This window comes from Acidovorax sp., assembly GCF_046294525.1.
Classification (GTDB): domain Bacteria; phylum Pseudomonadota; class Gammaproteobacteria; order Burkholderiales; family Burkholderiaceae_C; genus Acidovorax.
The window spans coordinates 1-112541 of sequence record NZ_JBKBKQ010000010.1; the positions used below are offsets into that span (position 1 = coordinate 1).

At 66.2% G+C, this 112541-nt stretch carries 99 protein-coding genes and 3 pseudogenes (1 of these 102 running past the window's edge); 40 read left to right on the forward strand and 62 right to left on the reverse strand.

The features are described 5' to 3' along the window. Window positions 1–359 precede the first annotated feature (359 nt). The 6 genes from ACK4HJ_RS11150 to ACK4HJ_RS11175 all read right to left on the reverse strand — a co-directional run bounded on the left by ACK4HJ_RS11150 (window position 360) and on the right by ACK4HJ_RS11175 (window position 6382). The gene (locus tag ACK4HJ_RS11150; RefSeq protein ID WP_409831181.1) at window positions 360–1811 is read right to left on the reverse strand and encodes an aldehyde dehydrogenase; all 1452 of its coding nucleotides are present in this window, start codon (window positions 1809–1811) and stop codon (window positions 360–362) included. 74 nt (window positions 1812–1885) lie between these two features. Then, on the reverse strand, window positions 1886–2596 hold the full coding sequence (locus ACK4HJ_RS11155; protein ID WP_409831183.1) for an ABC transporter ATP-binding protein: 711 nt from the start codon (window positions 2594–2596) through the stop codon (window positions 1886–1888). Continuing rightward, on the reverse strand, window positions 2593–3354 hold the full coding sequence (locus ACK4HJ_RS11160; protein ID WP_409831186.1) for an ABC transporter ATP-binding protein: 762 nt from the start codon (window positions 3352–3354) through the stop codon (window positions 2593–2595). Before ACK4HJ_RS11160 ends, ACK4HJ_RS11155 begins: the two co-directional genes overlap by 4 nt. Then, entirely contained in the window at window positions 3347–4279 is a 933-nt protein-coding gene (locus ACK4HJ_RS11165) for a branched-chain amino acid ABC transporter permease (protein ID WP_409831189.1), read from the reverse strand. The genes ACK4HJ_RS11160 and ACK4HJ_RS11165 overlap by 8 nt, the downstream gene beginning before the upstream one ends. Then, window positions 4276–5154 (reverse strand): branched-chain amino acid ABC transporter permease, encoded by an 879-nt coding sequence (locus ACK4HJ_RS11170; RefSeq protein ID WP_409831192.1) that lies wholly within the window; start codon window positions 5152–5154, stop codon window positions 4276–4278. The genes ACK4HJ_RS11165 and ACK4HJ_RS11170 overlap by 4 nt, the downstream gene beginning before the upstream one ends. A gap of 19 nt (window positions 5155–5173) precedes the next feature. Further along, window positions 5174–6382 carry an amino acid ABC transporter substrate-binding protein gene (locus tag ACK4HJ_RS11175; RefSeq protein WP_409831194.1) on the reverse strand — a complete coding sequence of 403 codons (1209 nt, stop codon included), beginning with the start codon at window positions 6380–6382 and terminating at the stop codon, window positions 5174–5176. Between the two features lie 222 nt (window positions 6383–6604). Between ACK4HJ_RS11175 and ACK4HJ_RS11180 the strand changes: the two genes are divergently transcribed. Further along, window positions 6605–7573 (forward strand): helix-turn-helix domain-containing protein, encoded by a 969-nt coding sequence (locus ACK4HJ_RS11180; protein ID WP_409831197.1) that lies wholly within the window; start codon window positions 6605–6607, stop codon window positions 7571–7573. A gap of 129 nt (window positions 7574–7702) precedes the next feature. Here ACK4HJ_RS11180 and ACK4HJ_RS11185 read toward each other — a convergent pair whose 3' ends face one another. Next, window positions 7703–8089: an Hsp20/alpha crystallin family protein gene (locus ACK4HJ_RS11185; RefSeq protein WP_409831199.1), complete on the reverse strand. Its 387-nt coding sequence runs from the start codon at window positions 8087–8089 to the stop codon at window positions 7703–7705. Window positions 8090–8199: 110 nt separating this feature from the next. On the opposite strand from ACK4HJ_RS11185, the gene ACK4HJ_RS11190 reads away from it, so the two are divergent. Next, entirely contained in the window at window positions 8200–9546 is a 1347-nt protein-coding gene (locus ACK4HJ_RS11190) for a branched-chain amino acid ABC transporter substrate-binding protein (RefSeq protein ID WP_409831520.1), read from the forward strand. A 34-nt stretch (window positions 9547–9580) separates the two neighbouring features. Here ACK4HJ_RS11190 and ACK4HJ_RS11195 read toward each other — a convergent pair whose 3' ends face one another. The 6 genes from ACK4HJ_RS11195 to ACK4HJ_RS11220 all read right to left on the reverse strand — a co-directional run bounded on the left by ACK4HJ_RS11195 (window position 9581) and on the right by ACK4HJ_RS11220 (window position 16756). Next, window positions 9581–10351: an ABC transporter permease gene (locus tag ACK4HJ_RS11195; RefSeq protein ID WP_409831201.1), complete on the reverse strand. Its 771-nt coding sequence runs from the start codon at window positions 10349–10351 to the stop codon at window positions 9581–9583. After that, window positions 10348–11337 (reverse strand): ABC transporter ATP-binding protein, encoded by a 990-nt coding sequence (locus ACK4HJ_RS11200; RefSeq protein WP_409831204.1) that lies wholly within the window; start codon window positions 11335–11337, stop codon window positions 10348–10350. The genes ACK4HJ_RS11195 and ACK4HJ_RS11200 overlap by 4 nt, the downstream gene beginning before the upstream one ends. Window positions 11338–11459: 122 nt before the next feature. Beyond that, window positions 11460–12587 carry a lytic murein transglycosylase B gene (gene mltB / locus ACK4HJ_RS11205; RefSeq protein WP_409831207.1) on the reverse strand — a complete coding sequence of 376 codons (1128 nt, stop codon included), beginning with the start codon at window positions 12585–12587 and terminating at the stop codon, window positions 11460–11462. A 10-nt stretch (window positions 12588–12597) separates the two neighbouring features. Beyond that, a complete protein-coding gene (locus ACK4HJ_RS11210) occupies window positions 12598–14631 on the reverse strand; it encodes a DUF3488 and DUF4129 domain-containing transglutaminase family protein (RefSeq protein ID WP_409831210.1) in 2034 nt (677 codons plus the stop codon). 130 nt (window positions 14632–14761) lie between these two features. Then, complete coding sequence (locus ACK4HJ_RS11215) at window positions 14762–15823, reverse strand: DUF58 domain-containing protein (protein WP_409831213.1); 1062 nt, start codon at window positions 15821–15823, stop codon at window positions 14762–14764. Window positions 15824–15835: 12 nt separating this feature from the next. Then, the gene (locus ACK4HJ_RS11220) at window positions 15836–16756 is read right to left on the reverse strand and encodes an AAA family ATPase (RefSeq protein WP_409831215.1); all 921 of its coding nucleotides are present in this window, start codon (window positions 16754–16756) and stop codon (window positions 15836–15838) included. 103 nt (window positions 16757–16859) lie between these two features. Here ACK4HJ_RS11220 and ACK4HJ_RS11225 point away from each other — a divergent pair, with 103 nt between their 5' ends. From ACK4HJ_RS11225 to ACK4HJ_RS11260, 8 genes are all read left to right on the forward strand, one after another. Further along, a complete protein-coding gene (locus ACK4HJ_RS11225; protein WP_409831217.1) occupies window positions 16860–17765 on the forward strand; it encodes a histone deacetylase family protein in 906 nt (301 codons plus the stop codon). A 164-nt stretch (window positions 17766–17929) separates the two neighbouring features. After that, window positions 17930–18721, forward strand: a complete 792-nt coding sequence (locus ACK4HJ_RS11230) for an enoyl-CoA hydratase (protein WP_409831220.1) — start codon at window positions 17930–17932, stop codon at window positions 18719–18721. A 44-nt stretch (window positions 18722–18765) separates the two neighbouring features. Then, window positions 18766–20082, forward strand: a complete 1317-nt coding sequence (locus tag ACK4HJ_RS11235; protein ID WP_409831523.1) for a mechanosensitive ion channel family protein — start codon at window positions 18766–18768, stop codon at window positions 20080–20082. Window positions 20083–20328: 246 nt separating this feature from the next. Then, on the forward strand, window positions 20329–21078 hold the full coding sequence (locus ACK4HJ_RS11240; RefSeq protein ID WP_409831222.1) for an electron transfer flavoprotein subunit beta/FixA family protein: 750 nt from the start codon (window positions 20329–20331) through the stop codon (window positions 21076–21078). Between the two features lies 1 nt (window position 21079). Continuing rightward, window positions 21080–22012 carry an electron transfer flavoprotein subunit alpha/FixB family protein gene (locus ACK4HJ_RS11245; RefSeq protein WP_409831225.1) on the forward strand — a complete coding sequence of 311 codons (933 nt, stop codon included), beginning with the start codon at window positions 21080–21082 and terminating at the stop codon, window positions 22010–22012. 77 nt (window positions 22013–22089) lie between these two features. Continuing rightward, window positions 22090–23880, forward strand: a complete 1791-nt coding sequence (locus ACK4HJ_RS11250) for an acyl-CoA dehydrogenase (RefSeq protein WP_409831228.1) — start codon at window positions 22090–22092, stop codon at window positions 23878–23880. 132 nt (window positions 23881–24012) lie between these two features. After that, window positions 24013–24966, forward strand: a complete 954-nt coding sequence (locus tag ACK4HJ_RS11255) for an NAD(P)H-dependent flavin oxidoreductase (protein WP_409831231.1) — start codon at window positions 24013–24015, stop codon at window positions 24964–24966. A gap of 307 nt (window positions 24967–25273) precedes the next feature. Beyond that, window positions 25274–26404: an ABC transporter substrate-binding protein gene (locus ACK4HJ_RS11260; RefSeq protein ID WP_409831234.1), complete on the forward strand. Its 1131-nt coding sequence runs from the start codon at window positions 25274–25276 to the stop codon at window positions 26402–26404. Window positions 26405–26453: 49 nt separating this feature from the next. Here ACK4HJ_RS11260 and ACK4HJ_RS11265 read toward each other — a convergent pair whose 3' ends face one another. From ACK4HJ_RS11265 to ACK4HJ_RS11275, 3 genes are read right to left on the reverse strand one after another with little or no spacing between them, the layout of a single operon-like run. Continuing rightward, the gene (locus tag ACK4HJ_RS11265; RefSeq protein ID WP_409831236.1) at window positions 26454–27461 is read right to left on the reverse strand and encodes a cytochrome d ubiquinol oxidase subunit II; all 1008 of its coding nucleotides are present in this window, start codon (window positions 27459–27461) and stop codon (window positions 26454–26456) included. Between the two features lie 23 nt (window positions 27462–27484). Then, window positions 27485–28882, reverse strand: a complete 1398-nt coding sequence (locus ACK4HJ_RS11270; protein WP_409831239.1) for a cytochrome ubiquinol oxidase subunit I — start codon at window positions 28880–28882, stop codon at window positions 27485–27487. Window positions 28883–28886: 4 nt separating this feature from the next. Next, window positions 28887–29468: a GbsR/MarR family transcriptional regulator gene (locus tag ACK4HJ_RS11275; RefSeq protein ID WP_409831241.1), complete on the reverse strand. Its 582-nt coding sequence runs from the start codon at window positions 29466–29468 to the stop codon at window positions 28887–28889. Window positions 29469–29679: 211 nt separating this feature from the next. Here ACK4HJ_RS11275 and ACK4HJ_RS11280 point away from each other — a divergent pair, with 211 nt between their 5' ends. Then, window positions 29680–30849: an acyltransferase family protein gene (locus tag ACK4HJ_RS11280; RefSeq protein ID WP_409831244.1), complete on the forward strand. Its 1170-nt coding sequence runs from the start codon at window positions 29680–29682 to the stop codon at window positions 30847–30849. A 23-nt stretch (window positions 30850–30872) separates the two neighbouring features. On the opposite strand, the gene ACK4HJ_RS11285 is transcribed toward ACK4HJ_RS11280, so the two are convergent. From ACK4HJ_RS11285 to mdlC, 4 genes are all read right to left on the reverse strand, one after another. Beyond that, the gene (locus ACK4HJ_RS11285; protein ID WP_409831245.1) at window positions 30873–31265 is read right to left on the reverse strand and encodes a hypothetical protein; all 393 of its coding nucleotides are present in this window, start codon (window positions 31263–31265) and stop codon (window positions 30873–30875) included. A gap of 71 nt (window positions 31266–31336) precedes the next feature. Then, entirely contained in the window at window positions 31337–31750 is a 414-nt protein-coding gene (gene rnk / locus ACK4HJ_RS11290) for a nucleoside diphosphate kinase regulator (protein ID WP_409831247.1), read from the reverse strand. 77 nt (window positions 31751–31827) lie between these two features. After that, the gene (locus tag ACK4HJ_RS11295; RefSeq protein ID WP_409831250.1) at window positions 31828–32829 is read right to left on the reverse strand and encodes a Bug family tripartite tricarboxylate transporter substrate binding protein; all 1002 of its coding nucleotides are present in this window, start codon (window positions 32827–32829) and stop codon (window positions 31828–31830) included. A 79-nt stretch (window positions 32830–32908) separates the two neighbouring features. After that, entirely contained in the window at window positions 32909–34522 is a 1614-nt protein-coding gene (mdlC, locus tag ACK4HJ_RS11300; protein WP_409831525.1) for a benzoylformate decarboxylase, read from the reverse strand. 58 nt (window positions 34523–34580) lie between these two features. Here mdlC and ACK4HJ_RS11305 point away from each other — a divergent pair. Continuing rightward, a pseudogene (locus ACK4HJ_RS11305) lies at window positions 34581–35485 on the forward strand (LysR family transcriptional regulator). A gap of 97 nt (window positions 35486–35582) precedes the next feature. On the opposite strand, the gene ACK4HJ_RS11310 reads toward ACK4HJ_RS11305, so the two are convergent. Further along, the gene (locus ACK4HJ_RS11310; RefSeq protein WP_409831252.1) at window positions 35583–37595 is read right to left on the reverse strand and encodes a helix-turn-helix domain-containing protein; all 2013 of its coding nucleotides are present in this window, start codon (window positions 37593–37595) and stop codon (window positions 35583–35585) included. 243 nt (window positions 37596–37838) lie between these two features. Between ACK4HJ_RS11310 and ACK4HJ_RS11315 the strand changes: the two genes are divergently transcribed. The 10 genes from ACK4HJ_RS11315 (at window position 37839) to ACK4HJ_RS11360 (ending at window position 48949) form a co-directional block, all read left to right on the forward strand. Beyond that, window positions 37839–38627 carry an SDR family oxidoreductase gene (locus ACK4HJ_RS11315; protein ID WP_409831254.1) on the forward strand — a complete coding sequence of 263 codons (789 nt, stop codon included), beginning with the start codon at window positions 37839–37841 and terminating at the stop codon, window positions 38625–38627. A gap of 55 nt (window positions 38628–38682) precedes the next feature. Next, window positions 38683–39930, forward strand: a complete 1248-nt coding sequence (locus ACK4HJ_RS11320) for a branched-chain amino acid ABC transporter substrate-binding protein (RefSeq protein ID WP_409831257.1) — start codon at window positions 38683–38685, stop codon at window positions 39928–39930. Between the two features lie 131 nt (window positions 39931–40061). Next, entirely contained in the window at window positions 40062–41003 is a 942-nt protein-coding gene (locus ACK4HJ_RS11325) for a branched-chain amino acid ABC transporter permease (protein WP_409831260.1), read from the forward strand. A gap of 9 nt (window positions 41004–41012) precedes the next feature. Beyond that, window positions 41013–42284, forward strand: coding sequence for a branched-chain amino acid ABC transporter permease (locus ACK4HJ_RS11330; RefSeq protein WP_409831262.1), 1272 nt, complete (start codon window positions 41013–41015; stop codon window positions 42282–42284). Between the two features lie 46 nt (window positions 42285–42330). Beyond that, window positions 42331–43086 carry an ABC transporter ATP-binding protein gene (locus ACK4HJ_RS11335; RefSeq protein ID WP_409831265.1) on the forward strand — a complete coding sequence of 252 codons (756 nt, stop codon included), beginning with the start codon at window positions 42331–42333 and terminating at the stop codon, window positions 43084–43086. Then, window positions 43083–43844: an ABC transporter ATP-binding protein gene (locus tag ACK4HJ_RS11340; RefSeq protein WP_409831268.1), complete on the forward strand. Its 762-nt coding sequence runs from the start codon at window positions 43083–43085 to the stop codon at window positions 43842–43844. The genes ACK4HJ_RS11335 and ACK4HJ_RS11340 overlap by 4 nt, the downstream gene beginning before the upstream one ends. A 44-nt stretch (window positions 43845–43888) precedes the next feature. Then, window positions 43889–44830 carry a 3-keto-5-aminohexanoate cleavage protein gene (locus ACK4HJ_RS11345; protein WP_409831271.1) on the forward strand — a complete coding sequence of 314 codons (942 nt, stop codon included), beginning with the start codon at window positions 43889–43891 and terminating at the stop codon, window positions 44828–44830. A gap of 58 nt (window positions 44831–44888) precedes the next feature. Further along, entirely contained in the window at window positions 44889–45800 is a 912-nt protein-coding gene (locus ACK4HJ_RS11350) for an SDR family NAD(P)-dependent oxidoreductase (protein WP_409831274.1), read from the forward strand. A 146-nt stretch (window positions 45801–45946) separates the two neighbouring features. Further along, the gene (locus tag ACK4HJ_RS11355; protein WP_409831277.1) at window positions 45947–47659 is read left to right on the forward strand and encodes a tannase/feruloyl esterase family alpha/beta hydrolase; all 1713 of its coding nucleotides are present in this window, start codon (window positions 45947–45949) and stop codon (window positions 47657–47659) included. 123 nt (window positions 47660–47782) lie between these two features. Beyond that, window positions 47783–48949: a PA0069 family radical SAM protein gene (locus ACK4HJ_RS11360; protein WP_409831280.1), complete on the forward strand. Its 1167-nt coding sequence runs from the start codon at window positions 47783–47785 to the stop codon at window positions 48947–48949. Between the two features lie 152 nt (window positions 48950–49101). On the opposite strand, the gene ACK4HJ_RS11365 is transcribed toward ACK4HJ_RS11360, so the two are convergent. Further along, window positions 49102–50139 (reverse strand): sodium-dependent bicarbonate transport family permease, encoded by a 1038-nt coding sequence (locus ACK4HJ_RS11365; RefSeq protein ID WP_409831283.1) that lies wholly within the window; start codon window positions 50137–50139, stop codon window positions 49102–49104. Window positions 50140–50229: 90 nt separating this feature from the next. Between ACK4HJ_RS11365 and ACK4HJ_RS11370 the strand changes: the two genes are divergently transcribed. Continuing rightward, window positions 50230–51129, forward strand: a complete 900-nt coding sequence (locus tag ACK4HJ_RS11370; RefSeq protein ID WP_409831286.1) for a LysR family transcriptional regulator — start codon at window positions 50230–50232, stop codon at window positions 51127–51129. A 12-nt stretch (window positions 51130–51141) separates the two neighbouring features. On the opposite strand, the gene ACK4HJ_RS11375 is transcribed toward ACK4HJ_RS11370, so the two are convergent. Beyond that, window positions 51142–51465, reverse strand: a complete 324-nt coding sequence (locus ACK4HJ_RS11375; protein WP_409831289.1) for a DUF2269 family protein — start codon at window positions 51463–51465, stop codon at window positions 51142–51144. A gap of 73 nt (window positions 51466–51538) precedes the next feature. Continuing rightward, window positions 51539–51676 (reverse strand): annotated as a pseudogene (locus ACK4HJ_RS11380) (hypothetical protein); the annotation flags it as partial. Between ACK4HJ_RS11380 and ACK4HJ_RS11385 the strand changes: the two are divergent. The 3 genes from ACK4HJ_RS11385 (at window position 51661) to ACK4HJ_RS11395 (ending at window position 53297) form a co-directional block, all read left to right on the forward strand. Further along, window positions 51661–52023 (forward strand): hypothetical protein, encoded by a 363-nt coding sequence (locus ACK4HJ_RS11385; protein WP_409831292.1) that lies wholly within the window; start codon window positions 51661–51663, stop codon window positions 52021–52023. The pseudogene ACK4HJ_RS11380 and the gene ACK4HJ_RS11385 sit on opposite strands and share 16 nt — an antisense overlap. 145 nt (window positions 52024–52168) lie before the next feature. Further along, window positions 52169–52540 (forward strand): KGG domain-containing protein, encoded by a 372-nt coding sequence (locus ACK4HJ_RS11390; protein ID WP_409831295.1) that lies wholly within the window; start codon window positions 52169–52171, stop codon window positions 52538–52540. A 139-nt stretch (window positions 52541–52679) separates the two neighbouring features. Further along, window positions 52680–53297, forward strand: a complete 618-nt coding sequence (locus ACK4HJ_RS11395) for a hypothetical protein (protein ID WP_409831298.1) — start codon at window positions 52680–52682, stop codon at window positions 53295–53297. Between the two features lies 1 nt (window position 53298). Here the strand turns inward: ACK4HJ_RS11395 and glgA are convergent, their stop codons facing one another. The 8 genes and pseudogenes from glgA to ACK4HJ_RS11435 form a co-directional block, all read right to left on the reverse strand. After that, entirely contained in the window at window positions 53299–54738 is a 1440-nt protein-coding gene (gene glgA, locus ACK4HJ_RS11400) for a glycogen synthase GlgA (RefSeq protein ID WP_409831301.1), read from the reverse strand. After that, on the reverse strand, window positions 54735–59735 hold the full coding sequence (gene treY / locus ACK4HJ_RS11405) for a malto-oligosyltrehalose synthase (protein WP_409831304.1): 5001 nt from the start codon (window positions 59733–59735) through the stop codon (window positions 54735–54737). The genes glgA and treY overlap by 4 nt, the downstream gene beginning before the upstream one ends. Further along, window positions 59732–61543, reverse strand: a complete 1812-nt coding sequence (treZ, locus tag ACK4HJ_RS11410) for a malto-oligosyltrehalose trehalohydrolase (protein ID WP_409831307.1) — start codon at window positions 61541–61543, stop codon at window positions 59732–59734. The genes treY and treZ overlap by 4 nt, the downstream gene beginning before the upstream one ends. Then, window positions 61540–63768, reverse strand: coding sequence for a glycogen debranching protein GlgX (glgX, locus tag ACK4HJ_RS11415; protein ID WP_409831310.1), 2229 nt, complete (start codon window positions 63766–63768; stop codon window positions 61540–61542). The genes treZ and glgX overlap by 4 nt, the downstream gene beginning before the upstream one ends. Beyond that, window positions 63765–65072, reverse strand: a complete 1308-nt coding sequence (locus ACK4HJ_RS11420; protein ID WP_409831313.1) for a glucose-1-phosphate adenylyltransferase — start codon at window positions 65070–65072, stop codon at window positions 63765–63767. Before ACK4HJ_RS11420 ends, glgX begins: the two co-directional genes overlap by 4 nt. A gap of 18 nt (window positions 65073–65090) precedes the next feature. Continuing rightward, window positions 65091–66977 (reverse strand): 1,4-alpha-glucan branching protein GlgB, encoded by a 1887-nt coding sequence (gene glgB, locus ACK4HJ_RS11425; protein WP_409831315.1) that lies wholly within the window; start codon window positions 66975–66977, stop codon window positions 65091–65093. Window positions 66978–67364: 387 nt separating this feature from the next. Beyond that, window positions 67365–68027 (reverse strand): annotated as a pseudogene (locus ACK4HJ_RS11430) (SDR family oxidoreductase). Then, the gene (locus ACK4HJ_RS11435; protein WP_409831318.1) at window positions 68024–68350 is read right to left on the reverse strand and encodes a nuclear transport factor 2 family protein; all 327 of its coding nucleotides are present in this window, start codon (window positions 68348–68350) and stop codon (window positions 68024–68026) included. The pseudogene ACK4HJ_RS11430 and the gene ACK4HJ_RS11435 overlap by 4 nt, the downstream one beginning before the upstream one ends. A 102-nt stretch (window positions 68351–68452) precedes the next feature. Between ACK4HJ_RS11435 and ACK4HJ_RS11440 the strand changes: the two genes are divergently transcribed. The 3 genes from ACK4HJ_RS11440 to ACK4HJ_RS11450 all read left to right on the forward strand — a co-directional run bounded on the left by ACK4HJ_RS11440 (window position 68453) and on the right by ACK4HJ_RS11450 (window position 71498). Continuing rightward, window positions 68453–69373: a LysR family transcriptional regulator gene (locus tag ACK4HJ_RS11440; protein WP_409831321.1), complete on the forward strand. Its 921-nt coding sequence runs from the start codon at window positions 68453–68455 to the stop codon at window positions 69371–69373. A gap of 418 nt (window positions 69374–69791) precedes the next feature. Then, window positions 69792–70574 carry a helix-turn-helix domain-containing protein gene (locus ACK4HJ_RS11445; RefSeq protein ID WP_409831323.1) on the forward strand — a complete coding sequence of 261 codons (783 nt, stop codon included), beginning with the start codon at window positions 69792–69794 and terminating at the stop codon, window positions 70572–70574. Window positions 70575–70610: 36 nt separating this feature from the next. Next, on the forward strand, window positions 70611–71498 hold the full coding sequence (locus tag ACK4HJ_RS11450; protein ID WP_409831528.1) for an SDR family oxidoreductase: 888 nt from the start codon (window positions 70611–70613) through the stop codon (window positions 71496–71498). A 328-nt stretch (window positions 71499–71826) separates the two neighbouring features. Here ACK4HJ_RS11450 and ACK4HJ_RS11455 read toward each other — a convergent pair whose 3' ends face one another. Then, complete coding sequence (locus ACK4HJ_RS11455) at window positions 71827–72114, reverse strand: GNAT family N-acetyltransferase (protein WP_409831326.1); 288 nt, start codon at window positions 72112–72114, stop codon at window positions 71827–71829. A 117-nt stretch (window positions 72115–72231) separates the two neighbouring features. After that, on the reverse strand, window positions 72232–73101 hold the full coding sequence (locus ACK4HJ_RS11460; RefSeq protein WP_409831328.1) for a LysR family transcriptional regulator: 870 nt from the start codon (window positions 73099–73101) through the stop codon (window positions 72232–72234). A 183-nt stretch (window positions 73102–73284) separates the two neighbouring features. Between ACK4HJ_RS11460 and ACK4HJ_RS11465 the strand changes: the two genes are divergently transcribed. Then, window positions 73285–74274 carry an NAD(P)H-quinone oxidoreductase gene (locus ACK4HJ_RS11465; RefSeq protein WP_409831530.1) on the forward strand — a complete coding sequence of 330 codons (990 nt, stop codon included), beginning with the start codon at window positions 73285–73287 and terminating at the stop codon, window positions 74272–74274. Window positions 74275–74334: 60 nt separating this feature from the next. Here the strand turns inward: ACK4HJ_RS11465 and ACK4HJ_RS11470 are convergent, their stop codons facing one another. The 11 genes from ACK4HJ_RS11470 to ACK4HJ_RS11520 form a co-directional block, all read right to left on the reverse strand. Then, the gene (locus tag ACK4HJ_RS11470; protein ID WP_409831331.1) at window positions 74335–76083 is read right to left on the reverse strand and encodes a phosphoethanolamine transferase; all 1749 of its coding nucleotides are present in this window, start codon (window positions 76081–76083) and stop codon (window positions 74335–74337) included. A 35-nt stretch (window positions 76084–76118) separates the two neighbouring features. Further along, complete coding sequence (gene fghA, locus ACK4HJ_RS11475) at window positions 76119–77015, reverse strand: S-formylglutathione hydrolase (protein WP_409831334.1); 897 nt, start codon at window positions 77013–77015, stop codon at window positions 76119–76121. A 129-nt stretch (window positions 77016–77144) separates the two neighbouring features. Further along, on the reverse strand, window positions 77145–78260 hold the full coding sequence (locus tag ACK4HJ_RS11480) for an S-(hydroxymethyl)glutathione dehydrogenase/class III alcohol dehydrogenase (RefSeq protein WP_409831336.1): 1116 nt from the start codon (window positions 78258–78260) through the stop codon (window positions 77145–77147). A 47-nt stretch (window positions 78261–78307) separates the two neighbouring features. Beyond that, on the reverse strand, window positions 78308–78574 hold the full coding sequence (locus ACK4HJ_RS11485) for a metal/formaldehyde-sensitive transcriptional repressor (protein ID WP_063462852.1): 267 nt from the start codon (window positions 78572–78574) through the stop codon (window positions 78308–78310). A gap of 226 nt (window positions 78575–78800) precedes the next feature. Then, on the reverse strand, window positions 78801–80111 hold the full coding sequence (locus tag ACK4HJ_RS11490) for a citrate synthase (protein WP_094287176.1): 1311 nt from the start codon (window positions 80109–80111) through the stop codon (window positions 78801–78803). 78 nt (window positions 80112–80189) lie between these two features. Further along, window positions 80190–80513 carry a succinate dehydrogenase assembly factor 2 gene (locus ACK4HJ_RS11495; RefSeq protein ID WP_409831340.1) on the reverse strand — a complete coding sequence of 108 codons (324 nt, stop codon included), beginning with the start codon at window positions 80511–80513 and terminating at the stop codon, window positions 80190–80192. Between the two features lie 17 nt (window positions 80514–80530). Beyond that, window positions 80531–81235, reverse strand: coding sequence for a succinate dehydrogenase iron-sulfur subunit (locus ACK4HJ_RS11500; protein WP_409831343.1), 705 nt, complete (start codon window positions 81233–81235; stop codon window positions 80531–80533). Between the two features lie 22 nt (window positions 81236–81257). Beyond that, on the reverse strand, window positions 81258–83066 hold the full coding sequence (gene sdhA, locus ACK4HJ_RS11505; RefSeq protein WP_409831345.1) for a succinate dehydrogenase flavoprotein subunit: 1809 nt from the start codon (window positions 83064–83066) through the stop codon (window positions 81258–81260). A gap of 30 nt (window positions 83067–83096) precedes the next feature. Continuing rightward, a complete protein-coding gene (sdhD, locus tag ACK4HJ_RS11510) occupies window positions 83097–83462 on the reverse strand; it encodes a succinate dehydrogenase, hydrophobic membrane anchor protein (RefSeq protein ID WP_409831348.1) in 366 nt (121 codons plus the stop codon). A gap of 90 nt (window positions 83463–83552) precedes the next feature. Then, a complete protein-coding gene (gene sdhC, locus ACK4HJ_RS11515) occupies window positions 83553–83987 on the reverse strand; it encodes a succinate dehydrogenase, cytochrome b556 subunit (RefSeq protein ID WP_409831350.1) in 435 nt (144 codons plus the stop codon). A gap of 133 nt (window positions 83988–84120) precedes the next feature. Beyond that, window positions 84121–84909: a GntR family transcriptional regulator gene (locus ACK4HJ_RS11520; RefSeq protein WP_409831352.1), complete on the reverse strand. Its 789-nt coding sequence runs from the start codon at window positions 84907–84909 to the stop codon at window positions 84121–84123. Between the two features lie 243 nt (window positions 84910–85152). On the opposite strand from ACK4HJ_RS11520, the gene ACK4HJ_RS11525 reads away from it, so the two are divergent. From ACK4HJ_RS11525 to ACK4HJ_RS11550, 6 genes are all read left to right on the forward strand, one after another. Next, window positions 85153–86139 (forward strand): malate dehydrogenase, encoded by a 987-nt coding sequence (locus ACK4HJ_RS11525; protein ID WP_409831354.1) that lies wholly within the window; start codon window positions 85153–85155, stop codon window positions 86137–86139. Between the two features lie 24 nt (window positions 86140–86163). Then, entirely contained in the window at window positions 86164–86952 is a 789-nt protein-coding gene (gene tam / locus ACK4HJ_RS11530) for a trans-aconitate 2-methyltransferase (protein ID WP_409831356.1), read from the forward strand. Then, window positions 86949–87968: an HpcH/HpaI aldolase/citrate lyase family protein gene (locus ACK4HJ_RS11535; RefSeq protein WP_409831359.1), complete on the forward strand. Its 1020-nt coding sequence runs from the start codon at window positions 86949–86951 to the stop codon at window positions 87966–87968. Before tam ends, ACK4HJ_RS11535 begins: the two co-directional genes overlap by 4 nt. 35 nt (window positions 87969–88003) lie before the next feature. Further along, a complete protein-coding gene (locus ACK4HJ_RS11540) occupies window positions 88004–88633 on the forward strand; it encodes a hypothetical protein (RefSeq protein WP_409831362.1) in 630 nt (209 codons plus the stop codon). A gap of 108 nt (window positions 88634–88741) precedes the next feature. Beyond that, complete coding sequence (gene acnB, locus ACK4HJ_RS11545; RefSeq protein WP_409831364.1) at window positions 88742–91327, forward strand: bifunctional aconitate hydratase 2/2-methylisocitrate dehydratase; 2586 nt, start codon at window positions 88742–88744, stop codon at window positions 91325–91327. Between the two features lie 283 nt (window positions 91328–91610). Next, complete coding sequence (locus tag ACK4HJ_RS11550; RefSeq protein WP_409831367.1) at window positions 91611–94205, forward strand: ankyrin repeat domain-containing protein; 2595 nt, start codon at window positions 91611–91613, stop codon at window positions 94203–94205. Window positions 94206–94330: 125 nt separating this feature from the next. Here ACK4HJ_RS11550 and tolA read toward each other — a convergent pair whose 3' ends face one another. The 11 genes from tolA to ACK4HJ_RS11605 all read right to left on the reverse strand — a co-directional run bounded on the left by tolA (window position 94331) and on the right by ACK4HJ_RS11605 (window position 102732). Beyond that, a complete protein-coding gene (tolA, locus tag ACK4HJ_RS11555; RefSeq protein WP_409831369.1) occupies window positions 94331–95299 on the reverse strand; it encodes a cell envelope integrity protein TolA in 969 nt (322 codons plus the stop codon). A 212-nt stretch (window positions 95300–95511) separates the two neighbouring features. Continuing rightward, a complete protein-coding gene (locus ACK4HJ_RS11560) occupies window positions 95512–95940 on the reverse strand; it encodes an ExbD/TolR family protein (RefSeq protein WP_409831372.1) in 429 nt (142 codons plus the stop codon). Window positions 95941–95958: 18 nt separating this feature from the next. Continuing rightward, window positions 95959–96687, reverse strand: coding sequence for a protein TolQ (tolQ, locus tag ACK4HJ_RS11565; protein ID WP_409831375.1), 729 nt, complete (start codon window positions 96685–96687; stop codon window positions 95959–95961). Further along, window positions 96684–97103: a tol-pal system-associated acyl-CoA thioesterase gene (gene ybgC / locus ACK4HJ_RS11570; RefSeq protein ID WP_409831378.1), complete on the reverse strand. Its 420-nt coding sequence runs from the start codon at window positions 97101–97103 to the stop codon at window positions 96684–96686. Before ybgC ends, tolQ begins: the two co-directional genes overlap by 4 nt. 6 nt (window positions 97104–97109) lie before the next feature. Next, entirely contained in the window at window positions 97110–98315 is a 1206-nt protein-coding gene (locus tag ACK4HJ_RS11575; RefSeq protein ID WP_409831381.1) for a pyridoxal phosphate-dependent aminotransferase, read from the reverse strand. Window positions 98316–98405: 90 nt separating this feature from the next. After that, window positions 98406–98945, reverse strand: coding sequence for a transcription antitermination factor NusB (gene nusB / locus ACK4HJ_RS11580; protein WP_409831384.1), 540 nt, complete (start codon window positions 98943–98945; stop codon window positions 98406–98408). Continuing rightward, window positions 98942–99406, reverse strand: a complete 465-nt coding sequence (gene ribH, locus ACK4HJ_RS11585) for a 6,7-dimethyl-8-ribityllumazine synthase (protein WP_409831387.1) — start codon at window positions 99404–99406, stop codon at window positions 98942–98944. Before ribH ends, nusB begins: the two co-directional genes overlap by 4 nt. Window positions 99407–99438: 32 nt before the next feature. After that, window positions 99439–100560, reverse strand: coding sequence for a bifunctional 3,4-dihydroxy-2-butanone-4-phosphate synthase/GTP cyclohydrolase II (gene ribBA, locus ACK4HJ_RS11590; RefSeq protein ID WP_409831390.1), 1122 nt, complete (start codon window positions 100558–100560; stop codon window positions 99439–99441). Window positions 100561–100947: 387 nt separating this feature from the next. Then, entirely contained in the window at window positions 100948–101244 is a 297-nt protein-coding gene (locus ACK4HJ_RS11595; protein WP_409831391.1) for a 2Fe-2S iron-sulfur cluster-binding protein, read from the reverse strand. A 13-nt stretch (window positions 101245–101257) separates the two neighbouring features. Beyond that, on the reverse strand, window positions 101258–101893 hold the full coding sequence (locus tag ACK4HJ_RS11600; RefSeq protein ID WP_409831394.1) for a DUF938 domain-containing protein: 636 nt from the start codon (window positions 101891–101893) through the stop codon (window positions 101258–101260). A gap of 557 nt (window positions 101894–102450) precedes the next feature. Beyond that, window positions 102451–102732 (reverse strand): DUF427 domain-containing protein, encoded by a 282-nt coding sequence (locus ACK4HJ_RS11605; RefSeq protein ID WP_409831396.1) that lies wholly within the window; start codon window positions 102730–102732, stop codon window positions 102451–102453. A 212-nt stretch (window positions 102733–102944) separates the two neighbouring features. Between ACK4HJ_RS11605 and ACK4HJ_RS11610 the strand changes: the two genes are divergently transcribed. Both ACK4HJ_RS11610 and gshA read left to right on the forward strand, forming a co-directional pair. Next, a complete protein-coding gene (locus tag ACK4HJ_RS11610; protein ID WP_409831399.1) occupies window positions 102945–103853 on the forward strand; it encodes an SDR family NAD(P)-dependent oxidoreductase in 909 nt (302 codons plus the stop codon). 71 nt (window positions 103854–103924) lie between these two features. Continuing rightward, window positions 103925–105454, forward strand: coding sequence for a glutamate--cysteine ligase (gshA, locus tag ACK4HJ_RS11615; RefSeq protein ID WP_409831402.1), 1530 nt, complete (start codon window positions 103925–103927; stop codon window positions 105452–105454). Window positions 105455–105748: 294 nt separating this feature from the next. Here the strand turns inward: gshA and ACK4HJ_RS11620 are convergent, their stop codons facing one another. Further along, window positions 105749–105955: an oxidoreductase-like domain-containing protein gene (locus tag ACK4HJ_RS11620; RefSeq protein WP_409831533.1), complete on the reverse strand. Its 207-nt coding sequence runs from the start codon at window positions 105953–105955 to the stop codon at window positions 105749–105751. Window positions 105956–105969: 14 nt separating this feature from the next. Further along, window positions 105970–106218 carry a hypothetical protein gene (locus tag ACK4HJ_RS11625; RefSeq protein ID WP_409831405.1) on the reverse strand — a complete coding sequence of 83 codons (249 nt, stop codon included), beginning with the start codon at window positions 106216–106218 and terminating at the stop codon, window positions 105970–105972. Window positions 106219–106300: 82 nt separating this feature from the next. Here ACK4HJ_RS11625 and ylqF point away from each other — a divergent pair, with 82 nt between their 5' ends. Continuing rightward, window positions 106301–107275: a ribosome biogenesis GTPase YlqF gene (ylqF, locus tag ACK4HJ_RS11630; protein ID WP_409831408.1), complete on the forward strand. Its 975-nt coding sequence runs from the start codon at window positions 106301–106303 to the stop codon at window positions 107273–107275. Between the two features lie 15 nt (window positions 107276–107290). Here ylqF and ACK4HJ_RS11635 read toward each other — a convergent pair whose 3' ends face one another. Both ACK4HJ_RS11635 and ACK4HJ_RS11640 read right to left on the reverse strand, forming a co-directional pair. Then, window positions 107291–107818: a Fur family transcriptional regulator gene (locus ACK4HJ_RS11635; RefSeq protein ID WP_409831410.1), complete on the reverse strand. Its 528-nt coding sequence runs from the start codon at window positions 107816–107818 to the stop codon at window positions 107291–107293. 56 nt (window positions 107819–107874) lie between these two features. Further along, window positions 107875–109152 carry a hypothetical protein gene (locus tag ACK4HJ_RS11640; protein ID WP_409831413.1) on the reverse strand — a complete coding sequence of 426 codons (1278 nt, stop codon included), beginning with the start codon at window positions 109150–109152 and terminating at the stop codon, window positions 107875–107877. A gap of 337 nt (window positions 109153–109489) precedes the next feature. Between ACK4HJ_RS11640 and ACK4HJ_RS11645 the strand changes: the two genes are divergently transcribed. After that, the gene (locus ACK4HJ_RS11645) at window positions 109490–111733 is read left to right on the forward strand and encodes a putative bifunctional diguanylate cyclase/phosphodiesterase (RefSeq protein WP_409831416.1); all 2244 of its coding nucleotides are present in this window, start codon (window positions 109490–109492) and stop codon (window positions 111731–111733) included. A gap of 105 nt (window positions 111734–111838) precedes the next feature. Here ACK4HJ_RS11645 and ACK4HJ_RS11650 read toward each other — a convergent pair whose 3' ends face one another. Further along, window positions 111839–111982, reverse strand: coding sequence for a hypothetical protein (locus tag ACK4HJ_RS11650; protein ID WP_409831419.1), 144 nt, complete (start codon window positions 111980–111982; stop codon window positions 111839–111841). A gap of 421 nt (window positions 111983–112403) precedes the next feature. After that, window positions 112404–112541 carry the final stretch of a RidA family protein gene (locus tag ACK4HJ_RS11655; protein WP_409831421.1) on the reverse strand. 306 nt of this gene lie beyond the right edge of the window, so the window shows 138 of its 444 coding nt (coding positions 307–444); the start codon falls outside the window, past its right edge; its stop codon occupies window positions 112404–112406.

Consider the following 112541-nt stretch of genomic DNA (forward strand, 5'->3'; position numbering starts at 1 on the left):
GTTGCCCGCAGCGAAGCGAAGGGACGCAGCGTGTAGGGTCGCCCTTTCTTTGGTGACTTTCTTTCGGCGAGACGAAAGAAAGTTACTGCGCCGCCGGGCGCACACCCCGGCCTCCGCCCTCCAGCAAGGCACGCAGCCCAAATCAGCGAACGAGCCCAAGCGCCCCGGCTTCGACAGGCTCAGCCCGAACGGTCTTGGGAAATCGCGCCCCGGCTTCGACCAGGCTCAACCCGAACGGTCGGTGTGATCCCAAGGCTTCGACAACCTCAGCCTGACACGCCAGCGATGTCAAAAACTACAAAAACCATAGCTGCTAGCGGTTATCCAGTAAGCGCTAGCGCCTGTTTTAACCAAAATTTTCAGAACGGATAGTGCCGAGGCGTCGTCTGCACCGTCACCCAGCGCAGCTCGGTGAACTCTCGCACCCCCGCCATCCCCCCAAACCGTCCATACCCAGAACTCTTCACGCCGCCAAACGGCATCTGGCCTTCGTCGTGGACGGTGGGGCCATTCACATGGCAAATGCCCGACTCGATGCGCGCCGCCACGTTCCAGGCCTTCGCCACGTCGCGGCTGAACACGGCGGACGAGAGACCGAACTCGTTGTCGTTGGCGCAGGCAATGGCTTCTTCCACGCCGTTCACGCGCACCACGGGCTTGACTGGGCCAAACGACTCTTCGCGGTAGATGTCCATCTCGGCCGTCACATGGTCCAGCACGGTGGCCCGCATCAGCGTGCTGTCGCTCTTGCCGCCGCAGACCAGCTTGGCGCCCTTGGCCAGTGCGTCGTCGATGAGCGCGTTGCAACGCTGTACGGTGCTCATATCCACCACCGAGCCCAGCACCACCGGGCCCTTGCGCGGGTCGCCCAGCGGCAGGGCCTTGGCACGCTCGCTCAGCTTGGCCACAAATTCATCGGCCACGGCGTTGTCCACGATGATGCGTTCGGTGGACATGCAGATCTGGCCCGAATTGGCGAACGCGCCAAACACCGTGCCTGCCACCGCGGCGTCGATGTCGGCGTCATCCAGCACCAGCAGCGGGGCCTTGCCGCCCAGCTCCAGCACCACTGGCTTGAGGTATTTGGCGCAGGTCTGCGCAATGATGCGGCCCACCTTGGTGGAACCGGTGAAGTTGATGCGGCGCACGGCCGGGTGGGCGACGATGGCTTCGACCACGGCTCCGGCATCGGCGGGTGCGTTGGTTACAAAGTTCACCACGCCGGTCGGCAGGCCCGCCTCCTGCATGGCTTCGATGATGAGGCCGTGGGTAGCCGGGCACAGCTCTGACCCCTTGAGGATCACCGTGTTGCCGCAGGCCAGTGGCGTGGCAATGGCGCGCACGCCGAGGATGACGGGGGCGTTCCAGGGCGCAATGCCCAGCACCACGCCCGCGGCTTGGCGCACGCCCATGGCCAGGCTGCCGGGCACGTCGGACGGGATCACCTCGCCCGCGATCTGTGTGGTCAGCGCGGCAGCTTCTTGCAGCAGGCCTGCCGCCAGGTGCACGTTGAAGCCGGCCCACATGCCAGATGCGCCGGTTTCAGCCGCCATGGCCTTGGCAAAGGCTTCTGTCTTGGCTTCCAGGGCGTGCGCGGCCTTAAGCAGCAGGGCGCGGCGGGCATTGGGGCCCATGGCGGACCAAGCCGGGAAAGCCTTGGCGGCGGCATCGGCGGCTGCTTTGGCGTCGGCCACGGTGGCGGCAGGGGCGGTGGTGGCGACGGAGCCGTCCAGCGGATTGCGGCGCTCAAAGGTGCCGCCGCCAGTGGCTTGCACGCGCTCACCGTTGATCAGCATGGAAATAGCGGTCATGTAGGGTCTCCTTGGCTACAACAAACAAAAAAATCAGGGACGAACAAAGAGGGAAAGGAACAAGCAGAGAAAGTTCAGGCAACGCCGAGGTACGCCTGCCGCACCACATCGGACTGCAGCAAGTCGGATGCGTTGCCCGACGCCACGATGCGCCCGCGCTCCAGCACGTAGCCGCGCTGTGCGATCTGCAGCGCCTTGCGCACGTTCTGCTCGACCATGAGCACCGTCACGCCCTGCACGGCGATGCGCTGCACGATGGCCAGCAGCTCATCGACCATACGCGGCGCCAGGCCCAGCGAGGGCTCGTCCAGCATCAGCAGGCGCGGGCCGCTCATCATGGCGCGGGCCACGGCCACCATCTGCTGCTCGCCGCCGCTCATGGTGCCGGCTAGCTGTGTGGCGCGTTCCTTGAGGCGGGGAAAGTCTTCAAACGCCTGATGCAACCGCTCGGCCCGCACCCGTGATGGCACCAGCCAGCCGCCCAGCTCCAGGTTCTCGGTCACCGTCATCTGCGGGAACAGCTGGCGGCCCTCGGCCACCAGGGCCAGGCCGCGCTGCACGCAGGCGGTGGCGTTCATGGCAGGCAGGTCGCTGCCGTCCAGCGCCACGGTGCCCGTGCGCGGCAGCAGCCCGGCCAGGGCCTTGAGCAGCGTGGTCTTGCCTGCACCGTTGGGGCCGACGATGACGGTGATTCCGGGCGCGGCCTGCAGCGACAGGTCTTGCAGCACCTGAAAGCCGTGGTAGCCCGTGGTCAGGTTCTGCACGGTGAGGTGTGCGCCGCTCATGCCGTGGCTCCTTGTTCTGCGTTGTGGGTCATCTCGTCACCCAGATAGGCCTCGATTACCTGCGGGTCGCGCACCACCTCGGCGGGTGTGCCGTCGGCAATCTTGCGGCCCTGGTGCAGCACCAGCACGCGCTCCACGTACTTGAGCAGCGTGGTCACTGCGTGCTCGATCCACACCACCGTCAGCCCCCAGTCGTCGCGCAGGCGGCGGATGCGCTGGGCCATGGCGTCCACCTCGGCCTCGGTCAGTCCGGCGGCCACCTCGTCGAGCAGCAGCAGGCGCGGGCGTGTGCCCAGGGCCATGCCGATCTCCAGCAGGCGCTGCTGCGAAGGCGTCACGTCCGCAGCCGGGCGGTCGGCCAGGTGGGCCAAGCCCAGCATGGCCAGGATCTCGCCCTCGCTGCGCAGGCCCTCGGGCCCCTGGCGGTGGCGGCCTGCGAACTGCATGCCAAAGCGCACGTTGTCGCGCACCGTCATGTCGGGGAACACGCGTGGGGTCTGGAAAGTGCGCGCAATGCCGTGGGCCGCGTAGTGGTGCGGGCCCTTGCCCGTCAGGTCGTCGGCGCCGCTCACCAGCGTGCCCGAGGTGGGCGGTTGCACGCCCGAGATGGCGTTGAAGAACGTGGTCTTGCCCGCGCCATTCGGGCCGATGATGCCGATCAGCTCGCCCACATGCAGCGTAGCGCTCACGCCATCCACGGCAGTCAGGCCGCCAAAGCGCACGGTCACGCTGTCAATGGTCAAAAGTGCGTCAGCCATGGTGCGCCTCCGCAGCAGGCTTGCGCCGTTGCCACAGCGTGGCCAGGCCATTGGGCAAGTACATCACGCACAGAATCAGCAGCAGGCCCAGCACCATCATGTAGCCGTAGGGCAGCTGCAGGCGCAGCGTTTCGGCCAGCAGGCTGAATACGATGGCCGCCAGGATGGGGCCGCCCAGGCTGGTAGCACCGCCAATCAGCGCGATCAGCACGGTCTGGAAGCCGATGAAGGGGCTGAAAACCGCTGCGGGCTCGATGTACGTCCAGCGTACGGCCATGGCTGCACCCACGGCGCCTGCAAACGCGGCGGTGATGCCAAAGCCCGCGATCTTGGCCAGGCGCGTGTCCACGCCCAGCGTCTGGGCGCGCTGCTCGTCGGCGCCGATGCCTGCCAGTGCGAGGCCAAAGCGGCTGCGCTGGATGGCAATGGCGGTTGCAATGGCGCCCGCCGCGATCAGCAGCACCGTGAGGTACACCGTCTCGTTGCTGGGCACCACCGTGAGCACGCGGCCCACGGTGCCGGAGACCTGCTTTTCTACAAAAGTCACCGCGTGGCGGATCAGCTCGGTCATGCCGAAGGTCAGCACAGCAAAGTAGGTGCCGCGCAGGTGCAGCACGGCGGCGCCCATCACCACGGCCACCACGGTGGCGATCAGAGCGCCGGCCAGGATGACCAGGGGCCAGGGCAACACTGCCAGCAGGGTGGCGCTGGTGTAGGCGCCGATACCAAAGAAGGCCGAGGTAGCCAGCGAGAGGTAGCGCGTGGCACCGCAGAACAACGACCAGCTGGTGGCCAGCGCGATGTACATCAGGCAGCTGAGCAGCACCGAGGCCACGAACTCGGACACCAGCCAGGGCAGGGTGCCGACCACGGCCACGCCCACTGCGAGCGCAAGCCAGGGCTTGTTGGAAGGAAGGAGTTTCATTTCTTGCTAAACAAACCGTTGGGGCGCCAGATCAGCACGCCGATGAACACTGCATAGCTCAGCAGCATCTTGAGAGACGGGCTGCTGAAGTGCATGCCCAGCGCCTCGACCACCCCCAGCAGCAGGCCACCGGCCAGACTGCCCGCCAGGCTGCCGAAGCCGCCCAGCGTGATGACGATCAGTGCCGTCACGGTGTAGGGCTCGCCCATCGACGGAGAAATCTCGTACGTCATCGAGAGCAGCGCACCCGCCACGCCCGAGAGGCCCAGGCCAATGCCAAACATCATCGGGTGCAGCCGCCGCGTGTTGATGCCCACCAGCTGCGCGCCCGGGGGCGACTGCATCAGCGCCCGCACGGCCTTGCCCAGCAGCGTGAGCTTGAGCAGTGCGATCAGCGCGGCCGACAACGCCAGTGCCACGCCAAACAGCACCAGCTTTTTCTCGGTGAAGCGCATACCTGCAACCTGCACCGGATCGGCCAGGTATTCGTAGCCGCGCAGGTCGCCACCCCAGATGAGCAGGGCGGTGTTCTGCACCAGGAACATCAGGCCAAAGCCCACCATCAGGCTGCGCGCCTCGAACACGTCCACGTTGGGCGCCCGCGCCGCCAGGCGCTTGAAGCACAGCGCGTGCACCACTACGCCCAACACAAACAATGCGATGAAAGCCAGCGGCATCAGCAGCAGTGGCGACCAGCCCCATGCCGTATGCGCCCACCATGTCAGGAAGGCGCCGAGCATCAGGAACTCGCCATGCGAGATGTTCATGATGCGCATGAGCCCGTATTGCAGATTCAGGCCCATGGCCACCAGCGCGTAGATGCCGCCGGTAATGAGGCCACTGGCGACCAGTTCGGCCCAGGAAGTCAAAGACACAGTGCAGGTTCCGAAAGATTTATTTCCAGGCGGGCTTGCTGGTGTTGAGCTGTGCTGTGGCGCGGTCCTTGGGCCAGACGACTTCGAAGTCGCTGCCCTGCCACTGGCTCACCGTGCCGGGGATGGACGCGTTCTCGCTGCCCGCAAAGCGGATGCCCCCCAGGATGGTGCTGAACTCGTTCTTGGCGATGTGATCGCGCAGTGCCTTGCGGTCCAGGCCCGCCTTTTCCACCGCCTGCTGCAGGATCTGCAGCGCTGCCCACGAGTGGCCGCTGGCCCAGCGGTCGGGCTCCTTGTTGAACTTCTTCACGTGGGCATCGAAGTACGCCTTGGCCTCGGGGCTGGTCTTCACGCTCCACGAGCCCATGCCGATCACGCCTTCGGTGTTGGCGGCCATCACGTTCTTGTAGAGCTGGAAGGCCGTGCCAACCGACGCGTAGAAGAACTTGGGGTTCAGGCCCACCTCGCGCGCCTGGCGGCTGGCCAGGATGGTGTCGGGCGGATAGGTGATGCCGATGAAGGCGTCGGGGTTCTGGTCCTTGATGCCGCGCAGCACGGGCGCCAGGTCCTTCACGCCCAGCGGGTAGCTCTTGCGCTCCACCACCTGGATGCTGGTCTTCTTGAGCGCGTTGTTCAGCGCCGCGAAGTTCTCCAGGCCAAACAGGTCGTCCATGTAGACGATGGCAATGGTCTTGACGTTGTTGGCCACCAGCATGTCCACCAGCGCGCCCATCATCTTGTCGGGCTGCTGCAGCAGCGAAAAGAAGTAAGGCAGGTTCATGTCGATCAGCTTGCGCGACAGCGCCGTGGGCGCGAGCAGCGGGTAGCCGAAGCGGTTGGCCAGCGGCGCGATGGCGAAGTTGGCGCCTGAGCCCCAGGGCGGCAGGATCAGGTCCACCTTGTCGCTGCCCATGAGCTTTTCGTAAGTGCGCACACAGGTTTCGGTTTCGCTGCGGTCGTCGTAGCCGATGAGTTCGATGGGTCGCTTGGTGCCCTTCACGCTCAGGCCACCCGCTGCGTTGACTTGCTCTGCCCACAGCAGGTAGTTGGGCTCCTGGCTCACTTGTGCGCCTGCGGCCCAGGGGCCCGTGCGCGCAATCGCATAGCCAATGCGTACGGGACTGGCGCTGCTGCCCTGGGCCCATAGGTGGGGCGCTACGGCCAGGGTGCCCACGGTGGCGGCTGCGCCTTTGATCCACTGGCGCTTGGAGGGGTGGTGTCGGGTCATTGGATGTCTCCTCAAAGGGGTGGCCCACGCGGTGCGGGCTCTGTCCTGATCGTAGGAGGACGCGGTGGTTCTCGCTGCGCTGTGCGTGCACAAAACGCTTGCCTCAGCGTGCAAGGCTCAGCGGGTTTTCCCGGATTTCCCTGGGTGGCACGGGTTAGCGCCCCGGCAGATAATTCGTCCGCATAACCATTCGCCTCGCGCAACCACCGCACTGGAGACACCATGGCCCACGCTTTGACCGAGGTATCCACCGACACCGTGCCCGCGCGCGACCGCCTGCACCTGTGGGGCGACGCCGTGTGGCGCCTGATCGGCGGGCTGGAGTCTGATGCCTTTGGCGACGAGGCCTTTGCGGGCCACATCACCTCGGGCCAGGCTGGGTATGTGAATCTGTGCCAACTCAGTGTGAGCCGTCACCGCGTGGTGCGCACCCCCAGCCTCATCCGGGGCAGCGACCGGGCCTACATCAAGATCGTTGCGCAGCTGGAGGGCCGCGCCTGCTTTGAGCAGAATGGCCGCCAGGTGTGGCTTTCGCCGGGCGAGTGGAGCGTGTACGACACCACGCGCGCCTATGCGGTGAGCAACCCCGACGCGGTGCGGCAGATGGTGTTGATGATCCCCAAGGAACAATTGCCCGAACGCAAGCTGAAGCTGGACGACCTGATGGTGCAGCGCTTTTCCGGCACGTCGGGCGTGTCACGCCTCGCGTGGGACACCATGCGCGCCGCGTTTGCCGAGCTGCCCACCATGTCCGACGCCGCAGCGGACGGCGTGGCCGACGTGATCACGCACCTGGTGCAACTGTCGCTGCTGGAGCGCAATGGCCAGCACAGCGCGCCGTCGCAGCGCGAGGCGCTGAAGGACCGCATCCTGCAGTACATCGACCGGCACCTGGGCGACCCCGACCTGACAATTGATCGTATGGCGCAGGCGCTGAACTGCAGCCGGCGACACCTGTACAACGCGCTGGCCGACGGCGAGGAAACCTTGGCTGCCATGATTCAGCGCCGGCGCCTGGAGGCCTGCCTGCGCGACTTGCGCCATCCCGCGCATGTGCAGCGCTCCGTCACGGACATTGCCCTGTCCTGGGGTTTCAGCAACAGCGCCCACTTCAGCCGCGCCTTTCGCGCGCACATGGGCTGCAGCCCCAGCGAATACCGTATACGCGGCGTCGGACTGCTCACGCACTGAACGGAGAAACGCACACGCCTGCGGGAGCGTTGCGAGGGACAAAAGCAAAAGGCCTGCAGCAGAAAGCGCAGGCCTTTTCGATGGGTGCGGCAAGCTATTTTGTTACCAGCCGCTGGAAGGGCATACGGATCACTGGATCGACAAAGTGGTGGCCTTGCTGACAGGCTCCATCTTGGCCAGGGTGAGCGTCAGCACGCCGTTTTCCAGCTTGGCGCTGCTTTGGCCAGCGTCGATGTCGGCGGCCAGCTCCCAGGCGCGCTGCACCTGGCGGGGCGCGCCTTCCACGCTCTGCAGGCGCACGACGTTGCCTTCGATGCTGATCTGCAACTGATCTCGGGACAGGCCCGGCACATCCAGCTGCAGTGTGGTGGCTTTTTCATCCTGGGTGACGGTGCAGCCCGCCGAGCGCGCGGTGGGCTCAGCGAGGGTGCCCATCAGGAAACGTTGCAGGGCGAGATCGGCCGAACGGGGGGCGGGGGTGAAGGCGGCGCGGCGGATCACGGGGGCGAAAATCATGGGTGGCTCCTATACACTGCGCGGCTCTCGACGTGGTCGCCGCATGGCAGAGAGGTGCGTGCGGCCACGCCGCATTTCAAGGGAAAAAAGGCATGAATAAATTGCAGGCGATGGGCTTGAAAACAGGCGCAGCGGCTTTACGTCTATCCGTTTTGTCTGCGGCAGCTGTGGCCGTGGCGGCTGCAGCTTCAGCAGCAGCGCTTTTAGTGCCTTCCACGGCGCGCGCCCAGGCAGCCCCGGCAGCGGCGCCTGTGCCCCAGGCGCGGCCCGTGAAAGTGGCGCTCATCGAAAGCCTCTCGGGCGCTTTTGCCAACACGGGCGAGGCCGTGTACCGCAACATCTACTGGGCCATGGAGCGCGTGAATGCACGGGGTGGCGTGCAACTGCCACCAGCAGCCGGCGGGCCGCGCCTGTTGGCGCTGGAGCGCTATGACAGTAAGGGCCAGAACGAAGAGGCGCTGTCAGCCTTGCGCGCGGCCATCGACGATGGCGCCCAGGTCATCCTGCAAGGCAACTCGTCGGCGACGGCCGCAGTGTTGATCGAGGCGATCAACAAGCACAACGAGCGCGACCCGGGCCGGCGCGTGATCTTTCTCAACTACTCGGCGGTGGACCCCATCCTCACCAATGAGAAGTGCAGCTTCTGGCACTTCCGCTTTGACGCGCACGCCGACATGCGCATGGCGGCGCTCATGGAGGTGATGCGCGAGGACAAATCCCTCAAGAGCGTGTACCTCATCGGCCAGGACTACAGCTTTGGCCAGGCCGTGCTCCGCGAAGCGAGAAAGCAGCTAGCCGCGCAGCGGCCGGACGTGGCCGTGGTGGGCGACGAGCTGCACCCCGTGGGCCGTGTGAAGGACTTTGCGCCGTATGCCGTCAAGATCAAGGCCAGCGGCGCGCAGGCGGTGGTCACGGGCAACTGGGGCAATGACTTGACCCTGCTGGTGAAGGCAGCGCGCGAAGTGGGCTATGACGGCAGCTTCTATACCTTTTACGGCAACGCGCTGGGCGCGCCGGCCGCCATGGGCGACGCGGGCATCGGCAAAGTGGTGGCGGTGGCCGACTGGCTGCCCAACGTGCCCGGTGCGCAGAGCGAGGCGTTCTACCAATCCTTCCGCACGCGTTTTCCCAAGCCGCAGGACGACTACGTGCACATGCGCATGCAGCTTATGGTGGAGGCGCTGGCCCAGTCCATCGAGCGTGCGGGCAGCACCGATGCCGTGGCCGTGGCGCGGCAGCTGGAAAACGCGCAGGTGCAGCTGTCGGGCCAGGGCGGCAGCATGCGCGCGGCCGATCACCAGTTTCAGCAAGCGCTGGTGGTCGGCGTGATGGACAAAAAGGGCGCGCCGGGCGTGAAGTTCGACGTGGAAGGGTCGGGCTACGGTTTCCGCGTGGTGCGGCAAATCCCAGCGGCCAAGGCTCAGCAGCCGCACAGCTGCCAGATGCAGCGTTTCTGAGGCGTGGCGCGGAGGGCCGCGCCTGCGGGTTCACTCAGCGCCGGATGCGGTGCCCCGTCTTGAACACCCACCACACCACCACCAGGCACAGCGTGAGGAACACCAGCGTCATGGCCGTGCTCACGCCGATGTGCACGTCCGCCTGGCCATAGAACGCCCACCGCAGGCCGTTGATGAGATAGACCACGGGGTTGAACAGCGACACGGTCTGCCACAGCGGCGGCAGCATGCTGATGCTGTAGAACGCCCCGCCCAGAAAGGTGAGCGGGGTAATGATCAGCAGCGGGATGACCTGCAGCTTCTGAAAGCTGTCAGCCCACAGGCCGATGATGAAGCCGAACAGGCAGAACGTGATGGCCGTGAGCACCAGGAAGCCCACCATCCACACAGGGTGGGCTACCTCGTACGGCACGAAAACGCGGGCGGTGGCAAGGATGAGCACCGACACCATGAGCGACTTGCTGGCCGCCGCGCCCACGTACCCCAGCAGCGCCTCCACCCAGTTCACCGGCGCGCTCAGCAGTTCGTAGATCGTGCCCGACCACTTGGGCATGTAGATCCCGAAGGCCGAGTTGGAGATGCTCTCGGACAGCAGCGACAGCATGAGGAGGCCGGGGATGATGTAGGCGCCGTAGCTCACGCCGCCGATGTCGCCCATGCGCGATCCGATGGCCGAGCCAAACACGATGAAGTACAGCGCTGTGGTGAGCACCGGTGCGATCAGGCTTTGCATCCAGGTTCGGAACGCACGGTTCATTTCAAAGCGGTAGATGGCGCGCACGCCATGAAGGTTGAGTCCGGTCATGAGCGGGCAGCCTTGGTTTCGTCGGTGGGATTCTGGTGCACCAGGCTCACGAAGATGTCTTCGAGCGAGCTTTCGCTGGAGTGCAGGTCCTTGAAGTCGATGCCCTGCTCCTGCAGGGCGCGCAGCAGGGCAGCAATGCCCGTGTCTTCCTGCTGCGAATCAAAAGTGTAGGTGAGCTGTGTGCCGCCTTCGCTGAGTGCCAGCGGCCAGCGGGCGAGCGTGGCGGGCACCTGCTGAAGCGCGTGCTGCAGCGTGATGGCCAGTTGCTTCTTGCCCAGCTTGCGCATCAGCACGTGCTTGTCTTCCACCACGATCAGCTCACCCTTGCGGATCACGCCGATGCGGTCGGCCATGTCCTCTGCCTCTTCCAGATAGTGCGTGGTGAGGATGATGGTGGTGCCCGCGTCGCGCAGTGCGCGCACCAGGCGCCACATGTCGTGGCGCAGCTCCACGTCCACGCCCGCGCTGGGTTCGTCCAGGAACAGGATCTTGGGTTCGTGCGACAGCGCCTTGGCGATCAGCACGCGGCGCTTCATACCGCCCGAGAGCGCCAGGATCTTGGTGTCCTTCTTGTCCCACAGCGACAGGTCTTTAAGGATTTTTTCGATGTACGCCGGGTTGGGCGGCTTGCCGAACAGGCCGCGGCTAAAGCTCACTGTGGCCCACACGGTTTCGAACGAGTCGGTGTGCAGCTCCTGCGGCACCAGGCCGATGGCGGCGCGGGCGGCCCGGTAGTCGCGCACGGTGTCGTGCCCGTCGGCGGTGATGGTGCCTGCCGTGGCGTTGCTCATGCCGCAGATCACACTGATCAGAGTGGTCTTGCCCGCGCCGTTGGGGCCGAGCAGCGCAAAGATTTCGCCGCGACGGATGTCGAGGTCAATGTTCTTGAGCGCCTGGAAGCCGCCGGCGTAGGTCTTGCTGACGCCGCGCACGCGGACGATGGCGTCGTCGGAGGTTGCGGGGAATGGGGATGCTGCTGCTGGCATGGGCTGAATGTGAGGGGGCAGGAAGGCTGCCGCGCACGCGGCCGAAGCGACGCATTGTGGACTGACTAACGCATGCGCGCTGAGCGGCCCCGGCAATCCCCCAGGCCGCCCCTTGTGCCCGGTCAACGCGCGCGGGCTGCGGCCACTTCGGCGCCGAGCTCGATCACCGCCATCGCGTAGTAGCTGGACCAGTTGTAGCGCGTGATGGCGTAGAAGTTCTCCGTGCCAGCGACGTAGCTGGGCGCGTCGGCGCCGTTTTGCAGCTCCACCAGCGCCAGCGACCCGGTGTGCCTCGCGCCGGCCGCGTCCAGCACAGCGCCCTTGGCCTGAAGGCTGGGCGCGCTGAAGGTGGGCAGGATGTCGGGTGCCAGAAGGTCATCCAGCTGCAGCCGCGCCGTGTCGAATTGCACGGCGTAATGCGTGGGCATGCCGGGGATCCAGCCATGGGCGATGAAGTAGTTGGCCACTGAGCCGATGGCGTCCACAGGGCTTCTGAACAGGTCGATGCGGCCGTCGCCGTCGAAGTCGATGGCGTACCGTACCCAGCTGGACGGCATGAACTGGCCCAGGCCCATGGCGCCTGCGTAGCTGCCGCGCAGGGCAAACGGGTCGATGTTGCTGCGGTCGGTGAGGCTCAGCAACTGCTCCAGCTCGCGGCGGAAGAACTCGGTGCGCTCGGCCGCGCGCGGGTGGCCAGTGGGAAAGTCAAACGCCAGCGTGGCCAGCGCATCCATTACGCGGAAGTTGCCCATCTGTTGTCCGTACACCGTCTCCACGCCGATGATGCCGACGATGATCTCGGCCGGCACGCCAAACTCGCGCTCTGCCCGTTCCAGCGCGGCGCGGTGCTCCTGCCAGAAGCGCACGCCGGCCTGGATGCGCACCGGGTCGATGAAGCGTGCACGGTAGGCGCGCCAGTTCTTGGGCGTGCCCTTGGGTGGGGGCAGCATCAGGCGCGGCACCTGGGGCAGAAAGCGCGCCTGGCCAATGGCCTGGCGCACCCATTCGCGATCCAGGTTGCGGCGCGCGGCCAAGTCGTCGGCAAACTGCATCGCATCGCTGCGGGTGGCGTACAGGACCGGGGCCTTGGCGGATGCTGCAGCCGTGTTGCTGACAGCTGCAGACTTTGAGTGTTTTTGGCCGCTGGCGCTTACTGGTAGAGTGCTGGCAGCTATCAATGCGATAGCGGTGGCGAAAACGGTGGCGAGGCGGGCGGTGGGGGCGGTTGTCGGTCTGGCAGTCTTCGGCATGGGTCCGGGGTCAATTCTTGGGGGGCTGCGGCCAGGGCAGGGCGCTGAATTCGCGGCGCAGCTCGCCCAGTGCCTGGGTGGGGTGGGGCGCATAGCGCAGCTGTTCGAGGCGCAGCAGCCAGTCGGCCACGGGCTGGCTGCTCGCGCCGAATTGTGCCCGCACCCGTTCGGCCATCGCGCGGGGGGGCAGGGTGTCGGGCAGCGGCAGGCCCGCCTGGGCCAGGCGCTGGCGCGTGCGGGCCATCAGGCGCAGCCAGGGGTCGTGCTGGCTGCGCTCCCACAGCGTCCACGCACCGCCGCCCAGGGCGGCGAGCACGATGAGGACGCCCAGCACAGTGGTCAGGTCCTGCCAGCTGGGCGATTCAAAACCCAGGGCCTTGAGCAGGTCCAGCTGGCGGGCCTGGGTGTAATTCAGCACCCATTGGTTCCAGCCGTTGTTGACGGCCTCCCACACGGCGCGCAGGTTTTGCACCAGTCCGGGGCTGATGGTGCCCATGGCATTGGCAAAGGCACCCTGCGGCGCGCGCAGCCGTTGGAATGCGCCTATGCGGCCGGGCGATACGGCGCCGGTGGGGTCCACCCGCACCCAGCCGCGGTTTTCCATCCACACCTCGGCCCAGGCGTGGGCGTCGGCGTTGCGCACCGTCCAGTAGCCGTCCACGGGGTTGCGTTCGCCGCCCTGGTAGCCGGTGACGATGCGCGAGGGCACGTCCAATGCGCGCATCAGCACCACGAAGGCCGACGAGATGTGTTCGCAGAACCCTTCCTTGCGGTCAAACCAGAACTCGTCGGCGGTGTGTTCGCCAAACACGCCCGGGTCCAGCGAATAGTTGTAGCCGCCCGTGCGCAGGCGCTGCAGCACGGCGTTGACCAGTTGCTGCGCGTCAGCGTTGGCCAGGGCCGGGTCGGCACGCATCTGCGCAGCCAGTTCCAGCGTGCGGGGGTTGAAGCCGGGGGGCAGCTCGGTGTGCACGCGCAGCTGCCGGCTGGAGGCATCGGGCCCGTGGCGGAAGCTGGGGTAGCTCACGGCCTGGTAGCGCAGCACCTCGGTGATGGGGCGCGTGGTCATCCACTGCAGGTCCTGCGTCATGTAGGCCTGCATGTTGGGGAGCTGCGGCGCATCGGGGGTGGCCTCCAGCACCATCAGCCAGGGCTGGCGCTGGGGCTCCAGCGTGACCTCGTAGCGCACGGCCGGGCCGCTGACCTGCAGGTTGGCCGGCACGGCCACGCGCGCGGCCCAGGCGCTGTCTTCGCGGAAGGGCTCTGCCTGCCATTCGCGGCCGTCAAAGCCTGTCATTACCGGCCCGCGGAAGTACAGCGCCGACTGCGGCGGCATGCTGCGCTCGTCGCCTTCAAACTTGAGGCGGATGGCCACGCGGTCGTCCAGCGCAATCTCGGCCATGTCGCCGATCTTCATCGTGCCCGACAGCCCGCTGCGGCCGGTGAGGTTGTCTCCGGGCATGCCCCACAGCGGTGCCATGCGCGGGAACAGCATGAACAGCGCCACCATGATGGGCGCACCCAGCAGGGCCATGGACCCGGCGATGCGGAAGGTCTGCGACAGTGGAGGGCGGCCCACCGGCATGTGGGCGTTGACCAGTGCCGTGAGCAGGCCCAGCAGCGCCACCAGCATGGCGCCCGCGGTGACCAGCGACTGCGAGAAGAAGAAGTTGCTGAGCATGGTGAAGAAGCCCAGGAAGAACACCACCAGCGCATCGCGCCGGGCGTGCAGCTCCAGGGTCTTGAGCGCCAGCAGCATCACAATGAGCGTGACCCCCGCATCGCGGCCCAGGATGGTGCGGTGCGAATACAGTGTGCCCGCCACCGCCACCACCACCAGCAGCAGCTTGGTCCACCGCCCCGGCAGGGGCTTGTTGTACCAGGCCAACTGACCGCGCCACAGCAGCACGGCGCCCGTGAGCAGGCTGGCCCAGGCGGGCAGGTTGCTGACCTGCGGGGCCACCACCCAGGCGATGACGAACAGCAGAAACAAGGTGTCCCGCGCATCGCGGGGCAGGGAGGCGAGTGTCTGGCGCACGGTCATGGCAGCAGGAGGGGCGGAGGGCACGGCACGCTTGCGCAAGGCGCGTTGCTGCGATTGCTATGGTTTACATAGCTGCTAGCGCTTGATGGATAAGCGCTGGAGGCCATTTTTATGCAAAATTTGGACATGGTCAGCACAGCGCCAGAGCCTCCAGGCAGCGCATGCGATGGGCCGCGCCGCTATCCGGGGCGATCTCGATGCCGGGCAGCCGGAGGCCGTAGTCCAGCCCCAGCCGGTCGGCCTGCAGCACCCAGGCTGTAAGGCGCGAGACGCGGGCCTCGTGGTCCGGCAGCGCGGCGCGGGCTGGGTCCAGCCACAGTTCGTGGCGCTGCGCCTGCTGCGCGTCGCGGCTCACCAAATCGTCCGTGCCTGTGGCCAGCGACTTGGCCGCCTTCTTCCACACCACCAGCTTGAGCGGATCGCCCCGCCGGTAGGCGCGCACGCCGTCGAATTCGCCAATGCCCTGGGACTGCGCCGCGCCCGTGCCCGAGGCGCGGGGCTCGCCCGGCGGCAGCGGGGGCGCGGGCGTTTCGGGCGCGGGGTAGACCAGCACCTGCGCGGCCGGGCGCCAGTAGGTCCACACCCGGAAGGTGCCCAGCGGAAAGCGCGTCTCGGCCGTGAGCGTGGGCACGCGGTGCAGGCCACGGCGCTCGGGGCGAAAGGCCACCTGCACGCGGCACTGGCCCTGGGCGGGCACGTCCGTCCAGGCCCAGTGGTGGGCCACCTTGCCCGGTGCGTGAACCGCCAGGCCGATGCCGTAGCGCGGCGTCTTGCGCTCGCTCGACAGTTGCACCTCAAACGCGGTGCTGGTGCCCATGAAATGCGGGTCAGGGGCCTTGAGGTGCAGGGTCAGTCCGCGCAGATTGGCGTGGCAGATGTGCATGCCCACGACCACGCTGCCCGCCAGCAAGAAGGTCAGTAGGTACCCCAGGTTGAGCTGGTAGTTGATGGAGGCCACCAGCAGCACGATGAGCGTGAGCGCCAGCATCCAGCCCGAGCCGGTGGGCAGGATGTAGACGTTGCGCTGCGTCAGCACCAGCGTGTCGCTGAGCGGCAGGCGTGCCTGCCACCAGCGCTGGAACCGTTGGCGCAGCGGGGCCAGCGGGTTGACTGCAGCGGCAGCGCGGGAAAGGGCGCTGGACGTGCCGCTGGACGAAGCGCTGGAGGAGCCGTTGGAAGAGGCGAAGGCCATGGCGCAACTGCCTCAAGGCAGGGGCACGGCGTCCACCATGGCGCGCACCTGCTCCACCGCGCCTCGCCCGGCATCGCCCACGGGCACCAGGCGGTGGGCAATGGTCTGCGGCAGCACAGCCTGCACGTCGTCGGGCGCCACATAGTCGCGCCCACTGATGAGGGCCTGCGCCTTGGCTGCGCGCACCAGCGCAATGCCAGCGCGTGGCGACAGTCCTTGCAGAAACCAGCGGCCCGAGCGCGTGGCGGCGATCAGGTCCTGCACGTAGTTGAGCAGCGGGTCGGCGGTGTGCACGGCCAGCACTTGGCGCTGCAGTTCTTCCAGCTCGTCGCCCGACAGCAGCGGCAGCATAGAGTCCACCATGTCGCGGCGGTCGGCGCCAGCCAGCAGCACGCGCTCGGCCGCGCGGTCGGGGTAGCCGATGGAGATGCGCATCAGGAAGCGGTCGAGCTGCGACTCGGGCAGCGCAAACGTGCCCAGCTGGTCGTGCGGGTTCTGGGTGGCGATCACGAAGAAGGGGTGGGGCAGGGCGCGGGTTTCACCTTCCACCGATACCTGCTTTTCTTCCATCGCTTCGAGCAGCGCGCTCTGCGTCTTGGGGCTGGCTCGGTTGATCTCGTCGGCCAGCAGCACCTGGGCAAACACCGGGCCGGGGTGGAACACGAAGGCTTCCTTGCCGCGTTCGTACACCGACACCCCGGTCAGGTCGCTGGGCATCAGATCGGCTGTGAACTGCACGCGCGAGAACTGCAGGCCGAAGGTGCGTGACAGCGCGTGCGCCAGCGTGGTCTTGCCCACGCCCGGCACGTCTTCGATGAGCAGGTGCCCCCCCGCCAGGAGGCAGGCCACGCAGTCCTGAACCTGGGCCTGTTTGCCTACGATCACCGTGTTAAGCTGATCCAGGAGCGATTTGATCTTGTGCTGTGCGTTCATGGCGCGACGTTATCCGAAAAAATCGCGGGCAGGTTCAAAGTTACGGGGATTGACTGTGAGCAAGACGGGCTATTTCACCCATCGGGATTGTTGGAGACACGAGATGGGGCCCGGGCACCCCGAATGCCCCGAACGCCTGGACGCCATTGAAGACCGCCTGCTGATTACCGGCGTGGCCGACGCACTGGAGCGCTATGAAGCCCCCGAGGCGTCTCTTGCCGACATCGAGCTGGCCCACGGCCGCATGCACATCGCCGCGCTGCGCGGCATGTCGGACCGGCTCAACGAGGAGATGCTGGCCGGCGGCCCCAGCTACGCGCAGATCGACACCGACACCTCCATCAATGCCCATACCTGGAACGCCTCGCTGCGTGCCGCGGGCGCCGCACTGGCCGCCACCGACGCCGTCATGGCCGGCGAGATCGAAAACGCGTTCTGCAGCGTGCGCCCGCCGGGGCACCACGCCTGCCGCGACAAGGCCATGGGCTTTTGTTTCTTCAACAATGTGGCCGTGGCTGCCAAGTACGCGCTGCAGCGCTACAAGCTGCAGCGGGTGGCTGTGGTGGACTTTGACGTGCACCACGGCAACGGGACTGAGGACATCCTGGCTGGGGACGAGCGCGCGCTCATGGTCAGCATCTTCCAGCACCCGTTCTACCCCTACAGCGGCGACCAGAACCCGGCCCCGAACATGGTCAACGTGCCGGTTGCAGCTTATACCCGTGGCATGGATATCCGCGAGATCATCGAGATGATGTGGATGCCTCGGCTGGAGGCTTTCAAGCCCGAGATGATCTTTGTGAGCGCCGGTTTTGACGGCCACCGCGAGGACGACATGGGCCAGCTGGGCTTGACCGAACAGGACTACGCGTGGATCACCCAGCGCGTGAAGGATGTGGCGCGCCGCTACGCCAAGGGGCGCATCGTGTCGTGCCTGGAGGGCGGCTACGTGATGGGGCCGCTGTCGCGCAGTGTGGAGGCGCATCTGCGGGTTCTGGCGGACTTGTGAGCATCCCCCTGAGCGGCTTCGCCGCTTCCCCCTTCTCTCGAAGGGCTATGCCCTTCGGGAAGGAGGACGCCGGCAGCGCGGCGGGGCGGCCCTTGCGCGGCGGCCGTGATGGGGATCGCGCCAGTTTCGGCGGTTCGCTCCCTTCAGACACATGAGAGATATACATGACAACTTCCAGTGATTCCCTTCTGCAGGTTATCCGCGACGCGCGCGGCGTGGTCACACTCACATTGAACGACCCCACGCGCTTCAACGCACTCGGCACCGAAGTGCTGTCCGCGCTGCAGCAGGCGCTTGACGAGGTGGCGCGCGACGAATCGGTGCGTGTGGTGGTGTTGGCGGCGGCGGGTAAGGCGTTTTGCGCGGGGCACAATCTCAAGGACATGGCAGCGCACCCGGAGCTGGCGTATTACCAGAAGCTGTTTGCGCATTGCAGCCGCATGATGCTGGCCATTCACAAGCTGCCGGTGCCGGTGATCGCGCGCGTGCAGGGCATGGCCACGGCGGCGGGGTGCCAGCTGGTGGCGCAGTGCGACCTGGCGGTGGCGGCGGACACGGCCAGCTTTGCCACCAGCGGCATCCACTACGGGCTGTTCTGCGCCACGCCCAGCGTGCCGCTGGTGCGCAATGTGCCGGCGAAGCGGGCGATGGAGATGCTGCTCACCGGTGATTTCATTGATGCCCCCACCGCGCTGGCGCAAGGGCTGGTGAACCGCGTGGTGCCGGGCGACGCGCTGGATGCCGAGGTCGAAAAGCTGGTCGCGTCCATCCTGCAAAAGCCCCGTGTGGCCGTGGCCATGGGCAAGGCCCTGGTCTACCAGCAGCGCGAGCTGGGCATGGACGCCGCCTACCAGTTGGCAGGCCAGGCCATGGCCACCAACATGATGGACGAGGCTGCGCAGGAAGGCGCCCGCGCGTTCGCCGAAAAGCGCGCCCCTGCGTGGAAGAACAAATGATGGCCGGGCCGAACAACAACGTTAGCAACACCAACGCCACGCCCATGCTGGACGACGTGAGCGCCTGGCTGCAGGCCTTTGTGCAGGCCACGGTGCTGGTCGAGCTGGCGGCGCTGGTGGTCTGTGTGCTGCTGGCCTGGGGCACGGTGACGGCGCTGCGCCGGGGGTCGGGTCATGTCGATGCGCGCTCTATCCTGTTCGGTACGCGTGGGGTGGATGGCGCGCTGTTCCCTCTGGTCCTGCTGGGGCTGGGCTACCTGGCCCGAACGCTGCTGTTGGCGTGGATTCCACTCGCTGCGTTCAAGGTGGTGATTCCGGTGCTCATGTCGCTGGTGGTGATCCGCATTGGCGCGAAAGTCCTGCAGGTGGCGTTCCCCGATTCGGCCTGGGTGCGGCCCATCGAGCGCACCATCTCGTGGCTGGCGTGGCTCGCCATGGTGCTGTGGGTCACCGGCCTGCTGCCGCGGGTTCTGGAAGAGTTGGACCGCATCACCTGGAAGGTGGGTGCGTCCACGCTGTCGGTGCGTACGCTCATCGAAGGCGCGCTGACCGCCGGCGCGGTGCTGCTGCTGGCCCTGTGGGTCTCCGCCGCCATCGAGTCGCGTCTGCTGCGGTCTGCAACGGGCGACGAGCTGTCGCTGCGCAAGGCGGTGAGCAACGCACTGCGCGCATTGCTGGTGTTTGTGGGCCTCATAGCGGCGCTGTCCGCCGTGGGTATCGACCTCACGGCCTTGTCAGTGCTGGGCGGCGCGGTGGGGGTGGGAATCGGTTTTGGGCTGCAGAAACTGGCGGCCAACTATGTCAGCGGCTTTGTCATCCTGGCCGAGCGCAGTATGCGCATTGGCGACAACGTCAAGCTTGACGTGTTCGAGGGCCGCATCACGCAGATCAACGCGCGCTATACCGTCATCCGCTCGCCCTCTGGGCGGGAGTCCATTGTGCCCAACGAGTCTCTCATCACGCAGCGGGTGGAGAACCTCTCGCTGTCGGACCCGCGCGTATGGCTGTCCACCGTGGTCAGTGTGGCTTACGACAGCGACGTGGACCTGGTCAGCCGCCTGTTGACCGAAGCCGCTCTGGCCAGCCCCCGCGTGCTGCGCGAACCTGCCCCCAGCGCGGCGCTGTCGGCATTTGGTGCGGACGGTCTGGAGTTCACCCTGGGATTCTGGATTGCGGACCCCGAGAACGGCTCGCTGGGCCTGCGATCGGCCATCAACCGCGCCATCCTCGACGCCCTGCGCCGCCATCAGATCGAGATTCCCTACCCGCAACGGGTGATGCACGTGCACACACACGACTCGCCCCTGGCCCGGCCCCGAGCCTCTGACCCGGCGGGCGACAGCGCTGCCCCCGCCAGCTGAGCGGCAGCGAAAGGATCGGCAGGGATGGTTGGTAGGCCGCGCCTGCTGCGGAGCACGCGCCAATGTGACAGGGCTCTCTAGACAGAGCGGGGCCGTGCTGCCCTATAATTCCGAAAAAGAACGGTCGTGCTTTTTTGAGATGGCCCTCCAGCGTTCACGCTGCGGCAGTGTTCGCTGCAGTGCGGCATAGAATGTTCTAGTTTACGTAAACGTCAATTCAACCAACTCTATCTAGGAGCCGCAGCAATGAAGGTCTTGGTCCCTGTCAAGCGCGTGGTGGACTACAACGTGAAGGTCCGCGTGAAGTCGGACAACACGGGTGTGGACATCGCCAACGTGAAGATGAGCATGAACCCCTTTGACGAAATCGCCGTCGAAGAGGCCGTGCGCCTGAAGGAGAAGGGCCTGGTGACCGAAGTCATCGCTGTGTCCTGCGGCGTGGCCCAGTGCCAGGAAACCCTGCGCACGGCCATGGCCATTGGCGCCGACCGGGCCATCCTGGTCGAGACCGACGTCGAACTGCAGCCCCTGGCCGTGGCCAAGCTGCTCAAGGCCCTGGTCGACAAGGAGCAGCCCCAGCTCATCATCCTGGGCAAGCAGGCCATCGACGACGACGCGAACCAGACAGGCCAGATGCTCGCCGCGCTGGCTGATCTGCCCCAGGCCACTTTTGCGAGCAAGGTGGAACTGGCGGCCGACAAGGTCAGCGTGACCCGCGAAGTGGACGGCGGAGCCGAGACCCTGGCCCTCACGCTGCCCGCCGTGGTCACCACCGACCTGCGCCTGAACGAGCCCCGCTACGTCACCTTGCCCAACATCATGAAGGCCAAGAAGAAGCAGCTGGACACCGTCAAGCCCGAAGACCTCGGTGTGGACGTGGCGCCGCGCCTGAAGACCCTCAAGGTGAGCGAGCCCGCCAAGCGCGGTGCCGGTGTGAAGGTGGCCGACGTCGCCGCCCTGGTCGAGAAACTCAAGAACGAAGCGAAGGTGATCTGACATGTCGGTACTCGTTATTGCTGAACACGACAACGCATCCATCAAGGGCGCGACCCTGAACACCGTCACGGCCGCTGCCGCCTGCGGTGGGGACGTGCACGTGCTGGTCGCCGGCCACAACGCCGCTGCCGCTGCCCAGGCCGCAGCCCAGATCGCCGGTGTTGCCAAGGTCATCCACGCTGATGCCCCTGGCCTCGAACACGGCCTGGCCGAAAACGTGGCTGCGCAAGTGCTGGCCATCGCATCGGGCTACAGCCACATCCTGTTCCCCGCCACCGCCAGCGGCAAGAACGTGGCCCCCCGCGTGGCCGCCAAGCTGGACGTGGCCCAGATCAGCGACATCACCAAGGTGGTGAGCGCCGACACCTTCGAGCGCCCGATCTACGCAGGCAACGCGATTGCCACCGTGCAAAGCAGCGACGCCACCAAGGTCATCACCGTGCGCACCACGGGCTTTGACGCGGCAGCCGCCACCGGTGGTTCCGCTGCTGTCGAAACCGCCGCCGCAGCAGCCGACGCCGGCAAGAGCACGTTCGTGGGCAGCGAAATCGCCAAGAACGACCGTCCCGACCTGACGGCCGCCAAGATCATCGTCTCCGGCGGCCGGGCCCTGGGCAGCAAGGAAAAGTTCGACGAAGTCATCACCCCCCTGGCCGACAAGCTGGGCGCTGCCATCGGCGCCAGCCGCGCTGCGGTGGATGCGGGCTACGCCCCGAACGACCTGCAAGTGGGCCAGACCGGCAAGATCGTCGCGCCGCAGCTGTACATCGCCGCCGGCATCTCTGGCGCCATCCAGCACTTGGCCGGCATGAAGGACTCCAAGGTGATCGTGGCGATCAACAAGGACCCCGAAGCCCCGATCTTCAGCGTGGCCGACTATGGCCTGGAGGCCGACCTGTTCACGGCTGTGCCTGAACTGGTCAAGGCCCTGTAAGCACGCCGTTGTGCGCACAAAAGGCATCGCTTGCGATGCCTTTTTTTTGACGAAATCTCGCTTCCTCGGAGACATCCATGAGCTACACCGCCCCCGTCAAGGACATGCTGTTCGACATCGAGCACCTGGCCAACATCGAACAGATCGCGCAGATCCCCGGCTTTGAAGACGCCGGCTTCGACACCGCCGCCGCCGTGCTGGAAGAGTGCGCCAAGTTCAACGAAGGCGTGCTGGCTCCGCTCAACTTCGAGGGCGACAAGAACCCGTCGAGCTGGAAGGACGGAGTGGTTACCACCACCCCCGGCTTCAAGGAAGCCTTCCGCCAGTACGCCGAAGGCGGCTGGCAGGGCCTGCAGCACCCGGCCCACTTTGGTGGCCAGGGCCTGCCCAAGACCATCGGCGCGGCCTGCATCGAGATGACCAACAGCGCCAACATGAGCTTTGCGCTGTGCCCGCTGCTGACCGATGGCGCCATCGAGGCGCTGCTCACGGCCGGCAGCGACGAGCTCAAGGCCACGTACCTGGAAAAGCTGGTGACCGGCGAGTGGACCGGCACCATGAACCTCACGGAGCCTCAGGCGGGCTCGGACCTGGCCCTGGTGCGCACGCGCGCCGAGCCGCAGCCCGACGGCACCTACAAGATCTTCGGCACCAAGATCTTCATCACCTACGGCGAACACGACATGGCCGCCAACATCGTGCACCTGGTGCTGGCCCGCGTGCAGGGCGCGCCCGAGGGTGTGAAGGGCATCAGCCTGTTCGTGGTGCCCAAGTTCCTCGTCAACCAGGATGGCACGCTGGGTGCACGCAACGACGCGCACTGCGTGAGCATCGAGCACAAGCTGGGCATCAAGGCATCGCCCACCGCCGTGCTGCAGTTCGGCGACCACGGCGGTGCCGTGGGCTACCTGGTGGGCGAGGAAAACCGCGGCCTCGAATACATGTTCATCATGATGAACGCCGCGCGCTACGCCGTGGGCATGCAGGGCATTGCGATTGCCGAGCGCGCCTACCAGAAGGCCGTGCAGTATGCGAAAGACCGCGTGCAAAGCCGCCCGGTGGATGGCAGCATCGCCGCCAGCGCGCCCATCATCCACCACCCCGATGTGAAGCGCATGCTCATGACCATGCGTGCCTACACCGAAGGCTGCCGCGCCATGGCCACCGTGGCCGCCGCCGCGTTCGACGCTGCGCACCACCACCCCGACGCCGACACGCGCAAGCAGAACCAGGCGTTCTATGAATTCATGGTGCCGCTGGTCAAGGGCTACAGCACCGAGATGAGCCTGGAAGTCACGAGCCTGGGCGTGCAGGTGCACGGCGGCATGGGCTTCATCGAAGAAACCGGCGCCGCGCAGTACTACCGCGACGCCAAGATCCTCACCATCTACGAAGGCACTACCGCCATCCAGGCCAACGACCTGGTGGGCCGCAAGACGGCGCGCGATGGCGGCCAGGTGGCCAAGGGCATTGCGGCGCAGATCGAGAAGACCGAAAGCGAGCTGGCGGCCAGCGGTACGCCCGCCGCGCTGGCTGTGGCCAAGCGCCTGGCCGCGGCGCGCAAGGCGCTGCTCGATGTGATCGACTTCGTGGCGGGCGGCACCAAGGCCCAGCCCAATGCCGTGTTCGCGGGCAGCGTGCCCTACCTGATGCTTGCGGGCAACGTGGTGGCCGGCTGGCAGCTGGCCCGCAGCCTGCTGGTGGCGCAGGAGCTGTTGCAAAAGGGACAGGACGCTGCCTTCATGCGCGCAAAAATCACCACGGCCCAGTTCTACGCCGAGCACATCCTGGTGAAGGCCCCGGGCTTGCGCGACAGCATCGTGGAAGGCGCGGCCAGCGTGACCGAGCTGGCACTGGACGCCTTCTGAGGCGTATCCGCGCTGTGAGGAGACAGCCCCGCCATGTGGGGCTTGTTGATATAAAAATGATAGCTGCTAGCGCTTGCTGGATAAGCGCCAGAGGCTGATTTCATCAAAAATTCTGTCCTGGAAGTTGTTGCCATGTCCAAACTGCCTCCCGCGTTGCAAAACCTGTCGCTGCCTGTCATCGGCTCGCCGCTGTTCATCATCAGCAACCCCAAGCTCGTGATCGAGCAGTGCAAGGCCGGTGTGGTGGGCTCCATGCCCGCGCTCAACGCCCGCCCCGCCGAACTGCTGGACGAATGGCTGGCCGAAATCACCGAAACCTTGGCCGCCTACAACAAGGCGAACCCCGACAAGCCCGCAGCGCCCTTTGCCATCAACCAGATCGTGCACAAGAGCAACGACCGGCTGGAGCACGACATGCAGGTGTGCGCCAAGTACAAGGTGCCGATCATCATCACCAGCCTGGGCGCCCGCGAGGATGTGAACCAGGCTGTGCATGCCTGGGGCGGCATCGTGTTGCACGACATCATCAACAACAAGTTCGCGCACAAGGCGATTGAAAAAGGCGCGGACGGCCTGATCGCCGTGGCAGCGGGCGCGGGCGGCCATGCGGGCGTGAAGAGCCCGTTTGCGCTGATCCAGGAAATCCGCCAGTGGTTCGACGGCCCCGTGGCGCTCAGCGGCTCCATCGCCAGCGGCGGCGCCGTGCTGGCGGCCCAGGCCATGGGGGCGGACTTCGGCTATATCGGCTCGGCCTTCATCGCCACGCACGAGGCGCGCGCGAGCGACGCGTACAAGCAAGCCATCGTGGACGGCACCTCCGACGACATCGTCTACAGCAACCTGTTCACGGGCGTGCACGGCAACTACCTCGCGCCTTCGATTCGCGCGGCGGGCATGGACCCGGACAACCTGCCCGAGTCCGACCCCAGCAAGATGAACTTTGGCGGCGACGCCAAAAAGGCCTGGAAGGACATCTGGGGCTGCGGCCAGGGCATTGGCGCCATCACTGCCGTGACCAGCACCGCCGAGCTGGTGACCCGCCTGCGCTGCGAATACGAAGCGGCGCGCTCACGACTCAAGCTGTGACCGCGCGCGACTGAGGGCTCCGCCGCCGGCAATGCGGCAGCCTGCCTCGGCGCACGGCTTTTCCGGGTCTCGCCCTCGTCGCATCCCAAACCGTCAGATCGCATCGCCCGCCCTGTACGCGCAGGGCGGGCATTTGCATTGCGGTGCGTCTCGTGCGGGAGCATGCCAGGCCCGCAAGGGCAAACCCCATAAACAGGCTGCGCGACGGCACCGATAATGGTGATGACAAATAACCAATATCCGCGCCGATGCCGGCCTGACCCAGGGCAAGTGAGCCCGGCCACGCAAAGGGGAAGGAGGAGACACCATGTTCCGTTTTTTTGTGTTGTTGCTGGCCCTGGGTATGGGCACAGGCGCCCAGGCGCGCAACGAAGGGGTAACGGCCGACGAGATACGGCTCGGCGCATCGGCCGTGTTGTCGGGCCCGCTGGGCCCGCAGACGGTGCAGTACGGAGAAGGCTCTAGGCTCATGTTCGATGCGGTGAATGCCCAGGGCGGCGTGCACGGCCGCATGATCCGCTACACCACGCTGGACGATGGCTTTGACGTGCAGAAGGCGGTGGAGAACACCCGACAGCTGCTGGAGTCCGACAAGGTCTTCATGATCTACCACAGCACGGGCACGGCGCAGACCGGCGCCATCCTGCCGCTGATCAAGGAGCACCGCACGCTGCTCTTCGGCCCGGTGACGGGCGCATCGGCCTTCCGCGAAACGCTGAACCCCTATGTGTTCCACGTGCGCGCGGGCTATGCCAGCGAGGCCAGCAAGATCGTCTCGCAGATGCGGCAGCAGGGTATCAGCCGCGTGGCGGTGTTCTACCAGGACGACGGCCTGGGCAAGACCCTGGCGGCCGAGCTGAAGAAGGCGTCGGAGGACGAAAAGCTGCCCTTCGTGGCCGAAATCAAGGTGGACCCCAAGCAGCCCGACTTTGCCGCCGCCGCAGCTGCCACCGAAAAGGCACAGCCCCAGGCCGTCATCGTGGCCACGGCGGGTGCCACGTTCACGCACTACATCAAGGCCGTGCAGGCCACCAGCGCGCGGCCTGCTTACTACGGCTTCTCGGTGGCCAGCCTGGACGTGATCAACCGCGAACTCAAGGACAAGGCGCGCGGCATCATCCTCGCGCAGATCATGCCTTCGCTGCGCAACACCACGATCCCCGTGGTGGCCGAGTACCTCAGCCTGCTGCGTGCCAAGTCACCCAACGCGCAACCGTCTGCGTCACAGTTCGAGGGGTTTGTGCATGCGCGCCTGCTGGTAGAGGGCCTGCGCCGCGCCGGGCGCAACCTGACGACCGAGTCGTTCATCAAGGCGATGGAAGACGCGGGCGAAATTTCCTTCGGACGCTTCAGCGTGAAGTACTCGCCCAAGAGCCACAACGGCTCAACCTATGTGGAACTGGCGATCGTGGATGCGGAGGGAAGCCTGCGGTATTGAGCCCGTCCGAGTGGATGCGCGCGGTTGCCCAAGGGGACGCTGCCGGCTCTTACAACCCATACGTCAACTCGCGCGCCTTGCCCCAGAACACCCTGTACATAAAGATGGTGTAGACGATGATCGCGGGTAGCGTGATGGCAACGCCGATGCCGATGACCACCAGCGACTCCGGGGCGCTGGCCGCCTGCCACACGGTGAGGCGGTCCACCACGATGTAGGGGTACAGGCTGTAGGCCAGGCCAAAAAATGCCAGCACAAAAATCACCACGGTGGCCGCAAACACCACCCAGCCGTAGCCGGCTGCGACCACGCGCTGCGTGGACAGCACGTGGCGAATGGCGAAGAACGCCGCCACGCAGGCAAGCGGAATGGGCAGCAGCGCAAACAGCTGCGGCAGCACGAACCATTTGGCAAACACGGTGGGGCTGACCAGGGGCGTGGCCAGCGAGATGCCCACCAGCGCAAACCCCATGGGCCACAGCACGCCCTGGCCCCAGCGGGCCGCCTTGCGTTGCAGCTCGCCATCGGTCTTCATCAGCAGCCAGCCTACGCCCAGCATGGCGTAGGCCGCGGGCAACGTAAGAGCGATGCCCGCAGAGAACAGCAGTCCCCAGGCGTCGTTCTGAAAACCGGTCACGTAGGCGCCCAGCATCCAACCCTGCGCCAGCGTGGTCAGCAGCGAGCCTCCGGCAAACAGCCGGTTCCAGGTGGCCTTGTGCGCATCGCGCGCCTTCACGCGAAAGTCGAACGCCACGCCGCGCAGGGTCAGCCCCAGCAGCATCACGGCCACCGGCAGGTACAGGGCGGTCAGCACGATGCCGTGTGCCATGGGGAAGCAGACCAACAGCACGCCCACGCCCAGCACCAGCCAGGTTTCGTTGGCGTCCCAGAAGGGGCCGATGCTGGACACCATCACGTCCTTTTCTGCATCGGTGGCGAAAGGCAGCAGGATGCCCACGCCCAGGTCATAGCCGTCCAGGATCACATAGGCCAAGAGTGCCAGTCCCATGACGGCCATAAAGACCAAGGGGAGAGCGTGTGACAGGTTGAAGTCCATGGTTTGCTCCTCGGGTCAACGGCTCAGCGCGGGGCCGGCGCGTGTGTTGCCGCTGGCTGGGTCAGCGGTTGGGGTGAAGGCGGCGGCACGGCGGGCACGGGCATCGTGGGGTGCTCCGCCATGTGCTTGATCACGCCAACATAGGCCAACAGCAGCAGCACATAGACCGTGAGGTAGCCCGCCAGCGTGGTGGCCACCATGCCCGGCGCATGGTCCGCCACGGCGTCGGCGGTCTTGAACAGCCCGTAGACGAGGTAGGGCTGGCGGCCGATTTCCGTCACATACCAACCCGCCAGCGTAGCCACCCAGCCGGAAAACGTCATGCCAACCAGCGTGAACAGCAGCGCACGCGGCAGCGTGGCCACGCCGTGCGCGCGGCGGCGGTACAACACCCAGGCACTGGCCCACGCCACGGCCAGCATGAGCATGCCCATGCCCACCATCACTCGAAACCCCCAGAACACCGGAGCGACCGGAGGGTGGGTGCCGACAAACTCGTTCAGACCCTTCAGCTCGGCGTTGATGTCGTGCGCCAGGATGAGACTGGCGGCCTTGGGAATCTGCACGGCGTAGTCCGTGCGGCCTTCCTTCTCGTTGGGCAGGCCGAACAGCGTGAGCGGCGCGCCCTTTTCGGTGTGCCAGATGCCTTCGATGGCGGCAATCTTGGCGGGCTGGTGCTGCAGCGTGTTCAGGCCGTGCAGGTCGCCCATGAAGATCTGCAGCGGTATCGCCAGCGCGACGGCGGTCACTGCGGTGCGCAGCGCCTTGCGTGTGCCGTCGTTGGCCGTTCCGCGGATGAGCTGCCAGGCGCTTACGCCTGCGATGAGAAAACCGGCCGTGAGGGCGGACGCCAGCAGCTTGTGGCCCAGGCGGTAGGGGAAGGACGGGTTGAACACGATTGCCAGCCAGTCCACCGCGTGGAATTTGCCGTCGATGATCTTGTAGCCGGCGGGCGTCTGCATCCACGAGTTCAGGCTCAATATCCAGAACGCAGACAACGTGGTGCCCAGCGCCACCATCAGCGTGGCCACCAGATGCACCCGGTCGGACACGCGCCCCCGGCCGAACAGCATGATGCCCAGGAAGGTGGCCTCCAGGAAGAACGCCGTGAGCACCTCGTACCCCAACAGCGGCCCGGCGATGTTGCCCACATGCTCCATGAAGCCCGGCCAGTTGGTGCCGAACTGAAAGCTCATGGTGATGCCCGACACCACACCCAGCGCGAAGGTCAGCGCAAATACCTTGGTCCAAAGGTAGTAGGCCTGCTCCCAGCCCAGCGCCGCCGGCGTGCCGCGTGCGGCCGTGTGGCGCATACGGAAGAACACCAGAAACCAGCACAGCGCGATCGTGATGGTGGGGAACAGGATGTGAAAGCTGATGTTGGCCGCGAACTGGATGCGCGAAAGCATGAAGGTGTCCATGGCGTCAGGCTCCTTTGTTTCTGGCGGACGCGCCCTTGCCGGTGAGCTTGTCCTTGAACTCCAGCACGCGCGTCACCGCCGTGCCCATGCCCATGAGCTGAAGAGCCGTCTCGGGCGCGAGGCGCTGCACGTCGTCGAACCAGGTCATCAGGCGGTCGATGAGTTCGTGCATCTCGCGCATGCGCTCCTGCGCGTGGCGCTCTGCGTCGGAGCCGGGCTCTTCGAGCAGGGCCATGCGCAGCATCGACAAGGTGGGCTCAATCTCGCGGCGGCGGCGCTCCTCGGCCAGCACGCGGAAGATCTCCCATACGTCCTTGGGCGCCTCAAAGTATTCACGTCGGTCGCCAGCTTGGTGGCTCAGCTTGACCAGGCGCCAGGCCTGCAGTTCCTTGAGCCCCATGCTCACGTTGGAGCGCGAGAACTCCAGCGTCTCTGAGATCTCGTCCGCATTCAGCGGCCGGGGCGACAGGAAGATGAGCGCATAGATCTGCCCCACGGTGCGGTTGATGCCCCAGCGGCTGCCCATCTCGCCGAAGTGGGCCACGAACTGGCGATTGAGCGGAGGCAGCGGATTGATGGAAGTCATATGGCGCTGGATCTTGCGCCCGTTTTCTTGAATTTTCAGTAATTACTGAAAATTCAGCACTTTGGGTAGGGACGTCCAAGGGGTGGGGTGTGGCGCCTTGGCGACGCGTGCGGGCCGCTGCGCGCGGTCCTGCACGGCGACAATCGAGGGTTTTGCGCCCGGCCTCTGCCTGTTTCATTTCTTCTTCCGCGATGTATTTCTGGTGACCCGCATGTCTGCCAACTCCTCACGCTCGCCGCTGATCGACATCGTCAAGGGGCTGGCCTGCATCACCATCGTCTGGCACCACCTGGCGTTTTATGGGCCCATGTCCGACATCGCCCAGCCGCTGGCTCCCGCGCTGATGGCGTTTTTGTATGACTACGGGCGCATGGCCGTGCAGGTGTTTCTGGTGGTGGGCGGTTACCTGGCGGCCGCCAGCCTGGCGCCACAGGGCGTGGCCCGGTTCGACCATGCGGGCAACGCCATCGCCAAGCGGTTTGTGCGGCTGGTCGTGCCTTATGCCGTGGCACTGGTGGTCACGGTGGTGGTGTCCGCTCTGGTGCGCACCTGGATGGACCACCCCTCGGTGCCCGAAGCGCCCACCCTCGGTCAACTGGTGGCCAATGCACTGCTGCTGCAGGACCTGGTGGGCGAAGATGCGCTGTCGGCCGGGGTGTGGTACGTGGCCGTCGATTTCCAGTTGTTCAGCCTGAGCGTGCTGGTGTGGGCGGCCGTTCGGGCGTTGCCGGGGCCGTGGGCGCAGCACCACCGGGCGGCGCTGGCGCGTGGGTTGATCGTGGCGGGCGCAGCCGCGTCGCTGTGGTTTTTCAACCGCATGGCTGGGCTGGACATGTGGGCGCTGTACTTTTTTGGCGCCTATGGTCTGGGCATACTGGCCTATTGGGCCGTGCAGGCGCCGCGGGCCCATGCCTGGGTGGCTGCCATGGTGTTGATGGGTGGCGCTGCGCTGGTGCTGGACTTTCGCGGCCGCATCGCGGTGGCCGTGGTCACCGCGCTGTGCCTGGTGCTGGTGATGCGCCGTGGCCGAAGCAGCCAGTCCGCAGAGGGGCGGTCAGCGCCGTGGACAGGTCGCGTCACTGTGGCGTTGCAGCGGCTGGGCGCAAGGCTCGCACGGGTCGGCCAGATGTCGTACTCGGTGTTTCTGGTGCACTTTGCCGTGTGCCTGCTGGTCAACGCCGTGGTGGGCACGCTCTGGCCCACTTCTGCGGCCGTCAATGCGCTGGGCATGCTCCTGGCCTTTGGGCTGTCGCTGGCTGCGGGGCGCTGGCTGTACCTAAGGGTGGAGCGGCATGTGCCCTCGTGGTCCACGGCGTTGCGCTGGCAGGCCGGGCTGGTGGGCACGGGATTGCTGGTGGCCCTGTCCAACAACTGGGCTTGAACCGTCGCCTCTTAGTCCTGCTGCTAATTGCCGGCCCGGCGCTCGCGCCGCTTGCGCTGCTTGTCCAGGAACCAAGCCAGAAACGGCAGCAGCAGCATAGAGCCCGGAATCACCCAGATGAACAGGTAGGGGCTGACGGACGATGCTGAGCGCATCACGTCGCGCAGGTGGGCGCGTTCTGCGGCGTCCCAGGTGCCCTGGCGGCGCTGCTGCACCAGCCACACCACCGATCCCTTCATGGTGGCCATCTCGCGCTTGAGGCGGCTCTTCTCGCGGCTGTTGCCGGCGAGGAAGGAGCAGAACCACTCGGGTGCGCGCTCCATGCGGGCCTGGAAAGCGGTGGTGGAGTCCGGGTCAAACGCCTCGGGAGGGGCGGCTGAGTCAGCGGCGGTTTCAGCGGGCAGGGGTGTGGTCATGGCGGCTGGCATTGTCCCAGCATCGCCCCGCCATCGCCAAGTACCGTTGGGCGAGCACGCCCGGCGCTTTCTCAACGGTGCAGTTCGCCCGCGCTTTCCGGTTGGTACAGGATGTCTTTCACCCGCACCGTCATGGCCTTGCCCCCCGGGCCCGGCCAGGCCAGCTCGTCGCCCACCGACAGGCCCAGCAACGCACTGCCCACGGGCGCAAAAATGGAGATGCGGTCGGCAGTGCCGTCCGCGTCGCGCGGGTACACCAGGGTCAGGCAAAACTCCTTGCCGGTCTCGATGATGGAGAACTGCACGGTGGAGTTCATGGTCACCACGTGGGGCGGGATGTCTTCGGGCGCCACCACGTCCGCCCGGTCCAGCTCTGCCTGCAAGTCCGCCTTGCCGGGGAAGACACTGGCCGGAATGGCGGCCAGCAGGGCCTCGATACGGTCAACGTCGAGCGACGACAGGGTGATGGGGGGCTTGCGCGCCATGGCAGTACCTCGGGTGGTGGTGGGTTGGCAAAGCGCGGGACTGTAGTCCATCGCGAATCTCGCACTGCCGCGCGCGGTCAATCGCTGGTGATATTCCGTGCCTTGATGAGGGCCCCGAAGCGGGCGCTGTCGGTGGCGGCGCGGCTGTTGAATTCAGCCGGCGACATGGGTGCCGGGATGCCGCCCAGCGCCGCAATGCGGTCCTGCACGGCCTGCGTGCCCAGCGCCTTGTTGATCTCGCGGTTCAGCCGCGCCACGATGTCTGCGGGCGTGCCTGCGGGCGCATAAAAGCCGAAAAGCGTGTCTGCATCAAAACCCTTGAGCCCCACCTCATCCAGCGTGGGCACATCGGGGAACAAGGGGGAGCGCTTGGAACTTCCCACCGCCAGCAGCTTGAGCTTGCCCGCCTTCACGTGCTGCAGCCCGATGCCGGGATCGAACATGAAGTCCACCTGCCCGCCCAGCAGGTCCTGCATGGCCGGGGCGGCCCCGCGGTAGGGCACGTGCACCGCAAACACGTTGGCCTGGGCCTTGAGCATTTCGGCCGCCAAGTGTGGCGAGCTGCCGTTGCCTGGCGTGCCAAAGGTCAGCTTGCCGGGGTGGGCCTTGAGGTAGGCCAGGAACTCCTGGATGCTGTTGACGGGCAGCGACGGCCGCACCTCCAGGAACACCAGCACGCGCGCGGCGGCGGCCACCGGCACCAGGTCCTTGGCGGGGTCGAACGCCATCTTCGGATACAGGTGCGGGTTGACCGACACCATGCCGCCCGAGCTCATCAGCAGCGTGTAGCCGTCCGCGGGCGATTTCGCCACCGCCTCGCCGCCGATGTTGCCGCCCGCACCGCCCCGGTTCTCCACCACCACGGGCTGGCCCAGCGCCGCCTGAAGCGGCTGCGTGACGGCGCGCGCAATCTGGTCGGCCGCGCCCCCGGCCGGGAAGTTCACCACCACCTTGATGGGCTTGCTGGGCCAGGTGTCTGCGGTGGCGGTGGCGGGCAGCAGCGCGGTGCTGGCTGCGGCGGCCAAGGCAGCGGCGCTGAACAGGCGGCGTGCGCGGCCCGGCGGGGTGAGAGCTTGCATGGTCTTGTCTCTTGGTCGAGGGTGCCCGGGTAGCCCGGGTCTGGTGATGAATGAATCCGGGGGAAGCGATGAGGGGCGGTCAGGCCACATCCACCTCCACCAGCATGGCGCGCGGGTGCGCCAACGCATCGCGCAGCGCCTGGTGCAGTTGCGATGCATCGCTCACGCGCAGGGCTTCGCAGCCTTGGCCGCGCGCGAGGGCCAGAAAGTCCAGGTCCGGCAGATCGGTGCCCTCCAGCTTGTCGCCTTCGTGGAAGCCGAACGTGGGCGCGAACTCCTGCAACGCCGCGTAGCGGCGGTTCTTGAGCACGATGAAGGTGATGGGCAAATGCAGTTGCGCCGCGCTCCACAGCGCCTGGATGGAGTACATGGCCGAGCCGTCGCCAATCAGGCCGATGACCTTGCTCCCCGGCCGTGCCAGCGCCACGCCCACGGCCGCGGGCAGGCCATAGCCCAGGCCGCCGCTGCACATGGTGTAGAAGGTTTCGCTCTGCAGGATGGGCAGGTAGGCGTGCATGGCGGCGCGGGAGCTGGGCGCTTCCTCCACCACGATGGAGGCAGCATCGCGCACCTCGGCAAGGGTCTGCATCACGTAGGGCACGCTCATCAGTGCGCCGGGTGCAGCGGGCTCGGCCCTTGGCCGTGCGGCGCGGCGCGGGGGCAGGGCGCGTGCTGCGGGGGCGGGCCGCGCCAGCAGGTCCTGCACGCCCAGGCGGATGCTGCCCACCGCCGAGGTGCCTTCGGGTGTCCAGGCAGCCGTGCCCGGGTCGTCGATCAACTGAATCAGCTGCGCACCGCGCGGCACGTGGGGACCAAAGCCTTCCACGTGGTAGGTGAAGGCCGCGGCGCCCAGCGCAAACACCAGGTCGTGCCCGCCAAGCAGCGCCACGATCTTCTCGCGCATCGCCGGCAGCACGCCCGCAAACAGGCGGTGGTCCTGTGGAAACCCGCAGCGGCCGGACATGGGGGCGATCCACACGGCGGCGTTGTGCCGCTCGGCCAGGGCCACGACCTCGTCCCACGCGCGGTCGCGGTCCACGGCGGCGCCCACCACGAACACGGGGCGCTCGGCGGCATCCAGCGCGTCGCCCATGGCCTGCAGCACGCGGGGCTCGGGGCGCGAGGTTGTGCTCACCGTGCGGGCCTGCACGGGCTCGCAGGGCTTGTCCCAGTCGTCCGCGGGAATGGATACCAGCACCGGCCCCTGCGGCTGCTGCATGGCGACGTAGTAGGCACGGGCGATGGCCAGCGGCACGTCTTCTGCGCGCGCGGGCTCGATGCTCCACTTCACGTACGGCTTGGGCAGCTCGGTGGCCTGGCCCGAGAACAGGAAGGGGTCGAACGGCAGGATGGAGCGCGCCTGCTGCCCCGCCGTGATGACCATGGGCGTGCGGTTCTTGTGCGCTGTGAAGATGTTGCCCATCGCATGCCCCACGCCCGCGGCCGAGTGCAGGTTCACAAAGGCCGCGTTGTGCGTGGCCTGGGCATAGCCATCGGCCATGCCCACCACTACCGATTCCTGCAGGCCGAGGATGTAGCGGAAGTCCGCAGGAAAGTCGAGGAACAGCGGCAGCTCGGTGGAACCGGGATTGCCAAAGATGGTGCGAATGCCGAAGCCGCGCAGCAGGTCCAGCACGGCTTCGCGCACGGTGGGAAGGGAGGGGAGGGGTGCAGGTGAAGACATCCCCCACATCTTCGAAGCTGGCGCTTCATCCATCAATACAATGAATCGACTAAGCGGTATTCATTCAGTGCATATCAAGGACATCGACCTCAACCTGCTTCGCCTGTTCGATGCCGTGTACCGCACGCGCAATGTGAGCCGCGCCGCCGATCTGCTGGACCTGACCCAGCCCGCCGCCAGCCAGGCCCTCACGCGGCTGCGCCTGCTGCTCAAAGACCCGCTGTTCGTGCGCGCAGGCGGGGGCGTGCAGCCCACGCCCAAGGCGGACCGGCTGGCCAGCGCCGTGCGCAACGCCCTGGGTCTGCTGGAAGAGGCACTCAACGAATCCGCCCAGTTCGAGCCGCTGCACTCGCACAAGGTGTTCCGCATTCACATGAGCGACATCGGCGAAGGCCGATTCCTGCCCGACCTGATGGGGGCCCTGCGGCGCGAGGCGCCCGGCGTGCGGCTGGAGACGTTGCCCGTGCCGCGCAGCGAAATCCCCCAGCGGCTGGACAGCGGGGCCATCGACTTCGCCTTCGGTTTTTTGCCCACCGTGAAAGACACCCAGCGCATGCAGCTCCTGCAGGACCGCTACGTGGTGCTGCTGCGTGCAGGCCATCCGTTTGCCGCACGCAGGCGCACCGGCGCGGCGCTGCTCGGCGCCCTGCGGCAGCTGGAATATGTAGCCGTGCGCACGCATTCCGACACCCGCGCATCCTGGAGATGCAGCAGCTGCAGGACCGCATCCGCCTCACCGCCGAGCACTTCATGGCGCTGCCCGCCATCGTGCGGGGCACCGACCTGGCCGTGGTCATGCCGCGCAATATCGCCCGCACGTTTGCCGCCGATGGTGGCTACACCATCATCGAACCCGCGCTGCCCCTGCGCGATTTCACGGTGTCGCTGCACTGGAGTCGCCGGTTTGAAAGCGACCCCGGCAACCAGTGGTTGCGCGGCCTGATCGAGGTACTGTTCCGGGAGCCGCGGTAGCACAGCCGCGTTTGGGTGAATCTCCAGTGCATCCAAATTGATAGCTACCAGCGCTTATCCAGCAAGCGCTAGGGCCGGAAAACGCTTGAAATCCGGCTCATGCAGCGCCGCTCAGCACCCACAGACGGAGGGCCACCTGCACCTCCAGCGCGCGCAGCGCATTGCCCCAGTGCCCCACCAGGCCCTCGGCCGTGGCCAGCCGCTGCCGCATGGTATTCACGTGAATGCCCAGCCGCTCGGCGGCGGCCTTCGCGTTCTGGTTGCAGTCGAAGTACGCGAGCAGGGTGGCCACCAGGTCCGTCCCCCGCTTGGCGTCGTACGTGGTAAGGGCGCCAATGGTGCTGTGCAGGTACGCGCGCAGGCTGGCCTGGTCGTGCGTTTCAAACAGTGTGGAGTACAGCGCCAGTTCGTTCTGGCCCACGATGGCGCCGCGCATGCCGACGCGCGCCGCCACCGGCAGCGCGCGGCGCAGCGATGCGTGGATGGCCGGGATCTCCGACGGCTGCGCGATGGGCCGGGACAGCACGCCCACATACTCGGTGCCGCCATGCTGCCGTGCCGCGGCGTCGATGGCTCGGCGCACCTCTTCAGCGCGCGTGGTGGCGCACAGGATGGTCAGCACGCCGTCGATGTCATCGAACAGCGCCTGGGGCAGCAGCGGTGCGGAGCGCAGCCGCCGCACCAGGTAGCCCGACTCGGGCGTGCGTGTCTCCAGCAGCAGCAGGGTGGTGGGGCGCGTGAGGTCCACCCCGAAGCGGTCCGCACGGTCGCTCAGCAGGTGCAGGTCGTCCTGGCGCGGGGCCAGCAGGCCGCGCAGCAGGCTGGAGAGGTCGCGGCTTTGTGAGGCCTCTGCGCGTTCGCGCGACAGCAGCACGATGCCCACGATGCTGGCGCAGCGCTCAAAAGTGCGCACAGCCACGCCGTCCAACGCCTCGGCGCGAAACAGCAGCAAGGCGCCCAGCACATCGTTGCCGCCGATCACCGCATTAAGGCGGCAGGTCTCGCCCGCGGCTTCATATGCCACCACCGAGCGGCCGATGCGCCGGCTTTCGCCCAGCGCGCGGGCCAGGGCTTCGCTGTGCGCGCCGTGCGGGTGGTAGGCTGCGCCGCCTTGGCCCGCATAGCCGCTGGCCGTGCCGCGCCCCATCACCTGGCCGACCTCGTCCAGCACCAGCACCTCTGCGGCCATGATCTCGGCCACCGCCTGGCAGATGGACGCCAGCGTGGCCCCCTTGGCCAGCAGCGTGGTCATCTGGTCATGGGCCTCGGCGGCGGCCTGCACGCTCTGCGCGTGCCGCTCCATCTGTGCGTGCGCGGCCTCCGCACTGCGCAGCGCCGCCTGGGTCTCTTCAAACGCCATGGCGTTCTTGATGGCCACCGCGGCGTGGGTGGCCAGCGTGCTCAGGATCGAGATGTTGTGCGCCGTGTGCGTGCGGTGGTAGCGGTCCGCCACGAACAGCAGCCCGATCACCTCGTCCTCCCACAGCAGCGGCACGCCCGCCACGGCGGCAATGCCTTCCTCACGGAAGGTGACATCCAGCTTCGGATCGTGCGGGAAGCGTGTGTCGTGCAGGTAGTCCGCCGTGGTGAAGGGCAGGCGGGTTTGCACCACCACGCTCACGATGCCCAGTTCGCGCCCGGCCAGCATATCGCCGGTGCCGCGCGCCAAGGCGCCGTCGGCCGTGAGCACGTGGAACGCGTCCAGCCCCGCGTCATAGGCCGACAGCCACGCGACCTGCGATCCCAGCAGCCTGCGGGCGCGCGAAACCACGGTGCGCAGCAGCTCGGGCAGGTCCAGGCGGCTGGAGAGGTCGCGCGCGGATTCGATCACGGCCAGCATGCCGCTCTCGCGCTGGTGCTGCACCTCCAGCCGGTTGCGCACGGCCATGGCCATCCGCACCAGTTCCAGCAGGTCGCTCTTGCGGGGCAGGCTGTCGGGCAGGGCTTCGACCTGCGCCAGGCGGGCCGCCAGTTCCTCGGCAGGCCCCGCTCTGTGCAGCAGTTCGATGAGCGATTCGGCAATGCGGTCGGTGGCAGCCGCATCCGCGGCGTTGGTTGCTGCAGCCACTGCAGATGCTGCAGCTGTCCCATCGTCTGGTGCGTGCCTCATGCGAGCGTCCTCCTCAGGGCCCTTTGGGGCCATCACACAAAGCCCCGCAGTGTGGGGCTTTCTGGCCGCGTGTGTGCCAGTTTTACGCAGCGAATTCGGGTTTGTACGGAGTTGCCGGCGCACACCTGGCGGGGGTTGGCTGTGTGTGCCGGCCACATAGATGTCAACGCCGTGCTCGGAGACAGTGTGGGCCATGGTCGCTCCTCCGGCGACGGCCCCGCAACCCACCGGTCTTCCACATTTATGAGCATCTTGAATTCCTTGGCACCGCCGCCCGGCCTGCGCGTGCTGGTGACCGCCGGGGCCAGCGGCATCGGCGCTGCCATTGCCCGCGCCTTCAGCGAGGCGGGGGCCAGCGTGCACATCTGCGACATCGACCGTGGTGCCATCGACCGGCTGACCCAGGCCCTGCCGGGAGTCACCGCCACCGTGGCCGATGCTTCGGTGGAGCGCGACGTGGGCCTGGTGTTGGAGGATGTGCGTGCCAGCGGCGGGCTGGATGTGCTGGTCAACAACGCGGGCATTGCAGGCCCCACGGGGTCCATCGACGACATCAGCGCCAGCCAGTGGCAGCGTACCGTGGATGTGAACCTCAGCAGCCAGTTCCTCTTCGCGCGGCATGCGGTGCCGCTGCTGCGCCAGTCGGTGCACAGCCCTTCGATCATTGCCATGAGCTCCGTGGCGGGGCGGCTTGGCTATGCCTACCGCACGCCGTATGCGTCCACCAAGTGGGGGGTGGTGGGGCTCATGAAGTCGCTGGCGATTGAGCTGGGCCCCGCCGGGGTGCGGGTCAACGCGATCCTGCCGGGCACGGTGGAAGGCGAACGCATGAGCAGCGTGATCGCCGCCCGCGCCGCCACCACCGGCGTCAGCGCCGAGGCCATGCGCGCGCAATACCTTCAAAAGATTTCGCTGCGCCGCATGGTGACGCCCGAGGACGTGGCCGCCATGGCGCTGTTCCTGAGCGCGCCCGCGGCCCGCAACATCACCGGCCAGGCGATCAGCGTGGACGGGAATCTCGAGTACCTGTGACGCACCATTGCCGGTGCATCTGCCGGTACGACCCAAATCAACAAAAGGAGACTGTATGAAGATGATCCCCACCCTCGGTGCCACCGCTGTCGCGGCCGTCTGCGCGGCATTCAGTGGCGCAGCACAGGCCCAGGCCGTCAAGATCGGCGTGATCGAAACCCTCTCGGGCCCGCAGGCGGCTTCGGGCCTGATGTACCGCACGGCGGCGCGTTATGCGGTGGACCGCATCAACGCCCAGGGCGGGTGGAACGGCCAGCCCGTGCAGCTGGTGGAGTACGACAACCAGGGTGGCCCCACTGGCGCGGCCGACAAGCTCAAAACCGCCATCTCCGACGGCGTGCATCTCATCGTGCAGGGCGCCTCGTCGGCCGTGGGCGGGCAGCTGACCGAAGATGTGCGCAAGCACAACCTGCGAAACCCCGGCAAGGAGATCGTCTACATCAACGTGGGCGCCGAGGCGCTGGAGCTGACCGGCGAAAAGTGCCACTTCCACCACTTCCGCTTCAGCGGCAATGCCCAGGTGCGCACCAAGGCGCTGGTGCAGGCCATGAAAGGAGCGGGCACGCTGGGAACGCGTGTCTACGCCATCAACCAGAACTACTCGTGGGGGCAGGACATGGAGCAGGCCACGGTGGACAACGCGGCCGCGGGCGGCTACCAGGTGGTCGAGAAGACCTTGCACGATGTCAACCGCATCCAGGACTTCGCGCCCTACGTAGCCAAGATTGGCGCCGCGAAGGCCGACACGGTGATCACCGGCAACTGGTCCAACGACCTGCTGCTGCTCATGAAGGCCACGCGAGCCGCAGGCCTCAAGACCCGGTTCGGCACCATCTTCCTCGACCAGCCCGGCAACATCGCCAACGCTGGAGACTTGGCGGTGGGCCACTTCATCGCGCACACGTTCAACGCCGAGGCAGGTGGTGCCGAGGGCGAGAAGTTCGTCAACGACTACCGCACCAAGACCGGCAGTGCGCCCGTGGCCACCGACCCGCAGACTGTGTTCGGCCTGATGATGGTGGGCGACGCCCTGGCCCGCGTGAAGCCCGAAGGCGGCAAGTTCAATGTGAACGCCTTTGCGCGCGCGTTGGAAACCGCCAAGATCACCACCCCCATCGGCGAGATCAGCATGCGCGCCGAAGACCACCAGGCCCTGCTGCCTATCGTGGTGTCCACGGTGTCCAAGGACGCAAAGTTCAAGGTCGACAACACCGACATGGGCTTCAAGCCGGTGAAGCTGCTCACCGCCCAGGAAGCCGCCACGCCCGCGCAGGCGAGCTGCAAGATGCAGCGCCCCTCGTGATGCCGTGACGCGCTGACGTTTCACCCCCGCAGGCCGCCCCGGTTTTGGGGCGCTTGCCCCCTGATGCCTTTGGCCCCACGCCTGCCGTGGCCAGCCCGGGCCTTCCCATCCCTGTTTGCCACACCCCCCGTATGGACACCCTCATCGTTTCGTTGCTCAACGGAACCATCTACGGCCTGCTGCTGTTCATGGTTTCAGCGGGCCTCACGCTCATCTTCGGGATGATGGGCGTGCTCAACTTCGCGCACGCCTCGTTCTACATGCTGGGCGCGTACTTCGCCTACAGCCTGACCGATGTGCTGGGCTTTGCGCCGGCGCTGGTGGTGTCCACCGTGCTGGTGGGCCTGGTGGGCGTGGTGGTCGAGAAGTTCTTTCTGCGCCGCGTACACCACTACGGCCATGCGCATGAGCTGCTGCTCACCTTCGGCCTGTCGTTCATCATTGCCGAGCTGATCAAGCTCTTCTTCGGCAATTTTCCCGTCAACTACCGCATTCCTGCAGGCCTGGACTTTTCGGCGTTCACCATCGGCGCTGCCAGCTACCCGGCCTATCGCGTCTTCATGGGGGCGGTGGCGGTGGCCATGTTCGTGGTCATCTACCTGCTGCTTACCCGCACCCGCGTGGGCATCGTGGTGCGGTCGGCCATCTACAAGCCGCACATGGCCGAGGCGCTGGGCCACAACGTGCCGCTGGTATTCATGGGCGTGTTCGGCGTGGGCGCTGCGCTGGCCGGACTGGCCGGCGCGGTAGCCGGCGCGTTCTACACCACCAACCCCAACATGGCGCTGGAGCTGGGGGTGATGGTGTTCGTGGTGGTGGTGGTCGGCGGGCTCGGTTCGCTGGAGGGCGCCATGCTCGCCTCGCTGCTCATCGGGGTCATCACCTCACTGGCCGTGGCGGTGGACGCGAGCCTGGCCGACCTGTTGGCGGTATTTGGCGCGCGGGCCTGGGCCGAGGGCGTGGGCGGGCTGCTCACGCTCAAGCTGTCCAGCCTGGCGGCCACCTTGCCCTTTGCGCTCATGCTGCTGGTGCTGCTGATCCGGCCTTCGGGCTTGATGGGCGAGAAGGCCTGAGGTAACACCATGAATCCACGCATTCTTCCGATCGGTACCCTGTGCCTGGGCGCTGCCATTCTGGCGGGCCTGCCGTGGCTGCTGTCCACGGGCCTGCTTAACGCGGCCATCCAGATGCTCATTGCCGCGTTGTTCGCCTCGGCGTTTAACGTGGTGTGTGGGCAGGCCGGCATGCTGTCCTTTGGACACGCGGCCTACTTCGGGGTGGGGGCATTTGCAACCGTGCACGCCATGAACGCGGTAGGCGGTGCGGGCATCGTGCCCACGCCGCTGCTGCCCCTGGCAGGTGCGCTGGGCGGCTTATTGGTGGGCGTGATCGCCGGCTGGTTCTCCACCCAGCGCACGGGCACGTACTTCGCGATGATCACGCTGGCCATCGCCGAGCTGCTGCACTCCATCGCCCCGCACATCAAAAGTGTGTTTGGCGGCGAAGCGGGAGTCTCGAGCATGCGCATGCCTTCCATGGGCTTGAGCTTCGGCTCCACCGCCGAGGTGTACTACCTTACGCTCGCTTGGGTGCTGGCCTCGCTGGTACTGCTGTACCTTTACACCCGCACCCCTGTGGGCCGCCTGGCGCTGGGCCTGCGCGAGAACCGCCACCGCCTGGCTTTCCTGGGGTACGACGTGCACAGGCTCAGCGTGCTGGTGTTCACCGTGTCGGCCATGTTCTCCGGCATCGCGGGTGGCCTGCAGGTCATCAGCAACGAAGCCGCCAACTACGTGCTGTTCGAAAGCACTCTGTCGGCGGCGGCTGTGCTCAACACCTACATCGGCGGCGTGGGCACCTTCCTGGGCCCCGCGCTGGGCGCAGCGCTGATGACCTTCTTCGGCTATGCCGTGTCCGACCTTACGCAGTCGTGGCTGCTGTACCAGGGCATCTTGTTCGTGGTGGTGATGATGTTCATGCCCCAGGGGCTGGCGGGCCTGTTCAGCGGAACGGCCGTACTGTGGCGCCGCTTTGGAGCGCTGCGGCTGCTGCCGATGGCGGCCAGCTTCGTGGCAGCCTCGGTGCTGCTGGCGGCGGGCACGGCCTTTGTGGTGGAGATGCTCCGGCGTCTGTTCTCGCGCGACTACCGCGCCTTGCTGGGTGCAGACAGCAGCACCGCATGGCCGCCAGTTCCTCTGTATGGGGTGGACTGGGCGCCGGGCGCGTGGCTGACATGGGCCGTACCGCTGGTGCTGCTGGGCGTGGGTCTGGCGCTGGCCCGCATCGCGCGGCAGCGACTGCAGGGGCTGCTGGACCAGCCGTCCGCCCAGACCGATGCGCCGCATGCACCATGACGGTCTATTCCACCCGCACAACGCGTACCGCACGACAGAGATCCGCATGACCGAATCCATCCTCACCCTCCAGGGCCTGCGCAAGTCGTTTGGCCCCACTGACATCATCCGCGGCGTGGACCTGGACCTGCGCCGCGAAGAGCGCCACGCGCTCATCGGCCCCAATGGCGCGGGCAAATCCACCGTGTTCCACCTCATCTCGGGCAACCTCCAGCCCACGGCGGGCGAGATTGTGTTCAACGGACAGCGCATCGACGGCCAGTCGCCCCAGGCCATCAACCGCCAGGGGTTGGCGCGTTCGTTTCAGATCACGAACATCTTCCCCAAGCTCACGGTGTTCGAGAACCTGCGCCTGGCCGTCATGCGCTCGCACGGCCTGCAATACACCTTCTGGCGCTTCATCGACAGTGCGCCCCGCGTGCGCGAGCAGACCGAGCGGCTGCTGGAGCTGGTGCGCCTGCAGGCCAAGGCACCCATGATGGCGGCCGAGCTTTCGTATTCCGAGCAGCGGTCGCTGGAGATCGCCATGACGCTGGCCAGCGATCCGCAGGCCATCTTGCTGGACGAGCCCATGGCCGGCATGTCCAACGAAGAAACCGCCTATACCGCCGAGCTGATCTGCGAGGTCACCCGCGGACGGGCCTTGTTCATCGTGGAGCACGACATGCAGGTCGTGTTCTCCATCAGCGACCGCATCAGCGTGCTGGTCTATGGCCAGGTGATTGCCTCGGGCACGCCGGACGAGATCCGCGAGAACGCGGCCGTCAAAGAAGCCTATCTGGGTGAGGAGGTGGCCGTATGAGCCCCCACGCCATCGCCAGCCCCCGCGAAGCCAGCGCACAAGACCCGTCCGGCCCGCTGCTGCAGGTCGACCAGCTGCATGCCCACTACGGCAAGAGCCACATCCTGCACGGTGTCACATTTGACGTGAAGCAGGGCGAAGTCGTCAGCCTGCTAGGGCGCAACGGCTCGGGCCGGTCCACCACCATGAAGGCCCTCATGGGCCTGGTGCCCCCCACCGGCGGCAGCGTGCACCTGCAGGGGCGGGCGCTGACAGGCCATCGGCCCTACACCATCTGCCGCGCCGGGCTGGCCTATGTGCCCGAGGAGCGAGAGGTGTTCACCAACCTCACCGTGGACGAAAACCTGCGCATGGGCGAGCAGTCATCCGTGCCCGGCGCGGTGCGCTGGACCACCGAGCAGATGTTCGACTACTTTCCGCGCCTGAAAGAGCGGCGCAACACCAAGGCGGGCAGCCTGTCGGGTGGCGAGCAGCAAATGCTCACCATCTGCCGGTCGCTGCTGGGCAATCCGCTGGTGCTGCTGATCGACGAGCCCACCGAGGGCCTGGCGCCCAAGATCGTGGCGGCCGTGGGCGAGTGCATCCGAGACATGCATCGCCGCGGGGTCTCGGTGGTGCTGGTGGAGCAAAAGCTCGCCATTGCGCTCAAGGTGTCCACCCGCGTCTGCGTGATGGGGCACGGACGCATCGTGTTCGAGGGCACGCCCGAGGCCCTGTTGGCCGATGAGCAACTGCTGGCCGATTGGCTGGCGGTGTGACTGGCCCTGCGTGCAAACCCATCCCCCCACCAAAGCCAAACACCATGGAATCGACCGAGAACAAAGTCATCATTTCCTGCGCCGTCACTGGCTCAGTGCACACGCCCAGCATGTCTCCGTACCTGCCGCTCACGCCTGATGAGATCGCCACCCAGGCTGTCGACGCGGCGCAGGCGGGCGCCGCCATCCTGCACCTGCACGCGCGCAACCCCCTCGACGGCAGCCCCACGGCCGACCCGGCCGTGTTCGACCAGTTTGTGCCGCGCATCCGCGCCGCCACCGATGCCGTGATCAACATCACCACGGGGGGCAGCACGCGCATGACGCTGGAAGACCGGCTGGCCTATCCGCTCAAGGCGCAGCCCGAGATGTGCTCGCTGAACATGGGCTCCATGAACTTCTCCATCCATCCGGCGGCACGCAAGATCCACGATTGGCGCCACGCCTGGGAGAGGCCCTACATCGAGGGCATGGAAGACCTGATCTTTCGCAACACCTTCCGCGACATCAAGCACATCCTGAAGGTGCTGGGTGAGGACTGCGGCACGCGCTTCGAGTTTGAGTGCTACGACGTGGGCCACCTCTACAACCTGGCGCACTTTGTGGACGAAGGCCTCATCAAGGGGCCGCTGTTCATCCAGGCCATCTTCGGCATTCTGGGCGGCCTGGGGCCTGACCCGGAGAACCTGTATGTGATGCGGTCCACCGCCGACCGGCTGTTTGGGCGCAAGGGCTATCGCTTTTCGGTGCTGGGCGCGGGGCGCCACCAGATGCCGCTGCTCACCATGGGCGCGGTGATGGGCGGGCATGTGCGCGTGGGCCTGGAGGACAGCCTGTACCTGGGCAAAGGTGAGCTGGCCACGTCATGCGCCGAGCAGGTGCGAAAGATCCGCCGCATCCTGCAGGAGCTGTCTCTGCCCGTCGCGTCACCCGCCGAGGCGCGCGCCATGCTCGGCCTCAAGGGGTCCGACAAGGTCGCCTTCTGACGCGTCGTCCTTCGCTGTCCCCATACCCAATTCCAACCCTTTTATAGAAGTGAGACCCATGAGCAAGCTGTTGCAGAACAAGGTGGCCATCGTGACCGGAGCAGGCGGGGGCCTGGGACGCGCGCATGCCCTGGAGCTGGCGCGCCACGGCGCCCGCGTGGTAGTGAACGACCTGGGCGGTGACCTCGCCGACTCTGCCGCGCAGCGTGTGGCCGGCGAGATCCGCGCGGCCGGTGGCGAGGCCCTGGCTGACGGTGGCGACGTCACGCAGCCCGCGCAGATGCGGGCCATGGTCAACGAGGCGCTGGCGCAGTGGGGCCGCGTGGACATCTTGGTGAACAACGCTGGGATCCTGCGCGACAAGTCGTTTGCCAAGATGACGCTGGACGACTTTCGGCTGGTGATGGATGTCCATGTGATGGGCGCCGTGAACTGCACCAAGGCCGTGTGGGACCTGATGCGCGCGCAGGGCCATGGCCGCATCGTCATGACCACGTCTTCGTCAGGCCTGTATGGCAACTTCGGCCAGACCAACTACGGCGCGGCCAAGATGGCCCTGGTGGGCCTGATGCAGACCCTGGCGCTGGAGGGCATGAAGCACGACATCCGCGTGAACTGCCTCGCCCCCAGCGCCGCCACGGGCATGACGCACGGCGTGCTGCCCAGCGATGTGCTGGCTGGCCTGGCGCCCGAGCGCGTCAGCCACGGGTTGATCGCCCTGGTAGCCGACGATGCCCCTACCCGCATGATCTTGCTGGCGGGCGCTGGCAGCTTCGAATCGGCCCACATCACCATGACCCACGGCATCCATGTGCACGACACGCCGGACGCAGCCGAGGCCGTGCGCAGCCGCCTGCAGCAGGTGCAGGCGCGCGGGCAAGAGGTGGTGCCGGCGTCTGGCTGGGAGCAGTACAAGCACGAACTGGCCAAGGCGGGGTTGCTGGAGCCCAACGCTGCCAGCGCTGCATAGCAAATCTGAAAGCTGCGGCCGCGCACATTTGCAGCGTGTGCCAGATGTGGGGCGCGCACATAGCCCCGGCGTGCGAACCCCCACAGACTGGTCAGAGGCGTTGCCGCAGCGCACCGCCTGCAATCCAACGACAACAAGGAGACAACATGCGACAACCCTTCTTACCTGCCCTGAGTGCCCCAGCGCGGTGGCTCATTGTGGCCACCGCAGTCGCCGCGACCGCTGCCTGTGGGGGCGGTGACAACCGCGAGGTCGCTGCCACGCCGCTGAACTGCGACAAGCTGGCGGGCCTGGCCATCCCGGCCTCGGCCATCGGACTGCCCACGGCAGGCGGCACCGTGCTGACGGCCACGCAGGTTGATGCCACCGGCAGCGGCGCCGCCCTGACCCCCGCGCACTGCCTGGTGGTGGGTCGCATTGCGCCTGTCGATACCACGGCGCCTGACATCCGGTTCAACGTGGCACTTCCCGCCGCCTGGAACAACAAGGCCATGATGCTGGGCGGGGGCGGCTTCAACGGGTCCATTCCCAACGTGCGCGCCAACGTGTCCAACGGGCCGGTGGACCAACCCACACCCATCGGGCGCGGCTACGCCACGTTTGCCAGCGACTCAGGCCACCAGGCCAATGAATACGGTTCGCAAGACGGTACCTGGGGCCTGAATGAAGAGGCCGTGCGCAATTTTGGCGGCGATGCGCTCAAGAAAACCCGCGACGCCGCGCTGCACATCATCAAGGCCCGCTACGCCGCCAGTCCGCAAAAGTCTTACTTTGCCGGGGGCTCCACCGGCGGGCGCGAGGCCCTGGCCGCCATCCAGCGCTGGCCGGCCGATTGGGACGGTGCCATAGCCTGGTACCCCGCGTGGAATGACGCCGCAGCCCTGCTGGGCGGGCACCGCAGCAACATCGCTCTGGCCCAGCCCGGGGCCTACCCCAACGCTCCCAAGCGCGCGCTGGTGTACCGCGCCGCCATGGAGGCCTGCGATGCTCTGGACGGGGTGCAGGACGGCCTCATCAGCGACCAGCGCCAATGCAATGCTCGGTTTGACCCCGCCACCGCCACTGTGGGCGGGGCGCCGCTGCGTTGTGCGGGTGGATCCGACACGGGAGATGCCTGCCTGTCCGACGCGCAGATACGCGCGCTGAACGTGATGAACACCGACACCGTCTTCAACTTCAAGCTGGCCAGCGGCGAAACCCGCTACCCTGGCTACAACGTGTGGGGCGCCGACCTGGGCATTACCTCCAACCCGTCGCCGGTCCAGCCGGTGGTCACCTTCCTGGCGCTGGGCACCACCGCGCCCACCATGCCGATGCCGCGCTCCGCGCCCTACATCAGTGTGTTGGTGGACCAGTGGATCAAGTATTCGGTCACCCGCGACCCCAGCTTCAACTCGCTGCTGCTGGATCCTGAGAACCCCGGTCCGTACGCCACACGCATCAGCGAACTCAGCCGCCAGCTGGACACCAGCACCGACATCTCCGCATTCGCGGCGCGGGGTGGCAAGCTGCTGCTTGCGCACGGCCTGGCCGATGTGCTTGTCAGTTCCCGCGCTACCGAGGACTACTACCGCCGTCTGCAATCCCAGATGGGCACCGAGCGTGTGAAGAGCTTTGTGCGCTACTACGAGGTGCCGGGCCTGGGCCACGCGGTCAGCACCGCTTTCAACGCCACGTGGGATTCGCTCACCACCTTGGAGCGTTGGGCAGAGCAGGGCACCAGCCCCAGCAACCAGGTCACCACCGACGTAACCGGCGTGCCGGGGCGCACGCGCCCTCTGTGCGACTACCCCCAGTTGCCGCGCTACAAGGGCACGGGCGACGTGAACGTCGCAAGCTCCTTCGTGTGCGCTGAATAGGCCCGCCGCGTGGGGTTGGTGCAGCTGATGTGCATGCATTGGTTATCGGGTACGATGACTGTATGAAAACACAGTTATTGGGGTGGTTTTGCCACGCGAAGCCAGCCCGGTATTCATACCGCCATGGCACGCACGTTCACCGACATCTCTGACATTCCCGCTCCGCCGGAAGAGGTGCGCATCCCCGTGCAGGCCATCCGTGGGCGCGGGGCGGCCAGCACCCTGGCGCACCGGTTTGCACGCGATGTGCGCGAAGTGGCCGACGACGGCTGGGGCCAATCGCCCGGCGAGAGCGAAGGCGCAGGCGATGCCCCCGCCACCCCCACCGCCACGCGCGTGCAATTCGAAACTGCACGCAGCGCTCTCTGCGCCAACGACTCTCCCGACATCTTCTTCGAGCTGTCGGTCAACCCCTACCGCGGTTGCGAGCACGGCTGCATCTACTGCTACGCCCGGCCCACGCACAGCTACCTCAACTTCTCGCCGGGGCTGGACTTTGAAACGCAGATCATCGCCAAGCAGAACATTGCGCAGCTGCTGCGCAGCGAACTGTGCGCTCCGCGCTACGTGCCGCGCCTGGTGAACATCGGATCGGCCACCGACTGCTACCAGCCTGTGGAGCGCGAGCTGAAACTCACCCGCGGGCTCATCGAGGTGATGCGCGATGCGCGCCACCCGTTCTCACTCATCACCAAGTCCAGCGGGGTGGAGCGCGACCTGGATCTGCTCGTCCCGCTTGCCGCGCAGCGCCTGGCTGCCGTGTACGTCACCATCACCACGCTGGACGCAACCCTGGCCCGCCGCATGGAGCCCCGCGCCGCTGCGCCCCACCGGCGCCTGCGCACCATCCGCGCGCTGGCCGAGGCGGGCGTGCCCGTGGGCGTGAGCGTGGCGCCGCAGATTCCGTTCATCACCGACGACATGGAGCAGGTGCTGGAAGCCGCCCGCGACGCGGGCGCGAAGAGCGCCTTCTACACCGTGCTGCGCCTGCCTTGGGAGCTGGACGCGCTTTTCCGCGAATGGCTGCAGGTGCACTACCCCCAGCGCGCCGCGCGCGTGATGGCACGCGTGCAAGACCTGCATCACCTGAGCGACGCCGAGCGCCGCGCCGGCAAAACCTACAACAGCGACTTCGCCACGCGCATGAAAGGCACCGGCCTGTGGGCTGACCTGGTGCGCCAGCGCTTTGCCTCCACCTGCCGCAAGCTGGGCCTGAACCGCGAGCGGGTGGAACTGGATCTGGGCCAGTTCCGCCCCGGGCTGCTCACGGGGCAGACCAGTCTGTTCTGACGCGGCGCTGGTCGCGCCCGCTGAGATGCTCCTGCGTGTGGAGAAATAAAAATTTGAGTCTTTTTGGCCTCTAGCGCTTATCCATAAAACGCTAGGAGCTATAAAAAATGTAGCGAATGCCGGCTTGCTTTGGGGGTGGGCGCCCCAACCCGTCACATCGCCCACAATCCCTGCACCACCTGCGTGTACAGCGGAATTCCCAGCACGATGTTGAGCGGAAATGTGAGTCCCAGCGACAGGCTCACATACAGCGACGGGTCAGCCTCGGGGATGGCATAGCGCACCACAGCGGGCACGGCGATGTACGACGCGCTGGCCGCCAGCACCATCAGCAGCACGGCGTCGCCAGCCGGTACCGCCGCCACCCAGGCCAGGCCGAGCGCCAGCGTCGCATGCGTGATGGGGCCCAGCACCGCATAGGCCAGCAGCCAGGGCGACTGCTGCCGCACCGCGGGCAGATTGCGCGCCGTGGACAGGCCCATGTCCAGCAGGAACAGGCACAGCATGCCCTTGAACAGGTCGCCCGAGAACGGCTGCATGGCCGCCTTTCCCGCGTCGCCCGTCAACAGGCCGATCAGCATGGCGCCCAGTAGCAGCAACTGTGTCCCATCGGTGAACGACTCGTGCAGGATCTTGCCCATCGACAGGTTCGGCCCCGCTTTGCCACCGCCATGCCCGCCCAGCGTGGCGGTGCCGCCAGCCGCCACGCTCACCAATGCCGGGCTGCCGCAGGCTACCGCTTGCTTTTGTCGCAGCGCATTGGCCAGAAGCACCGCCAGGATGATGGCGGGAGACTCCATCAGCGCCATGGCCGCCGCCATGTGGCCGCCGTAGGCAATCTGCTGCGACTCCAGGTACTGCGTGGCTGTCACAAAGGTCACCGCACTTACCGAGCCATACGTGGCCGCCACCGCCGCCGCGTTGAAGCCCGACAGCACCCGCCTCAAAAGCATGTAGCCCACCAGGGGCACCACCACCGCCAGCAGCACTGCCAGTCCCAGGCTGCTGACCACGCTGGCCGTGAAGCCCGAGGCCGCCAGCGCAAACCCGCCCTTCAGGCCCAGCGCCATCAGCAGGTAGATCGACAAGAACTTCGAGATCGCCGCCGGCATCTCCAGGTTGGAGCGCACCAGGCCCGCAAACACGCCCAGGGCAAAAAACAGAATCGCGGGGTCCAGCAAGCTTTGCATGATTCATTCAACTCCTTCGGCGGCAATGCTATGCAGGGCTGTGAACAAAGTAAAATCGATTCGAATCGGCTTATTTATAGATAAATATCTATGAACATCACGTTCCGCCAGCTGCGCCTGTTCTTGGCACTCGCCGAAACCGGCAGCGTTAGCGCGGCGGCGAAGGTCATGCACGTCACGCAGCCAACAGCCTCCATGCAACTGCGCGAGGTGGCCCAGGCCGTGGGCCTGCCTTTGTACGAAGTCGTGTCGCGGCGCGTGCACCTGACGGAAGCCGGCCACACCCTGGCGCGCACCGCGCGCGCCATTGCCGGCGAGTGGGACGCGTTTGAACAGCGCATCGCGGGCGCCAAGGGCCTCACCCGCGGGCACCTCAAGGTCGCCGTGGTCAGCACCGCCAAGTCGTTTGTGCCCCGCCTCCTGGGCAGCTTCTGCAAGCTGCATCCGCAGATCGACATCTCGCTGGAGGTCCTCAACCGCGACCACGTGATTCAGCGGCTGCGGGCCAACCAGGACGACCTTTACGTCATGTCCATGCCGCCCGCCGACCTGCCGCTCGAAGACCAGATCCTCATGCCCAACCCGTTGGTGGTGATCGCTCCCGCTGCCCACCCGCTGGCCGCAAAAATGCGCGTCAGGCTGCAGCAGCTGCGGGCCGAGCGCTTCATCCTGCGCGAAAAAGGCTCCGGGACCCGCATGGCGACCGACGCCCACCTGCGTCAGGCCGGCTTTGTCCCCAGCACCGTGCTGGAGCTGGGCAGCAACGAAGCCATCAAGGAATCGGTGGAGGGCCAGCTGGGCATCTCCATCGTCTCGCGCCACGCTTTGGGGCCGCACCACTCGGGGCTGGCCGTGCTGAACGTAGCGGGCTTTCCGATCCGATCGCAATGGCACCTGGTGTGGCCCAAGGGCAAGCAGCTCTCGCCGATTGCCGAGGTGTTCCGTGGGCACCTGATGGAAGAGGCCGAAGGCTGGATGGCGCGCGGTTGATGGCGCGGCGCCTCACGCCGGCTTGGCCACCATCAGCCAGAACACCGCCAACAACGCGAGAAGCGCTGGCACGCCCAATGCGACCCGCCACATAAAGCAGCGCCAGAACGCGGGCGGCAGCGGCGCGCCCGCCGTGCTGGCCTGGACGGCCGTGTCCCGCAGGCGCATCTGCAGCCACACCACTGGCAGCCAACAATCCATGGCCAGCGCATACAAGGCGACGGACCCTGCAAGCCACGCCGTGCTGGCGGGCCAGCCGGCTCGGCGCATCATCCACCAGCCCGTCAAGGGCTGCAGCACCTCCGTTGTGGCGGTGAATAGCCATTCGGAACGCATAACCACCGCGACACGTGGGCGATGGTGCGCGGGTCGCGCGCGAGAGCACGGCCGTGAGCAGGTAGAACGCCGATCCGATACCGGTGCCAAACAGCACGGTGGACGAAAGAATGCGCACCCACTTGATCACCAGGTATTCCATGCCGAACCTCGTCTGCGGCCTACCGTTTTTTCTGAAATGTCGCCAGCATCGCAATGGGTGACGAGGCATTGCGCGCTCGCCAGCACGACAACACGCTGGTGGGCTACGCCACCCACCATGCCGCCTCGGTGTTCTGGGCGGGCCTGCTGGTGGCCGCTCTGCAGCGGCGGCCCGAGGGGCGCACACCTGCACGGGTGGTCTCGGGTTGTGTGGCTGCCAGCGGGGTTGCCTGCGTGGTGGACTTCAAGCTCACGCCAAGGCGCTTCACGCCTGGTTTTGAGCACCGCTTGTCCAAGCGCGCGCTGGGCGCCACCTATGCGCTGTTTGCGGTGGGGCTGCTGCTGGGATTGGCGCGCATTGGATATCTACACATGCCGTTGCGCAGCGTAGGGGGCGTAGGCGGAAGCGCTTCTTAACACCCTGTGGATGTGGTTACCTGCCGCAAGTCTCGTCCTACATCGCCAACGCGGATTGCCCCACAACCTCGGTTTTTTGCGCGCCAGAAACTGAATTTGTGCCGACGCCAAACGGCGCATTTTTTCAACTTCACAGGAGATCGAAATGGCAAATTCGCGAGACAACGACCAAGGCCGCAGCAGCACGCAACGAAATCAGGGCAACCAGGCAAGCCAGGGCAGCCGTCAGAGTGGCCAGGGCGGCCAGGGCGGCACTTCTCAGCGGGGCTTTGCGTCCATGGACAGCGAACGCCAACGGGAAATCGCCGCAGCAGGCGGCCGCGCGGCCCACGCCAGCGGCAATGCACACGAGTTCACGTCCCAGGAAGCCCGCCAAGCGGGCTCGCAAAGCCACGGCGGTCAGAACACACGCGCAAGCGGAAGCAACACCACCATGGCCAGTTCGAGCGGCAACACCCGTGGCGGCTCGTCGGAGCAGCATGCCCGTGCCGGCAGCAAGAGCCACCTGGACCGCTGACCTTGCATGCGCTGACGCACGCACTCAGCGTGTGAGCAACGCGCCTTAACCCACAAGGTCAGTTCACTTTCATGGCAACCCATCAGGCTCTCCCGTGTGGAGGGCCTCTTCGTTGCCCCAGCCGTCAAGGGCAGATGCCATGGCCACAACCCCTTTTGAAGAGCTGCAAGCCCAGGCCGAAGCCTGGTGCCAAGAGTTTGAACAGTACAAGGAAGAGTGCAAGGTGTTTGCGGAGCGCCTGCGCATCGACTGGATCGAGTACCTGGGTGCCAAATCCACCGATGTCGAATTCCATAAGCTCGATGAGCACCTGGACCGCATCGCGGACGGGGCGTTTACCTTGTCGCCCCGTCTGCAGGTGGGGGACGACGGGTTTGTGTACTTTGGCCTCACCCTGTTCTTCAAGATGAAAAAACAGTGCCTGGACGAGCACGTGCGCGTGGGCGTGCAGCGGGTAAAGGGCCAGTGGCGCGTGCGGTGGAACCAACTGGAGATGGCGTACGGCGCAGCTGGCTCCCATGACGCGTTCTTTCAAAAAGCCACCGCCACCATTGCGCAGAAATTCACCACGCCCTTTCACCGCAGGCGCGGGCCGCTGGGCTTTGTGCCCATTGTGAGCAATGAACACTTGACCCTGGTCGCGCCCGCCGATGTGCGCGTGGCAGATCAGCATGCGGCCGTGGGGCAGGCCACGGACGGCGCCACGGCGGCAGCGCCTGCTACGTCCGGAGCGCCCGCAGTGCCCGCCAAGAAGTAGTTCAACGGATGCCGTCGTAAATTGCTACATAGCGGCGCGCAGCGGCGGGCCATCCAAAGTGCTTGCGCATCCCGTTCACCTGAATCTTCCGCCAATGGTTCGGCTGGGCCCACGCGTGCAGCATGCGGTCCATGGCGCGGTCGAAATCAGCCTGCGACGGGATACTCATCACAAACCCTGTGCCATCAGACACGTTGGCGCCCGCGTCCGTCACCGTGTCGGCCAGGCCGCCCGTGGACGTCACCACAGGTGGCGTGCCATAGGCCTGGCTGTACATCTGATTGAGTCCGCACGGTTCGAAGCGCGAGGGCATCAGAAAACAATCGGCGCCCGCTTCAATCTGGTGGGCCAGCGCCTCATCAAATCCCAGCGTGACATGCACCTGACCGGGGTGGGCCAACGCCAGCGCCTTCAAATCTGCTTCGAGCAGTTCTTCGCCGCGGCCCAGCACCACCAGCTGCGCGCCACGCGCCAGCAGTGCTGGTGCGCCAGCAATCACCATGTCCACCCCTTTTTGCGCGGTGAGGCGGCCGACCAGGCCCAGCAGCGGGCCGCTGGCTTGCTTCAGGCCACATCGCTTGCGCAGTGCTTCCTTGTTCAGGGCTTTATCGTCCAGGGTGTCCGCCCCATAGCGCACGGGAATCAATGGGTCCACCTGGGGGTTCCAGACCGCCTCGTCGATGCCGTTCAGAATGCCGTGGAGCCTGGCAACGCGTGAGCGTAAAACGCCGTCCAGCCCAAAGCCCAGCGCGGGCTGCTGGATTTCGCGCGCATAGGTCGGGCTCACGGTGGTGATGGCGTCCGCAAACTGCAGCCCCGCCTTCAGCATGGACAGCTGGCCCCAGAACTCCACGCCCTCCATGCCCCGGCAGCTGGGCGGGATGTCCAGCAGGTCGCAGGCGTCCATGGGAAACACGCCCTGGAAAGCGAGGTTGTGGATGGTGAGCACGCTGCGCGCTACCCCGTGCTGGCCTGCGAGGCGCGCCTGGTGCAGGTACAGCGGGGCCAGGCCGCAGGGCCAGTCATTGGCGTGCACGATGTCGGCGCGCCAGTCGAGGGGGCTGTGCTCGGTGCCTAACAGGGCCGCCACGCGGCTCAGCAAGCCAAAGCGCTGGGCCTGTTCATGCAACGGTGTGTGGGCGGGTTCGCCATAGGGTGTACCGGCGCTGCCATACAGGGCCGGGCAGGACAGCAGCACACAAGGCATGCCGTCGGCCGCAGTGACACGCAGCAGCTGGGCTGCGGGCCAGGGGCCAAAGGCGGGCAGGGGCACGATGGACTGGATGCTGCCATCGACGGCCATGCCGCCATATGCGGGCATGAGGATGGCCACGTCGTGGCCCAGCGCACGCAACGCGCGGGGCAGGGCGGCGCTGACATCGCCCAGGCCGCCAGTCTTGACCCAAGGCGCGCACTCGGGGGTTGCAAACAGGATGTTCATGAGGGTTCAAAGTGCGCCACGAGGATGGCAAACGGCAGCCGCGCGCTGCCAGGTTCCACGGGGCCCAGCACCCTGCTCAGCGGCAGCGCATCGGCAGGCTCCAGCCACTCGCCGGTCAACCAGTCGCGCCATCGGTCGGCGCGCGCCAGCACCGGGTGGGCGCTGGCCAGGGCCACGCGGGTGGCGCCCCAGCCGCTGGCGGCCAGCCCCGCAAACAAGCGGCCGCAGACCACCACCACCGCGTCGTTCTCGGCAATGCGTGCAAACGCCAGGGCATGGGCCTCGGCGGGCCCATCCACCGCCAGGGGCAGGTACAGGCCGTCGCGGAAGAGCGTCGCTCGCTGTCTGCGCAGCTGCAGCAGGCGCCAGGTCACCAACTGCTTGGCAGCGTGGGGCATGGCCGGCCCATCACCCAGCACGCGGCGCCAGTCTGCCTGCTCTGGGAAGCGGCTGTTGCTCTGGTACAGCGCCTCCAACGGCTGCAGGGACTCCGCCATCGCAGCCAGGTCCACTGGGCGGCGGTTGTCCGGGTCCACCAGCGAGAAGCTCCAGGTTTCGCAGCCCTGGTAGATGTCAGGCACGCCGGGAGACATGAGCTTGAGCGCCAGCTGGACCAGGCTGTTGCGGAAGCCCCAGGGTGCAATGCGCTGCACAAAGCCCTCCAGCACGCTCACAAAGCCCTCGGTGGACAGTACTTTCTCCACGTAGTTGCGCATGGCGGCTTCGTAGGCCTCGTTGGGGAAGAGCCAGTTGCTGACCAGCTTGGCCTCGCGTAGGGCTTTCTCTATGTAGCGTTGGATGCGCTGCGCCAGGGCCTGCCGTTCGTCCGTGCGCGTGGCGTGGGCGGGCCAGATGCCGACCATGGCCTGGTACAGGCCCCAAAGGTCGCGCGGGAGGGGAGCGCGCCGCCCGTCCACTTCGGCCTCAAAGCGCTGGCCAGCGGCTTGCAGCGCCTGCACCGTGGCGTGCCAGGCATCGGGCATCTCGGACAACACGTTGAGCCGGGCGCGCACATCTTCGGACCGTTTACTGTCGTGTGTGGATGTGGCCAGCAGGCCATGGGGGCTATGGCGCGCACGCTGCAGGTTACCTTGGTGAAAGGCCGCCACCGAGACGCCAAAACGCTGCGGCTCGGCCCCCACGTCATTGAGCGAGACCAGCCGCACATAGCGGTAGAACAAGGTGTCTTCGATCGACTTGGCCATGACTGGCGCCGTGAACTGCTGCCAGCGGCGCACAAAGCGTGCACGCAGTTCGGGCTCAGGGCCCGTCTCGCCCAGCAGTACTGCCTGCAGGTACGCCAGTACGCCGCCCTCGGCCGACCCCAGCCGCCGTCGTGCAGCGCTCACGGCCCAGGCGATGTGCTGGCGGTCGGCCTCGCTGGGCGGGGCGCCATCGGGCACCACGTAGGTGCGGTACACCGGAAACTGCGCCGCCACCTCCACCAGGGCCACGCGCAGCTGGTTGCGCGTGAAGTCGCAAACCGAGCGGTCGGCCTGCGTGATGCGGCTGAGCGTGTGCACCAGCCATGCCATGTCACTGAACAGCGCCGACTCGATGATGAGGCGCTTGCATTCGTAGGCAGCGTCCTCGAAAGGCTGGATATCGCCGGTAAAGTCCTTGTACAGCGCATCGAAGTGCGCGTGCGCGTCCGCCGCAACCAGCACGCCATTGACCAGGGTGCTGAAACGGTAGCCCGTGCCGCCGTGCACCTGCCAGTCGGCGGGCAGTGGCTCGTGGTCGGCCATGATCTTCTCGACCACCAGGTACAGCGCCTGCGGTGGCCGGCCCCGGGCGCTGCGTTGCGCTACGTGGCGTTGCTGCAGACGCTCGAAGTACCGTGCAGGGTCGGCCAGGCCATCGGGGTGGTCGATGCGCAAGCCCGAGACCTTGCCCTCGGCAAGCCAGCGCATAGGAAGCGCATGCACGGCCTCGAACACGGTCGGGTCCTCCATGCGGATGGCCGCCAGGCCGTTGATGTCGAAAAAGCGCCGGTAGTTGATGTCGTCCCCCGCCACGCGCCAATCCGCCAGGCGATAGGCCTGCGCCTTCAGCACGGTGTCGAGTAGGTCGTAGCGGTCGTCCGCGCCTGCTGGCCCTGCGGCACCCGTTTGTCCGTTGACACGGGTTACGCAGGCTTGGACCCAGTCCTGCACCCAGGGGCGGGTCTGCGCCAGCTCGGCCAGCCGGCGCTGGTACAGCGGTGCATCGCGCAGGCGGGTGGCACGCTGCGAAGGGTCTTCGCAGTCGCGCACAGGCAGTTGTGCCAGCGCGTCCACCAGCGATTCCACCTCGGCCCGCTCGTCGGCCGGTGCGGCTGCGGGCACGGCCACCGACCCCAGCACCTGCGCATAGCTGCGCGGGTCCAGTGGGAACACATGGCTCCAGTAGGCCACCTGCAGGCGGCCCTGGGTGGCATCAAAGCGCAGCTGCAGCTCTCCCGCCTCCAGCAGCTTTCCGTAGTGGTCGCCCAGCACGGGCAGCAGCACGCGGCGCCCGGTCTGCGGGTTGGCAGGATGCCATTCGATGTCGAACGTGGCGGCGTACGGCGACGCCTCGCCGTGTTCCAGCATGTCCTGCCACCACAGGTTCGCCGGGTCCTCCACGCCCATGTGGTTGGGCACGATGTCCAGCACGTGGCCCATGCCCCGGTCGGCCAGGGCCTGGCACATCGCCGCGTGCTCCGCGTCGGTGCCGATCTCTGGGTTGAGCACCGTCGGGTCCACCACGTCGTAGCCATGGGTACTGCCTGCGGCCGCCTTCAGGTAGGGCGAGGTGTACAGGTGGCTCACGCCCAGGGTGTGCAGGTACGGGACAGCGGCTGTGGCTTGCGCAAACGTGAAGTCGCAGTGGAGCTGGACGCGGTACGTGGCCACGGGCACATCGGCCGAGCCCAGGGGCGGCAGCGCATCGGCAGGCGTCACCGCAGCGGCCCGCCGCCGGCCTTCCACCGCCTGGGTGATGGCGTTGAACCAGGGGCTGCTCGCCAGCGTCTCCAGGGGCACCGCCAGGCGCTGGCGCCAGTTGGGGTAGCGGTCTTCGGTGGTGCCCGGCACGTTGAGCTGTTCGCGCTGCCCTGCCAGGTCTTCCAACTGCACGCCCAGCAGCATGCACGGCGTGCGCGCCAGATAGGCATGCACGGCCGCGGCCAGGACCGGTGTCATCTCGGGGGCAGACTGCGCATCCAGCGTCACGCCCGGCGGCAGCAGCTGCTGCGCGTCGAGTGCGGCGAGCAACTGGGTGCGATCCTGCGCGCGCGCCAGCTGGGCCTGCACACGGGCGTCCATGTCGTCCAGCCAGCCCAGCGCTTGCTGAATGGCAATGTCGTCACCCCCCCAGAAGCCCTTGAGCGTGGGCAGGTCGTGGGTGCTGACCACCGCCAGCGCCTGGGGCTGCCACTCGGCCGGAGGGCGAAAAGCACCGCCTTCCAGCCGTTCGAACACCAGCGGCTTGTACGAAAGCAGCGCGTGTTCAGCCATGGCCTCGCGCATGCGCGGGGCCACGTTGCCCAGGTCTTCGCCTATGACCATGCATTGGTGGCGGTGGCTCTCGATGGCCATCACCGCGACCAGTGCTTCCAGCGGGTAGCGCACGTAGGTGCCCCCGCCGGGGCCGTTCCAGTACAGGCGCATAAGCGCCATGGCATGGTCCATGCGCAGCGCGCCGGCAAAGCGCATCGTGCTTGCCAGCAACTGCCGGAACGGACGGAGGTGCGCGGCACTGAGGGCCACCGGGTTGACGGGGGGAAGGCCCCAGTCCTGGCCCTGGGTGCTCAGCGGGTCGGGCGGGGCACCGACATTCATGCCGCGAGCATGCAGGCCGGGCCACATCCAGGTTTCCGAGCCTCCATCGCTGGCGCCCACGGCCAGGTCGCAGTACAGGCCCAGCGCCATGCTGGCGCGCGCCTGTTCAAACGCGTCGGTCAGTTGCGTGTGGGCCAGCCACTGCAGCCAGTAGCGGTAGGCAACGCCCTCGGCATGCTCGCGGACGAACGCCTGCACAGCGGGGCTGTGCGGGTCCTGCAGCTCGTGCGGCCACGCTGGCCACCCCCACACCGATGCATCGCGTGCACCCAGCTCTAGCTGGATGGCCTCGTAGCGCGCATGCAGGCCCAGCGTAGCCTGGTGCTCGGCCATGAAGTCGTCAAAGGCTTGGCCGCGCGTGGTGCGGGGGTGCCAATGCCGGTCCTGAAAGTCCCGCCACAGCAAGGCCAGCATCGGCTCCTTGAGTGCGGCCACCTCGCCATAGCGCACGGTGGCGCTGGCCCGCACGGCATGCAGGCGCTGTTGAAAGCTGTTGTCCGCCAACAGGGCTTGGGCGGCTGCGCACTGCGCATATTCGGGCACCGCCGTCACATCAATGTGCAGCACGTTCAGCGCCAGACGGCTGCTGGGGCTGTAGGGGCTGGCGCGCTCAGGGTGTTCGGTGCGCAATGCATGCAGCGGGCTCACCCCCACAAAGGCCGCACCTTGCGCGGCGGCAACGCGCACCAGCGCGCACAGGTCGGTGAAGTCGCCGATGCCCCAGTTGCGCTCGGACCGCAACGCGTACATCTGGGCCGTGATGCCCCACCAGTGCTCTCCCGCTTGCAAGCCCTGCGGCAGCCAGCAGCACCGGGGCGCGACGATGACGAGGCGATCGCCCCGCTGCGTGCGCAGCAGGTAGTAGCCCGACTCCAGCGTGGCGGGTAGTGCCACTGCCATGCCCCTGCCTTCCAGCAGCACCGAAGCGGGGTTCTCTTCGGCCAGCAACTGCCAGCCCTCTTCGGCATTTAGCGGCACCTCGGCGGCTTGTCCTTGCGCCACGATGATGGGATCGGCGGGCGCGCCGTCCGCGGGTTCGCCCATGGCGGCCAGCGCCCGGGCCAGTACTTCAGGGCTCACGGTCTGGTCCTCGCCCCAGAAGCTTGTAAAACGGGTGGAAATGCCGGCGCGCTCCGCGCGGCGGCGCAGGGCCTCCAGGTCGAGCACCTCGGGGGCGGGAGTTCCCTGGCTCATCGCGCACCCTCGACCAAAGTCCACCGGGCGGACCAGGGCGCCCAAGGCTGCCCGTCGCCCGCCCAGCGGTGGCTGAACACGGCTGCCGACCGGGCTAGCGAGGAAGCTGTGGAGGGCGCTGCGGTGATCGCGTCGGGTCCAAGATTCATGTGCATTTCCAGGGTGGCTCCGTCTTCGTAGTGCCATGCGGCATGCAGGCCGCTGTCGCCCACCAGCTCTACCGTGTGCGTGCCCACCGTCAGCTGGTGAGCTCTGGGCTGTATCCATGCTCGCCGTGCCGCCAATGCCTGCTGCACCAGGGTGCGCCGTGCCTGGCCTGGAGGTGTGTCGCCTTCAGCCCACCGCAGCTGGCTTGCGGCCAGCGTGGCGGTGTCGCACGGGTCGGGCAGCGCCTTGCCGCCCACGGCAGCGTGGCCAAACTCGCGCATGCGCCCTGCGCGAACGGCCTCGCGCAGCGGGCCGTCCCAATCGGCAAAGTACATAAAAGGGGTGGACGCTGCGAACTCATCGCCCATGAACACCATGGGTGTGGCCGGTGTCAGCAGCGCCAGCAGCAAGGCCAGCTCGGCGCCTTCCGCCGGTACCAGCTGGCCCAGCCGCTCGCCAAAGGCCCGGTTGCCGATCTGGTCGTGGTTGCCTATGAAGTTGACCATGCAGACCAGTGGCACCGGGTCGCCCCTCGCCACGCCCGCCGCGTATGGAAACGCCACGCCGTGGGTGAGTGCACGGGCGAGCAAGGCGAGCGGGTGGTGCGCAAACTTGGCGTAGTACCCGTGTGATTCAGCCGTCAGCGCCACGTGCACAGCGTGGTGGAAATCGTCGTTCCACTGTGCGTCGTACAGGCCTGGCTGGGCGCCGGGGGCCAGCCGTTCGGGCTGGTTTTTTTCGTTCTCCAGCACCAGGTGGATCTGGCGCTCCTCACGGGCTGCAAGTGCGCGCACGCGGGTGCTCAGCTCCTGCAGGATGTCGGGCCGGCTGTCGTCGGCAATGGCATGCACCGCGTCCAGGCGCAGGCCGTCCATGCCGAACTCCTCGATCCAGTACAGCGCGTTGTGCACAAAAAAGTCCCGCACCACGGCGCTGCCCGCCTGGTCGAAATTAATGGCTGCTCCCCAGGGGCTGGTGTGGCTGCTCGAAAAAAACTGCGGTGCATAGGCGTGCAGATAGTTGCCGTCGGGCCCGAAATGGTTGTAGACCACATCGAGGAACACACACAGGCCCAGCGTGTGCGCCTTATCGACAAAGCGCTTGAGGTCTTCCGGGCTGCCGTACGCAGCCTGGGGGGCAAACGGCAGCACGCCGTCATAGCCCCAGCCCCACTGCCCGCCAAAGCTCGCCACCGGCATCAGCTCGATGGCCGTAAAGCCCAATGCCGCGAGTTCGGCCAGCCGATCCATGGCACTGGCGTAAGTGCCGCGTGGCGTGAAGCTGCCCACGTGCAGTTCGTAGAACACCAATTCGTTCCAGGGCCGCCCGCGCCAGCCGCGCGTCCTCCACGCATAGGCGCCAGGATCGGTCAGCACGCTGGGCTCGTGCGGCCCCCAGGGGTTGCTGCGCGATGCCGGGTCGGGCACGGCGAGCTTACCGTCGATGACCCAGCGGTAGGGCGTGCCTGCGCTGGCATCGGCCGCGCTGGCTTGCCACCACCCCTGCTCGCCGCGCGTGGCGGGTAGGGTACGGGCGGCGGCCTGGGGGGTGGACTCGTACCACAGCGACACGCTCTGCGCCTCGGGCGCCCACAGCGAAAAGCGGGCCCCGCCGCTGGCCAGCAGCCGCGCGCCGAAGGGCATGGTGTGGCTGCGCATCATGCGGTGGCGGGTGGCATTGTGGCCGGCGGCGCAGCGGGATCGGATGCGGCATACGGAGCCGTCAGCACCGCCATGGACCGCGGCAGCAAGGTATGCTGCCCGCCGGCTGCCACGGTAGGTGCACCGGCTTCCCTGCCAATGGCTGCCACGCGTGCGTCGCGCGTGTCCACACGCAGCGTCCAGGTCCTGCCGGCCTCCTCGGCAGGCAGCGTGAATATGGCCTCCTCATCGCTGGCGTTGAAGAGCAGCATCACCGACAGCTCCGACTCGGACACGCCTTCCATGACCGCAGCCACGCAGCGCACGGCCGGGTCGTTCCATTCTTCCGCAGTCATGTCCATGCCCCACACGCTGTGCCAGGCCACGGTGACATGGTGGGGCAGCCCGGCCTCGTCCACCGGCCAGACCTGGGGTCGCGCCACGGGCAGTGCGCGGCGCAGGGCCAGCAGCGCCTGGGTGTAGTGCTGCAGTTCCGCGTGGTCTTCGGCGCGGTTCCAGTCAAACCACGACAGGGCGTTGTCTTGGCAGTAGCCGTTGTTGTTGCCCTGCTGGGTGCGGCCCAGTTCATCGCCGCCCAGCAGCAGGGGTGTGCCGTGCGACATGAACAGCGTGGACACAAAGTTGCGCACCTGGCGCGCGCGCAGGGCCAGCACCTCGGCGTCGTCGGTATCGCCCTCGATGCCGCAATTCCAGCTCCGGTTGTGCGACTCGCCATCCTGCCCGCCTTCACCGTTGACCTCGTTGTGTTTCTCGTTGTAGCTCACCAGATCGGCCAGGGTGAAACCATCGTGCACGGTGACCATGTTCACGCTGGCGGTGGGCCGGCGGCGGCGTGGCTGGTACATGTCGGCCGAGCCGCACAGGCAAGCCGCAAAACCTTGCAGGCTGCCGTCGGCATTGGCCCAGTAGTCGCGCACGGCGTCGCGGTAGCGGCCGTTCCATTCCATCCACCCGACCGGAAAGCCGCCCAGCTGGTAGCCATATGGCCCCAGGTCCCAAGGCTCGGCAATCAGCTTGGTGCGCGAGAGCACCGGATCCTGCGCCAGCGCCGCAAAAAACGGGGCTCGCAAAGTGTAGGCACCCGCCGCGTCGCGCCCCAGTGCAGAAGCCAGGTCAAAGCGGAAGCCGTCCACGTGCATCTCTTGCACCCAGTAGCGCAGGCTGTCCATCACCAGCTGCAGCGCTGGCGGGCTGCTGGTGTCCAGCGTGTTGCCGGTGCCGGTGTAGTCCATGCACATGCGGCGGTCTTCGGCTAACCGGTAGTAGGCAGCGTGGTCTATACCCTTGAGGCTGAGCGTAGGCCCCAGGTGATTCCCTTCGCCCGTGTGGTTGTAGACCACGTCCAGAATCACCTCCAGCCCTGCGGAGTGCAGCGCTTTCACCATGGTCTTGAACTCGTCCACGCCGCCATCGCTGCCCGCAGGCGCGGCGTAGCGTGGTTCCGGCGCGAAGAAGCCCACCGTGTTGTAGCCCCAGTAGTTGGCCAGCTGCATCTCCACGAGCCGGTGGTCGTCGATGAAGGCCTGTACGGGTAGCAGCTCGATGCTGGTCACGCCCAGGCGCTTGAAGTGCTCGATGGCCGCGGGCGAGGCCAGGCCTGCGTAAGTGCCGCGCTGGTGTTCGGGCACGCCGGGGTGCGTCTGCGTGAAGCCCTTCACATGCACCTCGTAGAACACCGTGTCGCGCGGGGCGATGCGGGGCGGGGAGTCGTCGCCCCAGTCAAAGCGCGAGCGCACCACCCGCGCCTTGGGCGCTGTGCGGCCATTGTCGCGGGTGCTGCGCACCAGGTCCTGGTCGGGCTGCGCCAGCTCATAGCCAAACTGGTCGGGCGCGCCGCGCACGGGCCGGTCCAGCGCGCGGGCATACGGGTCCAGCAGCAGCTTGGCGCTGTTGCAGCGCAGCCCCTGGGCGGGCTCGTAAGGGCCATGCACGCGCAGGCCATATTTTTGACCCGGCTTGACGCCCGCCACGTGGCCATGCCACACGTTGTCGGTCAGGCAGGGAAGAGCGATGCGCGCCAGCTCCCTGTCGTTCTCTGAATACAGACACACCTCCACGCGCGTCGCCACGGACGAATACACCGCGAAGTTCACGCCCAGCCTGTCGGACGTTGCGCCGAGGGGCCAGGGGCGGCCGCTTGCGACCTGCTTCATGGGGCGTGTGGGAGTGCGTGAGCGGGTGATGAGGTCAGGCAGCGGCCCTGCGGAATGGACGGCGGGCTTCATGCGGCGGCACGAAAGTCATCCACGGCCAGCGCCACCGAGGGGCGCACGCGGTCCACCTTCAGGCCGTTGCTCACCACGCTGCGCGCACGCGCCGGGAAGAACTGGCGCGGCACCACCACAATGCCGCTGTCCGTCACGTGGAAGCGCTTGCGGTCCTGCTCCGGATCAAACCCGATGCGCTCGCCGGGCGGGATGTCGTTGTCCTGGTCGATGATGGCGCGGCGCACGTGCGCTCCCTGGCCGATGCGTGAGCGCTCCATCACGATGCAATGCTCCAGACGCGCCTCGCGCTCCACCATCACCGAGCGGCGCAGCATGGCGTGGTCCAGCGCGGCCCCGTCCACGATGCTTCCCGACCCCACCACCGAGCGGTGGATAAGCCCGTTTTCGATTTGCGCCGACTCGGCCTGGTCCGGGCTCGCGTAGATCGGCCATTCCCGGTTGGTCATGCGAAAGCGCGGGGTGGCGCCCAGGGTGTCGAAGTGCGCCTCGAAATACGCGTCGATGGTGCCCACGTCGCGCCAGTAGCCATGCTCTTCGTACGATGCCGTGCCCGGAATCTGGTTGGAGGTGAAGTCATAGGCCATCAGCCGGTGCGATTGCAGCATGGTCGGCAGGATGTCGCGGCCAAAGTCGCTGTGGCCGGTGGCATGTGCCTTCTTCAGCGCGTCCAGCAGCACGTCGGCGTTGAACAGGTAGTTGCCCATGGATCCCAGCGCATGCGTGCTGCTGCCGGGCATGGGGCGGGGCATGGTCTTGGGCTTTTCCACAAAGTTGGCGATGCGGTGCTGTGCGTCCACCTCCACAATGCCGAACTGGTTGCACTGCGACAGCGGCACAGGCAGCGTGGCCACGCTCACATGCGCATTGCTCGCGCGGTGGAAGTCCACCATCTGGCGCACGTCCATGCGGTAGATGTGGTCCGCGCCGAACACCGCCACGATGTCGGGCTGGAACGACTCGATCAGGTGGATGTTCTGGTACACCGAATCGGCTGTGCCCTGAAACCACTCGGGCCCGTTGCGCATCTGCGGCGGCACCACGGTGACGAAGTGCTGCGGGATGAAGCGCGTCATGGTCCACGAGCTGCGGATGTGCTCGATCAGCGACTGCGACTTGTACTGCACCAACAGGTAGATGGAATAGATCTCCGAATTGACCAGGTTGGATAGCACGAAATCGACGATGCGGTGCTTGCCGTTGAACGGGACAGCCGGTTTGCAGCGCTCGGCTGTCAGGGGGTGCAGGCGGGAGCCTTCACCCCCGGCCATCACGATCGCCAATACGTTTGCAGTGCGTGACATAGCAGTAGCTCCAGTGGATCAGGCCCGGGAAGGGCGGTTGGAAAGTAGAAGGGTGGAAAGCGGTGGCACCGTGAGGTGCAGATGGGCTGGCTGGCCATGCAGCGGGGCGGGCGTGGCCTCCACGCCGCCAAAGTTGCCCATGCCGCTGCCGCCATAGGTCTCGGCATCGCTGTTGAGCAGCTCGTACCAGTGGCCCGCAGCCGGTACACCCACGCGCAAGGCCGCCAGCGGCATGGGCGTCAGGTTGTGCACGGCCAGCACCAAGTCGTCGCCGCCACCCCGCCGCACGAAGGCGAGCACCGTGGTCTGGTGCGGCTCCAGCGGCATCCAGGCAAAACCCTCGGCGTCAAAGTCGTGGGCATGCAGGGCCGGGCGGTCGCGGTACAGGCGGTTCAGGTCGGTCACCCAACGGGCCATGCCGCTGTGGCGCGTCTTGGCCCACAGGTGCCAGTCCAGCGCCCTCTCGTGGTGCCATTCCTCCACCTGGGCAAACTCGCCGCCCATAAACAAGAGCTTCTTGCCAGGGTGGGACCACATCATTCCGTACAGCGTGCGCAGGCCGGCAAACCGCTGCCAGGCATCGCCCGGCTGGCGCGACAGCAGGCTGCCCTTGCCGTACACCACCTCGTCATGCGACAGCGCCAGCACATAGTTCTCTTCGAACGCATACACCATCGAGAAGCGGATTTCGCCCTCGTGCCAATGGCGGTGCACGGCATCACGCTGCATGTAGCGCAACGTGTCGTTCATCCAGCCCATGTTCCACTTCATGCCAAAGCCCAGCCCGCCCGCATGCACCGGGCGTGACACACCCTTCCAGGCCGTGGACTCCTCGGCGATCACGTGCACGTCCGGAAACTCCGCATACACCGCGCCGTTGAGATCCTGCAGAAAGCGCACGGCCTCCCAGTTCTGGTGGCCGCCGTCGGGGTTGGGTACCCATTCACCCGGCTTGCGCGCAAAGTCCAGGTACAGCATGGACGAAACCGCGTCCACGCGAATCCCGTCGAAGTGGTACTTGCCCAGCCAGAACAGCGCATTGCTGATCAGGAAGTCGCGCACCTCGTACCGGTCGTAGTTGAAGATCAGGCTGTTCCACTCGGGGTGAAAGCCTTTGCGCAGGTCCTCGTGCTCATACAGCGCCGTCCCGTCAAAGCGGGCCAGACCGTGCTGGTCTGCCGGAAAGTGCGACACCACCCAGTCCAGCAGCACCCCGATGCCGTGCTGGTGCAGCGTGTCCACCAGCGTCATCAGGTCCTGCGGGTTGCCATAGCGGGCGGTGGGCGCAAAGTACCCGGTGGTCTGGTAGCCCCAGGAGCCGTAGAACGGGTGTTCGGTGATGGGCATCAGCTCCACATGGGTGAAGCCCAGCGCTGTGCAGTGGGCTACCAGCCGTTGCGCAAGGTCGCGGTAGTTGAGGAATCGCCCGTCTTCCTGTCGCTGCCACGAGCCCAGGTGCACTTCATAAATCGCCATCGGTGCACCGTGGCCCTGCCGCTGCCCGCGCGACGCCATCCACTCGCCGTCATGCCATTGATAGTCCAGCCGCCAGATTTGCGACGCCGTGCCGGGCGGGTGCTCCTGCCGGGTGGCAAACGGGTCGGCCTTTTCCGTCCACCGGCCGTTGGTGTCCTTGATTCGGTACTTGTACAGATCGCCATGGCCGGCGCCTTCCACGCGCGTGCTCCACCGGCCTGAGCCATCGCTTGCGGGGATCAGGTCCTGGCCCGTCCAGTCGTTGAAACTCCCAATCACCTGCACCCGCTGCGCGTTGGGCGCCCACACAGCAAAGCGCGCGCCCGTGCCGTCCACATGCGCGCCCAAGGTTTCGTACTGCCGAAAGGGGATTGGCGATTCCCCAGCCCGTGGGGCGGTAGGGCTGGGTAGGGGGGCTGCGGTGTTCATGGTGGTGCGAGGTAGCCACCATGTTCTTGTGCGCTGCAATATCGGTTTGCAAGACCTTCCTCATTCGTGGGGTAGGCGGGTGCCTACAGCGGCGATTGCAGTGTGGATTGCATGGGCGCGTTTGACTAGAACGCGAGGGCTTCCCGGCTTGGTACCACCACGTACTGATAGATTAAAAAACAAGCAATAGTGGCTGTTAGCGCTTATCTGTAAAGCGCTAGCAGCTATCAATACAGTAGCGAGTAGCGAGTAGCGAGTCAGTTCCCAATCGCTATCCCAACTTGTGCGCAGGCGTGAGGCCGCTGCACGTGCCGGATGTTTGGCTCTGCGAGGCACGTGGCTTCACGGTTTCGGGCCTGGTCTGAAGGTTTCGCCCCGACCCGAATGTCAAACGGTGGGAACCGTTCCTCCATCGATCACGTGTTCCGAACCCGTCACAGATGCCGCACGCGGAGATACGAGGAAGGTGATCAGGTCACGGAAGCCTCGGTTTCGATCCAGCCGGGCGAGACACGCAATACGCGCACCCCTTTGGGTGTGACCTCCTTGGACAACGACTTGCTATAGGTGGAAAGGGCGCCTTTGGCGGCCGCGTAGGCGGTGGTCGACTCCGGAAGCGGAAGCACTCGCTGAATCGACGTCACGTGCAGTACAACCCCTGCACCCTTTGCCAGCATGGCCGGTAACAAGGCCCGGTCAAGGCGAACGGCAGGCATCAGGTTCAGGTTCAGCTCGCTGAGCCACATGGCGTCGTCGAGTGCCGCAAAAACCACCGGGTGGCGCGTTCGAGCCTCCCACGGAGTTGATCAGGATATCGACGCAGCCCCACTGTTCCTTCACCGCGCGCGCCAGCGTGTTTACGCCCTCTGCGGTCGTTAGATCGGTCTGGACGTAGGTCACGCCTTCCAGTGGCCTGTCTGGCGCGGAACGCGCAGTCGTCATGACCTGCACTCCCACTTCTTGAAGGCTCTTAACCAGAGCAGCGCCCAAGCCCTTGGTGCCGCCGGTAACCAGGGCACGCTGCCCTTTCAGGTGAAGGTCGAAGTTCATGCCGTCACCTCCAACGATGCGATGAGGCCGCGCTCCAGGCGAAAGCGGTAGGTCAGATTGATCGGGCTCCCAGGGAAGTTGCCTGTGACCTTGGCGCGAACGACCTGGACACCGTCCTCACGGTCCAGTGCAAACGGGGCGGTTGTGGCGCTGTACTTGGCGGATGCCTCGGCCATGAAGGCCTTGATGGCGGCCACGCCCGTGTATGTGTGGCCATCGTCCTTCATCACCGCTTGCGGTGTGAAGCAACGCGCCAATGCGTCGGGGTTGTGCTCGGCCGCAAAGTACGCGGCAATCGGTTCAGGAAGGGTCGAGGGGTGCATGCAGAGAGCTCCATCGGGTGAATGAAGGCCCAAGAATGCGCGTCGCAGAGAAATAAGTGAATCGCCTAGAATTGAAATAGGCTGTGTAGAAAGGAATGCATAATGCGCGGCTTCGAGTTTGCTGAGCTGAAAGCATTTGCAGCGGTGGTCGAGCGCAACAGCTTTGCCCGCGCGGCAGAACACCTGGGCCTCTCACCCTCTGCGCTCAGCCAGACCATTCGACAGCTCGAAGGCCGGCTCGGCACATGCCTTCTGAATCGCACGACCCGAAGCGTGGCGCCCTCGGCCAGTGGCGAACTGCTTTATGCGCGCATAGCCCCCCTGTTTCGGGAAATGGATGCTGCAGTCGCTGAAGCCACTGAGGCCGCAGGACACGCCACCGGAACGCTTCGCATCAACACGCTGGGTATCGCCGCCCGAACCATCATCGCGCCCAGGCTGTCGCGCTTTTATGAGGCCTACCCCGATGTGGTGCTCGACATCGTGGTTGACGACGCTCTGACCGATATCGTTGTGGGCCGGTTTGACGCGGGCATCCGTGTAGGAGGTCGGCTTGAGAAGGACATGATTGCTGTCCGCCTCACGCCAGACCTGAACATGGTGGCGGTCGCGTCTCCCGGCTATCTGGCTGAGCGAGGCGTGCCCAAGGCCCCCGCCGATTTGCACAGCCATGCATGCATCAACTGGCGGCTGCAGAAAGACGGCAGGCAGTACCGTTGGGAGTTTGAGAAGAAGGGCCAGAAACTTGAAGTCGCGGTGAATGGTCCCGTCGTCACCAATCACGCCGACATTGGCATTGCCGCTGCGCTCCACGGGCTCGGCATTGCGTACCACTTTGAACGGGATGGCGTGGCTGAGCACCTGGCCCAGGGCAGGTTGGTCCAGGTCCTGGCGGACTGGTCGATCTCGCGCCCGGGGCTGTTTCTCTACTACCCGAACAGGCAGCATCGGCCAGCACTGCTGGGCGCATTTATCGACTGCTTGCTGGACAAAGACCTCGAACCGGAGCGCCACACTGACTAGCTTGCGATGCAATCAGGGCGTCGCCTCGGTAGATCATCGTGGATTGCGCATCTACGGCGGGCATTTCGCTGCGGGTCGAAGGTGGCGGTCGCGTTCGCAAGGGTATCGAGGGCGGCCACTTCACCTCGCGTTCCGCGCTTCGCGACCAGGTGCAGAAATCGGCAGTGAGAGGCTGGTTGCACTCGGCTGATTTGGCTTCATAAACCTGCGGTCTGCGCCACGTTGCAGCCGCTCAGGTTCTGGTCTTCGCATTCGACATCTTGCACGCATCAATGCGGCGGCTAGACTGCTGCGAGCGGTCGCCTGCCCACTCCCTATACCCGTTGTGGTGGCCGAATTGCAGATGCCAGAACGTCTATACATCCGACTGCCAGAAGACCCGTCGTGTGCGCCTGGGACCACCGTCCCTGCGAGCACGTTGACCGAGTTTCCCGTGCCGGCCACCCTGCAATCGGCGGTGGCCCATGTCACGGCCTACGAGGAACGGTTCGCCCCTGATCGAGAGGTCGTAGAGCGTGTGCTGCCCGACGGGGCCTCCCGTCTGCTCATCGTGCTGCACAGCGGGGCGGCGTCCGTCCATGTCGCCGGGGCGCGGGCCAACCCAGTCTTGCTCAAGATGAATGGCCACATGCACGGGCTTTCGATCACGCTGAATCCCGGGGCAACACTGGGACTGTTCGGCGTTCCGGCCAGCGAATTGGTGGGTCTCACGGTGCAATGGGACGACATCGTCATCAAGGCGCATCGCGACATACCCGAGCAACTGGTGGACGCGAACGACGACCCCACGCGCGTTCAGCGGGTGCTGCAGTTGCTACAGGCAATGCAGCGGCCACTGGAGTCCTCGCGCCAGCTGATGGAGTACGCCGCGAGACGCCTTGGCCCCACGAGGGGCGATATCTCTGTGCGGGCATTGGCCGCCGAGCTGAATCTCAGCGAACGGCGCCTGCAGCAGTTGTTCGCCTCGCACATCGGCCTGGCGCCCAGTGTCTGGCGTCGCCTGCAACGCCTTCACGGAACGCTGCGTTTGTTGCGGACGGCCGAGACGCTGCCATGGTCCGAGATTGCACTGCGCGCTGGGTACTACGACCAGTCGCATCTCATCAACGATTTCCGCGCGCTGTGCGGCCTGACGCCGAAACAGTTCCTGCAACGCGTCGTTTCGGATTCTTCCAATACAACGAACCGCGACACTGCCTAAAGTCGCGGTCAACCAGAATCCATCCTCACCTTGCAGATGAACAGCCTCACCAATTGCATTGCCGTTGTGACGGGCGCCAGCCGTGGCGCTGGTCGCGGCTGCGCGACAGAACTGGGCGCGGCCGGCGCCACGGTGTACGTGACCGGGCGCAGCCGACGCGACGAAGCCGCACCGGGCTACGAACAGATCTCGTTGCTGTCAAACCTGGAGCGGGTGCCGGGCAGCATCGACGAGACAGCCGAAGAGGCGACACGCGCGGGCGGCCGGGGCATTGCGGTTGCCTGCGATCACACGGATGAAGCGCAGGTCAAGGCGCTCTTCGAACGCGTGCATCGCGAACAGGGCCGTCTGGATCTCCTCGTCAACAACGCCTGGGGCGGACACGAGTCCTTCGATGGCGTGTTTCAGGCGCCTTTCTGGGAGCGCCCGATGGTGCACTGGGATGCGATGTTTGATCGCGGCGTTCGCAATCACCTCCTCTCCAGCAGGCTGGCCGCACCGATGCTCGTGCGTCAGGGCCGGGGACTGATCGTGACCACGACGTTCTGGGACCGCGACCGCTACATGCAGGGCAACCTGTTCTACGACCTCGCCAAAGCCGCAATGACGCGGTTGGCCTTCGGCATGGCACAGGAGCTGAGGCCTCATGGGGTCGCCTCGGTGGCGGTGTCCCCGGGCTGGATGCGCACCGAGTTCGTTCTGGCCGGTCACCAAACCGACGAGGCCCATTGGCGCGAGCGACCGGCACTTGCCCGCACGGAGTCGCCCCGCTACCTCGGGCGTGCGGTTGTGGCCCTGGCCAGCGATGCCCGAGTGCTGGAGCGAAGCGGCCAGGTGCTTCGTGTGGGTGACCTAGCAAAAGTTTATGGCTTTACCGACATCGATGGCCGGGTGGTGCCGCCTTTTGAAATGGAGGCGCCGTGACCGGCGTCGTCTGCACGCGCGACCGCGCACGCGAAGGGCGGGGAAAGATCCTGTTGGGCCTGTAAAGCGCACTTGCTTGAGCTGGTTTTCAGCGAGCGAAGTTGCCAACACCAAACGCTGCTACGCAGTTGTTCTGCCGCCGCGCGCCTCACCCGGCAGTTCGGCAAAGCGCTATTTCGACACACAGCTCGACCCAAAAAATTCAGTCATATCTGGCTGTAGCGCTTGTCCACAAAGCGCTAGCAGCTATCCAATCAATAGCAATCACTTTCCCCGCGGCACACCGAAAGCGGCTTTGGCCCGGCTGCCAGCGCGCGTCACGCCCGACCTACACCAACACATCCCGAATTGCCGGGTCCTTGTCGAACTGCGCCTTGGCAAACGGGCACAGCGGCAGCACCTTGGTGCCTGTTTCGCGTGCCCATTGCACCAGCGCGCCCAGCAGGGCGCGGCCGGCGCCCTGGCCGCTGAGGGCGGGGTCCACTTCGGTGTGGTCCACGATGACCATGGTGGCGTTGGTGCGGCTGTAGGTCATCTCGGCCAGGCGCTGGCCGCCGTTCTCGATGGTGAAGGCGCCTTTGGCGTCTTGTTCCTGGTGCTGGATGGTGTGTTGCATGGGGGGTGAATGAAGCAGGTGGAATAGGTGCCGGAGTATGGCGCAGCAGGTATTGCCGCCGCTGACCGACTGATGAATGGGTTGTGAAGGCAGCGCCAAGCAGCATGCCGTCTTCCGCTATGCCTGACCAAATGCCTCCGACAGAAACTCTGCCGTGGCGCGGACGCGGGCGGTGCGCTGCAGGTCGGGGTGCATGACTTGCCAGACCTCGTAATCGGTGGCGCGGCGGCGTTGGGGCCAGATGCGGACCAGGCCTTCGCGCTCGCCCATCCACACCGGCATTTCACCCAGGCCAATGCCCGCTGCTACCGCCTTGCGCACCAGCAGGCTGGAGCGCACGGCCATCGCGATGCGGGCCTGGCGGGCTGGCACACCGGCCATGGTCAGAAACGGGCTGTGCTCCAGGTAGGGGCCATAGGCCACCAGGTGGTGGCCCCGCAGCTCGTCGTCGGGCACGGGTTCGCCAAAGTGCGCGATATAGGCCGCGCTGGCAAACAGGCCCACCGGCCATGACACCACGCGGCGCACGACCAGGTCGGGCGTCTCCGGGCGGACGTTGCGAAACGCTATGTCCACCTGCCTGCGGCTGAGGCTGAGCAACTGGGTGGAGACCTCCAGGTCCACACGGATGTGGGGCCAGTGCCGCTGCAGGCGCTCGACGGCGGGCAGCAGCAGGTCGATGGCGATGGAGTCGGTGCTGGTGACGCGCACGATGCCGCCGGGGTTTTCGTCCTGGCCTTCGATTTTGGTGCGCAGGTCGAGGGCTGCGCTTTCCATGCGGCGGGCGGCTGCCAGGGCCGTTTCGCCTGCCGGCGTGAGCAGGTATCCATCTTTGGCACGCAGGAACAACTTGGCGCCCAGCTCGGCCTCCAGTGCATTCAGCCGCCGCCCCACGGTGGCCTGGTCGATGCCCAGGCTGCGCGCGGCGGCGCGCAAGGAGGGGGCTCTTGTCAGCGCGAGAAAGACGCGGGTGTCGTCCCAGTTCATGGTGGTGTTCATCGGATGGGCATGATGCAATTTTGCATCACTACAGAGCGAAATTGCTGCGTTTGAATTGTGCGTTGGCGCTGTAACCTTGCAGGCCTGAATGACATTTTTGAGGTGCAACCCATGCCCACCGCCTTGAGTGAACAACATCCCGTCACTGTGCAAACCGCCGTACCACCCACCATGCAGGCCATCGTGTTCGACGACTTCGGTGGGCCTGAGGTGCTGGTGGCCCGGGAGGTCCCGACCCCCGAGGTGCGTCCGCACGACCTGTTGGTGCGCAACGCCTCCATCGGCGTGAACCGCGCTGATCTGTTGCACCGCAAGGGGGCTTACGGTCGCGCCTACTTTGGCGATGCGGACACCATGGGGCTGGAGATCGCGGGCACGGTGGTCGCGGTGGGCCCGCTGGTGCGCGGCTTTGCCGTGGGCGACCGTGTGATGGGCATTGTGGGCGGCGGGGCCTACGCCGAGCTGTCGCGCATCGACCACCGCATGGCCATGCATGTGCCGGACGGCCTGGGCCTGGTGGCAGCGGGTGCGGTGGCAGAGGTGTTTGTGACTGCACACGAGGCGCTGTTCCACCTGGCCAACCTGCAGGCGGGCGAGTCGGTGCTGATCCACGCAGCCGCAGGCGGCGTGGGCTCGGCGGCGGTGCAACTGGCGAAAGCGGCGGGCGCACGGGTGTTTGGCACAGCAAGCGGTGACAAGCGCGATGCAGTGCTGGGCTTTGGCGCAGATGTGTTCATTGATTACCGCAGCGAGGACTTTGCGGCCGTGGTGGCGCAGGCAACGGACGGCAAAGGTGTGGACGTGGTGATCGACTTCATTGGTGCGCCATACCTGGAGCGCAACGTGCGGTCGTTGGCCGTGGGCGGGCGCATGGTGGCCGTGGGCTTGCTGGGTGGCGCGCAAGGCGCCACGTTGCCGATGGACGCCGTGCTGTACCGCCATCTGCAGATCTTTGGCACGGTGATGAAGTCGCGCGCGCCCGAGGTCAAGCAGGCCATGGTGCAGCGCTTTGCCGAGCGGTGGCTGCCTGCGCTGGCGGCCGGTGCGATCCGGCCGGTGATTGACAGCACCTACCCGTTGGCAGATGCCGCGCAGGCCCACAGTCGCATGGAATCTGGCGTCAACGTCGGCAAGATTCTGCTGCTGCCAGGGGCGGCCTGAGGCGCGCAGAGGTTCATTGCTGCGGTGGGGGCATGGCGCCCGGGCGCGCCCGACTCCGCGTCAGCCCGCCGCTCTGGCTGCCCCGGCCGCCTGTCGGCAACTTGCAAACATGTCCAGCCCCGTGCTGTACGCCCCGGTCTTCACATCCATCAACCCCAGTACCGAGTGAAAGTAGTTGTCGTGGGTGATGCGCCGCTCGGCCAGCTCGTGCTGCAGGCAGCCGGTGGCGACCTGGGTGCGCGCCTGCATGGCGGGCGAGAGCCAGGTGATCCACGGCACATGCTTTTGCACGTCGGGCGCAATGGAGTAGGGCAGGCCGTGCAGGTAGAGGTTGTTCTCGCCCAGTGATTCGCCATGGTCTGCTACATAAATCATAGCTGTTTGCGCTTTGCTATCCTGCGCTGCGAGCCACTTAAGCACTGAGTCGAGGAAAAAGTCCGTCTCCACGACGCTGTTGTCATACGCGTTGACGACCTGCTGGCGCTCACACTCCTGCAGGGCGGTGGATGTGCATTCGGGGCCAAACTTCTTGTTGTCGGGCGCCGAGCGTTTGTAGTACGCGGGGCCGTGGCTGCCCATCTGGTGCAGCACGACCACGGTGCCGCGCTGGCGCTGTTCCGCGGGCAGGGCTGCGATGCGGGTGTCCAGGTCTTGCAGCATCACGCGGTCCAGGCACTCGCCGCCGGGGCACAGGGCAGGGTCGGGCGTCGGGCTTTTTGGCGCGCTGGTGAGGGTCTCGCCAATGCGGTCGCACACGCCTTTGCAGCCGGACTGGTTGTCCACCCACAGCACGGCCAGGCCTGCGTGGTGCAGCACGTCGATGAGGCTTTCAAAGTTGGCAGCGCGCGCTTCATAGCCCGTGCGGCCCAGGTGCGAGAACATGCAGGGCACCGATGCTGCGGTGCTGGTGCCGCACGACCACGCATTGCGGGCGCTGACGAGGTCTGTGCGGGCCGCGAGCAGCGGTGTGGTGTTGCGCTCATAGCCGTTGATGCCGAAGTTGCCGCTGCGGCCGGTTTCGCCCAGCACCAGCACCAAGAGCGGGGACTTGGCCTGGCCCGCATAGCTGGCGCCAAGCTGGGCGTCGCGACCCACGGGCAGCAGCTGGGTGGTGTTCATGCGCAATGGCCGGGTGGCGATGTGGCCCAGGGCGTACACGCTGTTGAGCGGGTTGATGAGGTAGCGCAGCCGCGTGTGGTTGCGCATGGTGGACGCAAAGTCCTGGAACACCAGCAGCAGGCACAGTACGGCCAGTGCCACGGCGCCCCCCAGCAGGGCCGCGTTGTGGGCCGCGTGGCGCAGGGCGCCCAGGCGCTGCAGCGGGGTGCGGTACAGCCACAGCAGCGGGGGCGCGGCGAGGGCCAGCACGGTGAACAGCATGCGCCAGCTCAGCAGGTCGGTGGTTTCGTGGGCATCGGTCTGCAGGACGTTGGTCAGCATGCTGGCGTCGATGGCAATGCCGTAGGCGAGCATGAAATAGGCACCAAAGGCGGCCATCACCACCATCAGTGCTGCGGCGGGCTTGAGCGTCCAGCGCCAGGCCAGGAGGCTCAGCAGGGCGGCATTGCCGGCGGCCACGATGATGGCGAACGCAACGGCAAACCCCCAGCCGCGCAGGCTGCCCTGGCCCGGCAGCTGGGCCACCTCGCGCCACAGAGGCACGTTGCAGGCCGTGGCCAGCCAGGTGCTGATGAGCACCACCACCCACACGGGGTGCAGTGGCGCGGGTTGCGAGGTCGTGGACGAGGCTTGCCGCGCGGCGCCTGCAGCCAGGTGGGGGTGCAGCAGGCGCTGCAGGATCAGAGACATGGCGCGCACTGTGGCGCCCCAGCCTTAAGGGCGCATTAACGTGCGGGAGCCTCTGCGGAGGAGGGCAGCGCCAGGAGCTGCTGCGCGTGGTGCCGCAGGTGGTCGGCCATGAAGCTCTGCACAAAGTAGTAGCCGTGGTCATATCCCGCATGGCGGCGCAGCGTGAGCGGCTGTCCGATGGCGGCGCAGGCGGCTTCCAGCAACTGGGGGTGCAGCTGGTCTGCCAGGAATTTGTCGGCCAGTCCCTGGTCGATGAGGATGACGCCCGGGTACGGGGCAATGGGCTGGTGCTGCATGAGCACGGTGGCGTCGTGCTCCAGCCAAATGGTGGTGTCGTCGCCCAGGTAGCCGCTGAACGCCTTGGTGCCCCAGGGGCACTGCATCGGCGCGCAGAGGGGCGCAAAGGCCGACACGCTGCGGAACCGGCCCGGGTGGCGCAGGGCCAGCGTCAGCGCGCCGTGGCCGCCCATGCTGTGGCCGAAGATTCCCAAGCGCTTTCCGTCGACGGGTAGCTGCTCGGCCACCTGGGGCAGCAGGTCGTTCATCAAGTAGCTTTCCATGCGCCAGTGGGTGCGCCAGGGCTCCTGCGTCGCGTCCAGGTAAAAGCCCGCCCCAATGCCGAAGTCCCAGCTGTCGGTGGCACCTGGCAGCGACTCTGCCGCTTCGCCGCGGGGGCTGGTGTCGGGCGCGATCACGGCCAGGCCCAGCTCGGCCGCTACACGCTGCGCGCCGGCCTTGATGGCAAAGGTTTCCTCGTTGCAGGTCAGCCCCGCCAGGTACAGCACGGCGGGCACGGGGCCTTGGATGGCCTGCGGGGGCAGGTACACCGCAAACTTCATCGGCAGGCCGATGGCTGCGGAGTCGTGCCGGTAAAAGCGCTGCTCGCCGCCAAAGCAGCTGTGGCTGCCCAGGAGTTCAAAGGGTGGGGACATGGTGGTGGTTTGCTCTGTTTTGTATAGCTGCTAGCGCTTGCTGTTCAATGGTTGCAAGTCTTATCTTCTTGATTTCATTGATTGACAAGCGCTGGCAGCTATGGATTTGATAGTGGCGTTGCAGCAGTGTCAGGCCGCGTACTTGACGACCGAGCGGATCGACTTGCCTTCGTGCATCAAATCAAACGCTTCGTTGATGTCCTTCAGGCCCATGGTGTGCGTGACAAACGGCGCGAGTTGGATCTTGCCCGCCATCGCGTCTTCGACCATGCCGGGCAGCTCGCTGCGGCCCTTGACGCCGCCAAACGCCGTGCCCATCCACTTGCGGCCGGTGACGAGCTGGAAGGGGCGGGTACTGATCTCCTGCCCCGCGCCTGCCACGCCGATGATGACCGACTGGCCCCAGCCGCGGTGCGCGCATTCGAGTGCGGCGCGCATCACGTTGACGTTTCCAATGCACTCAAAGCTGTGGTCCACGCCCCAGGTCGTCATCTCCACGATGACCTGCTGGATCGGCTTGTCGAAGTCCTTGGGGTTGACGCAGTCGGTCGCGCCAAAGGTGCGGGCCAGGTCGAACTTGGAGGGGTTGGTGTCGATGGCAATGATGCGCCCGGCCTTGGCCAGCTTGGCGCCCTGGATCACCGCCAGGCCAATGCCACCCAGGCCGAACACAGCCACCGTGTCGCCCTCTTGCACCTTGGCGGTGTTCTTCACGGCGCCCAGGCCCGTGGTCACGCCGCAGCCCAGCAGGCAGACTTGCTCGGGGTTGGCGTTAGGGTTGACCTTGGCCAGCGAGACCTCCGCCACCACGGTGTATTCGCTGAAGGTGCTGCAGCCCATGTAGTGGTAAATCGGCTGGCCGTTGTAGCTGAAGCGCGTGGTGCCGTCGGGCATCACGCCCTTGCCCTGCGTGGCGCGCACGCTCACGCACAGGTTGGTCTTGCCGCTCTTGCAGAACAGGCATTCGCCGCATTCGGCGGTGTAGAGCGGGATCACATGGTCGCCGGGCTTCACGCTCGTCACGCCTTCGCCCACTTCCACCACGATGCCCGCGCCTTCATGGCCCAGCACCACGGGGAACAGGCCTTCGGGGTCGTCACCACTCAGGGTGAAGGCGTCGGTGTGGCACACGCCGGTGTCGGTGATGCGGATGAGCACTTCGCCCTTCTTGGGCGGGGCCACGTCGATCTCGACGATCTGCAGGGGTTCTCCGGCTTTGAAGGCAACGGCGGCACGGGATTTCATGGGGTGGTCCTTTCGGTCAATCGGGTGAATGGGGGTGGGCGGTCTGTCTATTTGAGGTACGACCGGAGCAGGGCCAGGGTTTCGTCGATCGCTGCCTGGGATGGCGCGGGTTTCTCGGCCAGCGTCTCGCGCACATGGCTGTCGAGCAGGTCGGCCATCAGCCCGTGCACGGCGCCGCGCATGGCGGCCAGCTGCTGCAGGATGGGGGCGCAGTCGCTGCCCGCCTCCACGGCGCGCTCCAGCGCCTCGGCCTGGCCCTTGATGCGGCGCAGGCGGGTGATGGCGCGTTGCTTGTCTTCGGGGGTGTGGGGCATGGGCTGCGGGTGTGGGGCGCGGGTGCCGCCTGTGTACTGGGTGGCAGTATAAAAGATAGCCCCATGCTGGTCGAGCGGTAGGCCGTTAAAAAGCCTTTTAACTAGGGGGGAGTATGTGCATCCAGCAGGGCTTGGCCTGCGTGGGGCGCCCATGAAAAAAGCCCGCAGGCACAAGGCCTGCGGGCTTGGGGAGGGGCGGACGGCGCGCTGGGCGCCGTGCCAGCGATCAGCGGCTGGCCAGTGGGGGCACGTCGCGGCGCACGGAGCCGGTGAACAGCTGGCGGGGGCGGCCGATCTTGTACTCGGGGTCGCCGATCATTTCGTTCAGCTGGGCGATCCAGCCGACGGTGCGGGCCAGGCTGAAGATGCCGGTGAACAGGTTCACGGGAATGCCGATGGCGCGCTGCACGATGCCGGAGTAGAAGTCCACGTTCGGGTAGAGCTTGCGCTGCACGAAGTAGTCGTCTTCCAGGGCGATCTTTTCCAGTTCCTTGGCCAGCTTGAACAGCGGGTCGTTTTCCAGGCCCAGCTCGGCCAGCACTTCATTGCAGGTTTCCTGCATGAGCTTGGCGCGGGGGTCGTAGTTCTTGTACACGCGGTGGCCAAAGCCCATGAGCTTGACGCCGGAGTTCTTGTCCTTGACCTGCTTGATGAAGTCGCCGATCTTTTCCACGCCGCCTTGGGCCTGGATGTCGTACAGCATGTTGAGAGCTGCTTCGTTGGCGCCACCGTGGGCGGGGCCCCAGAGGCAGGCCACGCCCGCAGCGATGGCAGCGAAAGGGTTGGTGCCCGACGAGCCGCACAGGCGCACGGTGGAGGTCGAGGCGTTCTGCTCGTGGTCTGCATGCAGGATGAAGATGCGGTCCAGCGCGCGTTCCAGCACGGGGTTGACCTTGTACTCTTCGCAGGGCGTGCCGAACATCATGCGCAGGAAGTTGCCTGCGTAGGACAGGTTGTTCTGCGGGTACATGTAGGGCTGGCCCATGCCGTACTTGTAGGCCATGGCGACCAGGGTGGGCATCTTGGCGATCAGGCGGATCGCGGCGATCTCGCGGTGCTGCGGATTGTTGATGTCCGTGCTGTCGTGGTAGAAGGCCGACAGGGCGCCCACCAGGCCGGTCAGCACAGCCATGGGGTGAGCGTCGCGGCGGAAGCCACGCAGGAAGAACTGCATCTGCTCGTTGACCATGGTGTGGTTGGTCACGCGGCTGGTGAAGTCGGCCTTTTGCGCCACGTTCGGCAGATCGCCGTACAGCAGCAGGTGGCAGGTTTCCAGGAAGTCGCAGTTTTCAGCCAACTGCTCAATGGGATAGCCGCGGTACAGCAACTCGCCCTTGTCGCCATCGATGTAGGTGATGGCGGACTGGGTGGCTGCCGTTGACAGGAAGCCGGGGTCATAGGTGAACATGCCCGTCTGCGCGTACAGCTTCCGGATGTCGATGACGTCCGGGCCAATGCTGCCCTGGTAGACCGGCAGGTCCACGCTGGGGCTGCCATTGCTGAAGGACAGGGTGGCTTTGTTGTCAGCTAGCTTCATTGTTACTTTCCTTTGGTTTGCCGATGATCATCCGGTCTTGAGGGGCTGAGGGCTTTGCCGAGCGAGAGAACCCGCTCTTCAGGCCGCCAGCACGGGGGTGCCGCCACTTTGCCGCAGCATGCCGAGCACTTCATGCACCTCGGGCACATCCAGGGCCTCCTGGGGTTCCTTGCGCCGAAGCAGCAGGTCCAGAAGATCGTTGTCTGACAGATCCATCAGGGCCGCAAGGCCCTGGGCGTGGCGCTGGTTGAGCTCGGGCTCGAAACGGGCGAAGAACCGTTCGATGAACAGATCGTTCTCCAGCAGGCCGCGCCGGCAGCGCCAGTGCAGCTTGCTGAGTTCGCGTTCCGACAGCAGCGGGGACGCTGCGGCAGGTGCGGGGGTTGCGATTGCTTCGCCCATGGTGGTCCCGTGGCAGGTCAGATGGCGCGGCGCACCATCAGTTCCTTGATCTTGCCGATGGCCATCGTGGGGTTCAGGCCCTTGGGGCACACGTCCACGCAGTTCATGATGGTGTGGCAGCGGAACAGGCGGTACGGGTCTTCGAGGTTGTCCAGGCGCTGGGAAGTCGCTTCATCCCGGCTGTCGGCGATGAACCGGTAGGCCTGCAGCAGGCCAGCGGGGCCCACGAACTTGTCGGGGTTCCACCAGAAGCTGGGGCAGCTGGTGGAGCAGCTGGCGCACAGAATGCACTCGTACAGGCCGTTGAGTTCTTCGCGCTCCTCAGGCGACTGCAGGCGCTCCGTTTCGGGCGGCACGTTGTCGTTGATGAGGTAGGGCTTGATCGAGTTGTACTGCTTGAAGAACTGCGTCATGTCCACGATCAGGTCGCGGATGACCGGCAGGCCGGGCAGGGGCTTCAGGACCACGGTGCCGGGCAGCGTGTTCATGTTGGTCAGGCAGGCCAGACCGTTCTTGCCGTTGATGTTCATGGCGTCCGAGCCACAAACACCTTCGCGGCAGGAGCGGCGGAACGACAGGGTAGGGTCTTGCGCCTTGAGCTTCATCAGTGCGTCCAGCAGCATACGTTCGCTGCCGTCGAGTTCCACTTCGACGGTCTGCATGTAGGGCTTGGCGTCCTTGTCAGGATCGTAGCGGTAGATTTGGAAGGTGCGTTTTGCCATGGTGGGGTGCTCCTGTATCCGTTTAGAACGTGCGAACCTTGGGCGGAACTGAGTCCACGGTCAGGGGTTTGAGTTTGACGGGCTTGTAGGTCAGGCTGTTGCTCTCGCTGTGCCACAGGGTGTGCTTCATCCAGTTGGCATCGTCGCGGCCCAGTGGCGCCACGGGGTCGTCTGCGGGGCGCTCGTAGTCGCTCACGGTGTGGGCGCCACGGCATTCCTTGCGGGCAGCGGCAGACACCATGGTGGCTTGCGCGGCTTCGATCAGGTTCTCGACTTCCAGCGCTTCGATGCGCGCGGTGTTGAACACCTTGGAGTGGTCCTTCAGGCCCACGCTGTTCACGCGGTTGCGCAGCTCGGCGATCTTCTTGACGCCTTCGTCCATGCTCGCTTGCGTGCGGAACACGCCGGCGTGCAGTTGCATGCTGGCGCGGATGTCGTTGGCCACGTCCTGCGCGTATTCGCCGCTGCTGGCGCCTTGCAGGCGGTTGAGGCGCTCAAGGGTGCGGTCGGCCGCGTCCTTGGGCAGGGGCTTGTGGTTCTTGTTTTTGTCGTTGAACTCGACGATGTGGTTGCCCGCCGCGCGGCCAAACACCAGCAAGTCCAGCAGCGAGTTGGTGCCCAGGCGGTTGGCGCCGTGCACGCTGACGCAAGAGCATTCGCCCACTGCGTACAGGCCGTTGACCACCAGGTTGTCGTTGCCGCCTTGCTGCACCACGACCTGGCCGTTAATGTTGGTGGGGATGCCACCCATCTGGTAGTGGATGGTGGGCACCACAGGGATCGGTTCCTTGGTGATGTCGACGTTGGCGAAGTTGACGCCGATTTCGTACACCGAAGGCAGACGCTTGTGGATGGTGTCGGCGCCCAGGTGGTCGAGCTTGAGCAGCACGTAGTCCTTGTTGGGGCCACAGCCACGGCCTTCCTTGATTTCCTGGTCCATCGAGCGGGACACGAAGTCGCGCGGGGCCAGGTCCTTCAGCGTGGGCGCATAGCGCTCCATGAAGCGTTCGCCGTTGCTGTTGAGCAGAATCGCGCCTTCACCGCGGCAACCTTCGGTCAGCAGCACGCCCGCGCCGGCCACGCCGGTGGGGTGGAACTGCCAGAACTCCATGTCTTCCAGTGGAATGCCCGCGCGCGCTGCCATGCCCAGGCCGTCACCGGTGTTGATGAAGGCGTTGGTCGAGGCGGCAAAGATGCGGCCTGCGCCACCGGTGGCCAGCAGCGTGGTCTTGGCTTCGAGGATGTGCAGGTCGCCGGTTTCCATTTCCAGCGCCGTCACGCCCACCACGTCGCCGTCGGCGTCGCGGATCAGGTCCAGGGCCATCCACTCCACGAAGAAGTTGGTGCGGGCCTTGACGTTCTGCTGGTACAGCGTGTGCAGCATGGCATGGCCTGTACGGTCCGCGGCCGCGCAGGCGCGTTGCACCGGTTTTTCGCCATAGTTGGCCGTGTGGCCACCGAAGGGGCGCTGGTAGATCGTGCCATCGGCGTTGCGGTCAAACGGCATGCCCATGTGTTCCAGGTCGTACACGACCTTGGGCGCTTCGCGGCACATGAACTCGATAGCGTCCTGGTCACCGAGCCAGTCCGAGCCCTTGATGGTGTCGTAGAAGTGGTAGTGCCAGTTGTCCTCGGACATGTTGCCCAGCGAGGCGCCGATGCCGCCCTGCGCCGCCACCGTGTGTGAGCGGGTGGGAAACACTTTGGAAAGCACCGCAACGTTCAGACCCGCGCGAGCGAGTTGCAACGATGCGCGCATGCCGGAACCGCCGGCGCCGACGATGATGACGTCGAACTTGCGCTTGGTGATGTTTGCGTTGGTGTAGCTCATTGTTTTATGCCTTCAGTCGCGGGGGATCAATCAGAGACGCCACAGAACCTGGATGCCCCAGCCGGCACAGCCGACCAGCCAGACGATGGTGAACACCTGCAGCAGCAGGCGGACGCCCACGGGCTTGATGTAGTCCATGAAGATGTCGCGCATGCCCACCCACACGTGCCACGCCAGGGCAACGATGACGGAGAAGGTGAGCACCTTCATCCACTGAGCAGCAAAGATGCCAGCCCACAGGTCGTAACCGATGGGGCCTTTGGTAAAGATGACCTGGGCCAGGACGGCCAGGGTAAACAGGGCCATCAGGCCTGCGGTGACGCGCTGGCTGAGCCAGTCGCGCAGGCCATAGTGGGCGCCGACGACAACGCGCTTGGAACCGTAATTGACGGACATGGGGTGTTTTCCTCTTCAATCGTCCGCAGCCGCCGCCATGCAGCCTCTGCGGTTTATCGTTTTTGGGGGTGGGTTCAGGACGTCAGCAAATCAGTACAGGCCGAAGAGCTTGGCGCCCAGCACCAGGGTCAGGCCAATGCTGACGGCCAGCACCACGATGGCCGAGCTCTTGCCAAATTCCTTGGTCACCGCGCTGTGGCTTACATCCATCCACAGGTGGCGCAAGCCGGCGATGAAGTGGTGCAAATACGCCCAGATCAGGGCCAGCGCCACCAGCTTCATGAACCAGCCGGGCACAAAGCCCAATCCGACGTTGAAGGCAGCAGCAAATTTGGCGAACGAGATTTCGGACGACACGGAGGTGTCGAACATCCAGATGATGAAAGGCAGCAGAAGGAACATGATCAGCCCGCTCACGCGGTGCAGGATCGACACCCACCCGGCAGGGGGGAGGCGGTAGGTGGTCAGGTCCGTGAAGGCATTGATGTTGCGGAATTCAGGCCGTTTTTTGGCGAGCTCGGTCATGTTGATTGCTTTCGTGGATGTAACTGCTTTGTAATTTGGAGATTCAAAGAACGCAAAATTCTATTGCAACGCAACAAGTCGGTTGTCTTCGGTCGTCAAATATCGACAGTTCCGCTCAGGTGCCAGGGTCGTGTCAGCTCAGCTCGTTACGGTAGTGGTGGGTGTCCGTAAGGTACAGCCCGCGACGTAACTCCATGGGAACGTCGTTGTAGGTGAAAGCCACGCGCTCCACGCTCAGCAGCGGCGTGGTGGGGGTGATCTTCAGCAGCCGCGCCTGTTCCTCGTCGGGCAGCACAGCGCGGATCTTTTCCTCGGCGCGGACCATGCGCACGCCAAAGTCGATCTCGAACATGGCGTATGTGGGGCCCTGGTAGTTGGCCAACTGCTCGGCCGTCAGGCCTTTGAAGGCATGGCCTGGCAGCCAGATGTCTTCCAGAATGGTGGGCACGCCGCCAAACGAGAGAATCCGTTTGGCCTGCATCACAGCGTCGGCGCTGCGCAGGGCCAGGGCGCGCGCCACGTCGGCGCTGGCACGCACCCGCCGGCATTCGATCACGTGACGCTGGGCGGGACCCTCCACGCGGGCGTCGCCGGTGTCAGGCAGCAGCTTCAGAAAACGGTATTGCACATGCTGCTCGGCGTGGGTGGCCACAAACGTGCCTTTGCCCTGGCGGCGCATCACCAGGTTTTCTGCGGCCAACTCGTCGATGGCCTTGCGCACGGTGCCTTGGCTCACGCGGAAGCGGGCCGCCAACTCCATCTCGCTGGGGATGGCTTCGCCCGGCTTCCACTCGCCCTGCTGGAGGCTCTGCAAGATCAGGCCCTTGATCTGCTGGTACAGCGGGCTGAATGCCGGCGTGGCGGCGCCTGCACCGCCAGCGGGCGTGGCGGAGGGGTCGGCGGCAAACGGAACGGACGACATGGCGAAGGGCGGTGGGGCAATCTGCGGGTGTGAAGCGATGCTGTGGCAGGGCGCCGCCGTATGGCAATCGGATGACAAAACTGCGTCCAATCATATCTTATATAAGACATAAGACAAATTGACCGAGTGATCCAATCGGCGGTACACTCTCCGGCTGTTTTGCAGGGCACGGGCTGCTGGTAACAGACGCTGGTGCTTGCGTTGCATCACCCATCTGTTTTTCACTTCCCTGGAGTTTTCACCATGAGCAAGAAGCCTGTTCGCGTGGCCGTCACCGGCGCCGCTGGCCAAATTGGTTACGCCCTGCTGTTCCGCATCGCCTCCGGCGAAATGCTGGGCAAGGACCAGCCCGTCATCCTGCAGCTGCTCGAAGTGCCCGTGGAAGGCCCGCAAAAGGCGCTCAAGGGCGTGATGATGGAACTGGACGACTGCGCATTCCCGCTGCTCGTTGAGATGACCGCCCACAGCGACCCCATGACCGCATTCAAGGACGCCGATTACGCGCTGCTGGTCGGCTCCCGCCCCCGCGGCCCCGGCATGGAGCGTGCCGAGCTGCTGGCCGTGAATGGCGCCATCTTCACCGCTCAGGGCAAGGCCCTGAACGCCGTTGCCAGCCGCGATGTGAAGGTGCTGGTGGTGGGCAACCCCGCCAACACCAACGCCTACATCGCCATGAAGTCGGCCCCTGACCTGCCGCGCAAGAACTTCACCGCCATGCTGCGCCTGGACCACAACCGCGCTGCCAGCCAGATCGCTGCCAAGACCGGCAAGGCCGTGGCAGACATCGAAAAGCTGACCGTGTGGGGCAACCACTCGCCCACGATGTACGCTGACTATCGCTTTGCCACCATTAACGGTGAAAGCGTGGCCAAGATGATCAACGACCAGGAATGGAACGCCAACACCTTCCTGCCCACCGTGGGCAAGCGCGGCGCGGCCATCATCGAGGCACGCGGCCTGTCGTCCGCAGCGTCGGCAGCCAATGCCGCCATTGACCACATGCGCGACTGGGCGCTGGGCACCAACGGCAAGTGGGTCACCATGGGTGTTCCTTCGGACGGCCAGTACGGCATCCCCAAGGATGTGATGTTCGGCTTCCCCGTCACTTGCGAAAACGGCGAGTACAAGATCGTGGAAGGTCTGGAGATCGACGCGTTCTCGCAAGAGCGCATCAACACCACGCTGGCCGAACTGCAAGGCGAGCAAGAAGGCGTCAAGCACCTGCTGTAATTTGCAGCCAGGCTGTTGTTGTCCATGCTCGACTGGAACCCTGCGCTCTACCGCCGCTTTGAGGAAGAGCGCACGCGCCCAGCCGAGGAGTTGCTCGCCCGCGTGCGGCTGGGTCAGGCAGGCCCCGGCGCCCACGTGGTGGACCTGGGCTGCGGCCCGGGCAATTCCACCGAGCTGCTGGTGCGGCGCTTTCCAGAGGCGCGCGTGACCGGCGTAGACAACTCAGCCGCCATGCTGGCCAGCGCGCGCGAGCGCCTGCCCGGCGTGACGTTCGAACACGGCGACATCGCCACCTGGGCGCCCACTGTGGCGCCCCATTTGATTTACGCCAACGCCGCCCTGCAGTGGGTGGCGGGGCATGACACCCTGGTTCCCCGGTTGTTCAGTCTGCTCGCCCCTGGCGGGGTGCTGGCCATCCAGATGCCCGACAACCGGCAGGAACCATCTCACCGCCTGATGCGCGCGGTGGCGGCCGACGCACCCTGGCGCGAACCCATCGGAGACGCCGACAGCGTGCGCACCGATCTCGCCCCCATCGCCGGGTACTACGACATGCTGGCCCCGCACGCCGCGCAGGTGGATGTGTGGCACACCATCTACCAGCATGTGATGCCCTCTGCCCGCGCCATCGTGGACTGGCTGCGCAGCACCGGTCTGCGCCCGTTTCTGGATCCGCTCACCGACGCGCTGCGTGAGAGCTTCCTGGCCGAGTACGAGCGCCGCATCAGCGACGCCTACCCCGAGCGCGCAGACGGCAGCCGCTTGCTGGCTTTTCCGCGCATGTTCATCGTTGCGCAGCGCCGCCCGTCATGACCTCGACCGTGGCCTCTACCGCGCATCCGGCCAGCGTGCTGCTCGGCGCCCAGGCGGCCGCCACGCGGCTGCCCGTGTGCGACCACTACAGCGGAGTGGGTGCGCGCATGCGCAAGAGCCTGGAGTTGCAGGCCGAGATGACAGCCGAGCTTGGCCACTGCGTGTTCGACGTGACGCTGGACTGCGAAGACGGCGCCCCCGTGGGCCAGGAGCGCGAACACGCCGAACTGGTGGCCAGCCTGGCGCGCAATGCGCCCGAAGGCGCCCGCGTGGCCGCCCGCGTGCACACAGTGGACCACCCTGCGTTCGCCAACGACATGGCCACCATTGCCGGTGAAGCGGGCCACCGCCTCACACACATCATGGTCCCCAAGGTCGAGTCGGTGGACGACGTGCTGCGCGCCGAGAAGGCCTTGATCGCCGCGTCCGCGCGCCATCTGCCGCTGCATGTGCTGATCGAGTCCCCGGCCGCAGTGCACCGGGCTTTCGAGATTGCCGCCCACCCCCGCGTGCAGAGCCTGAGCTTCGGGCTCATGGACTTTGTGTCGGCCCACGGCGGCGCAATTCCGGCCTCGGCCATGGGCTCGCGTGGCCAGTTCGAGCACCCCCTGGTGGTGCGTGCAAAGCTGGAGATTGCCGCCGCTTGCCATGCACACGGCAAGGTGCCGTCGCACTGCGTGGTCACCGAGTTTTCCGATGCGGCCGCACTGCAGTCAGCCGCCACGCAGGCTTCGCAGGAGCTGGGCTACGCCCGCATGTGGAGCATCCACCCTGCGCAGATCCGTCCCATCCTGCAGGCGTTCGCGCCACTGCAGGGGGATATCGAGGTCGCTTCAAAAATAATAGCTGCTGCCGCAGATGCTGATTGGGCTCCGATCAGTTTTGAAGGCAAGTTGCATGACCGCGCCAGCTACCGCTACTACTGGCAGTTGCTGGAGCGCGCCCACAGCACCGGGCGCACCATTCCTTCGGCCGTGCGTCATTGGTTTGACGCGTCGGCTTCATCCACCTTGTGATCCCGACCTTTTCCAACCCGCAGGACCCTTCTCCCATGAAATCCCTGATCGCCTCTGCCCTGATGCTGCTGGCCCCGGCCCTCGCCATGGCGCAAACCCCTGCGCAACCCGCGGCCAAGACCGACGCCAAGGCGCCTGCCAAGACGGCTGCAAAGCCTGCCGCCAAGCCCGCCGCCAAGTCGGATGCCAAGCCCGCGCAGGCCTCCGCCAAGAAGGGTGACACCGCCAAGGCGGCAGATGCCACCAGCAGCCGCACGCAGCTCAAAAGCGCTGCCAACCAGGTGGCCACCGGCATCATCGCCGCTGAGGCGGCCCTGTCGCCTGAAGAGCTGGCGATTGCCGAGCGTGTGCACGTGGGCCGCATTCCGTGCGAGCTGGGCGCCTTCGTGACCGTGACGGCCGATGCCGCCACGCCGGGCCTCTTCCATGTGGAAGGCAAGGGCTTCAAGTACCACATGGCTCCGGTCGCCACCACCACTGGCACGGTGCGCCTGGAAGACCAGAAGGGCGGTGCGGTTTGGCTGCAGATTGCCAACAAGTCCATGCTCATGAACCAGAAACTGGGCCAGCGTCTGGCAGACGAGTGCATGAGTCCGCAGCAGCTGGTGGTGGCCGAAGCCATCAAGAAGAACCCGCCCGTGAGCGTGCTGGAGCCGCTGAAGTAAGCCGCCGCCAAGCCACCGCACTCATCCAGTAAAGAACAAATAAATGTTTGCGTGTGCCGGTGCTACCGCGCACGCCGCCCCACTTTAGAACGCAACCGGAGAAAAATGATGTTGAAAGCCTACCGTGACCATGTGGCCGAGCGCGCCGCGCTGGGCATCCCCCCCCTGCCTTTGACGGCCAAGCAGACCGGCGAGCTGATCGAGCTGCTGAAGAACCCGCCCGCTGGCGAAGAGGCCACCCTGGTGGACCTGATCACGCACCGCGTGCCCGCCGGCGTGGACGACGCCGCCAAGGTCAAGGCCAGCTACCTGGCTGCCGTGGCCCACGGCACCGAGGTGTGCACGCTGATCGGCCGCGAAAAAGCTACGCAACTGCTGGGCACCATGCTGGGCGGTTACAACCTCACCCCGCTGATCGACCTGCTGGACGATGCGGCCGTGGCCTCGGTTGCAGCCGAAGCGCTCAAGAAGACGCTGCTCATGTTCGACCAATTCCATGACGTCAAGGAAAAGGCCGACAAGGGCAACACCTTTGCCAAGTCTGTGCTGCAAAGCTGGGCCGACGCCGAGTGGTTCACCAGCCGCCCCGAAGTGCCCCAGAGCATTAAGCTCACCGTGCTCAAGGTCACCGGCGAAACCAACACCGATGACCTGTCGCCAGCGCCAGACGCCTGGAGCCGCCCCGACATCCCGCTGCATGCCCTGGCCATGCTCAAGAACAAGCGCGACGGCATCACGCCAGAAGAAGACGGAAAGCGCGGCCCGGTGAAGTTCATCGAAGACCTGCGTGCCAAGGGTAACCTGGTGGCCTACGTCGGCGATGTGGTCGGCACGGGCTCCAGCCGCAAGTCGGCCACCAACAGCGTGCTGTGGTTCACCGGCGAAGACATTCCGTACGTGCCCAACAAGCGCTTTGGCGGCGTGTGCCTGGGCGGCAAGATTGCCCCCATCTTCTACAACACCATGGAAGACGCGGGCGCGCTGCCGATCGAGCTGGACGTGAGCCAGATGCACATGGGCGACGAGATCGAACTGCTGCCTTACGCGGGCAAGGCGCTGAAGGACGGCAACGTGATCGCCGAGTTCGAGGTCAAGAGCGACGTGCTGTTTGACGAAGTGCGTGCCGGCGGCCGCATTCCGCTTATCATCGGCCGCGGCCTGACCGCCAAGGCGCGCGAGGCCCTGGGTCTGCCACCCTCCACGCTGTTCCGCCTGCCTCAGGTGCCCGCCGCCACCGGCAAGGGCTTCACGCTGGCGCAGAAGATGGTCGGCCGCGCCTGCGGCCTGCCCGAAGGCCAGGGCGTGGTGCCCGGCACGTACTGCGAACCCCGCATGACCTCGGTCGGCTCGCAAGACACCACCGGCCCCATGACCCGCGACGAACTGAAGGACCTGGCCTGCCTGGGCTTCAGCTCCGACCTGGTGATGCAGTCCTTTTGCCACACGGCCGCTTACCCCAAGCCCGTGGACGTGAAGATGCACCACGAGCTGCCCGACTTCATCAGCACGCGCGGCGGCATTTCGCTCAAGCCCGGTGACGGCATCATCCACAGCTGGCTCAACCGCATGCTGCTGCCCGACACCGTGGGCACTGGCGGCGACTCGCACACGCGTTTCCCCATCGGCATCAGCTTCCCCGCTGGCTCCGGCCTGGTGGCTTTTGCTGCTGCCACGGGCGTGATGCCGCTGGACATGCCTGAATCGGTGCTGGTGCGCTTCAAGGGCCAGATGCAGCCCGGCGTCACGCTGCGTGACCTGGTGCATGCCATTCCGCTGTACGCCATCAAGCAGGGCCTGCTCACCGTGGCCAAGCAGGGCAAGAAGAACATCTTCTCGGGCCGCATCCTCGAAATCGAAGGCCTGCCGGACATGAAGGTCGAGCAAGCGTTCGAGCTGTCCGACGCGTCGGCTGAGCGCTCTGCCGCCGGCTGCACGGTGCGCCTGAACAAGGAGCCTGTGATCGAGTACATCAACTCGAACATCGTGCTGCTCAAGAACATGATCGCCCAGGGCTACGCCGACGCACGCACCATCGGCCGCCGCATCAAGGCCATGGAGGCCTGGCTGGCCAACCCCCAGCTGCTGCAGCCTGACGAAGACGCCGAATACGCCGCCGTGATCGAGATCGACCTGGCCGAGATCACCGAACCCATCGTCTGCTGCCCCAACGATCCTGACGACGCCAAGACGCTGTCGGACGTGGCTGGCGCGGCCATCGACGAGGTGTTTATCGGCTCGTGCATGACCAACATCGGTCACTTCCGTGCAGCGTCGAAGCTGCTCGAAGGCAAGAAGGACATTCCAGTCAAGCTGTGGATGGCGCCGCCCACCAAGATGGACGCCCAGCAGCTGACGGAAGAAGGCCACTACGGCGTGTTCGGCTCGGCCGGTGCGCGCATGGAAATGCCCGGCTGCTCGCTGTGCATGGGCAACCAGGCGCAGGTGAAGGAAGGCGCCACCGTGATGTCCACCAGCACGCGCAACTTCCCCAACCGCCTGGGCAAGAACACCAACGTGTACCTGGGCTCGGCCGAGCTGTCGGCCATCTGCTCCAAGCTGGGCCGCATCCCCACCAAGGAAGAGTACCTGGCCGACATCGGCGTCATCAACCAGAACGGCGACAAGATCTACAAGTACATGAACTTCGACCAGATCGCCGAGTTCAAGGAAGTGGCGGACGGCGTGGCGGCTTGAGCGTTGCGCGCATGACGGGGTAGGGTGTCTCTGCCCCCTTGCATAAAAAAGCGGTTCCTGTGAGGGACCGCTTTTTTATGCCCGCTCGCCATGGGCATCACGCGGGGCCGGTGGCGTCCGGGCGCTTCACTTTTGATAGCTACTGGCGCTGATGGGTAAAGCGCCAGCGGCTGATTATGTTTCAAAATGGCGACGCATCCGGCATGTGCATGTCACCAAACTGTCATGCCGGGCCCGATAAGCTCCGCGCACAACCACAACACGAAGAAATGGAGGCACATCCATGGCGAGAGAGGGGTCCCGCAAGGCCATGCACCCCGTGGGTCTGGTCACGGCGCTGGTGTTCAGCGCGGTGTTTGCGGTTGCGTTCGGGGCGGTGGGGTACGGGTTGGGGCTGCAGCCGCTGGCCAAGACCTTGCGCGATGCCCTCGCCGTGCAGGGCTGGCAGCCCGTGCCGGCGCAGGTGCTGAGCACGCAGCTGCAGCAGCATACGGGCAGCGACAGCATCACCTGGCAGGTGCATGCCCGCTACCGGTACGAGTTTGCAGGCACGGCCTACGAGGGCACGCGGGTGGGGCTGGACCCGACCGGCGGCGCCGACAACCTGGGCGACTGGCACGAACGCTGGCACAGCAAGCTGCAGGCGGCCCAGGCGCGGGGTGAATCCATCACCGTGCGGGTCGATCCAAAGCGCCCCGCGCAGTCGCTCATCGACCCCAGCCTGCGCTGGCCGATGCTGGCCTTCCGCCTGCCCTTTGCCTTGGTCTTCACCGGGGTGGGGCTGGTTGCTGCCTGGGTGTTTCTGAACACGCTCTGGCAGTTGCTGCGGCCCCGCAGCGAGGCGAAGCCTGCCGTCGGTGAAGAGGCGGACCAGCTACGGCCCGCCGACCGGGGCCAAAGCCCTGCGGGCCGATCTGCCGGCGCCATCTGGCTCTTCAGCCTCTTCTGGTGCGGCATCAGCTTTCCCATGGCGGCTATCTTGTGGTCCGCCGACCGCACGCCCTGGTTTGCCAAGGCCTTCATCGGCCTGTTTGTGGCCGTGGGCGTGGGGCTGCTGGCCTACGCCATGGGGCAGACCCGCCGGGCCTGGCGCTACGCCGGCACGGCTTTGACAGTGCTGCCATCGCGGCCGTGCGCCGGGCAGCCCGTGGAGGTCACCGTGCTGCTGCCCGAGCGCGCAGCCGCCCACCAGCAGGGCCAGGATCTGCAGCTGCGCCTGGCGCAGTACCGCGTGGACGAGGCCAGTTCCGGCTCGCCCGAGCGCCGCGTGGAGGCCTTCATACAGCCCGCCCGCGCACTGCCCATGCCTGACGGGGGCTTGCGCCTGGTGGCGCGGTTTCACTTGCCGGACGACGCAGCCCCGCATGGTGCGCAGCGCTCCGGCGAGCGCGTGGACTGGCGCCTGGAACTGCTGCATGGCCCGGACGGCGCTGCGCAGCTGACCTACGACATCCCCGTGCAGGCCGCGCCCGCGGGCTGGGGAGCGGGGAGTGGAGGGGGCGCAGCGCTGCCGGCCGACGATCGCTTTGACCGCCGCGCCGCCTGGACGCGGGTCACGCCCATCGAGCCGCCGGACGAAGCCTCGGCCGCGCACCATGCCCCGCCGCCCGTGCCGCCCACGGCCCAGTGCGAGGAAACCGCCGAGGGTTGGCGCTACCGCTTTGCGCAGACGGGCTGGCGGTGGACGGCCGGCCTGGCGTTCACCGGGCTGGCTGTGGAGGCGCTCATCCATGACCGCGTGGGCCTGCAGGGCCTGCAATGGCCCCGGGGCTTTTTTGCCGCGAGCGTCTGGTGGGCGGTGCTGGCCCTGGCGCTGCACGCTGCCACCACCCGCTGGACGCTGTGGGTGACGGATGCCGGTATCACCGTACTGCGCAGCTCCTGGCTATGGTCGCGCAAGCACACGCTGCCGGGCCAGGCCACGGCGTCCCTGGTGCACAAGCTGCTGTACACCGCCGGCAGCGGGGGCAACGAGCAGCGGTACCACGCCGTGTATGCGCGGCTGGATGGAAGTCCATCCCTGGTCCGGCTCACCCCGGGCCTGGCGGGCGACGACGCGGCCACGGCGCTCGGCCAGTCGCTGGCGCAGGCCTGGGCCCATCGGCGCGGCCGTTTCAGCCCCGGCGCGCTGCGGCCGGTGAGCGCGGCGCGCCGTTCGCGCCCGGGCTGGGGCGCGTTGCTGCTGGCGGTGGCTGTGGCGTGGTCCGTCTGGGCGCCGCAAGCGCCCCGTGCACCGCAGCGAGGCGCCGAGGCCTCCCCGCAGCCCACCGTAGCCTATTCGGCCGTGGATGGACGCCTGCTGGACGCCCAGGACGCGGGCGACGCAGTCGCCCTGCGCGCCGCGCTGGCGGAAGGCGCCAACCCCGACCTGTTGGCACCCAGCGGATCCAGCGTGCTCATGCTGGCGGCACACCGGGGCCAGCTCGACCACATCGAAGCCCTGCTTGCCGCCGGTGCCCGGCCCGACCTGCGCCAGACGCAAAAAGACAGCGAGCGCGGCGACACCGCCTTGCTGCGCGCCTTCTACGGCGGCCATTTGGCGGCCGCCCGTCGGCTGGTGCAGGCGGGCGCCAGCCTGGCGGCCCGCAACCGCTGGGACTGGGGCCCCGTGCACATGGCTGCGCAGAGCGGGTGCATCGCCTGTCTGGACTGGCTGGCGGCACAAGGCCAGCCGCTTCATGAGCCCGCCCCCGCAAGCCGCGGCGAGACGCCGGCCATGCTGGCCGCCGGGCGGGGGCAGGTGGCGGCGTTGCAATGGTTTGATGCCCGGGGCACGGACTGGTCCCGCAAGGATGCCCACGGCATGACCGCGCTGGACTGGGCGGGCTTCAGGCATCAGGCCCAGGCGCAGCAATGGCTGGCCGAGCGCGGGCGCTAAGGCCGCACGGCCCAGCGCGCCGCACAGCGCCGATGTAGCAACAATTGCTATGTAATTGATAGCTGTTAGCGCTTGATGGATAAGCGCTGGGGCCTATTTCTATCCAAAATATCGGCGCAGGAAGCTCAGTCCTGCGGCCGGAACCCGATGGTCAGCGACGGCGGCACACGGCCATCCACATCGCGGGGCAGGGTTTCCGTCTTGTCCAGCGCACGCAGCACGGCATCGTCCCAGGCCTTGCTCCCGCTGGACTGCACCAGTCGCTTCCCCACGATGGTGCCGTCGGGCGACAGGCGCACCTCGACCTCCGCCCGCGGGTTGCCCGAGATGGCGTCGGGGTACACGATGTTGGGCTTGACCTTGGCCGCTACCTTGCCGCCGTAGCTGCCCGACGGGCCCGCGCTGCGCTGGGCTGTGCCAGTGGCGGTTTCGCCGCCGGTGGCGCCGGCCAGGCCCTGGATGCGCCGCATGTTTTCCTCGCGCAGCTTGGCCAGTTCAGCCTCGGCCTTGCGCTTGGCGGCCTCCTCGGCCTTGCGTTTGTCCTCAGCCAGCTTCTTTTGTTTTTCCTGCTCGGCCTTTTTCTGTTCGGCCAGTTGTTTCTCGCGTTGTTCTTTATCGCGTTGTTCTTTCTCGCGCTCTTTTTCTTTGGCCAGGCGTTCTTTCTTTTCCTGCTCTGCACTCTCGCGTTCGCGTTCGCGCTTTTCACGCTCCGCCTGTTGCTGCTGCTCGCGGGCTTTCTTCTCCTGCTCCAGGCGCTTTTTCTCGCGTTCGATGGCGATGTCGGCCTCGCGCGTGTCAGGCGGCTCGACGGCGCGCGGCGGAGGGGGGGGCGGCGGCGCGGGCGTGCGCACTTCGGGGGCGGGCGGGGGCGGGGGAGGAGGCGGGGGCTCCACGGCACGGGGCGCTGCCTGCTGGGGTACGGCGGCCCAGAGCTCGGCTTCCACTGCGGGCTGGTCAGAACTGCTCTTCCAGTTCACGCCCCAGGTCAGCGCGCCGATCAGCATCGCATGCACCAGCAACGCCAGCGTGATGGCGCGCAGGCGCGCCGGCGGGCGGGGCGGGGCAAATTGGTCGCGGTCGTCGTGGGCGTGCATGGAGGGAGTAAATGGTCGGGGTCTGTGCCGTAACGCGTCGAAACTCGCTACGCGGCTTATGCGAAAAAGCCGGAAGAGCTGGCGCGGTCCCAGCGAGCGGCCACCGCGCAAGGGCCGCCCCGCCGCGCCGGTGGCCTCCCCCTTCCCGCACTGCGCAGCAGTGAGAGAGACGGGGGAAGGCGCGAAGCGCCACAGGGGGTTGAATGCATCTCTCAGCCCCCCTGCTTGACGGACAGGCCCACGCGCTGAACCCCGGCCTTCTGCAGTGCGTCCATCGCCTTCACCACGTTCTCGTATTGCACGCCCTTGTCCGCGCTGATCACCACGGCGCTTTCGGCGCCGGCGGCCTGGCTTTTCTGCCAGCGGCTGGCAGCCTCACCGATCTCGCGCTGCGTAAGGCTGCGTGTGGCTTCAGGCGTCTTGAGCTGTAGCGACCCGTCCTTGTTGACGATGACCTGCGCCACCACCCTGGGCATGTTCTTGCCCTTGCCCACGCTGGGCACGTCGATCACGCCGGGCGTGAGCATGGGCGCCGTCACCATGAAGATGATGAGCAGCACCAGCATCACGTCGATGAACGGGACCATGTTGATCTCGTTGATGGTGCGGCGGCCACGGCCGCGGGATGCGATGGCGGGCATATGGCGGCGCCTCCCCGGTCAGTGGCCCGAGGCCGTGTGGCTGGCAGCAGCGCCGGGGTGGCCGGGCTGGTGGGCGCCAAGGTTGCGCTGCAGGATGTTGGAGAACTCTTCGATGAAGGTCTCCTGGTGTGTGGCCACGCGGTCGATGTCGCGTGCAAAGCGGTTGTACGCGATGACGGCCGGGATGGCTGCAAACAGGCCCAGGGCCGTGGCCACCAGCGCTTCAGCAATGCCGGGCGCCACGGTGGCAAGCGTCACCTGCTCCATGCCCGCAAAGCCCGTGAAGGCGTGCATGATGCCCCACACGGTGCCGAACAGGCCCACATATGGCGACACCGAACCCACCGATGCCAGGAAGGACAGGCTCGATTCGACCACGTCCATCTCGCGCTGGAAGCTCGCGCGCATCGCACGGCGTGCGCCATCGAGCAGGGTGCCTGGGTCCACGATGCGGCGCTCGCGCAGTTTTTGGTATTCGCGCATGCCGCTGGCAAAAATGCGTTCCATGGGGCCGGCCTGCTTGGCGTTCTGCGCGGCACTGGCAAACAGGTCGTTGAGGCTGGTGCCCGACCAGAACTCGCGCTCGAACTCATCGTTGAGCGTCTTCACACGCTTGAGCGCAAACAGTTTGCGGAAGATGGCGGCCCAGCTCGCTACCGAGCCGACCAGCAGCAGCAGCATCACGAGTTGCACCACCCAGCTGGCGTGCAGCACCAGGGAGATGATGGACATGTCTTGGGAATTCATGGTGTGAGTTGTTCCAGGAGGGTGCCCGGGATGCGCGCGGGCCGCAGGGTGGCGGCATCCACCCATCCGATGCGGATGGTGGCTTCGGTCAGCAACACGGGGGATGGTTCGGTCATCTGCTCTGGTTTCAGGAGCGCCTGCTGCACTATTGTCAACGATGCGCGGCCACTGCTTTGCAGCGCGGCGGTAACAAGGAGTTCATCGTCCAGCCGTGCGGGCCGGTGGTAGCGAAGCTGGGCATCGGTTACGACAAACATGCCACCGGTTTGTTCCCTGAGCCGCTGCTGGCCCACGCCCAGTGACCGCAGCCATTCGGTGCGCGCGCGTTCAAAGTACCTGAGGTAGTTGGCGTAGAACACGATGCCGCCGGCGTCGGTGTCTTCCCAGTACACGCGGATTGGAAACGCGAAAGCCATCGCGCCTTATCCCAGCACACTGCGCAGGCGCGCCACCGATTCTTCCAGTTGCGCCACGGAATTGGCGGTGGAAAAGCGGATGAAGCGTTCGGGCTCGGCGGTGCCAAAGTCGCGACCTGGCGTGACGGCGATGTGGGCCCGGCGCATGACTTCAAAGGCGAAGTCCCAGCTCCCCTTCACGCCCAGGCGTTCCGCGGCCTGCGTGCAGTCAGCCCAGGCGTAGAACGCACCGTCGGGCATCACCGGCACCGTCAGGCCCAGCGACTGCAGCGCGGGGATGAAGAAGTCGCGCCGCGCCTTGAACTCGGCGCGGCGGCGTTCGTATTCGGCAATGCTCTCGGCCTCGAAGCAGGCCAGCGCCGCGTGCTGCGACACAGTGCTGGCGCAGATGAACAGGTTCTGCGCCAGGCGTTCCACCACGGGCACCATCGCGTCGGGCACCACCATCCAGCCCAGGCGCCAGCCGGTCATGTTGAAGTACTTGCTGAAGCTGTTGATGCTGATGATGTTGTCGTCTATGGCGAGCGCGGTGTGGCCAAACTCTTCCTCGTACGACAGGCCCAGGTAGATCTCGTCGATCATCGTGATGCCGTCATGCGCGCGGACCACGTCATGGATGCGGCGCAACTCATCGGGTGCGATGGAGGTGCCTGTGGGGTTGGAGGGTGAGGCGAGCAAAACGCCCCGCGTTTTTCCGGTTCTGCCGCGCGTTTTTTCATTCCATGCCGCGCGCACCTTGTCCGAACTCAGCTGGTAGCGCTCTGCCGCGGTGGTGGGCAACAGCACGGCCCTGCCTTCGGCGGCGCTCACAAAGTGGCGGTTGCAAGGGTAGCTCGGGTCGGGCATCAAAATTTCGTCGCCGGCCTCGATGAGCGCCAGGCACGCCAGTTGCAGCGCGGCCGATGCACCGGCCGTGACCACAATGCGGCGCGCGGGCACGTTGACGCCAAAGCGGCTCTGGTACCAGCCGCTGATGCGTTCGCGCAGGGCATCCAGCCCCAGCGCGTTGGTGTATTGCGTGGCGCCGTTGTGTACGGCGCGGGCAGCCGCTTCCTGAACCAGGGGCGGGGCCGTGAAGTCGGGCTCGCCGATGTTCAAGAAGATCATCGGCTCGCGCGTGCCGGCCAACTCGCGGGCGAGGGCCTGCGCGGCCTTGGCCACTTCCATCACGTAAAACGGTTCGATGCGCTCTGCGCGCGAGGAAAACTTCATGGCAAAGGCATCCTGCCCAGAGCGGGCGTGCGAAGGAGAAAAAAGCAGGCAGCCCCGGCGGCCGTCAGGCGGGCACGCGGCTGCCGCGGGTCAGGCAGTGCCTGCGGCCTTGTCGGCCGCCACTTCCACAGTGCGCAGCTTCGGGGCCAGGCCGTTGAGCACGGCATTCACGTACTTGTGGCCGTCGGTGCCGCCAAACTCCTTGGCAAGTTCGATGCACTCGTTCAGCACCACGCGCCAGGGCACGTCCAGACAGTGCTGGAACTCGTACACGCCGATCCACATGGTGGCGTGTTCGATGGGCGAGATCTCGGCCATCTTGCGGTCCAGCAGCGGGGTGATGAGCGCGTCCATCTCGGCCGCGTTGGCGATGCAGCCGTGCAGCAGCGCGTCGTAGTGCACGGAGTCGGCCTTGTGAAAGCCCGCCAGGTCGCGTGTGAAGGCGTCGATGGCATGCGCATCGTTGCCGCCCACCAGGTGCTGGTACAGCGCCTGCAGCGCAAACTCGCGTGCGCGGCTGCGGTTGGACTTGGAGGCGGCCTTGCGCGTGCCGGTGCTCTTGAGGCCGGTGCGCGACTGTTTCGGCGGGCGCGGCGACCGGTCTGCTGCGGTGGGATTCTCTTCGGTCATGACAGCTCGTCCAGCAGGTTGGCCATTTCCACCGCCACGCGGGCCGCGTCCACGCCCTTTTCGGTCTGGCGGGCGATGGCTTGCTCCATGTTCTCGGTGGTGATGATGGCGTTGGCGATGGGCAGGTGGTAGTCCAGCGACAGGCGCGTCACGCCCGCGCCGGATTCGTTGGCCACCAGCTCGAAGTGGTAGGTCTCGCCGCGAATGATGCAGCCCAGCGCGATCAGCGCGTCGTATTCGTCGCTCTCGGCCATGGCCTGTAGGGCCACGGGCACTTCGAGCGCGCCGGGTACCAGCACATGCTTGATGTGCTTTTCTTGCACGCCCAGAGCCAGCAGCTCTGCGCGGCAGGCGGCGGCCAGGGTGTTGGTGATGCTCTCGTTGAAACGGGCCTGCACGATGCCGATGTGCAGTTTCTTGCCATCGAGCTTGTCTGCGGTGCCTTTGTCTGCGCCAAACATGGTGATCTGATCCTGTTCCTGTACTTGCTTATTTATTCTTTGGGGATGAACCCGGTGATTTCGAGGCCGTAGCCCGCCATGCTGGGCATGCGGCGGGGCTGCCCCATCAGGGCCATCCTGTGCACGCCGCATTCGCGCAGGATCTGAGCACCCACGCCGTAGGTGCGCAGGTCCATGCGGCCGCGCTCGGGCGCCTGGGCTGCGCGGGCCGTGCCTTCAAACTGCGCCAGAAGCTGGTCGGCGGTCTCGCCGCAGTTCAGCAGCACGGCCACGCCCTTACCCTGGTCGGCCAGATACTGCAGGCTGGTGTCCAGGCTCCACGAATGCATGGAGCGGTTGACCTCCAGCGCGTCCAGCACCGACAGCGGCTCGTGCACGCGCACGGGAACCACGTCATCGGCGTTCCACTCGCCCTTGACCAGCGCCAGGTGCACGGCCTGGCTGGGCTTGTCGCGGAAGGCGTGGGCGGTGAACGCGCCAAAAGCGGTCTGCAGCACGCGCGTGCCCACCTTCTCGATCAGCGATTCGGTACGGCTGCGGTGTTCGATGAGGTCGGCAATGGTGCCGATCTTGATGCCGTGCTCTGCGGCAAACAGCTGCAGGTCCGGAAGGCGGGCCATGGTGCCGTCGTCCTTCATGATCTCGCAGATCACTGCGGCGGGGCTGCAGCCGGCCATGGCGGCGAGGTCGCAGCCGGCTTCGGTATGGCCTGCGCGCATGAGCACGCCGCCTTCAACAGCCTGCAGCGGAAAGATGTGGCCGGGCTGCACCAGGTCGGCGGCCACGGCGTTGGGGGCGACGGCGGCCTGCACGGTGCGGGCGCGGTCTGCGGCCGAGATGCCGGTGGTCACGCCTTCCGCCGCTTCGATGGAGACGGTGAAGGCCGTGCCCATCTTCGTGCCGTTGCTTGCCACCATGGGTGGCAGGCGCAGGCGCTCGCAGCGTTCGCGCGACAGGGTCAGGCAGATCAGGCCACGGCCGAAGCGGGCCATGAAGTTGATGGCCTCGGGCGTCACGTGGTCGGCGGCCAGGACCAGATCGCCTTCGTTTTCACGGTCTTCTTCATCCACCAGGATGACGATGCGCCCGGCGCGCATCTCGGCCACGATGTCCTCGACGGGCGAGATCGGCACGGGGGTGAGGGGGGTGTTCATGGAGGGTCGGGGCTTTCTCAGGGAGCCGCTGGCGGCCTGCCAGCTGGCGGTGTGCTGCAGCGCAGGTTCCCGTGGCCGAAGGCAACCGTGGTGCCTTCAAGAAACCGCCCCAAAGAACATGCGATGCGGCGCTGCCGCACGTCGAGGGGGCTGGGCAGCCTCTGCATGAATCATCGCACCGCGTGCATCTGCGGTCTCGGGCAGTCTGCTGCGTTGCAAATGCTCGCAATAGCCCCGCTATTGTTGTGCTTTGCGCCTTGCAACCCATCCCGATCCGCAGCGCACACGCCGCGTCATCCATGCAGAGGCTCCCTGGCCCCCAAAAGCCCTGGATTTTAGTGCACCGGGGCTTGTTGCGTGCCTGAAAGGGTCGGACTGCGGCGCAGATCAGATGGCGCCGCCCTGCAGCACCACGTCCGATGCGGGGTAGGCCACGCACGGCAGCACGCAGCCTTCTTCCTTTTCTTCGGCCGTGAGGCCCGGCCATTCGATGGCGTAGCGCACCGTGCCCTCCACCAGCTGGCCCAGGCAGGTGCGGCAGGTGCCGTTGCGGCAGGAGCTGGGCCAGTCGATACCGCCTTGTTCCATCGACAGCAGCAGCGGCTGCTCAGGCCAGGCGTCGCACTGGGTGCCATCGGGTTCGATCCGGGCGGTGAAGAATGGGGCGGTGGTGGGTGTGTTCATGGGACGAGAGGGGCTATCGGTTGTGCGCGGCGTGGGTCCACACCAGGAGCAGGTTGTTGGCGGGCATGGGGTGGCGCGCGGCCAGTTGCAGGCCGGCAGCGGCAGCGACGGCGGCCACGTCCTCGATGCGGCGGATGCCCCAGCCCGGGTCCTGCGCGCGCAGGCTTGCGTCAAAGGCCAGGTTGCCGGGGGCCGTCGGCACGCCGTCTTCCAGGTAAGGGCCATAGGTGACCAGGCGGCCGGCGGGCGATAAGTGCCGCGCTGCGCCCTGCATCAGCCCGGCGCAGCAAGCCCAGGGCGCGATGTGCAGCATGTTGGCGCAATAGATGAGGTCGAACGGCGTGCCGAACGCCGCGCCATCGGCTGGCCAGGGTGTCTGCAGCACATCCAGCCGCAGTGGCGGCAGCACGTTGTGCGCCCGCGCCTGGGCCGCCCAGCCGGTGATGGAGCCAAAGTGGGTGGCGTGCTGGTCGGTGGGCTGCCAGCTCCAGCCGGGCAGGGCGGCGGCAAAGTGCGCGGCGTGTTGCCCGGTGCCACTGGCAATCTCCAGCGCGGCTCCGGTGGGCGGAAGCAGGGCCAGCAACTGTTCAAGGATGGGCCCCTGGTTGCGTTCTGCGGCGAGGCTGTGCTGAAGAGAGGCGGTGGACATGATTGAATTTGGCCGCCAGCGCTTGTGTATCAAGCGCTGATAGCTATTAATGTAGGAGCACTCTGCGATGCGCCGGTGTGCAATGTACCGCAGTCACCATGCCCGCAAGGCGTGCCTGTTTTTTCAGCGGCACAAGCATATGCCTTGCAAATCAACGACTTAAATCTGTCATACAAGGCTTGTTCAAGCTTATCCACAGGATTGTTCAGTGCGCAGCGGGATAAGTGGGGTCCGACCGGGGCTTGGCGGGGCGCGCGACACAGTTGCCACGCGGCTTGATGCGACTGCTTATTATTTGGGCGATGCAAGGATAATCCTTGCAAATCAATCACTTGCGCTGGTCGTACAAGGCTTTTCCCAAGTTGTCCACACCATTGTCCAGTGGGGCATGGGATAACCGGAGTGCCTGCAATATGGGTTGCCTAAAAATTGTGCAATGCAGGTCGCGGCGTTGCAAATCAAGCACTTGCCGCTGTCATACAAGGCTTGTCCGGACTTATCCACACGATTGTCCAGCGCGCACAGGGATAACCTGCGCAGGCGCTTTTCAGAGGTCGTCAGTCCGTGACCTTCACGCCCTTCCAGAACGCAATGCGGCCGCGGATTTCTTCGGCCTCGGGTTTGGGATCGGGGTAGAACCAGGCGGCATCCGCGTTCATTTCGCCGTTCACCAGCAGCGACAAATAGCTGGCCTGGCCCTTCCAGGCGCACATGGTCTTGTGGTTGCTGAAGGTGAAGTATTCGCGCTTGAGGGCGCTTTCGGGGAAGTAGTGGTTGCCTTCGACGACCACGGTGTCGTTGCTTTCGGCGACGGTGACGCCGTTCCAGGTGGCTTTCATGGGCGGTCCTTGGTGGGGTTGCGTAGGGGCAGACACCTTACCCGATCGGCCTGCAGGCGGCGAGCGAAAGTAGACAAGCGCCAGTCACTTGTGCAACCGGTTCCGCCATCCATCTCGCGTACAGTCCCCGGCGCAGCGTGCGCGCCATCAATGACTGCATTGCGCAATCGCACGCCATCACCCCCTCAGATCAATCTACAGGAGTAGCACACATGGGTATCGACTTCCAAGGCCGCGTGGCCATCGTCACAGGCGCCGGTGGCGGCCTGGGCCGCCAGCATGCGCTGGCACTGGCCGCGCGCGGCGCCAAGGTGCTGGTTAATGACCTGGGCGGTGCGGTGGACGGCAGCGGCGGCACCGTGGGCGCGGCGCAGGCCGTGGTGGACGAGATCCGCGCGGCTGGCGGCGAGGCACTGGCCAATGGCGCATCGGTCACTGACTTCGCCGCCGTCGAGGCCATGGTGCAGCAGGCGATCGACGCCTGGGGCCGTGTGGACATCCTGGTCAACAACGCCGGCATCCTGCGCGACAAGTCTTTTGCCAAGATGGACATGGCCGACTTCAATCTGGTGGTTCAAGTCCACCTGATGGGTGCCGCCCACTGCTGCAAGGCCGTGTGGCCGCACATGGTGGCGCAGCAGTACGGCCGCATCGTGATGACCACGTCTTCCACCGGCCTGTACGGCAACTTTGGCCAGGCCAACTATGGCGCCGCCAAGCTGGCGCAGGTGGGGCTGATGCAGACGCTCTCCATCGAAGGTGCCAAGAACAATATCCGTGTGAACGCCCTGGCGCCCACTGCCGCCACGCGCATGACCGAGGGCCTGATGCCCGAGGAAGTGCTGGCCGCCCTGAAGCCCGAGGCCGTGGTGCCCGCCATGCTGGTGCTGGCGCACGAGAGCGCACCCACGCGCACCATCCTGTGTGCCGGTGCGGGCACGTTTGAAGCCGCCCACATCACCCTCACGCAGGGTATCCATTTGGGTATCGGCGCGGACGTGCCCGACCAACTGGCTGCCCGCCTGGCCGAGGTGACCGAGCGTGTGGGCGAGCAAGTACCACAAAGTGGCGCAGCCCAAGGAACCAACGAGGTTGGACGCGCTTTGGCCGCAAGGGCTTGACATCCCGGTGGGCGGGCCAGCGCTCAACGTGCTAAGTTCCGGGCCGACAGAAGTTGGATCGGTACATACCTATGAGCACATTGCAAGAGAGACTGGCTGCCGCCTACCCGGCGGATGCCCTGGGAGGGATTCGCCGCGGCATAGAAAAGGAAGGGCTGCGCGTGCTGCCCACGGGCGGCTTGGCGCTCACTCCCCACCCGCTGGCACTGGGCTCGGCGCTCACGCATCCGCTGATCACCACCGACTACAGCGAGTCGCAGCTGGAGCTCATCACCGGCGCCCACAAGGGCGTGTTGCAGTGCTTGGACGAGCTGACCGAAGTGCACCAGTTTGTGCACCACACCTTGAAGGACAACGGTGGCGAACTGCTCTGGGCGTCCAGCATGCCCTGCGGCCTGCCCACCGATGAGACGATTCCCCTCGGCCGCTACGGCAGCTCCAACATCGGCCGTGCCAAGAGCATTTACCGCATGGGCCTGGGCCACCGTTATGGGCGGCGCATGCAGACCATCTCGGGCATCCACTACAACTGGTCGATGCCGGGCGTGACGAGCGAGCAGTATTTTTCGCTCATCCGCAACTTCCGCCGCCACGCCTTTGTGCTGCTGTACCTGTTTGGCGCCTCGCCCGCGCTGTGCCCCTGTTTTGTGGAAGGGCGCGAGCACGGCCTGCAGCGCATGGAAGGCGGCAGCGCACTGTACCTGCCGCACGCCACCTCGCTGCGCATGGGCCGACTGGGCTACCAGAGCGACGCGCAGGCCACGCTCGCCGTCAGCTACAACGGCCTCACGGGTTATGCCAACTCGCTGCACGAAGCGCTGACCAAGCCGTACCCCGCCTACGAAACTGTGGGCATTCGAAACCCCGGCGGCGACTACAACCAGTTGGGCACCAGCCTGCTGCAGATCGAAAACGAGTTCTACGGCACCATTCGTCCCAAGCGCACCGTGCGCACGGGCGAGCGCCCCCTGCATGCGCTGCGTGAGCGCGGCGTCGAATACGTGGAAGTGCGCCTGATGGACCTGGACCCGTTTGTGCCCGTGGGCATCACCGCGCCCACCATGCGCCTGCTGGATGTGTTTTTGCTGCACTGCCTGCTGGCCGACAGCCCGCCCGACACGCCCGCCGAGATTGCCGAGCTCAAGCACAACCAGCACCTCACGGCCGAGCGTGGGCGCGAGCCGGGCCTGCAGCTCTCGCGCAACGGGCAGAAGGTCGCGCTGACCGAATGGGGCACGGACGTGCTGGCCGCCTGCGAGCCCCTGGCCGCCGCGCTGGACGCCACGCACGCCACCGGCGACTACAGTGCCGCCTTGCGCGACGCGCGCGCGCGCATGGCCGCGCCGCACCGCACACCCTCGGCCCGCGTTCTGGACAGCATCACGCAGCAGCATGGCCACAGTTTTGAAGCCTTTGCCCGCCACCAGTCCGAGGCTGCACGCGACGCGCTGCTGGGCCTGCCCTGGACGGCGGAGCAGCAGGCGCGCTATGTCGCCCTGGCGGACGAATCCATCGCCGCGCAAAAGGCCATCGAGGCGGCCGACATGCTGCCGTTTGAAGAATGGCGCGAGCAGTACATGGCGGTGAAGGAGCTGGGGTGACCCCCTGAGCAACTGAGCGGCTGCGCGGCTTCCCCCACGGTGGCCCTGGCCTGGAGCCGCCCTGTTTCTCGCGCACCTGCTGCCAGGTAGCGTTGTGAGTTGCTCTTGTTTTGATAGCTGCTGGCGCTTATCTATAAAGCGCTGTAGCCGCTTTTTGCTTCAATATCTAGTCCGACAGCTGCAGCAGTCGCGTAGGTCGGGTTAGCGCAGCGTAACCCGACGCCGACGCTGCGTGTCCTGTGTGCGTCGGGTTACGCCCTTGCGGGCTAACCCGACCTACGGGGTCTTCGACATTCAGCCCTGCAGCTGCAGCAACGCCTCTTGCCGCCAGTATTCCGCCGCGTCCAGAAATCCCTCCCACACGCAGCCGTTGCAGCCGCGCGCGCAGCAGGTGGTGGGCTCGGGCGGCGGGGCGCGCAGCGTGATGCCGGCGTCTGCTGCGCGCTGCTGCATTGCTGCGAACATGGCCTGCGCCGTGACGCCGTCCACAGCCGGGGCCATCACCGTGGACGCAGTCACGGCTGGCGGCGCGCCTTGGCACGGCGCACGGCGTACTGAACGCCAAACGCAAGGCCCAGCACCAGCGCAAACCAGCCTACCAGCGTGGCCTGCGCCATCAGCTCGCGCACGCCGTCCGAGCGCGCCACATAGGGCGCCAGCAGGATGACCAGGCCAATGAGGGCGCAGGTCACGCCCTTGAACAGCAGTTCCTTGTCGGCCTGGCGGGCAGCGGCGCTGCGGGGGTCGTCGGTGGGGTCTGGCATGGATAAAAAAAGCGGATGGCGAGGTGCGGCAAAGACCGCGATTATCCTTGCCACCCTTAGAACACAGAAGAAAGTACCCCGCATGGCCATCCAGTGGTTTCCCGGTCACATGCACCTGACCAAGAAAGCCATCACCGAACGCATCAAGGACATTGACGTGGTGATCGAGGTATTGGACGCGCGCCTGCCCGGCTCCAGCGCCAACCCGCTGCTGGCCGAGATCACCGGTCACAAGCCCACGCTCAAGGTGCTCAACAAACAGGACGTGGCCGACCCCGAGCGCACGGCGCTGTGGGTGGACTGGTACAACGCCCAGAGCGACACGCGCGCCTTGCCGCTGGATGCGTCCGACCCCGCCCCCACGCGCAAGCTGATTGACGCCTGCCACCTCCTGTCGCCGAACCGGGGCGGCATGGCCAAGCCCATGCGGGTGCTGATCTGCGGCGTGCCCAACGTGGGCAAGTCCACGCTGATCAACACGCTCAGCAACAAGCGCCAGGCCAAGACCGGTGACGAGGCCGGCATCACCAAGCTGGAACAGCGCATTACCCTGGCCGACGACTTCTACCTGTGGGACACGCCAGGCATGCTGTGGCCGCGCATCATCGTGCCGGAGAGCGGCTACAACCTGGCCGCCAGCGGCGCCGTGGGCCGCAACGCCTACGACGAAGAGTTGGTCGCGTTGGAGCTGTTGCGCCGCCTGCAGCAGCACTACGCCCCGTTGCTGGAGGCCCGCTACAAGCTGGGCCTGCCTGCGGGCGCTATGGCCACGATGCAGGACGATGAACTGCTGGCCGCCATCGGCAAGAAGCGCGGCGCCATGATGGCCGGCGGCCGCGTCAACCTGCAAAAGACCGCCGAGATCGTGATGACCGACTTCCGCACCGCCACGCTGGGCCGCATCACGCTCGAGACGCCGCAAGAGTTTGAGGCTTGGCGTGCCGCCGGGCTGGCCGAAGACGCCAAGCGCCAGGCCAAGAAGGACGCCCGGGCCAAGGCCAAGGGCAAAGGGTCCGGCGTGCGCGAGCCCTCGCCGGGTGATGGGGAAGGGGGTTGAGAGGCTGAGACACTCTCAGCCGCCGGCGTGCGCCGCCGCTGCGCTGCAGCGTGCGCAAAGGCCCTTGATCTCCAGGCCCTGCGCTGCAAAGCCGGGCAGGTAGCGCGCCACTTGCGCGCTCAGCGCGTCGAACTGCGGGTCGTCATGCCATTCGGTGATCTCGCCGCACTGCGTGCACACCAGCATCATGCTCGGATGGTCGTGTTCGGCATCGGTGCACACCACGTAGGTGTTGGTGGCGTCCACCTTGTGCACCAGGCGCTGCTCCATCAAGAAGTCCAGCGCGCGGTACACCGTGGTGGGGGCCACGCGGCCGTGGCGGGTCTGCATGTCGTCCTGCAGGTCATAAGCCTTGGCGCTGCCACGGCGGTGCAGCAGCAGCTCCAGCACTTCGCGGCGCTGCTCCGTCAGCTGCGCGCCGTTGTGCGCGCAGTGCGCGCGGGCCGCGTCCAGCCATTGGCCCAGGGCCTGCTCGTCGCCCGCGTCCGGCATAGCGTGGGGGGCATGGCTGTGGGCAGTGGCAGATTTTTTCTTGGCAGGCATGCGCGGCAGTTTAGCGGCGCGCACAGCATGCAAGGGACGTAAACACCGCCAGGGCATCAGGGCGCAATGCCCAGCCAGGCCAGGCCGGTGGGCGCAAAGCCCATGTCCATCCGCTTGCGCACGGTGGCGCCAGGTACATCCACCACGGCCACCTGGCGGGCAGTGGGGTCTGACACATACAGCTCATCGCGCGACAAACTGGCCACCAGGCTGGGGAACGGCGCGGCCGTGGGCATCTGCGCCACCACAGCCGCCTTGGCGCGCGTAGCGAAGCCGTTGGCCGGCGTGGTCAGGTGCAGGCTACCCTGGTCGTCCAGCACGGCGTAGTTTTGCCCCGCGCGGTCAAAGCCATGGGCGCGCACGGTGCGACCCTCGGCCCAGTTCACGCGGGTGATGCGGCCTGCGTCGGGGTCGATGGCGAACAGGTGCCCGGGCGATGCCAGGCCCACGAACTGCGCTACCTTGTCGTGGCCCTTCACGGTTCCGATACGCGCACCCGTGGGCATATCGTCTGGGTTGGCGATCTTGCGTGCGCTGAAGGTGGCGCTGGCTCCGCTGCCGCTGCGGGTGACCACCAGCACGCCATCGCTGCAGCCAAACGCCGTGTGGCGCGCGTTGGTGTAGCTGCCGTGCAGGTCGGGGCAGGGTGGCTCAAACCGCTGGGCAAACACCCAGCCGCTGGCCGTGCGGCGGTGCAGCTCGACCTGCACGGGCAGGGTGCTGGTGCTGGCAGGGTCGCGGTAGGTGGTGAGCAGGTGGTCGCCCAGAGGCTCGGCGGTGCCATGCATGGGCAGGGGCAAGGGCAGGCGCGCATCGACCGTGCCCTTGCCAATGCCTGCGTCGCTGAGCAGCACCACCTCAGCGTTCTTGTTCTCTGCGGCAAGGCCATCGTTGAACAGCGCGGCCTGGGTGCCGTGGGTCTCGAAGTGGGTGGGGCGCACGGCCGGCATGCGCAGGCTCAGCAGGCGCGGCGCCTGGCGGTAGTCATGCAGGTGGTCGCCGTGGTCTTCTTGCCACAGGCCGCCGTCGATAAACTGGGCTTGGTCCTGCGTGCGCTGCAGCGCGATGGCATAGCGGCCTCCGGGGCTGGCGTAGACCGTGGCGGGCGGGTGGTCCAGGGTGAACGACCCCGCCTGCTGGGCACTGTCCAGGTCCCAGATGCGCACACTGGCGCTGTCGGCCTGCAACACGGCCAGTCGCCCGGCAGAGTCGATGCGCTCCCCCACATGGTCGTCGGAATCGGTTGCGCCGCTGCCGCCGCCGCCGCAACCCGCCAGCAACAGGGCGCTGGCCAGAGTCAGCGCCGAAAGGCGCAAGAAGGTGTGTCGATGCATGCTGGGTTCCTTATATTGATGTTACAATGTTACTGTAACAGTATAACGTTTCCATTTAGGGTGTGTGGCAGGCTGGCGTGCGTTGGTATGTGCGGGTAAGTGATGGTGTTCACAGATAAATGAGAGCTCAGGCGTCAGCGCGCGCCGGGTGCGCGCGGCGAATCAGCGCGCCGCGCCACGGCACCACACTGCAGCGACCCATCCGGTCAGTTGGCGTTTTGCCCATGGCTGAAACCGGGCACGCGCGGTTACGATGGTTCTCCTCCCTCGCTATTTCCGCTCCGCCATGGCCCCAGCCTCTGTTGGTGTTTCGCTGCCCTACCAAGAAGACGCCACCATGCGCCATCTGGTCCGTGTGGCGGGCTGGGCGGTGCTGGTGATTGCTGGGACGATTGGCGTGCTGCTAATGTTCGAGACGCCGGTGCAGCAGCTGCGGGTGGCGCTGAACCTGACGGCGGCAGCCATCGCCGGCATGGCGTTGTGGCTGGCGCACCGGGGGCGCTGGCAGGCCGCGGCCCACGTGCTGGTGTGGGGCGTGTGGGTGTCGGCCTCGCTGGTCGCTGCGCGCAATGGCGGCGTGCACGGGCCCAACCTGCTGAACTACCCGGTGCTCATCGTGCTGGCAGGCTGGCTGCTGGGCGTGCGCGCTACGCTGCTGCTGGTGGGGCTGACGGTGCTGTTGTTTGCCGGGTTCATCTGGGCCGACGTGATGGGCCTGTTCAAGCCCGTGCAGCTGACCAGCCGGGTGGCGGGCGCGGTGTACCTCACGGGAATCCTGTTGTTGACGGCGGCGGCCACGCTGCTGTCGCGCCGCAACTACATGAACCGCGTGCAAGAGGCGCAGCAGACCGCTGCCAACCTGGCCGCCAGCGAGGCCGCGCTGCGCAAGCTTCTGCGCGCGGTGGAGCAAAGCCCCGAGAGCATCGTCATCACCGACCTGAAGGAAGACATCGAATATGTGAACGACGCCTTTGTGCGCCGCACAGGCTATGCGCGCGATGAGGTCATGGGCCGCGCCTCGGCCGACTATTCCAGCAACGGCCTGGCCCCGGCCCAGCGCGAGGGTCTGCGCAGCACGCTGGCGCGCGGGGACAATTGGGCGGGCGAGCAGGTCAACTACCGCAAGGACGGGCAGGCGCTGATCGAGTCTGTGGTGGTGGCGCCCATCCGCCAGCCCGACGGGCGCGTGAGCCACTACGTGGAACTCAAGCAGGACATCACCGAGCGCAAGCGCGCGGCTGACGAGATCCACCGTCTGGCGCATTTCGACAGCCTGACCGGCCTGCCCAACCGCTTCACGCTGGTGGAGCGCCTCACGGCATTGCAGGGGCGCGCGGGGCGGTCGCAGCCGGCCCAACACGCGGTGCTGCTGCTGGACCTGGACCGCTTCACCACCTTCAACGACGCGCGCGGCAGCGAAATGGGCGACCGCCTGCTGTGTGCCGTGGCGCTGCGCCTGTCGGAGATCCTGCCCCCGCAAAGCCTGCTGGTGCGCGTGGCGGGCGACGAGTTTGCCGTGGTGCTGCACGCGCTGGCGGGCGACGTGGCGCAGGCGGGTGCGCAGGCGCTGGCGTTTGCCGACCGGCTACAAGCTGCGCTGCTGCACCCGCTGCGGCTGGACGCCGACACCGAAGAGGCCCAGCTGGGCGCCAGCGTGGGCATCACGCTGTACCCGCAAAGCGGCAGCGACGGCGCGCACGATGCGTTGCGCCGTGCGGGCACGGCCTTGCACCGGGCCAAGCAGGCGGGCGGCGGCCGCGCTGCCTTTTTTGAGCAAGGCATGGGCGAGGCGGCCGAGCAGCGCTTCAGGGTGGAGCGCGAACTGCGCCACGCCGTGAGCGCGGGCGAACTGCGGCTGTACCTGCAATCGCAGGTGGATGCGCAGGGCCAGCTGACCGGGGCCGAGGTGCTGGTGCGCTGGCAGCACCCGCGCGAGGGGCTGGTGCCCCCGGGTGTGTTCATACCGGTGGCCGAAGAGTCCGACCTTATCGTCATGGTGGGCGGCTGGGTGCTGGCGCAGGCCTGCGGGTTGCTGGCGCAGCCTGTGTTCAAGGCGCGCCGGCTGCGGCTGTCGGTCAACCTCAGCGCGCGCCAGTTCCGGCAGGCGCGGTTTGTGCCGCAGCTGCGGGCCCTGCTGGCCGCCAGCGGGGCCGACCCGCGCCTGCTGACGCTGGAGGTGACCGAAGGCCTGGTGATCGACGACTTTGACGACGCCGTGGCCAAGATGCGTGAGCTGGCCGCGCTGGGCGTGGACATGTCGCTGGACGACTTCGGCACGGGTTATTCATCGCTGGCTTACCTGAAGCGCCTGCCGATCCAGGAGCTGAAGATCGACCGGTCCTTCGTGAACGACGCGCCCACCAATGCCGACGACGGCGTGCTGGTGGAGGGTATCCTGGCCGTGGCCCGGCACTTCGGGCTGCGTGTGGTGGCCGAGGGTGTGGAGTCCCGCGCGCAGGCTGATTTCCTGCGCCAGCGCGCGCCGGACATCGTGTACCAGGGCTACCTGTTCGGCCGCCCCGAGCCTGCAGACGACTGGCTGGCGCGCATGGCGCCCTTGCCGGCGGCGCAAGCGGGGTAGTCTCTTGGAGTATGCATAAAAATAGCTGCTAGCGCTTATGGAATAAGCGCTAGCAGCTATTATTTTTCTAGCAGAGTGCCGGGAATGGTGCCCGTTGATGCTCCGCTACTTGTTCTTGTCTTTGCCGCGCGGTATCACGGTGGTGGTGGGTGGTGTGGGGCGGTCGGAGGCACTGCCCGTCTTGGGCGGTGATGTGTCCTTCTTGGGCTTTTTCACCATTTTGTTGCTGCGCTGTTCGCCTTTGGCCATGGGACCTCCTGTGTGTGCGGATGTCGGTTCTGCGGCACCGACGGGGGCCGAGGGACGTCCTGCATAACTCGCTGCGGTCGGTGATAGAGGCGGCCTCGAGCAGTCCGCCGCGTTGCTTTTCTTGCCAATAGCCATGCTATTGGCTGCAAAAAGACGCCTTGCGGCCTTTCCCGATCCGCACTACCACCGACTCGCGAAAGTTATGCAGGACATCCCTGGGAGTTTGCGCGGCAGAAGGCATCGAAGCGAAACGCGCGATAACCGTGGATCGCGTGGCGCTACCAACTAGCCCAGGGGGGCCCTGGGCGCAGGAGGTAGTACCGCGCGAGACCAGTTTATCGCGCGTTGCAACCGATGTTCCTTCTTCCGCGCAGAGTCTTGGCTGCATGGTACGTCAGCCAGCGCATGTTGGGCGCCGCGCTCACAGCACGACCGCCGTCGCCTCTATCTCCACCAGCATCCCGTCCAGCGCCAGCCGGGGCACGGGGATGAGCGTGCACGCGGGCGTGGGCCCGCCTGGCCACATGCGCGCGGCAGCGGCCGTCCACAGGGCCACCCG

Coding starts and splice junctions, on each gene's coding strand:
- ACK4HJ_RS11150 (WP_409831181.1), bottom strand. CDS start 1,811: ATGACCGCTATTTCCATGCTGATCAACGGTGAGCGCGTGCAAGCCACT.
- ACK4HJ_RS11155 (WP_409831183.1), bottom strand. CDS start 2,596: ATGAGCGGCGCACACCTCACCGTGCAGAACCTGACCACGGGCTACCAC.
- ACK4HJ_RS11160 (WP_409831186.1), bottom strand. CDS start 3,354: ATGGCTGACGCACTTTTGACCATTGACAGCGTGACCGTGCGCTTTGGC.
- ACK4HJ_RS11165 (WP_409831189.1), bottom strand. CDS start 4,279: ATGAAACTCCTTCCTTCCAACAAGCCCTGGCTTGCGCTCGCAGTGGGC.
- ACK4HJ_RS11175 (WP_409831194.1), bottom strand. CDS start 6,382: ATGACCCGACACCACCCCTCCAAGCGCCAGTGGATCAAAGGCGCAGCC.
- ACK4HJ_RS11180 (WP_409831197.1), top strand. CDS start 6,605: ATGGCCCACGCTTTGACCGAGGTATCCACCGACACCGTGCCCGCGCGC.
- ACK4HJ_RS11185 (WP_409831199.1), bottom strand. CDS start 8,089: ATGATTTTCGCCCCCGTGATCCGCCGCGCCGCCTTCACCCCCGCCCCC.
- ACK4HJ_RS11190 (WP_409831520.1), top strand. CDS start 8,200: ATGGGCTTGAAAACAGGCGCAGCGGCTTTACGTCTATCCGTTTTGTCT.
- ACK4HJ_RS11195 (WP_409831201.1), bottom strand. CDS start 10,351: ATGACCGGACTCAACCTTCATGGCGTGCGCGCCATCTACCGCTTTGAA.
- ACK4HJ_RS11200 (WP_409831204.1), bottom strand. CDS start 11,337: ATGCCAGCAGCAGCATCCCCATTCCCCGCAACCTCCGACGACGCCATC.
- mltB (WP_409831207.1), bottom strand. CDS start 12,587: ATGCCGAAGACTGCCAGACCGACAACCGCCCCCACCGCCCGCCTCGCC.
- ACK4HJ_RS11210 (WP_409831210.1), bottom strand. CDS start 14,631: ATGACCGTGCGCCAGACACTCGCCTCCCTGCCCCGCGATGCGCGGGAC.
- ACK4HJ_RS11215 (WP_409831213.1), bottom strand. CDS start 15,823: ATGGCCTTCGCCTCTTCCAACGGCTCCTCCAGCGCTTCGTCCAGCGGC.
- ACK4HJ_RS11220 (WP_409831215.1), bottom strand. CDS start 16,756: ATGAACGCACAGCACAAGATCAAATCGCTCCTGGATCAGCTTAACACG.
- ACK4HJ_RS11225 (WP_409831217.1), top strand. CDS start 16,860: ATGGGGCCCGGGCACCCCGAATGCCCCGAACGCCTGGACGCCATTGAA.
- ACK4HJ_RS11230 (WP_409831220.1), top strand. CDS start 17,930: ATGACAACTTCCAGTGATTCCCTTCTGCAGGTTATCCGCGACGCGCGC.
- ACK4HJ_RS11235 (WP_409831523.1), top strand. CDS start 18,766: ATGCTGGACGACGTGAGCGCCTGGCTGCAGGCCTTTGTGCAGGCCACG.
- ACK4HJ_RS11240 (WP_409831222.1), top strand. CDS start 20,329: ATGAAGGTCTTGGTCCCTGTCAAGCGCGTGGTGGACTACAACGTGAAG.
- ACK4HJ_RS11245 (WP_409831225.1), top strand. CDS start 21,080: ATGTCGGTACTCGTTATTGCTGAACACGACAACGCATCCATCAAGGGC.
- ACK4HJ_RS11250 (WP_409831228.1), top strand. CDS start 22,090: ATGAGCTACACCGCCCCCGTCAAGGACATGCTGTTCGACATCGAGCAC.
- ACK4HJ_RS11255 (WP_409831231.1), top strand. CDS start 24,013: ATGTCCAAACTGCCTCCCGCGTTGCAAAACCTGTCGCTGCCTGTCATC.
- ACK4HJ_RS11260 (WP_409831234.1), top strand. CDS start 25,274: ATGTTCCGTTTTTTTGTGTTGTTGCTGGCCCTGGGTATGGGCACAGGC.
- ACK4HJ_RS11265 (WP_409831236.1), bottom strand. CDS start 27,461: ATGGACTTCAACCTGTCACACGCTCTCCCCTTGGTCTTTATGGCCGTC.
- ACK4HJ_RS11270 (WP_409831239.1), bottom strand. CDS start 28,882: ATGGACACCTTCATGCTTTCGCGCATCCAGTTCGCGGCCAACATCAGC.
- ACK4HJ_RS11275 (WP_409831241.1), bottom strand. CDS start 29,468: ATGACTTCCATCAATCCGCTGCCTCCGCTCAATCGCCAGTTCGTGGCC.
- ACK4HJ_RS11280 (WP_409831244.1), top strand. CDS start 29,680: ATGTCTGCCAACTCCTCACGCTCGCCGCTGATCGACATCGTCAAGGGG.
- ACK4HJ_RS11285 (WP_409831245.1), bottom strand. CDS start 31,265: ATGACCACACCCCTGCCCGCTGAAACCGCCGCTGACTCAGCCGCCCCT.
- rnk (WP_409831247.1), bottom strand. CDS start 31,750: ATGGCGCGCAAGCCCCCCATCACCCTGTCGTCGCTCGACGTTGACCGT.
- ACK4HJ_RS11295 (WP_409831250.1), bottom strand. CDS start 32,829: ATGCAAGCTCTCACCCCGCCGGGCCGCGCACGCCGCCTGTTCAGCGCC.
- mdlC (WP_409831525.1), bottom strand. CDS start 34,522: ATGTGGGGGATGTCTTCACCTGCACCCCTCCCCTCCCTTCCCACCGTG.
- ACK4HJ_RS11310 (WP_409831252.1), bottom strand. CDS start 37,595: ATGAGGCACGCACCAGACGATGGGACAGCTGCAGCATCTGCAGTGGCT.
- ACK4HJ_RS11315 (WP_409831254.1), top strand. CDS start 37,839: ATGAGCATCTTGAATTCCTTGGCACCGCCGCCCGGCCTGCGCGTGCTG.
- ACK4HJ_RS11320 (WP_409831257.1), top strand. CDS start 38,683: ATGAAGATGATCCCCACCCTCGGTGCCACCGCTGTCGCGGCCGTCTGC.
- ACK4HJ_RS11325 (WP_409831260.1), top strand. CDS start 40,062: ATGGACACCCTCATCGTTTCGTTGCTCAACGGAACCATCTACGGCCTG.
- ACK4HJ_RS11330 (WP_409831262.1), top strand. CDS start 41,013: ATGAATCCACGCATTCTTCCGATCGGTACCCTGTGCCTGGGCGCTGCC.
- ACK4HJ_RS11335 (WP_409831265.1), top strand. CDS start 42,331: ATGACCGAATCCATCCTCACCCTCCAGGGCCTGCGCAAGTCGTTTGGC.
- ACK4HJ_RS11340 (WP_409831268.1), top strand. CDS start 43,083: ATGAGCCCCCACGCCATCGCCAGCCCCCGCGAAGCCAGCGCACAAGAC.
- ACK4HJ_RS11345 (WP_409831271.1), top strand. CDS start 43,889: ATGGAATCGACCGAGAACAAAGTCATCATTTCCTGCGCCGTCACTGGC.
- ACK4HJ_RS11350 (WP_409831274.1), top strand. CDS start 44,889: ATGAGCAAGCTGTTGCAGAACAAGGTGGCCATCGTGACCGGAGCAGGC.
- ACK4HJ_RS11355 (WP_409831277.1), top strand. CDS start 45,947: ATGCGACAACCCTTCTTACCTGCCCTGAGTGCCCCAGCGCGGTGGCTC.
- ACK4HJ_RS11360 (WP_409831280.1), top strand. CDS start 47,783: ATGGCACGCACGTTCACCGACATCTCTGACATTCCCGCTCCGCCGGAA.
- ACK4HJ_RS11365 (WP_409831283.1), bottom strand. CDS start 50,139: ATGCAAAGCTTGCTGGACCCCGCGATTCTGTTTTTTGCCCTGGGCGTG.
- ACK4HJ_RS11370 (WP_409831286.1), top strand. CDS start 50,230: ATGAACATCACGTTCCGCCAGCTGCGCCTGTTCTTGGCACTCGCCGAA.
- ACK4HJ_RS11375 (WP_409831289.1), bottom strand. CDS start 51,465: ATGCGTTCCGAATGGCTATTCACCGCCACAACGGAGGTGCTGCAGCCC.
- ACK4HJ_RS11385 (WP_409831292.1), top strand. CDS start 51,661: ATGGGTGACGAGGCATTGCGCGCTCGCCAGCACGACAACACGCTGGTG.
- ACK4HJ_RS11390 (WP_409831295.1), top strand. CDS start 52,169: ATGGCAAATTCGCGAGACAACGACCAAGGCCGCAGCAGCACGCAACGA.
- ACK4HJ_RS11395 (WP_409831298.1), top strand. CDS start 52,680: ATGGCCACAACCCCTTTTGAAGAGCTGCAAGCCCAGGCCGAAGCCTGG.
- glgA (WP_409831301.1), bottom strand. CDS start 54,738: ATGAACATCCTGTTTGCAACCCCCGAGTGCGCGCCTTGGGTCAAGACT.
- treY (WP_409831304.1), bottom strand. CDS start 59,735: ATGAGCCAGGGAACTCCCGCCCCCGAGGTGCTCGACCTGGAGGCCCTG.
- treZ (WP_409831307.1), bottom strand. CDS start 61,543: ATGATGCGCAGCCACACCATGCCCTTCGGCGCGCGGCTGCTGGCCAGC.
- glgX (WP_409831310.1), bottom strand. CDS start 63,768: ATGAAGCCCGCCGTCCATTCCGCAGGGCCGCTGCCTGACCTCATCACC.
- ACK4HJ_RS11420 (WP_409831313.1), bottom strand. CDS start 65,072: ATGTCACGCACTGCAAACGTATTGGCGATCGTGATGGCCGGGGGTGAA.
- glgB (WP_409831315.1), bottom strand. CDS start 66,977: ATGAACACCGCAGCCCCCCTACCCAGCCCTACCGCCCCACGGGCTGGG.
- ACK4HJ_RS11435 (WP_409831318.1), bottom strand. CDS start 68,350: ATGCACCCCTCGACCCTTCCTGAACCGATTGCCGCGTACTTTGCGGCC.
- ACK4HJ_RS11440 (WP_409831321.1), top strand. CDS start 68,453: ATGCGCGGCTTCGAGTTTGCTGAGCTGAAAGCATTTGCAGCGGTGGTC.
- ACK4HJ_RS11450 (WP_409831528.1), top strand. CDS start 70,611: ATGAACAGCCTCACCAATTGCATTGCCGTTGTGACGGGCGCCAGCCGT.
- ACK4HJ_RS11455 (WP_409831326.1), bottom strand. CDS start 72,114: ATGCAACACACCATCCAGCACCAGGAACAAGACGCCAAAGGCGCCTTC.
- ACK4HJ_RS11460 (WP_409831328.1), bottom strand. CDS start 73,101: ATGAACTGGGACGACACCCGCGTCTTTCTCGCGCTGACAAGAGCCCCC.
- ACK4HJ_RS11465 (WP_409831530.1), top strand. CDS start 73,285: ATGCAGGCCATCGTGTTCGACGACTTCGGTGGGCCTGAGGTGCTGGTG.
- ACK4HJ_RS11470 (WP_409831331.1), bottom strand. CDS start 76,083: ATGTCTCTGATCCTGCAGCGCCTGCTGCACCCCCACCTGGCTGCAGGC.
- fghA (WP_409831334.1), bottom strand. CDS start 77,015: ATGTCCCCACCCTTTGAACTCCTGGGCAGCCACAGCTGCTTTGGCGGC.
- ACK4HJ_RS11480 (WP_409831336.1), bottom strand. CDS start 78,260: ATGAAATCCCGTGCCGCCGTTGCCTTCAAAGCCGGAGAACCCCTGCAG.
- ACK4HJ_RS11485 (WP_063462852.1), bottom strand. CDS start 78,574: ATGCCCCACACCCCCGAAGACAAGCAACGCGCCATCACCCGCCTGCGC.
- ACK4HJ_RS11490 (WP_094287176.1), bottom strand. CDS start 80,111: ATGAAGCTAGCTGACAACAAAGCCACCCTGTCCTTCAGCAATGGCAGC.
- ACK4HJ_RS11495 (WP_409831340.1), bottom strand. CDS start 80,513: ATGGGCGAAGCAATCGCAACCCCCGCACCTGCCGCAGCGTCCCCGCTG.
- ACK4HJ_RS11500 (WP_409831343.1), bottom strand. CDS start 81,235: ATGGCAAAACGCACCTTCCAAATCTACCGCTACGATCCTGACAAGGAC.
- sdhA (WP_409831345.1), bottom strand. CDS start 83,066: ATGAGCTACACCAACGCAAACATCACCAAGCGCAAGTTCGACGTCATC.
- sdhD (WP_409831348.1), bottom strand. CDS start 83,462: ATGTCCGTCAATTACGGTTCCAAGCGCGTTGTCGTCGGCGCCCACTAT.
- sdhC (WP_409831350.1), bottom strand. CDS start 83,987: ATGACCGAGCTCGCCAAAAAACGGCCTGAATTCCGCAACATCAATGCC.
- ACK4HJ_RS11520 (WP_409831352.1), bottom strand. CDS start 84,909: ATGTCGTCCGTTCCGTTTGCCGCCGACCCCTCCGCCACGCCCGCTGGC.
- ACK4HJ_RS11525 (WP_409831354.1), top strand. CDS start 85,153: ATGAGCAAGAAGCCTGTTCGCGTGGCCGTCACCGGCGCCGCTGGCCAA.
- tam (WP_409831356.1), top strand. CDS start 86,164: ATGCTCGACTGGAACCCTGCGCTCTACCGCCGCTTTGAGGAAGAGCGC.
- ACK4HJ_RS11535 (WP_409831359.1), top strand. CDS start 86,949: ATGACCTCGACCGTGGCCTCTACCGCGCATCCGGCCAGCGTGCTGCTC.
- ACK4HJ_RS11540 (WP_409831362.1), top strand. CDS start 88,004: ATGAAATCCCTGATCGCCTCTGCCCTGATGCTGCTGGCCCCGGCCCTC.
- acnB (WP_409831364.1), top strand. CDS start 88,742: ATGTTGAAAGCCTACCGTGACCATGTGGCCGAGCGCGCCGCGCTGGGC.
- ACK4HJ_RS11550 (WP_409831367.1), top strand. CDS start 91,611: ATGGCGAGAGAGGGGTCCCGCAAGGCCATGCACCCCGTGGGTCTGGTC.
- tolA (WP_409831369.1), bottom strand. CDS start 95,299: ATGCACGCCCACGACGACCGCGACCAATTTGCCCCGCCCCGCCCGCCG.
- ACK4HJ_RS11560 (WP_409831372.1), bottom strand. CDS start 95,940: ATGCCCGCCATCGCATCCCGCGGCCGTGGCCGCCGCACCATCAACGAG.
- tolQ (WP_409831375.1), bottom strand. CDS start 96,687: ATGAATTCCCAAGACATGTCCATCATCTCCCTGGTGCTGCACGCCAGC.
- ybgC (WP_409831378.1), bottom strand. CDS start 97,103: ATGGCTTTCGCGTTTCCAATCCGCGTGTACTGGGAAGACACCGACGCC.
- ACK4HJ_RS11575 (WP_409831381.1), bottom strand. CDS start 98,315: ATGAAGTTTTCCTCGCGCGCAGAGCGCATCGAACCGTTTTACGTGATG.
- nusB (WP_409831384.1), bottom strand. CDS start 98,945: ATGACCGAAGAGAATCCCACCGCAGCAGACCGGTCGCCGCGCCCGCCG.
- ribH (WP_409831387.1), bottom strand. CDS start 99,406: ATGTTTGGCGCAGACAAAGGCACCGCAGACAAGCTCGATGGCAAGAAA.
- ribBA (WP_409831390.1), bottom strand. CDS start 100,560: ATGAACACCCCCCTCACCCCCGTGCCGATCTCGCCCGTCGAGGACATC.
- ACK4HJ_RS11595 (WP_409831391.1), bottom strand. CDS start 101,244: ATGAACACACCCACCACCGCCCCATTCTTCACCGCCCGGATCGAACCC.
- ACK4HJ_RS11600 (WP_409831394.1), bottom strand. CDS start 101,893: ATGTCCACCGCCTCTCTTCAGCACAGCCTCGCCGCAGAACGCAACCAG.
- ACK4HJ_RS11605 (WP_409831396.1), bottom strand. CDS start 102,732: ATGAAAGCCACCTGGAACGGCGTCACCGTCGCCGAAAGCAACGACACC.
- ACK4HJ_RS11610 (WP_409831399.1), top strand. CDS start 102,945: ATGGGTATCGACTTCCAAGGCCGCGTGGCCATCGTCACAGGCGCCGGT.
- gshA (WP_409831402.1), top strand. CDS start 103,925: ATGAGCACATTGCAAGAGAGACTGGCTGCCGCCTACCCGGCGGATGCC.
- ACK4HJ_RS11620 (WP_409831533.1), bottom strand. CDS start 105,955: ATGGCCCCGGCTGTGGACGGCGTCACGGCGCAGGCCATGTTCGCAGCA.
- ACK4HJ_RS11625 (WP_409831405.1), bottom strand. CDS start 106,218: ATGCCAGACCCCACCGACGACCCCCGCAGCGCCGCTGCCCGCCAGGCC.
- ylqF (WP_409831408.1), top strand. CDS start 106,301: ATGGCCATCCAGTGGTTTCCCGGTCACATGCACCTGACCAAGAAAGCC.
- ACK4HJ_RS11635 (WP_409831410.1), bottom strand. CDS start 107,818: ATGCCTGCCAAGAAAAAATCTGCCACTGCCCACAGCCATGCCCCCCAC.
- ACK4HJ_RS11640 (WP_409831413.1), bottom strand. CDS start 109,152: ATGCATCGACACACCTTCTTGCGCCTTTCGGCGCTGACTCTGGCCAGC.
- ACK4HJ_RS11645 (WP_409831416.1), top strand. CDS start 109,490: ATGCGCCATCTGGTCCGTGTGGCGGGCTGGGCGGTGCTGGTGATTGCT.
- ACK4HJ_RS11650 (WP_409831419.1), bottom strand. CDS start 111,982: ATGGCCAAAGGCGAACAGCGCAGCAACAAAATGGTGAAAAAGCCCAAG.